The organism is Gemmatimonadaceae bacterium (assembly GCA_035533015.1).
Lineage (GTDB): Bacteria > Gemmatimonadota > Gemmatimonadetes > Gemmatimonadales > Gemmatimonadaceae > JAGWRI01.
In genome coordinates, this window is record DATLUQ010000046.1 from 1 (window position 1) to 93,797 (window position 93,797).

Sequence of the window (93,797 nt, forward strand, 5' to 3'; positions counted from 1 at the left end):
GCCGGCCTCGCCGTCGCCGCGGTGACCACGGCCAGTGCCGCGCAGTTCACCGCCAGTGCCACGATCCCCACATTGAGATCCTTCACCGCCTGAGGCGCCCACGGCGCGAGCGTGGCCACCGACGCACCGCTCAGCGTGAGATAGGCCACCGTCGCCTCGCCGGCCACGATCCCCATCACGGCGCCCATCGTGGTGACGAGCGGCCGCTCGCCCAGGCTCAACAGCAGCGCCGGGAAGAGCTGCGTGACGACGTTGTAGCCCATGAGCAGCAGCGGCACGATGGCCTCGCCGCCACGCAGCGTGAGCCCCACGGCGGCCAATGCGAGCACCGGCACGAGCGCGCGCGCGAGCAGCGACACCGTGCGGTCGGTCGCCTCGGGCACGGCCACGCGATAGACGTTCTGTGCCAGGATGGTCGCCGCCGTGACGAGGATCATCGAGCCCGGCACGAGCGCGGTGAGCAGCCCCGCGGCGCCGATCACCCCCACCCAGCCCGGCGCGAAGGTCTGCTCCGAAATGCGCAGCAGCGACAGGTCCCCGGCGGCACCCTTGAGCCCCGGCACCTGCAAGACGGCCGCGAACCCGGCGAAGAATACGAACAGGATGATGAGCTGGTAGAGCGGCAGGATCACCGCGTTCTTGCGGAACACGTCCTCGTGCTTGGCGGTGTACGACCCGGCGAAAAATTGAGGCCACATGTAGAAGCCCACCGCCGTGAGCAGCACGGTGGAGATGAACCAGGACGGGCTCATTCCGGCGCCGGGAAGCGTGAGGAACCCGGGGCGGGCCCGGTCGATGGCCCGGAACATCGCGCCGTAGCCCCCGTAGTAGTGCACGGGCAGATAGACGCCGATCACCACGGCCACGCTGAGTATTAAAATATCCTTAAAAGCGGCAGTCCATGCCGAGCCGCGAACGCCCGACACCACCACGTACAGCACGAGGGCCGCCGTGCCGGCCCAGACGGCGGCGGTTGGCGAGACGCGGCCGTACGACGCCTCGGACACGATGATGCCCAAGCCCTTGAGTTGCAGCACGAGGTACGGCACGAGCGCCACCACGCTCACCAGTCCCACGAGCGCGCCGAACGCCGGGCTCTCGTACTTGGACGCGAAGAAATCGGCCTGCGACACGAGCCCGTTGGCGCGCGCGTACCGCCACACCACGGGCAGCAGGAAGTACGAGATGGTGTACGCCGCCGCACCGTAGCACAGGATGTACAGCGCCGGCCCGCCCTTGCCGTAGGCCCACCCGCTGCCGCCGAGGAAGGTGAAGGTGGTGTAGATCTCCCCGGCCATGAGCAGGAACACGAAGATCGTGCCGAACCCGCGGCCGCCCACGCTCCACTGCTCCAGGTCCATCGTGTGGCCGCGCCGCGCCAGCAGACCGAGCGCGATGGCCGCGGCGAACGTGACGGCGAGGATGACGAGCGGCGCGGTCATCGCCCATCGCGCTTCCGGGCGCGGTCGAGCCGGTAGATCACCCCCATCACCACCGACGTTGCCACTACCCAGCCCACGATCCACGCCATCAGGAGCGGCAGCCCCAACACATACGGCTCCACCCGGTTGACGAAGGGAAGTCCGCCGAGCAGCCCGAGCATCGGGACCACGGCCAACCAGTGGTACGGACGGAAGCGCGTGGTATTCGGAGCGCGGGCGGGTGACTCGGGCAGGGTCGTCTCCTCGTGGCGGGCGGGTGAGCCGGCGTCGCGAGGGCGGAGCATACGGCCGGAAACGGCCAGGCGGAAGAGCACCACGGCCGGACGCCGGCGCGCCGTACCACGGGTCCGACAGCGCAAGTTTCAGTTGTCTTATACCGCACCGCAGAGGTCCCTACCGCTGCTCCCGCAACTCCTCCAGCACGGCCAGCGTGCTGAACCCGTGAAACCGTGTGTCTGCCTCGTTGCGGGCGACCCAGGCGTGGGCGGCGATCCCCGCCTGGCCCGCGCCCGCCGCTTCGCGCTTCACCCCGATGCACACGGCGGCCGGCACCCCCGCCCGCCGGAGCGTGAGGCACTCGGCTACGCTCTCGTAGAGACAACTGGTGCGCCAGCGTCCGCCGGGTATCCACGACAGCGCGCGCAACGCGCCACGCGCGGCACTGAGGGCGCGGCCCGGTTCGGGGCGCGGTACGGCCGGCGCGTCGGCCGGCAGCGACAATAGCTCGGCCAGCCGTTTGGACGCGATCCACCCCGGGGTCTCGAGCGCGGCGCGGATACCGGTCACCATACCCGCGCTCACGCCCGCGCGGTCCCAGAGGCGAGAGAGGCGATACCCACGTGGTTCTCCAAAGAGGCGAGGGCTGGGGCCAAGGATTTACGAATTCAATACCTCGGTCCCGACGATTCAGTTCGCGAGCGGCTGGCGCGGACTTCCCGGCTACCATACCATCGAAGCATGCGTTTGCACAGTCGTCTCGCACTGGGGGCGCTCGCGGCGGCGTGCGCGTCGGCGTCGCAGCCGGCACGGGTTCCAGCGACTGCCTCGCCGGGAAACGGTGCCGCGACCGTGCGGCCAGCCGCCAACCCCGCCCTCGCCGACTCGGTGATGGCTGCCGACGCGGCGCGCACCGACTCGGTGGCTCGGCTGGGCTACCTGGACGGGATGATGGCGACGCTCGCCCCCGACGTCGTGTACCTGCGCGGCGGACAGCCAATGGCATTCGGCCAGTTGAGCGTTCGCGCGATGCTCGCCTCGGCGCTCCCGGCCGGCGCCATGTCATTCCGCTGGCAGCCGGTGCGGGTGGGCGTGTCGAACGATGGCACGGTGGCCTACACCATGGGCATTGCCGCGTCGAGCTCGAGCGCCGGCACCCAGCACGCGACGGTCCGGCTGGACCGCTACATCGCGTTCTGGCGGCGGCAGGAGGATGGGGCGTGGCGCGTGCAGGCGTACGCCGAGATCGGGCCGCCCCCGGCGAAGGGACCGGTGCTGGTCAACGCCGGCGGGCCACGGCCGCTCCACGACTTCCCCAGCCGGGATTCGCTGGCGCACGTGCTCGAATCCACCGACAGTGTCTTCTCGGCAGACGCATTGCATCAAGGGTTGGCGCATGCGTTCGGGACCTTCGCGGCGCCCGACGCGATGACCTTTGCCGGGTCACGGTTCGTGGTGGGCCCCGCGGCGATTCGCGCCGAGCACATGGCGCCCGGCGAGGGCAGCCTCTCCTGGCGCGCCGTGGCGGGTGACGCGGCGAACTCCGCTGACATGGGATTCACGGTGGGGCGGTATACGTTCACCGTGCGGGGTGGGGTTGTCGGCACGGGGAAGTACCTCACCATCTGGGTTGAGCAGCCGCTGGGGGCGTGGCGGTACGTGGCAGACGGCGGAAACGCGGATCCCTCCCGCTAGCATTGTTGGCCAGTCCGCATGCATTTGGAATTCGTCAATACGAATTTCCCCGGCTTGACCGCAACCCGAATGCTGGTGACGTTTATCGAGCCAGGAGCCATGGACAAGGTGTTACGCACAAAGCTCTTATGGCCATTCCGGCCGGACATGTAGGCCGGCCGACGCGCCAACCGACACTCCCGGAGTGGAGGAAAGGCGCGCGCAGCAATGGTTTAGAACCATTGCCAGCTCGCGCGAATCGGCGCGGATTTGTGCACTTACTCCTTTGGAGATCGGTACGTATGCAACCAAGTCGCGTGATGATTCCAGCTCTTGCCGCACTGTTATTTTCATCCGCTGCCGCGGCGCAGAAGCCGGGGCCGGTGGAACTCGGTGCGTTTGGGCAATTCACAATCATGGACACCCCCTGGGCACTCAAGAACGGCTTGGGACTGGGTGGCCGCCTGGGCTACTTCGTGACCCCGCGCTGGGAACTCGAGGCTGATCTGAGTTCGTCCAGTCTTGGCGTGGAGGCTCCGCGGATCGGCACCGGCAACAAGAGCTATCAGACCTACGCCGCCCGCGTGACGTACAATCTGCCGGTGAGCGGAAACGAGGTCCTGATCGGCGTCGGGTTCGGCGGCGAGACCGTGGACGGTGGTCGCGACTTCTCGCTGTCGCCGGCCCTGGGATACCGCTGGAACCTGAACAACACCGTGTCGTTGCGGTTCGACGGGCTGGTGGAGTACGTCGAGAACCCGGCCGACGAGCGGTTCTCGTTCCCGACGGCGCCGAACGCCACCAATAAGAACGCCGCGCGTTCTTCCAACCTGGAGTTGCGCGCGGGACTGAGCTTCCGGCTTGGCGGCGAAGGGGCCCCCGTGGCAGCGCCCAAGCCAGTGGTGATCAACCAGGACAGCATCGACGCCGCGCGGCGCCGTGATTCGATCGCGGCCGCCGACGCAGCCCGTGAGCGGGCGCGGCAGGATTCGATCAACGCGGCAGCGCGGGCGCGGCAGGACAGTATCGATGCGGCCAACCGCGCGCGGGCCGAAGAAGCCGCGCGTCTCAAGACGGCCCTCGAGGCGAAGATCTACTTCGACTTCAACAAGTACGATCTGCGCGACGACGCCAAGAGCGCGCTCGACGCCAAGATTCCGGTGATGCAGGCGAATCCCAATGTGCGGATCCGCATCGAGGGGAACACCGACGAGCGGGGCTCCGACACGTACAACCAGGCGCTGGGCATGCGCCGAGCGGAGCAGGCGCGCCGCTATCTGGTGGACAAGGGCATCGATGCCGGACGCATCGACATGGTGAGCAACGGTGAAGAGAAGCCGGTGTGCACCGAGCACGAAGAGTCGTGCTGGTCGCAGAACCGCCGCGACGAGTTCGTAATCGTGGCCGGTGGCGACAACCTGATGCCGCCGCGGTAACTCGTTACCCGCATGGCAGTTGACGCGCGGGGGGCTCCGGCTCCCCGCGCGTTTGCCTTGCGCACTCGAGTTGCCCGGTGTGATCCGGTAGGGTAGGGTAAAGGGAAGGGGACGGGATCCGGAGGTGCTATGAAGAGACGCACAATGATGCTGTTGGCAGCGGCCGGGACGGCACTGTTCTCGGGGTCGGCGCTGGCCCAGGGGCGCCCGCTGCCGCCACAACCCCCGCCGCCGCGCACGCAGCAAGCCACGGCGGGTGCGGCCATTCCGCCGGCACCTCCGGCTCCGGCCATGCTGGCGCCGCGGGCGTATTATCCGAACGTCTACGGGCAGCCGGCCTTCTACACCTCGGTGCCGGTGACCGTGGCCTCGGACGGGCGGGTGTATGCCAACTTCGGGTTCGGTTACACGCTGGTGCCGCAGCAGTGTTCGGTGCAGCGACTCAGGCAGCGAGGCGATGGCGCGGGTACCGTCCACGGCCAGGTCGTGCAGCCCCACGCGACGCAGCCGGTGCCGCAGGGTGTGACGCCGGCGCCGAACCCGAACGGCACGTCGGCCGCGCAGCCGGAAACCGGTCCGTGCTGGACGCGCGCGCCGAATGGTTTGGTCGTGGTGTACCGCTAGCGCGCCAGGCGACGATCAGCGAACGGTGCGCGGGGCGAGGGCGATCAGCCCTCGCCCTTCTTCACACTGTCGGCGACGGGCTCGAAGATACGGCGCACGCCGCGCCATACCCGCACGAGTGCCTCGTTGCGGCGGTCGAACGTGGTCTCGATGACGCGGCCGGCAGTGACGCTGGCGTGGACGTACCGGCCGTCACCCACGTAGATGGCCACGTGGCTGGCGCCCTGCTTGGAGCGGCCGAAGGTGAGCAGGTCGCCGGGTCTGAGTTCGCTGGTGTCGCGGGGCACCGCCTCGCCGATGCGGGCCTGGAGCCGCGCGGTGCGGGGGGCCGAGATGTCGAGCAGGCCGAGCACGTACTTCACAAGGCCGCTGCAGTCGAAGCCCCGCTCGGGCGACGCACCGCCGCGCACGTAGGGTGTGCCGATCTGGGCGCGGGCGAGGGCAACGATCGAGTCGCGCATCGCGTCGGCCGACGCGGTGAACCGGGCGAAGGGCTTGGGGCCGTCGGTGGTCGCCGCGGCGTCGAGCAGATGACTGAGCTTGGACCCCGGGACCGCGATCGAGGTACGGGACGCAGCCACCGGTTCTGGGTCCTGAGCACGCACCGCCGGCACCCACAGGAGAGCGGCCGCGAGCGCGAGGCTGGCGGCACGCAGCGCGCGCGTGGAGCGAGTGGACGGAGCGAGGTGGATGCGCATGCCAGCGGGACGGAACGTGGCGAAACACGAAGCCAGGGACGGACCTGGCTACGGGAAAGGACAATGAAAGATGGCGCGGTTCGACGCGTGCGGTCAACCGGGGGAGGGAACCTTTGTGCCGGGAGCTACCGGATGCCCAGCGCTTTGTGTGTCTGGAGGCTCAGCCGCCACTGCGGGTGCGCGAGGGAGTAGGCGAGTGCCGCCCGCGTGTTGCCCTCGAGGTGCGGCCCGTCCATCGGCTGCAGCGAGAAGTGCGCGAAGTCGAGTGCCGCGTAACGGTCGGGTTCGCCGCCGGCCTGCGGATACACGAGTTTGAGTTCGTCACCGTGCGTGAGCACGAGGGGGGCGTCGGCTTTGGGGCTCACGCACACCCAGTCGATCCCGGGCGGCGCGAGCAGCGTGCCGTTGGTCTCCACCGCGACCTCGAAGCCGCGGGCGTGCAGGGCGTCGACGAGCGGGGCATCGAGCTGGAGCAGCGGCTCCCCTCCGGTGCATACCACGTAGGGGCGCCCGCGTGCGGCCGCAGTCCGCGGCCACCGGGCGGCGACGGCGCTAGCCAGGGCGTCGGGCGTCTCGAACCGCCCACCGTCGGGCCCGACGCCCACGAACTCGGTGTCGCAGAACTTACATATCGCGGCGGTGCGGTCGGCCTCGCGCCCCGACCAGAGATTGCAGCCGCTGAACCGGCAGAACACGGCGGGGCGGCCGGCGTGGAAGCCCTCGCCCTGCAGGGTGTAGAAGATTTCGCGGACGGTGTACACGAGAGAATATTACGGAGCGCCGGGGTCGAACGGCAGGACGCAGGCTCTCGGCGGACCGCTCCCAGCCTCCGGTTGCGGCGTCATTCGTGGTGTCAACCGCCGGCGTACCGCGCCGGATCCTTCACCCCAGCTTCGGCAAATCCCTTGAGCCGCAGCAGGCAGGCGTCGCAGTGGCCACACGCCGCGCCCAGTGCGTCGGGATCATAGCAACTCGTGGTGAGGGAGTAGTCGACTCCCAACGACCTGCCCAGCCGAATGATGTCGGCCTTTGATAGGTCGATCAGCGGCGTGCTGATGCGGATGGGGGCGGTGCCCTCCACGCCGCTGCGCGTAGCGAGATTCGCCATGCGCTCGTACGCCTCGATGTACTCGGGGCGGCAGTCCGGGTACCCGGAATAGTCCAGCGCGTTGACGCCGATGAAGATCCGGCGGGCGCCGAGCACGTCGGCCCAGGCCAGGGCGAACGAGAGGAAGATCGTATTGCGCGCCGGGACGTACGTGATCGGGATGCCGGCGCCCATCTCGGCGGGTTCGCGGTCCTTGGGCACCGGCTCGGTTCCGGTGAGCGCCGAGCCGCCGAACACCCGCAGGTCGATGTCGGCGATCACGTGCTCGGCCACCGCGTAAGCGGCAGCCACGCGGCGCGCGGCGTCGAGTTCATGCACGTGGCGCTGGCCGTAGCGAAACGAGAGGGCGTACACGGAGTAGCCCTTCGACCTGGCCACGGCCAACACGGTGGTGGAATCGAGACCTCCGCTCAGCAGCAGCACCGCCTTGGCGGGTTCGCTCATACCGGCAGGCTATCGCGTGGCCGCGGTGAGCGCGGCGTCGAGGTCGGCGATGAGATCATCCGCGTGCTCGAGGCCAACCGACAGCCGGAGCAGCCCGGGCGGCGTCTTGGTGTCGGGCGGTTCCACGAGAATGCGATGCTCGATGAGCGACTCGGTGCCGCCAAGGCTGGTGGCGCGCGTGATCAAACGCACCGCGCCGATGACCCTGGCCGCGGCCTCTCGTCCGCCTGCGACTTCGAAGCTGAGCATGGCGCCCGGAGCGCTCATCTGTCGCGCGGCCAGCGCGTACGCATGGTGTGACGGCAGGCCCGGATAGTGCACGGCGCTCACCGCGGACTGATGCGCCAGCCAGCCAGCAATGCGCCCTGCGTTCTCGGTCATCGCGCGCATGCGCCAGGGGAGCGTGCGGATGCCGCGCAGGGTGAGCCAGCAGTCGAAAGGTGACGGCACGGCGCCCCCGGTGGCCTGCACGGTGCGCACCCGCTCCCAGAACCCGTCGGCCTGCGCGGTCACGAGGGCGCCGCCGAGCACGTCACTGTGCCCGCCGAGGTACTTGGTGGCCGAGTGGAGTGCGATGTGCGCGCCCAGCTCGAGCGGGCGCTGGAGCACCGGCGTAGCCCACGTGTTGTCCACTACCACATGGGCGCCAGCGGCGCGGCCGAGTTCGGCGAGCGCGGTGATGTCCACCACGCGGACGAGCGGATTGGAAGGGGTCTCGACCCAGAGCAGTCTGGTGCGCGAATCCACGCTGCGCCGCACGGCGGCGAGGTCGGTCATATTTACGAGCGTGAGTTCCAGACCCCAACGGGCGAACAGTTCGCGCATGAGCTTGATTGTGCCATAGTACGCGTCGTCGGGGGCCACGACACGGGCGCCGGTCTCCAGCGCCTGACAGAGGGCCATGGCGGCCGCGGATCCCGACGCGAAACAGGCCGCATCGACTCCCCCTTCGAGCGCCGCGAGGCACGTTTCCAGCGCGTGCCGGTTGGGGTTGTCGTTGCGGGTGTAGAGGTAGCCGCTGGGCAGGCCACCGTCGGGGGCGCGCTCGAAGGTCGTGGAGAGCTGGATGGCCGGCGTGACGGCGCCGGTCGCGGGGTCGGGGGCATGGCCCGCGTGGACAGCGGTGGTCTCGATGTGCATTCGTGCGCCTGGGAATGGTAGGACGGTAGGACAGTCGGACGGCGTACCGCGTGACGATAACACGTTGACGGTTCCGATGCAGTTCCCCTCCTACCCGCCTACTCTCCTATCCCGATCAGCATCCCACGCCCCCGCCGCGTAGTCTGTACGTCAGTCCCTACCCCAACCGGAACGCCCCGTGACCCCCCCTCCTATCCTCCGGCGCGTGTGCGCCATGCTCGTCCTGCCCGCCGCGCTCGCGGCCCAGGAGCAGCAGCTTCCGCTCAAGCACAAGCCACAGCCGACCACGGCCGCCATCTCGGCCAGCGATCTCATGACGCGGCTGTACATCTTTTCCGACGACTCCATGCAGGGCCGCGAGACCGGCACCGTCGGGCACCTCAAGTCGACGGCTTACATCGCGGGCCAGGTCAAGGCGCTCGGCCTCAAGCCGGCGGGTGACCACGGCACGTATTTCCAGAATCTGCCTGTGTTCCAGCGGTCCCTCGATCCGGCCTCGACGATCGCGGTGGCAGGCACGCGGCTCAAGGCGTTCACGGACTTCGTGGTCAGTCCCGGACGCGGCGGTGATCCGCGCTCCATCGATGGCGCACAGGTGATCTTCGGTGGCGAACAGGGCGATACGGTGGCGCAACTCACCGCCGATCAGGTGCGCGGCAGGCTGGTCGTGCTCACGGCGCGCCCGGGCGGCCGGGGACGCGGGCGTGGTTTCGGCGGCTTCGGGCGCGGCCGCGGCGGCGCCAATCCGCTGGCCGATGCGGCCGGGATCGCGACGGTCGAGACGGGCGAAGCCTGGGACGCCGCGGTGAAAGCGGCTCGTCCGCGTGCGGGCAACGTGATCTTCAAGAATCCCGACGCCGCGCCGCTGCCGGAACAGGCGGCGACGCTCACGATCGACGAGCACGCGGCCGAGGTGCTGCTCGGCATGCCCGTGGCGCGGGCCACCAAAGGCGCGCTCGGCGCGACGGTCAAGGGCAACCCGAAGTTCGACGAGAAGCCGGCGCCGGCGCGCAACGTGGTGGCGATCTTGCCGGGCAGCGATCCGTCGCTCCGCGGGGAGTACGTGGCGATCGGCGCACATAACGACCACATCGGCATTCGCCAGGGTCCGCCGGTGGATCACGATTCGCTCCATCTGTACAACGCGGCGCGGTACGCCATCACCGGCATGCTCGCTCGCGGCCAGCGGCCAACTGCCGAGCAGCAGCAGGCGTTGGACAACATCCACCTCAACCTCGACAGCGTCCGCAGGCTGCGGCCCATTCGCCGCGATTCCATCGACAACGGCGCCGACGACGACGGATCGGGCTCCGTGACGGTGCTGGAACTCGCCGAGGCGTTCGCCAAGGGCAGGATCAAGCCCAGGCGGTCGATCATCTTCGTCTGGCACGTGGGCGAGGAGAAGGGGCTGTGGGGTTCTGAGTGGTTCACCGATCATCCCACCGTGGCGCGCGATTCGATCGTGGCGCAGCTGAACATCGACATGGACGGTCGCGGCGACGCCAGCGACCTGCCGGTGGGCGGCCCAACGTATCTGCAGCTCGTCGGATCGCACCGGCTGTCCACCGAACTCGGCGATCTCGTCGAGTCGGTGAACAAGACGGAGAAGATGCCGTTCGCGTTCGACTACCGGTACGATGCACCGGGCCAGGCCGACAACATCTACTGCCGCAGCGACCATTACAACTATGCCCGCTACGGCATTCCGATCACGTTCTTCACCACGGGCCTTCACGGCGACTACCACCAGGTGACCGACGAGCCGGAGTACATCGACTACGATCACATGGCGCGCGTGTCGCAGCTGGTGTTCGATGTGGCGGTGAAGGTGGCGGACCTGAACCATCGCGTGGTAGTGGACCAGCCCAAACCGGCCGATCCGCACGCGCGGTGCGTGAACAACGGGGCGCCGCTGGCGACTGGGAACTGAGAACTACGGTAGGAGGGTAGGAGAGTAGGACGGATAACTGCGTAACGCCGTCTACTCTCCTACCCTCCTATTCTCACCCGCCGCGCCGAACCTCAAGTCTTCAATCCGCCCACCAGTGCTTTGAGCTCCACGCTCTCCTGCAGCAACAGGTTACTCGACGAGGTCATCTCCTCGCACGCCGCGCTCTGCTCTTCGGTGGAGGCGTTCACCTCCTCGGCGGCGGCGGCGTGGTTCTCGGCGGTCTTGCCGATCGTGTCGAGCCCGGCGATGGCGCTGGCTACGGCGCCGGCGTTCTGCTCGGCGGCGGCCGACACGCCGCTGGCGGCGACCTTGGTCTTTGCGGCAGCGGTGCCGATCACGAGCAGCGCCTGGTCGATCTCGCGCGACAAGCGCTCGATCTCGCCCACCCGGGAGGCGCCCGTTTCCATGGCGCGGGCGCTCGACGAGACGCGCGTCGTGACCAGGCTCGTCATCTGGACCACGTCCTGCGCCGCTTTCTGTGACTGCTCGGCGAGCTTGCGCACCTCGTCGGCCACCACGGCGAAGCCGCGGCCGGCGTCGCCGGCGCGTGCCGCTTCGATCGCCGCGTTGAGCGCCAGCAGGTTGGTCTGCTCGGCGATCTGACTCACCGAGTGCACGAACCGTGTGATGTCGGCCGCGGCGGCGCTGAGCGCCGCGACCTCGCCGGCGGCCTGTTCCACGCCGTTCTTCACGTCGGCCAGGATGCCCAGGGCGCGTTCGATCTCGGCGCGCTTCTCGGTGGCCGAGCGTTCGATGTCGCTCGCCAGCGTCTGCACCTCATCGGCGCGAGCCTTGACCTGACCCGACGCGTTGCGCACGGTGGTGAGGGTCTCGTCCACGGCGTGGAGCTGGTACACCTGGGTCTCGGCACCGTGCGACACCTCCGACATGGCGTTGGCCATGTGGCTCGCCGACACCGCGATCTCCTCAGAAACCGACGAGAGTTGGTGCGCCGAACTGGACACGCTCTCGGCGGTGCGGGCGGCCGCCGCGACGACGCGCGACAGCGAATCGCCGGTGCGGTTCATGGCGTCGGCGAGAATACGGAATTCGCCTGGCATCTGGGCGGTGTTGCGCGCCGTGAGGTCTCCGCGGCTCAGCCGCTCGGCGTGGCCCACCAGTGCCGAGAGGGGGCGGCTCACCGATCCCACCGTGACCACGACCACCGTGACGCCGATGACCACGGCCAGACCGATGAGCACGAGCAGCAGGTTCGCCCGGCGCTTGGTGTCGGATGCGAGTGAGGCCGCGGCGGTGGCAACCTTCTGTGACTTGAGTTGGGCGAGGCGATTGATGTTGGCGAGCAGGGGGTCGACGACGGCACGGGCGCTTGCGGCCTCCTGATGCGCCTCGGCGGTGCGGCCGAGGTCGGCCAGGCGGTGCGCCAGGGTGTACTTGATCTCGAGGTCCGACAATCGCGCATCGATCGTCGCGAGCACGCCGATCTCCGTTGCGGTCTGTCCCGGGCGGTCGTTCATCTGGCGCTGGATGGCGTGCGCCGCCCAGCCCTCGTCGCGGAACACCCGCTCCGACGTCGTGTCGCGGCTCTCCAGATATTGGGCGCCGGCCTCGATCGTCTGCGCGACGTCGGCCGAGAGTTGCGCGGCCAGCCGCGATTCTTCCTGCACGCCGGAGAGCGTGGCGGTCATGTTGTCGGCCAGGGTGGACATCGAGCTGCGGGCCATGGCGCCGGCCATGACGAGCAGTGCGACGAGAATGCCGAAACCACCCCAGAGGCGGCCGCCGATCGTGCCCAGCTCGCCGAGCGACAGCTTCATGGCGAGCCCTCCACCACTCGGAGCGCTCCATTGTGGATCATGGTCATCACCACCGTCTTGCCCACCGGATCGCCGTTGGCCCCGAAGTAGATATTGCCGGTGACGCCCTTGAATGCCGACGCCGCGTTCAGTCCAGCGAGATAATCACGGATTTTGGCGCGGTCGGGGCCCACCCGGGTGAGCGCCTCGTAGAGCAGGTTCGTGGCGTCGTAGGCGAGCGCCGCGTTGCCGTCGGGGGTGAGGCCGAACTTGGCGCGGAACTCGTGCACGAACTTCTGCGCTCCCGGATCGGGGTTCTCGGCGCTGAACGGCGCGCCCACGAACACGCCTTCGGCGCTCGTCGTGTCCACGGACAGCCCGGTCCATCCGTCGCCGCCGAGCAGCGTCACGCCGAACTTCTGGCGGCGCACTTCGTTCACGAAGGCGCGGCCCGACGCGTCGGTGCCGGCCACGAAGACGAGATCCGGATTCTCGCCTTTGATGTACGACACGTACGGCTCGAAGTTCTGGGAATCGGCGGCGATCGGGTCGAAGCTGAGGACGGTCCCCGTGAAGTTCCGGCGGAACGCATCGGCGAGACCGCGCCCGTAGGCGTTGTTCTCGTAGAGCACGGCGGCGCGACGCTCGCCCAGGCGCGTGCCCGCGAACTTGGCCATGTGCAACCCGTTCATCGAGTCGCTCGAGATCACGCGGAACACCCAGGGTGAGATGCCGGTGAGCGCGGGCGACGTGGCCGTGGTGGCCATCGAGACCAGGTGGCCGGCGTCGTAGATCTTGGCCGCGGCGACTTCGGTGCCGGAATTCACGTGGCCGATCACGGCGACGACAGCGGGATCGGTCACGAAATGGTGGGCGATGTTCGTGGCTTCCTCGCCGTCCGCGTGGTCGTTCTGCCAATCGATCTCGACGGGATGCTGGGCGTAGTCAGGGCGTGCCTTGATCTGGTCGTAGGCGAGTTCGATGCCGCGCCGGTTCATCGCACCGTACGCCTCATCCCACGGACCGGCCGCTCCGAACCGCACGACCGCCCCGGAGCCGGAGCCGCCGCAGGCGATCAGCAGCAGACTGAAGAGAGGGAGGAGCCTTTTCACGAGAGGAAGGGGGACGACGGTAGGGAAGGGCGAAGCATGGCGTCGTCGCCATCGGTGCTGGGTATGCTACAGGGTACTTCTGTAGTGGACCCAATGTAACCAACTTCACCGACGGCGGCACGGGCGCCGGGGTCGACAGTTCCGGCAGCGACGGTCACGATGACCGCGCCGTGGCCGGGTGCTACTGGGCGGTCTTGAATACGCCGCGGAGGAACACGAGCGTACGCGTCCAGGCCGCCTCGGCGGCGACCTTGTTGTATGCCGTGGGCCGTGTGTCGTTGAAGAAGGCGTGCCCCGCGTCGTACCAATGGACATTGAACGTCTTGCCGGCGGCGTGCGCCTTGGCGACCATCGCCTCCACCTGCGCGGCGGGGATCGACTGGTCGCTCTTGCCGAAATGCGCGAGCACGGGGCCGGAGAGTTGTGTGACGTCGGGGTCCACCTTGGGATGGATGCCGTAGAAGTCCACGGCGGCGCCGACCAGATCAGGGTGTGCGCAGGCCGCGAACAGCGCCAACTGACCCCCCATGCAGAAGCCCAGGGCCGCGACCTGGCGCGAGGTGACGTCGTCGCGGCTCAACAGGTACTTCGCCGCGCCGCGCATGTCGTTGCCGGCTTCGGCGATGTTGAGCGCCATGAGCAGCTTGCCGGCGTCGTCGGGGCTCTTGGTGACCGTGCCGTGATACAGGTCGGGCGCGAGCGCCACGAACCCCTGGGCGGCGAACCGATCGACGAGGTCCTTGATGTGGTCCACGAGGCCCCACCACTCCTGGATGACGAGCAGCCCCGGCCCCGAGCCGAGCGGCGGCGTGGCGAGGTACCCGGACCCGTCGCGTCCGTTGATCGGGAAGGTGACCATCTTGCCGGCCATAGCGCACTCCTTGTTGCGAGAAACCGTCCGCGCTACCTGCCGCGCACCTGCTGTTGCGTGAGGCAATGCAGCGTGCCGAGACCCCACACCAGATCGACGGCGTGGATGCCGACCACGCGATGAGCGGGAAAGATCTCGGCGAGAATGTTGAGCGCGACGCGATCGTTGGGGTCATTGAAGGTGGGGACGATCACGACGTCATTGGCAATGTAGAAGTTGGCGTAGCTCGCCGGCAGCCGCACGCCGTCCATCATCACCGGGCGCGGGTACGGCATCTTGATGACGGTGAAGTCGCCCTTCCTGCCGCCCGCCGCCTCGAGCCGCTTCAAGTTGTCCACGGAGCGGAGGTGGTTATCGTCGGATGGGTCTTCCTCGTAGGCGAGCAGGACCACGTCGTGGGCGGCGAACCGCGCCACGTCGTCCACGTGCCCATGGGTGTCGTCCCCCACGCACCCCTCACCCAGCCAGATCGTCTTGCGAATGCCCAGCCACTCGGCGAATGCCCGTTCGTACGCGGCGCGCGTCATTCCCGGATTGCGCGCCTGCACGTCGGAGAGCAGGCACTCCTCGGTCACGAGCAGCGTCCCGCGGCCGTCGGTATCGATAGCGCCGCCCTCGAGCACCATCGGTGCGCCGTCGGGGCGCGTGGCCGCCGTGCGGGGCACGCCCGAGAGGCGCGCGATGGCCGCTCCCACTTTGCGGTCGCGGGAGAAGTTGTCGTATTTCGCCCAGGCGTTGAACGCCCAGTTCATCCACTCGGCGCTGCCGTCCGGCCGGACGACCGACGTGGGAGCGGAGTCGCGCAGCCACACGCGGTCGGTGGGCACCAGGTGCAGCCGGACGTTGGCGGTGACCCCGTGTGCCGCCAGAAAGGCCCGCGCCCGTGCGCGCACGTTTTCGTTGTGGCACAGGATCTCCACTGGCTCGCACGCCGCCAGTACGCGCGCGATCTCGGCGTACACCCAGTGCACCGCCTCGAGCTTGCCGGGCCAGTCGGGCTCGTGATGCGGCCACGCGATCCACGTTGCGACGTGCGGCTCCCACTCGGCGGGGAACCGGCGCTGCGAGGTGGGCGTGGTGCGTTTACGAACCGAGGTAGCGCTGGAGGATCGGGGCGTAGGCATCGATGCGGCGGTCGCGGAGAAACGGCCAGTTGCGGCGCGTTTCCTCGATCAGTGTGGGATCGCACGTCGCAATCAACACCGCAGGGTCCGTACCGGCGTCGGCGACGAGGCGACCGAAGGGGTCGCTGATGAATGAATGCCCGAAGAACTCGAGACCCGCGGTGCCAGGCTCCGCTTCGAAGCCCACGCGGTTGGGCGACGCGACGTACACGCCATTGGCGATGGCGTGCGCGCGCTGCGCGGTGCGCCACGCATCTACCTGCGTCGCGCCGAACTCGGCCTTCTCGGCCGGATGCCAGCCGATCGCGGTGGGATAGAACAGCACGTCCGCCCCGAGCAGCGCGGTGATGCGGGCCGCCTCGGGGTACCACTGGTCCCAGCAGATGAGCACGCCGACGTTGGCGTAGCGCGTCTTCCAGACCTTGAAGCCCGTGGCCTGCGCCGCCACGCGCGCATCGAGCGTCGCATCGGGTGTGCCATCACCGGGTGTGAAGTAGTACTTCTCCAGATAGAGCGGGTCGTCGGGAATGTGCATCTTGCGATACACCCCGAGCAGCGATCCGTCGGCGTCGATAACGGCCGCCGAGTTGCGGTACACCCCGGGCGCCTGCTTCTCGAACAGTGGCACCACGATAACGACCGCCAGCTCCCGGGCCAGGCGCTGCATCGCGTCGGTGGTCGGGCCCGGAATCGGCTCGGCGATGTTGAATCGCTCGGCGTGCTCGACCTTGCAGAAGTAGGGCGCGTTGAAGAGTTCCTTGAGGCAGATGATCTGCGCTCCGCGCGCAGCCGCATCGCGGACGCGCGCCGTGGCCGCGGTCAACGCCGCCTTGGGATCAGCGACTGCTGCGTCCTGGATGATGCCCACGGTGAAAGGCTGCCTACTCATGCGGGAAAGTTGCAGTCGCCGGACACCGGCAGGAAGGGTGTGGGGCAAGATCGCCGGGTGGCCGGCCGGCAGCGGCCGGGCCCCGACTATGTTGAGGAACGTCCATCAATCGACTCGTCCCCCGCCATGGCTCTCTCCGCCACGATCTACAATTTCGAGATTCAGCTCGCCGACGTGGACCGCGGCGTGTACGAGTCGCTCGCCTTCAAGGTTGCCCAGCATCCGTCGGAGACGTCCGAATATCTGCTCACGCGTGTCATTGCGTACTGCCTGGAGTATCAGGAAGGCATTGCCTTTTCCAAAGGGCTGGCGGAGCCCGACGAGCCAGCGGTCGTGGTACGTGACCTCACCGGCGCGTTGCGGGCGTGGATCGAGATCGGAACGCCCGATGCGGCGCGCCTCCATCGGGCGAGCAAAGCCGCGCCGCGGGTGGCCGTGTACACACACCGGGACCCGCGGGCGCTCGTGCGGCAACTGAGCGGCCAACGCATCCACCGGCGCGAGGCGATCGACGTGCACGGCGTGGACTTCGAGCTACTCGCCGCACTGGCTGAGCGCCTCGAACGCCGGATGAAGTTCGACCTGTCAGCCACCGGCGGCGAACTGTACCTCACGCTGGGCGACCGCACGCTCACCGGCCCGGTGTCGCGGCACTCGCTGGCCGAAGGGTGACCGTGCCCGGGGCGGCTGGCTAGCCGGCGCTCCCCGGCGGGACCAGCACCCGCAGCACTCCCGGCCGGCTCTCCACGCGAACGTGGGTAGACGTGGCGCGGCGAAGTTCGCCGTCGGCCTCGTAGAGCGGCGGCGCCGCGAACCGCAGCGAGAAGGTGGCCGCGCGCCTCGCCGATACGCGCGGATGACTCAGATGTGTGCCCCTGGCGGCGCGGGCGAGCAGCGCGGGCCGGCCCAACGCCCCGACGTCGGCGATCGCTATCGCGTCGAGCATCCCGTCGTCGATGCGCGCCCCGGGCGCCACGTGAAACATGCCCCCGAAGTGCGCCCCGTTGGCGAACGCGAGCAGCAGGTACCTCGACGGGTAGGGCGCATCGTCGATGGCCACCTCGAGGCCGCGGTAGGCGAACAGCTCCTGCAGCGCCGCCACCGCGTATAAGGCAGCGCCGGCCAGCCAGCGCGTGCGTTGGGTGCGCGCGAGCACCGCGACGTCGAAGGCGAATCCGGCGACGTTGAGAAACAATTCGCCGTCCACCGTCGCCATGTCGACGCGACGCTCCTCGGCGTCGCCAGCCACGAGACGCGCCATCGCCTCGATGGCGCCCGACGGCTCGGGAAGATTCTTCACGAAGTCGTTGCCGGTGCCCGCGGAGATGAGCGCCAGCCGCGCCGGGCATCCATGACGCACCAACTCGGCGGCCGCCTTGCTCCACGTGCCGTCGCCGCCCAACACGGCGATCGTGTCGCATCCATCATCCAGCGCCGCCCGTACCTGCCGTACCTCGTCACCCGGCGCCACGGTGGGCCGGATGTCGGTGATCCCCCGGGCGGCGAACGCCTGGGCCACGTGCGGCAGGAGGCGCGCGCCGCGGCCCCGGCCGGCAACCGGATTCACAATGAGGCAGGCGCGCCGTGTCACGCGTGTGGAGTGCGGGGAGCGAGGCGCCGGCGTGCGACGTTACGCGCCTGCGGCAATCGAACCGATCACGACGTCGGCCACGTTCGTGCCGGTGGGGCCGGTGTGCAAGAGGGCGCCGGCCACGGCCAGCGCCGCGTACGATTCGTGGGCGGCGAGCGCGGCGCCGGGATCGCGCCCCGCATCGCGAATCGCATCCCAGGTGTGCGCGTCCACCCAGGCGCCCGCTGCGTCGGTGGGGCCGTCGCGGCCGTCGGTGCCCGCGGCGAGCAGCGTGATGCCGCGCGCGGCCTCCCCGGCCTCGCCGAGCACCCGCGCAGCGGAGAGCGCCAGTTCCTGGCAGCGCCCACCCTGGGGTTGCGGCTCCGGCGGCATGGCCCCCGACTCACTCCGCGCCCGCAATCCGGGGGTCAGCGAGGGGTGCGGAATGGAGACCGTCGTCTCCCCACCGCAGATGAGTACCGAGGCGCGCCCACCCGCCTGCGCGCGCCGCTCGATGAGGGCCCGCGCCATCGCCGCGCCCGCGTCGGCAGCGTTGCCAGCGAGCGTCGCATCCGCCACGGTGACCTGGGCGATTCCCAACTCGACGGCTTTGGCCCGGGCCGCTTCCAGCGCCGAGCGGTTGTTCACGATCACGCGTGCCGTCACGTGCGCAAACGCGGGGTGCGTCTGCTTGGGCGTTTCGGGGATGACGCCGCGCTGCGTTCCCGCGAGATGCTCGCGAAATGACGGTGCCAGGCGCTGCAACAGCTTTGCGTGCCGCAAGATCTCGAGCACGTCCGCTACGGTATACGGGTCCGCCACGCACGGACCGGAGCCGATGGACGAGATGTCGTCCCCGATGACGTCGGAAATGGCCAGGCAGTGGATCGTGGCCGGCGCCAGCGCCAGCGCCAGGCGGCCACTGCCCCAGCGTGAGAACCGCTTGCGCACGGCGTTCATCTGGCGGACGTCGAGCCCGCTGTTGAGCACCAGTTCGTACAGGTGAGCGAAATCGGCCTCGCTCATGCCGCTCAGCGGAGCGCCGATGAGACTCGACGCGCCTCCCGAAATGAGCACGAGGGCGATATCGTTGCTCTTCATTCCGGCGGCGGTCTCGGCCAGGCGTGCTGCCGCGGCGAACGAGTGCCGGCCCGGCACCGGGTGGTCGCCGCGCACCGAAGCCATGGTGGCCGCCGGTGACGGGGCGTCCTCGGGGGCCACCACGAGGCCGCCCGCAATGGCGATCAGCGATCGCTGCAGCGTCGCGGTGGCGGCGCTCGCCATGGCGTGCGCCGCCTTGCCCACCGCGAACAGCCACAGCCGCTGGTGGCGGGCGGTGGAGAGCTTCTCGACGGCTTGCGCCGTGGCGGCGCCGGGATCGGCGCCCACCACGGCGGCACGGAACAGGGCTTCAACCAACTCCGAGGAGGTCTGCGCGGTCACCGCTCGACCCGTGCTGCCGCCACGCGGTTCCTGCGGCGCGACACTGCGCCCCTATGGCGCGCCAGATCCACCCACCCCCGCCGTGCTGTCCACCGCGGCCTGCATGTCCTTGTATGCGGCGGCCGAGAGCACGTTGAACCCGGTGCCCACCACGCGGTACGTGATGCGGCCGTCGGGCCCGACCACGAACAGGAATCGCTTGTCGTAGTTCTTGCCGGTCTGAGCGCCGTATAGCTTGCCCACCGCTTCGCCCGAGTCACTGCCGAACAGCATCGGGAAGTCGGCGTCGCGGGCCCATGAAGAGAGCGTGGTGTCGGCATCGGTGCTGATGGCGAGCACGACCACTTTCTTCCCAGCGTTGAAGAGCGTGGCGTACTGATCACGGTACGCCTCCATTTGGACCGTTCAACCTTTGGTTCGCGCCCGGATGAAGAAGGCGAGCACCACGGTCTTGCCGCGGAAGTCCGCGAGATGGATCGGGTCTTTCAGTACGCCATACCGGGTGGCGCCGGGGATCGTGAAGTCCGGGGCCATCTCTCCTACTTGTGGTGCGGCAGTTGCTGCGGCGGGCGCCTGCTGTGCGTGGGCGGCGGAGGCCGCAACGACGAGTCCCACGGCGAGTCCCAACGTACGGACAGATGTTCGGGTCACGGGTCCCCTCGGGTGCTGGTTCAGTGCGGGAAATTGGGGTTCCGCCCCGCATAACGCAATGCAGACCGGCGAGTTGGGGACCCAATTGCCGCTGGTTTGGTCCCCGCGGGACGCCGACCGCGAAACCTTTGTGCCGCACGGCAGGTCTTTCCTAATGGTCAACAGGTCGACGATGACCGCGAGGATCACACCGATGAGCTCACTGGAAACCGAAATCAATCAGGTGCTCGTGACGCTGGTGCACGACGTCGAAGCGGCGGTGCATGCGATGTATCGCGGCGAGGTGCGCCAGAACACGGCGAAGCTCAAGACGGACGCGCAGCGCACGACGGCGCGCGATGCCGTGCTGGCTCTCGTCGGGATCGGCCGGCCCGTCAGCGACACGGACCCTGGCTCCGTGCGCGCATCGGTGCTCTCGCCCGAGGAGGTGGCGGCCCTCACTCGCTGCATCACCGGCTGGCTGCCCATGGGCGACCCCCGCGCCGCCACGCCGAACTCGCGGTGCATTCCCGCGGCGCGCGAGATCGCGCCCACATGGGGAGAGCGCGAGAAAGCGCGGTTGGCGATCCGTCGGGCCGAGACCGGCTGAGCGCCGGTGCTCGACCCGCCTAGAGGAAGCGGGCGGGGGGGCAGCCCGGCCCCCCGCCCGCCCCGGTTCCGCCGGTCGAGCGCGCTACTTGCGGCCGACGAGTGACCGGAGCACGTAGGGCAGAATGCCGCCGTGCCGGTAGTAGTGCATCTCCTCGGGTGTGTCGATGCGCACCAGCACCGTGAACTCCTTGATCATGCCGTCGCTGGCGGTGGCGCGCACGGTCAGCCCCGCCTTGGGCGAGAGCGAGTCGCCGAGCCCCACGATCTCGTACGTCTCAAAGCCGGTGAGCCCCAGCGACTGGCGGCCCTGCCCACCCGTGAACTCCAGCGGCAGTACACCCATTCCCACCAGGTTGGACCGGTGGATGCGCTCGAACGATTCGGCGATCACGGCCTTCACGCCGAGCAGGATCGTGCCTTTGGCCGCCCAGTCGCGCGACGACCCGGTGCCGTACTCCTTGCCGGCCACGATCACCAGTGGCGTGCCCGCCTTCTGGTACGCCATCGCCGCATCGTAGATGTACGTGGGCTGGGCGCCGGGGGCGGTGGCCGTCCACCCGCCTTCGGTGCCCGGGGCGAGTTCGTTGCGCAGACGGATGTTGCCGAAGGTACCGCGCATCATCACCTCGTGATTGCCACGGCGCGATCCGTACGAGTTGAAATCCTTGCGGTCCACGCCGTGCGCCACCAGCCACTGACCGGCGGGACTCTTGAGCGGGATGCTTCCGGCCGGCGAGATGTGGTCCGTGGTGATCGAATCGCCGAGCATCGCCAGCACGCGGGCGCCGGCGATCGGGCGCACGCCCGGGGGCGTCATCGTCATGCCGTCGAAATACGGCGGGTTCTTCACGTACGTGGAATCGTTCTGCCACGCGTACGTCTCGCCGTGCGGAACGTCGAGCTGCTGCCACTCCGCGTCGCCCTTGAACACGTCGGCGTACTCGGCACTGAAGAAATCACGCTTCACGCTGCGCAGGATCTCGTCCTGCACGTCCTTGGCGCTCGGCCAGATGTCCTTGAGGTACACCGGTCCGTGGGTGCCCTCGCCCAGCGGTTCGGTGGTAAGGTCGACGTCCATGCGACCGGCCAGCGCGTAGGCCACGACCAGCGGGGGCGACGCCAGATAGTTGAACCGCGTCAGCGGGTTCACGCGCCCCTCGAAGTTGCGGTTGCCGCTCAACACCGACGCCACGATGAGTCTCTTCTGTTCGATGGCGGCGGCGATCGATTCAGGGAGCGGCCCCGAATTCCCGATGCACGTGGTGCAGCCGTACCCTACGAGATTGAACCCCAGCGCGTCGAGATACTCCGTGAGCCCGGCCTGCTTGTAATAGTCGGTCACCACCTTGGAGCCCGGGGCCAGTGACGTCTTCACCCAGGGCTTGGACTTGAGCCCCTTCTTCACCGCGTTCCGCGCCAACATGCCGGCGGCGATCATCACGCTCGGATTCGACGTGTTGGTGCAGCTCGTGATGGCGGCGATCACCACCGCGCCGTGACGGAGCGTGAAGGTCTGCCCGTTGTGCGCGCATTCCACCGCGTTGTGAGTCTGCGCCCCGCCTTCTCCGTCCATCCGGGCCTTGGCGCCCTGCGTGTCGCCGTTGCCGGCCGACACCGCGAGGCGCTCCGCTTCCCCCTTGTACGCGTCGGCGTACATTGCCTTGGCTCTGGCCAGCGGCACTCGGTCCTGCGGACGCTTGGGGCCGGCCAGGCTCGGCTCGACCGTGGCGAGATCCAGCTCCAACGTGTCGGTGAATACCGGGTCGGGCGTGTCGTCGGTGCGGAAGAGCCCCTGCGCCTTGGTGTATGCCTCCACCAGCTCGACGTGGTGCTCGGGCCGGCCGGTGAGCCGCAGGTACTTGAGTGTTTCGGCATCGCACGGGAAGAAACCCATCGTCGCGCCGTATTCGGGCGACATGTTGGCGATCGTGGCGCGGTCGGCGAGCGACAACGACGACAGGCCGGCACCGTAGAACTCCACGAACTTGCCCACGACCTTCTTTTTGCGGAGCATCTCGGTGCAGGTGAGCACGAGATCGGTGGCCGTGGTGCCCGGCGGCAGCTTGCCGTGCAGCTTGAACCCGACCACCTCCGGAATGAGCATCGTCACCGGCTGGCCGAGCATCGCCGCTTCGGCTTCGATGCCGCCCACGCCCCAACCCAGCACCCCGAGGCCATTGATCATGGTCGTGTGGGAGTCGGTTCCGACGAGCGAATCCGGGTAGGCCTCACCCGTCTCGCTGTTCACGAACACCGTCTTGCCCAGGTACTCCAGGTTCACCTGGTGGCAGATGCCGGTGCCCGGCGGCACGACGCGAAAGTTCTTGAACGCATCCTGCCCCCAGCGCAGGAACACGTAGCGCTCCGTGTTGCGTTCGAACTCCCGCTCGGTGTTGAGCAGGAACGCCGCCGCGCTGCCGTATTCGTCCACCTGTACGGAGTGGTCGATCACGAGATCCACCGGTTGCAGCGGATTGATCTTCTGCGGATTGCCGCCAAGTTTGGCGATTGCATCGCGCATTGCCGCCAGGTCGACCACCGCCGGCACGCCCGTGAAGTCCTGGAGGAGCACGCGGGACGTGCGGAACGCGATTTCCTTCTCGACCTTCGCCTTCACGTCCCAGCGGATCATCGCCTCGATGTCTGCCCGCCGCACGAAGGCATCGTCTTCGTTTCGCAGCAGATTCTCGAGCAGGATCTTGAGACTGAACGGGAGCGTGGCGGTGGTACCGCCCAGGTCACCCAGCCGGTAGACAGTGTACGTCTTGCCGTCGACGGCGAGCGCCGTGCGGCTGCCAAAGGAGTTCTTGCTTGTCATGGAATGGCCTCTCGATCACGGCCGCGCTGTGGGGCCGGGGCGAGGGTTCGCAGTGGAGCCACTGCCGTGTGGACGGCAGGCTGCCATCAAATCTAGCGCAACGCTTCGGGGCCGGCAGGATGATCCCGACCGGCATTGACGGACCCGCGCCCTGCGGTGTACATGATCCGCACCGCCGCACGCCGACACCGAGATGCCGGCGCTCATCCGAAGGCCGGTCGAAGGAATCGCCGGTAGCGCTTAGGTTTGGTCATGCCCGAATCCCAGGACGTCGTCGCCCTCGCACAGCGCCTCATGGCCATCGACTCCACGAGCGGCCGCGAGGGCGCCCTGATGACCCACGTCCACACGCTGCTCGAACAGCGCGGGTGGACGGTGACCCGCATCCCGGTAAGCGAGGGCCGATTCGCCGTGTTCGCCCGCGCCGGCGACGTACCCTTCGTCACCCTGTCCACGCACCTCGATACCGTGCCGCCCTATATCGCACCGCGCCTGGACGGCGACGTGCTCTGGGGACGTGGAGCGTGCGACGCCAAGGGCATCGCCTCGGCGATGATCTGCGCCGGCGACGTGCTCCGTGCCGAGGGGGCTCCCATTGCCCTGTTATTCGTGGTCGGTGAGGAGATCACGCATGACGGCGCGCACGCGTCCAATGCTTGGATCGCCCGGAGCGGGTTGAGGAGCCGCGCCATCGTGGACGGCGAGCCCACCGAGAGCCTGCTCGGCAGGGGCACCAAAGGCGCGATGCGCGTGATCGTGCGTACCAAGGGCGAGCCGGCGCATTCCGCCTATCCGCACCTCGGGCATTCGGCAATCGAGGATCTGGTTGGGCTGCTCGCCGAGTTACCCCACCTCGACCTGCCCCGCAGCGATCTGTTCGGCCCCACCACCGTCAACATCGGACAGATCAGCGGGGGCGTGGCCGATAATGTCGTCGCCCCATGGGCCGAAGCGCGGCTCATGGCCCGGACGGTGTCGCCGGCCGAAGACGCCATGCGCGTGCTGGAGCGGTGGGCCGCAGGCCGAGCCGAGCTGGAACAGGGCATCACCGTGCCGCCGGTCCAACTCGGCGTGCTTCCAGGCTTCGAGACGTCGGTCGTGGCGTTCGCCACCGACATACCCGAACTCGGCAATTGGGGCACCCCCTATCTATTCGGTCCCGGCTCCATCCACGTTGCGCACCGCGACGACGAGCACGTGCGGGTGGACGAGTTGCGCGCTGCGGTGGACGCCTACGCCCGACTGGCGCGCGCCTTGGGCTGAGCCGGGCCTACTTCCTTCCACGCCTCCGCCCACTTCGATACGGCGCCCAGCACGTGCTCGAGGGCGCGCCCTTTGGCGCTCAGCTCATACTCGACGCGCACCGGGGTGTTGGGCATGACCACACGCACCACGATGCCCTCACTCTCGAGTTCCTTGAGCCGCTCGGAGAGCATGCGGTCGCTCACTTCGGGAATGGCGTCCCGAATGTCGCAGTAGCGGGTGCGCCCCTTCATCAATACCTGCAGCACGGCGCCCGTCCACCGGCGACCTATCAACTCGATGGCCTTGTGGAAGTGGGGACAGACGGTGTTGGCCTGGTTGGACATGGCAAAAACCTCGGGCGAGCGGACGCACTTGACAAGAGTAACATCTTTTTTTAGAGTTACATATGAAAAGTAGGTAACACATCAACTAATTTCAAGTAGCGAGGCACCTATGAGCACCAAGACCACGTGGCAGATCGACACGGCGCACAGCGCTGCCGAGTTTGCCGTCAAGCATCTCATGATCTCCACGGTCAAAGGCTACTTCGCCGACGTGCAGGGCACGGTTACTGCGGACGACGCGAATCCCGCCGCATCGACGGTCGAAGTCACGATTGGCGTGGCCAGCATTGATACGCGGGACGACAAGCGTGATGCCCACCTCAAGTCCGGCGACTTCTTCGACGCCGAGCAGTACCCGACGATCAGGTTCACGGGCAAGCGCATCAACGGCTCGGTGGACGGCGAGTTCACGCTCGTCGGCGACCTGACCATCCGCGACGTGACACGCGAGGTTACCCTCGCCGTTGAATCGGCGGGGCGCGCCAGGGACCCGTGGGGCGGCGAGCGCGCCGGCTTCGCCGCGACCACGCGCATCAACCGCAAGGACTTTGGCCTCACGTGGAATGTGGCGTTGGAGGCGGGTGGCGTACTCGTGGGTGACGACGTCAAGATTTCCATCGACTTGCAGCTGGTGAAACAGGCCGCGCAGGCCGCGGCGTAACGGCCGGCCCCGTGGCGGGGGTGTTCGCACCCGCCGCCGGCGGGGAGCGGCAATGGAAGGCATGATGTCCATCGATCCGGGCACCGCGATTGGCGGGGTCCAGCTCCGCGTGAGCGACCTCGACCGGTCTCTCGCGTTCTATACGGACGTGTTGGGGCTCGACCTCCTTCACCACGCGGGCGATCACGCCTCGCTCGGTTCTGGCGGGCGCGCGCTCGTGGACTTGCGGAGAATCGCCGGTGCGGTGCGGCGCCCGCGGCGAAGCACGGGGGTGTACCACTTCGCCCTGCTCGTGCCGGGGCGCATCGACCTCGGCCATGCACTGGCGCGGCTGGCGGAGTCCCGTTGGCCGCTACAGGGCGCGTCCGACCATGGTGTGAGCGAAGCGCTCTATCTCGGCGATCCGGACGGCATCGGCATCGAGATCTATCGCGACCGGGAAAGGGGCGAATGGCCGGTGACCGGCGGTTTGCTGCAGATGGTCTCCGAGCCGCTCGACCTGCAGGCTCTGCTCGACGATGCGATCGCCGTGGGCATCGCGCCGCCGCGCGTTCCACCGCACACGCGCATGGGACACGTGCACCTGCAGGTGCGCGACCTCGATGAGGCCGACGCGTTCTACCATGGTGTGTTGGGGTTCGACGTCACGCAGCGCATGGCGTCGGGCGCGCTGTTCGTGTCGGCGGGCGGCTATCATCACCACCTCGGGCTCAACACCTGGGGGGTAACCGGCGCGCCGTCGGCGCCGGAGAATTCGCCGGGGCTCGACTACCTCCGGATTGTGCTGCCGGGTCGCGAGGCGCTCCACGCGGCGCGCGATGCCGTTTCGCACGCCGGGGCCACGGCGGAGCCGCACGATGGCGGATGGCTGGTGCGCGACCCGTCGTCCAACGCGGCGTTGCTCGCGGCGGGCTAAGGAACGAGCAGGTCCTCGCGGTCGGCGTCTTCGTCCGGTGCGCCGGGCGTGACGAGGTCGAGGCGCGCTGCCTTGATGGCCCGCGTGGGGCAGTGGCGCACGAAGTCGCCGTCGGCCGCGGACCACTCCACCGTTGCCTCGCGGGGCACCGCTGTTCCGTCGGTGGAATCGATCATCATGGTGTCGGGCGCCAGGGCCAGGCACAGCCCGCACTTGATGCAGTCCTTGCGCACGACGTGCAACTGGATCCGCTTGCGCGGATAGATGCCGGAGGACTGCTCGAGATAGACCTCGATGTGCTCCAGCGCCTTGACCGTGGCGCGGTATCCTTCGCGGATGTTCTGCTCGGCGTGGGCGAAGCTCAGCCAGTTCGAATCCACCTTGGGGCGGACGAGCAACATCGGCGGGCCTTTCCACTGCATGAGCGGCTCCAGCTGCAGGTGGTGCATCATCGTGGTGACCGCGCGCATGTAGATGGCGGCGAACCCCTGGGCGCCGATGCGCGGGATGGGGCGCACATCGGAACTGCCCACGTCCACGGCAATCATGGCGTCCATGCGGAGGGCTGCGGCGGCCGCGGGCAGATTGTCGATCACGCCGCCGTCCGCGCACAGCCGTCCGTCCACGCGCGCCGGAGGGAAGAAGCCCGGGAGCGCGCACGACGCGTACACCGTGTCGCGTACCGACACCTCGCGCAACCCGGGGAGGCCCCACACCACGCGGGTGGCGCGCTCCAGGTCCACCGTGTTCACCAGCAGCGGGCGGGGCAGATCCTCGAAGGTGCCCGGGGGAACGACCTCATCCACCACGTTGCGCAGCGGTTCGCCCAGGTAGATGGACGGCGACCGCATGCGTTCCATGACCATGCCGAGGTGGTTGATGCGGAACAGGTCGCGGCGGCGGAGTGATTCCGCACGCCGCGCCAACTCGTCAGCACTCAGTCCGTGCACCGCGGCGGCGGCGATGAGCGCGCCGATGCTCGTGCCGGCGTACACGGCGGGGCGGATGCCCCGTTCCTCGAGGGCCCTGATCACGCCGATGTGCGCGAAGCCCTTCACGCCCCCGCCGCCAAGGACGAGGGCGATTCGGGCCCTGGACGCGCGATCGGCGGCCAAGCTACTGGAAATAGTTGTAGAGGCCGAACAGACCGACGACGGCGCCTCCCACCATGACGATGGTGCCGGGGGAGCCGCCGATGAGCGCGCCGACGATAAGCGCCGCGCCGCCCACGATCATCATGGCGCGGGACTGCGTGCGGTCGTCGGCGGGAACCAGGGCGCCGGTCTGTGCGAGCGGAACGTTCTGGGGCGATGGCCGCACACCGACGGCCGACGAACGAAGAACGGGCCCGACGGTGGCGCTCGGGATCGTGCCGGCCTGGACGGCCAACACCGGCGCGCCCAGCGGAATCGATACGATCGGGCGGGTGGGCGCCTGGGCGCTGGCCGCGGCTGACGTGAGTGCCAGCGCGAATGCGAGGGTCAACGGGTAAACGCGTCGGGTCATGCGGGTCCTCCGGCAGGGTGTGTGCGTTGCGGCGCGCCCGACAATCGGCCCGCCGCGGTTACTAGAATGGTGGCGTCCCGAGCGCGCTCGGTCTAGTGTTGTACACGGTTCGCCGCCGCCGGCGCCCACCCGACGTCTACCCAGCCGACCCCGTCCCGCCATGACTCAGCGCGCTTCCATCGAATCCTCGCTCATCCGAGCCGTGGGCGTTTGGGGCCTCGCCGCGAGCATCGTCAATCTGATCATCGGGGGCGGGATATTCCGTATTCCCTCCGATCCGGCGGTGGCCGGGCTGCTGGGGGCGGCGGCGCCGCTCGCCTACTTGATGTGCGCCCTCGCCATGGGGCTGGTGGTCCTGTGCATGGCCGAGGCGGGCAGCCGGGTGTCACTCACCGGCGGTCCGTACATGTACGTCGAGACGGCGTTCGGCCCCTACGCCGGGTTCCTGGTCGGGGTGCTCATCTGGTCCATCGGCGCCACGGCGGTTCCGGCGATCTCGATGATCTTTGCGGATAATTTCGCGCGCGTGGTGCCGGGATTCGATTCCGCGGCGGCCAAGGTGGGGTTGCTGGTGGTCACGTACGCGATCGTGGTGTGGATCAACGTGCGCGGCGTGAAGCAGGGCACCCGGCTCATCGGCGCCGCCACGGTCGTCAAGCTGGCGCCGCTGGGGCTGCTCGTCGTGGTCGGCGCGTTTGGCCTCCATATGGAATATCTCAAACCAACGACGATGCCGCCCAAACACGACTTCGCCCGGGCGGCGATGGTGCTGGTGTTCGTGTTCGCCGGGTTCGAGAGCGCCCTCGTGCCGAGTGGCGAGGTGCGAGAGTCGTCGCGCACCGTGCCGCGTGCGCTGCTCCTGGCCATGAGCATGGTGACGCTGCTGTTCATCGCCCTCCAGCTCGTGGTGCAGGGCATCCTGGGGCCTCACCTCGTGGGCTCGGCCACCCCGCTGGCCGACGCCGCGGCAGTCGTCATGGGCCCGTGGGGCGCCCAGCTGTTCGCCGTGGCCGTCGTGCTGTCGACGTTCGGGTTCATGACCGGCATGGCACTGGCCATGCCGCGGGCCCTGTTCGCGTTCGCGCGCGACGGCTACGCGCCGCGCGCGCTGGCCGCGGTGCACCCCCGCTACCACACGCCGCACGTGGCCATCATCGCGCAGGCGGTGCTGACCGTGGTGCTGGCCGCCACCGGCGCGTTCGAGCGGCTGGTCGTGCTGGCCAATCTGGCGGCGCTCCTCGCCTACCTGGGATGTTGCGCCGCCGCGTTCGAACTGCGCCGGCGCGACGTGCGCGGCGCCGGCCAGCCGTTCCGCCTCCCGGGCGGCAACACCATCCCCGTTCTCGCCGCCGTGCTGGTGATCGCCCTCCTGTCGTCGGTCACGGTGCGGGAATGGCGGATTGCCGGACTCGTGCTCTCCGTCGCCACGCTGGTATTCGTGGCCACGCGCCGCTCTCGCGCCGAGCGCGCGGCTGCCGCCCCGGCCGTATGACCGATCCGCTGCTCGCCTTCCGCCCCGAATTCCCGATCCTCGCCCGCACCACGTACCTCGTATCCAATTCGCTGGGCGCCATGCCGCGTCACGTGCCCGACCGGCTCGCGGAGTACGTGGACGAGTGGGCCGAACAGGGGGTCCGGGCGTGGGGGCGGGCGTGGTGGGAGATGCCGGCGGCGCTGGGCGACGAGATCGCGCCCCTGATCGGGGCCAGCGCGGGCCAGGTGGTGATGGTGGGCAACGTCACGCTCGGCCAGGCCACGGTGCTCTCGGCGCTCGATTACCCGCCCGAACGAAATCGCATCGTGATGACCGAGTTGGATTTCCCCTCGGTCCGCTACGTCTACGACCGCCTGGCGACGCGCCTCGGCGCCGAGATCATCGTCGTGCCGGCAGCGCCCGACGGGATCAGTGTGGACGCCGACGCCGTGGCGGCGGCGATCGACGAGCGCACGCGACTCGTCTGTATCTCGCACGTCCTCTTCCGTTCGGCATTCGTGATGGATGTGGCACCGATCGCCCGGCGGGCGCACGAGATGGGCGCCCTGGTGTCGCTCGACGCGTTCCATTCGGTGGGCGTGCTGCCGGTGGACGTCCAGGCACTGGGCGTGGACTTTCTCACCGGCGGCGTCCTCAAGTGGCTGTGCGGCGGTCCCGGCGGCTGCTTCCTGTACGTCGCGCCCTGGATCCAGACCGCGCTCGAGCCGTCGCTCACCGGGTGGCAGGCGCACGCGAATCCGTTCGACTTCGAGACCGAGATGCGGTACACCGGTGGCATCTACCGGTGGCTCAACGGCACGCCGGCCATCCCCGCGCTGTACGCTGCCATCGAGGGCCCACGGCTCGTGCGGCGGGCCGGCGTGGCAGCGATCCGCGCCAAGAGCATGCAGCAGACGGCACGGTTGCTCGCGATGGCCGACGAGCGCGGGTACCCGGTCAAGACGCCGCGTGATCCGGCCCGTCGTGGAGGAACCGTTGCCTTCAACGTCCCCCACGCGTTCGAGGTATCGCAGTATCTTCTGTCGCGCGACGTGCTGGTGGATTTCCGTCCCAACGCGGGCATCCGCGTCGCGCCGCACTTCTACAACGCCGACGACGAACTCGACGCCGCCGTGGCGATGATGGACGAGGCGCTCACCACCGGCCGGTGGCGCGAGTTCGAGCTCCCACGTGGCACCGCCACCTGAATCGTGTTCCGATGAAGAAACCCACCGCTATCCGCCTGCGCCGGCGTTACGTGAACGACCGCACCCCGCTCGTCGTACTCCGCTTTGAAGACGGCCACGAGATCCGGGTCGCCAGGGGCCAGGGAAAGGAATTCGACGCCTACGAGGGCGAGACGATCAAGATCATCGCGATCTACGATCCCACCTCCGCGGAACGCGAGGTGCTCGACTCGCGCAAGGCCGAGGCGTTCGACCCCGCGTGATCCGGATCCTCCCGGACCTGCGCCGCGCGATCGCCGGCGGCGAGGCGGTGGTCGCGCTGGAGAGTTCTGTGATCGCGCAGGGGCTTCCCTCGCCCGCCAATCGCGACGCCGTTGAGCGGATGACGGCGGCGGTCCGTGGCGCGGGGGCGCACCCTGCGATCACGGCCGTGGTCCGCGGAGTGCCGGCGCTCGGGCTCGAGCCCGGCGAACTGGAGCGCTTCCTCACCGGGAACGGCGTGCGGAAGGTATCGGCCCGCGATCTGGCGCTGGCCGTCGTCCAAGGGGCCGATGGCGCCACGACGGTGGCGGCATCGCTCGCCCTCGCCCACCGGGCCGGCGTTCCGGTGTTCGCCACCGGCGGCATTGGCGGTGTGCACCGCGAACCGCCATTCGACGAATCCGCCGACCTGGTGGAACTCGCGCACACGCCAATGGTCGTCGTGTGCGCCGGCGCCAAGGCGATTCTCGACCTCCCGGCCACCATGGAGCGGCTGGAAACGCTCGGCGTGCCCGTGGTGGGTTTCCGGACGTCGGAGCTGCCCGGGTTCTACACCGTGGACACCGGGCTGCGGCTGAGCGCGCGCGCGGAATCGGCGGCGGAGATCGCCGCCATCTTCCGGGCCCACCGGGCACTGGGCCGGACTCAGGCGCTGGTGGTCGTGCAGCCGCCGCCGGCCGGCATCGCATTGCCGCGCGTCGAAGTGGAACGTGCCGTGCAGCACGCGCTGGACCGCGCGCGGGCCGACGGTGTACGGGGCGCCGCCGCCACGCCCTATTTGCTCGCGGCAGTGACGGCGGTCACCGACGGGCGGTCCCTCGGAGTGAACCTCGCGCTGCTCGAACGAAACGCTTGGTTGGCCGCGGAAGTCGCTGTAGCGATGGTCGGCGCCGGGTAGCGCATCAAAATGGCGCGTGTTGAAGCAAAACTCACCGTTGAACTTCGCGGCACGGTGATTGTACTATAGGCATGCCCTCTCGATTCGGAGGTCTTCGTCCTCATGCCCACCCCGTTCCTGAGTTCCGAGGAGTACGATGAACGTGCCCACCAACTCTACAACGAGGGGTTGTATGACGAAGCCCTGGACGTCTTGCGTGAGGGGCTGGCGCTCTACCCGAATTCGGTAGAGCTGCACATCGGCGTCGGCTATGCGCGCCTGGCCCGCGAGGAATTTCCGTGGGCGCGGCGGAGCTTCGAGCAGGCGCTCGTGCTCGAGCCCGACCACGAAGATGCGCTGGCCGGGATCGGCGAGACGCTGCTCAAGTTCGGCCAGGAAGACGCCGCGGTCCGGTGTTTCAATCGGATCTTCGAGCTCGGGTACAGCGACGACCTCGATCTCATGCTGCAGGTCGGGCGGGCCCTGTTCCGCGAGGCGTCGTTCCGCGAACGGCCGGCGCTGTTCGAATTGGCGCTCGAATTCTTCGAACAGGCCAGGGAGCAGGCGCCCGAGATGGCCGAGGCGATTGCGTGCGTCGGCTACGCGCAGCACCGGCTGGGCGACGACACCTCGTCCATCCAAGCGCTGCGCGCGGCGCTGCAGATCGACGCCGACCACGCCGAAGCGCGCATCTACCTGGCTAACATCCTGTACGATCGCGCCGAGTACGAGGGCGCACTCTACCATTTCGAGCGGACGCGCCCAGACGACCACTGGGACGAACTCGGCATCTGGCGATTGATCGAACTCAAGCGATCCATCTACAAGCTCGACGAGAGCGATGCCGAGCTGACGCCCTGGCATGCGCGTCTTGCCGAACTGGGTGACGACGCCGACGATCTGGAAGACGTGCTCCTCGACCTCGACGAGGGCGGTGAGGAGAGCGACGAGCGAGCGGCCCCGCGGAACCAACTCGAAATGTTCGGCACCCTGCTCAGCGGCCTCGTCGAGCGCGATGACGCCCAGGGCGCGCATCCGCACCAGGTGGTGGGAGGCGACGGGATGAGCTTCGAAGGGTCGTGGGAAGAGATCGTGACCCATATGCGCGACGCCGAGGACACCCACGCGGCCTCGTCCATCGAGGACTACATGCGGGGCCGTGCTCGCCATGTGCTGACGCAGACCGGCATCCAGCTGCCCATCCACGACGCGGAGAGTTTCCTGCGGGCGAGCGCGCGCGCCGGCCTGCTGCGTATCGTCCGGTGAATTCGTCGGACCCGCAGGGCGCGGACGCCGCGCTCGGCGCCGCCCGCGCCGCGATCGGCCGCCTCGCTCCGTCGAGCCATCCCGATGAGTTGGCCGCCGATCTGCTCGACGCGTGGTCGGCCGTGGAGGACGCCCTGCGCGCCGCCATCGGCGGCAGTGGTACGGCCGGCATGCAACTCGTGCGCGAAGCCCGCCGCCGCCAACTGCTCACGTTCGATCAGGCCAACGCGCTCGCCGCGCTCTCCGCCGCGCGCGACCGCGCCGGTGACACGGAGTATCGCCCCACGACCACGGATATCGAGGCCGCGCACCAGGCCCTGACGGCGCTCGATGCCTCGCTCGGGGCTGCCGCCCGTTCGTCGGGCGGAGCGGGGACCGCCGCGACCATGCCGGTTGCCCCGCCGCGCCCCCTACTCGAGGCCATGACACCGCCCGGACGGCTGGAATCGGTGCCCGAGCCAGTGGATGGCCCAACGCCCGCTGGCCAGCGGCGCGTGTCGCACACCGGCCGGTGGCTGGTCCTGGTGGCCGTAACGATCGTGGTCGCGGCTGCTGCGAGCGGCACGTATTACTGGCTCGGCGGCCCACGGCGCGACGGCGTGCTCCGGCAGGCGATGACGGAATACGAAGCCGGTAATCTCGATGCCGCGACCGCGGACTTCCGGCGTGCCGCGCTCATCGACCCCGGCTATGCGATCACGCACGTCTACCTGGCCCGCATCGCCCGCCGCACCGGCAACCTCGCGGCGGCCAACGACGAGTTGCAACTCGCCCTCACCGCCGACCCAACCAACTTCGTGGCCCTGCGCGAGATGGGAGATTATCTGTTCACGGCCGGCCAGTACGAGTTGGCGCGGAAATTCTACGTGCGGGCCGTGTCGGCCAATCCCGAAGACCCCGCCGCCCAGGGATACCTGGGGTGCACGCTCGTCAAGCTCGGGCGCATCGACGAGGGCGAGCGGTGGATCACGCGCGCCGGCCCCGGCGTGTGGACGCGGTGCGTCTCCGGGGCAACCCCGCCCGATACGCTGCACTGATCGGTGCCGCGGCGCGCCGGGTCGTCACGCGCCGGCTATCATTCGCAGATCATGACCGAACTCCTCGATCCGGCCACCGTGCGCCGCTGCGTCCTTGCCAACGGCCTCACCGTACTCGTCCGCCGCGACCCGTCGGCACCGGTGGCGGCCATCGTCACCCACGTCAGAGCGGGATACTTCGACGAGACCGACGACGTCGTCGGTATCGCCCACGTGCTGGAGCACATGTTCTTCAAGGGCACGCCCCGCCGGGGCGTGGGCGAGATCGCCAAGCAGACCAAGGCCGTGGGCGGCTACCTCAACGCCGGGACGATCTACGACCACACCGTGTATTACACGGTGGTGCGCGCCTCCGGGTTCAGCGAGGCACTCGACATCCAGGCCGACGCTTATAACAATTCATTAATAGACCCCGGCGAGTTGGGACGCGAACTGGAGGTCATCATCCAGGAGGCCAAGCGCAAGGCCGACAACCCGGGCGCCGTGGCCACCGAGACGCTGTACGAGATGCTCTTCGACCGCCATCGCATGCGGCGCTGGCGCATCGGGCGCGAGGACGGCCTGCGCCGACTCACGCGCGATGACGTGGTTGGGTTCTACCGGAACTTCTATCGTCCCGGCACGACCATTCTCAGCGTCGTCGGCGACGTCGACCCCGACCGGGCGCTGCGCGAGATCGAGGCGCGGTACGGCGGCGCGCCGGCCGGCGCGCCGTTGCGCACGCCCGGGCCCGTCGAAACCGGATTGCCCGACTTCCGATACCGCGAACTGAGCGGCGACATCGCGCAGGCCCAGCTCGCGTTCGGGTGGCGCACGGTGCCCCCGCTCCACGCCGATACGCCGGCCCTGGAATTGCTGGCCGCGATTCTCGGTCAGGGGCGCGCATCGCGGCTCTACCGCGCCGTGCGCGAACGTCAGCTCGCCTCGTCGGTGAGTGCCTACGACTACGCCCCGACCGAGGTCGGCGTGTTCGTGGTACACGCCGAAGGGCAGCCCGGCACCCTCGTCGAGGCCGCGCGCGCCGCATGGAGCGCGGTGCTGGGCGTCCGCGAGCACGGCGTGTCCGACGCCGAGGTGGAGCGCGCGCAGCGCATCTTCGAGGCGCGGTTCATCCGTCGTCTGGAGGACATGGAAGGGCAGGCGAACCACCTGGCCGAATGGGAATCGCTTGGCGGCTGGCGGCTGGGCGACGCGTTCTACGACCGGCTGATGGCGTGCACCGCGGCCGACGTGGCGCGCGTCGCGCGGACGTATCTCGATCCGTCCGGGGCCGGCGTCCTCGCCTACCGCCCCGCGTCGTCGCCGGTCGTGGTCCGCGACGCGGCTGCCATGCGCGAGATGCTCGACGCAGTGCAGCCGGCCATTCCTTCTGCCCGGTCGATGCCCGCCGTGGGCGGCCCCGTGGCGGCGCGGACCGGGGCTGCGTTCGTGCGGGAGGAGGCGGGGGTGCGTGTGTATCGTACGGCGCGCGGCGTCCCCGTGCTCGTGCGCCGCAAGGCCGGCTCGCCGATGGCGCATATGGGGGTGTTCGTCGATGGCGGGGCGATCGCGGAAACGGACGCCACGGCGGGCCTCACCGCGCTCATGACGCGTACGGCGCTCAAGGGTACGCGCTCACGATCGGCCGAGGAGATCGCCGAGTTGGGCGAGTCGCTGGGCGGGAGCGTGAATGCGGCCGTGGGCGGCGAGAGTTTCGGGTGGTCCATTTCGGTACCGGCGCGGCACTATGCCGAAGCCATGGTCCTGCTGGCCGACGTGACCCAGCACGCCACGGTGCCCGATGCGGCGCTGGAGACGGAGCGGGCCACCGCGCTGTCCGAGGCGATCGCGATGCGCGACGACATGTACGGGTACCCGATGCAGATGGCGTTGCGCGCGGCGTATCCGTCGCATCCGTACGGCCGGCCGACCGGAGGCACCGAGGCGTCACTGCGGGCGATCACCGTCGACGCCGTGCGCGCCTGGCACGCGTCGCGCGTGCGGCAATCGGCGGCGGTGGTCGGGGTGGTCGGTGATGCGGACCCCGACGCCCTGGCCGACACCGCCGCCCGCGCATTTGGAGAACTGGAATACGCACCGGGGCCGACGGTGGGCGCACCGACGTGGCCGGCGGTCGTCGAAACGGCTGTCGAGGCGCGCGACAAGGCGCAGACCGCGCTGCTCATGCTCTTTCCCGGCCCTTCCCGATTGGATGACGACCGCTATGCGGCCGGACTGGTGGCGGGCATCGCCAGCGGCCTGGGCGGGCGCTTCTTCGATGAACTGCGCGAGAAGCAGTCGCTGGCCTACACCGTGCACGCGTTCGCCGCCGAGCGGCGGCTGGCCGGCGCCTTCGGGGCCTACATCGCCATGTCTCCCGAGCGCGAAGAGGTGGCACGTGCCGGCCTGCTCGCGGAGTTCGCCAAGCTTGTCGAGACGCCGGTGACGGCGGAGGAATTGGCGCATGCGCAGACGTACGCGCTGGGCGTGCACGACATCCGGCTGCAGCGCGGTGGGGCCGTGTTGAGCGACGTGATCGGGGCTTGGCTCGACGGCCGCCTGGCCGAGCTGGACGAATTCGAGGCTCGCGTGCGAGCCGTGACCGCCCGGAGCATCCAGGCACTGGCGCGGCGCTACTTCGATCCGGCGCGCCGCGTGGAAGGCATCGTGCGCGGCGTCGGCAAGACGGTGTAGCAGCACCGCGTCACGCGGCGCGGAACATGAAATACGCAGCGCCCACCATGCAGAGACCGGCCCACAAGAAGTCCAGGCGCGGTGGCTGCTTCATGTAGAAGATGGCGAACGGCACGAACACCGACAGCGTCACCATCTCCTGGATCATCTTCAGCTGGCCGAGGGTGAGCGTCTGGTAGCCGATGCGGTTGGCCGGCACCTGGAACATGTATTCGAAGAACGCGATCGACCAGCTGATGACCGCGGCTACGTACCACTTACGGTCGGACAGGTTCCGCAGGTGGGCGTACCAGGCGAACGTCATGAACGTGTTGGACAGGATCAGCAGACCGACGGTCTTGAAGACGATTGACATGCCGTGGGTATTCCTCGTGGGGGTAGCCGACCGCGCACGCCATGGCGCGCACTCAGAACATCGACATCGCGAGGAACGACCGGAGCGAGTCGTTGGTCTGGCGCAGGCGCGTCGAGAGCAGGCGCACCACCGCCCACAGGACCTTGTAGGCCAGCTCGCGATTGAAGTCCATCAACATCTCGAAGTCGGGGCGGTTGATCGTGAGCGCCGTGGTGCCGCCGTTGGAGATGGCGTGCGTGGAGCGCTCGCTCCGGTCGAATACCGCCATCTCGCCGAACACGGCGCCCGCCTTGAGGATGGCGAGGGCCTCCTCTCCGCTGCCCGGGACGTCGCGGCTGATTCGCACCTCGCCGTCGGTGATCAGGTACAGCCGGTTCCCTGCTTCGCCTTCGTGGAAGATGTACTCCCCGGAGACGAATGTCTCCTCCTTGCACAACTCGGCGATGGCCGAGAGTTCGGCAGTGTCGAGATCTCTGAAGATCGCCACGTGACGTAGGAGCGCGACCACATCCGGCATCCGGACCTCGGGAAAGTGGGCGGGAATGGCAAGGTAGGTTGCGCCGAACGCAGTGGCAAGCGAAGGCGAGGCTCCTTAGCTTAGGGCCATGCACGCGCGGCGGGGCCTGCGACATGTACCCAACTGGATCTCCCTGTCCCGGCTCGTGATGGCGGGCGCGTTCGTGGGCAGCGATGCGACGGAGACTCGCATCACGCTGATCGGTCTCGCGGCTGCCACCGACTTCCTGGATGGCTACATCGCCCGCCGCGCGCAGGTGACCAGCCGGTGGGGCGCGCTACTCGACCCGATTGCCGACCGCGTGTTCGTGCTCACCGCGGTGTCGACCTTCCTGTTCACCGGCGCCATCGGCACCCTGGGCTACTTCGTGATCATCTTCCGCGATCTGATGACCGCGGTGGGGTTCCTGGTGGCGCGCATCATTCCCTGGCTGCGCCCGGTGGAATTCCGCGCGCGGCCCCTGGGCAAGCTGGTGACCGTGCTGCAACTGGGCACGTTCGCGGCGATCATCCTGCGACCGGCCTGGGTCACGCCGTTGCTCGCTGGGGTGTTCGCGGCGTCGGTGTGGGCGGTCGTGGACTACACGCTCGCGCTCTGGCGCGCGCGCGTGCAGTGACCGGGCTGCGGATCGCGGCGCGTGCCGTCTGGTTGGCGCTGGCGTTGCTCGCGCTGCCCCGCGAGCGCCTGCTGGCGCAGGCGATCCCATCGCAGCCCGAGATCCGGGCCGACCTGCTCGGGCCGTCCCCGTACACGGTCCAGCTCGGCGGCGGCGTGAATCTCGGCGCCGGCTACTACCAACGCGTGGAACTCGACGGTGCGATAGGTGCGCGCCGTCGCGGATCCGGCCTGGTCGGGACGGCGCGGGCCGATGCGCTCCTGCGCCTGCTACTCGACCCGTTCGGGCAGGAGCGCTGGGGCCTGTCGCTGGCCGGCGGCGTCAGTCTGCGCGACGAGGCCGGCGACAAGGTCCGGCCGTATCTTGCCGGAGCGGTGGAACTCGAAGGGCCGATCACCCATGGGGTACGCGTCGCGTACCAACTGGGACTCGGCGGCGGGGTGCGGTTGGGCGTCGTGATCCGGCGCACCCGCACCACCTGGCGATGACCTATAGCTGACGGCTCGGAATCCGCCGTCGACCGTCAGCGGTGAACCACTGCTAGGCCGCGTTCGCGGCCCCGGCTTCTTCGGTGGCCGGTCTGGTCTTGGGCGGCAGCGCGAACCGCTCGCCGAGCGTCTTCAGTTGCTCGACATCGGCCTCCGCCAACTCGGGGTACCGATCGGCCATGTACTTCATGGTCTCCGAGAACCACTCCTGCCGGTGCTCCGGGGCGGAACCGATCACGCCACAGCGGATGATATGCTGGAACAGCTCGTCGCGGGCTTCCTCAAAGGGATTGGGCGCCGCGGGCGCCGAAAGGCCGCTCCGTCGATTATTGCTCTTAGCCATTTAACCTGATGAAGGGTATGGGTAGCGAACCAAACACTCTAAATCTAATGAAGGGGGCAGGGGTGTGCAGACCCGTCCCTTCACGCTTTCTACGCGCGCCGGGGCGGGAGCGTTCGAGCCGCCCGACGGGGCCTAACCCGCCGGCCCGCGGTTGCTTGCGTGGGGTGCGCGGCCCGGTCTAGGTTTGGCAAGACGCCCCGTATGTGCAGCGCGCGAGGCATGACCGGCCCACCCAACAAGGACGACGAGACGACATGGCGAAGCAGCGAGCGAGCGGCGGCAAGCAGCCGAACCCGGTGAAACGGAGCAAGACTTCGCCCGCGACACGCGGATTCTACATCCTGCTCGGCGTGATTGCGGTGGTAGGCATCGCCGCGCTCTCCTATCTCGCCGCGAAGCCCAAGGCCGGAGCATCCCAGTGGGACAGCACTCTGCCCAAACTGACCGCGATGGGGCACGTCGAGGGAAGCGACAGCGCCCAGCTCGAGGTCATCGAGTTCGCCGATTTCGAGTGCCCGATCTGCAGCCAGTTCGCCACGCTCACGGAACCCGACATCCGGACGCACCTGATCGACTCAGGGGTGGTGCGCATTCGATACATGGACTTTCCCCTGCCGATGCACGCCAACACCTGGAACGCGCACCGGGCCGCCTGGTGCGCCGGCGACCAGGGCAAGTTCTGGCAGATGCACGACGCCATCTATCGGTATCAGGACAGCTGGAACACCGAGGCCACCGACAACCCCGACAAAGTGCTCGCGGGAATCGCCAAGGGAATCGGCCTCGACATGAATCAGTACACGACGTGCATCAACGCCAAGAAGTATCAGGCGCAACTCCAGGCCAATGAGCTCGAGGCGGAACGCCGCCACATCGACGCCACACCCACGTTCGTGTTCGGGAACACCGTCGTCGCCAACTACCTGACGTACGACCAGTTCAAGGCGCAGGTGGACCAAGCATTGGCCGCGAAGAAGGCCGCCGAGAAGAAATGACCCGACGTATGGTGCTGGCCGTGCTCGCGCTGTTCGGCGTGCTCCTGGCCACGTATCTGACCCTCCACCATTTGGGGATCATCGGCACGCTCGCCTGTGGAACGGGTGCGTGCGAGCTGGTCCAGTCCAGTCGCTGGGCACGGGTGCTCGGCATCCACGTAGCCGTGTGGGGCCTGGTGTACTACGCGGCCCTGTTCGTCGTGGCTTTCGCCGGCACTCAGGAGCGTCTGTCCGACGACCGACGCATTTCGCTGATCCTGCTCGGCCTCACGGGCTGGGGTGCGCTGTTCACGGCCTGGCTCATCTACGTCGAGTTGTTTCGCATTCACGCCATCTGCCGGTGGTGCATGGGCTCGGCGGCGATTGTGGCCGCCCTGTTCGTCGTCGCCCTGCTTGACTATCGCGCGCAAGCGACCACAGTAGTTCGCGAATAGCGGTCCCGGCGCGCGCTCGGCGCGCCGGTGTTTGGTTCTCGTTGACGTCGTCGCGCGGCGGCGTCCCTGGAGTGCATGCCATGCCTTCCTTCGTGCTCACCGTGAACGGCGCCAAGCAGACGGTGTCGGCAGAGGCCGACGCTCCGTTGCTCTGGGTGCTGCGCGACCAACTGCAGATGACCGGCACCAAGTTCGGGTGCGGCGTGGGTGCCTGTTGCGCCTGCGCCGTGCACGTCGACGGCGACTTTGCGCGGTCGTGCCAGTGGACCGTGGCCGACGCGGCGGGCCACCGGATCACGACCATCGAGGCGCTCTCGGCCTCGCCCATCGGACACCGCCTGCAGCAGGCCTGGATCGACGAGCAGGTGCCGCAGTGCGGGTACTGTCAGTCGGGGCAACTGATGGCGGCGGCGGCGCTGCTCACGTCCACCCCGCATCCGACGGATGCCGACATCGACAACGGCATGAGCGACAACATCTGTCGCTGCGCCACGTACCTACGCATCCGCCGCGCCATCCACCGCGCGGCCGGGGAGGGGGCGAAATGAAGAACAGGACGATCAGTCGCCGCCAATTCGTGGCCGTCTCGGCCGGCACCGGCGCGGCACTCGTGCTCGGCTTCAGCACGCTCGACGCGCTGACCGCCAAGGTGGCCCCGGGCGAACCGGGCCCCGGTGGTTGGACGCCGAACCTCTGGCTCAGCGTCGATCCCGATGGCACGGTCACGCTCCAGTCCGCCAAGTCGGAGATGGGGCAGGGCGTGTGGACGGCCATGCCGATGATCGTGGCCGAGGAACTCGACGCCGATTGGAGCAAGGTGCGCGTCGAACGCGCCCCCACCAACGGCAAGTACAACACCGGTACCGGCGGCAGCACGAGCACCCGCACCTCGTACATGCCGCTCCGGAAAGCGGGTGCCACCGCGCGCGCCATGCTGGTGGCGGCCGCGGCCGCCAGATGGGGCGTGCCCGCATCGGAATGCACGACAAACGCGAGCGTGGTGACCCACGGCCCGTCCAAGCGCAGCGCCACGTACGGTGACCTGGCCTCGCTGGCCGCCGGGCAGCCCCTTCCCACGGGCGACGTGCCGCTCAAGGATCCGGCCGATTTCCGGATCATCGGCAAGTCCACACCGCGGCTCGACATTCCGGCCAAGGTAGACGGCACGATACAGTTCGGGATCGACGTGGGGGTGAAGAACATGCTCGTGGCGGCTGTGGCTCGCTGTCCGGTGTTCGGCGGCTCGCTCAAAAGCGTGGACGACGCCAAGGCGCGCGCCATGGACGGCGTTCGCCAGGTCGTGAAGCTCGACGCCGTCGAACGCATGCTGCCGGCGCGGGTGGCGGTGCTGGCCGATACGACCTGGACGGCCATGAAGGCGCGTGACGCGCTGGCCATCACCTGGGATCCGGGGCCGAATGCGCACTACTCCACCGCCGCCGCCAACGCCGAGTACCATGCCCGGCTCAACGACGCCGCCGACGTCACGGGCACCAAGGGCGCGGTGCGGGCTGCCGGTGCCGGCGAGCAGCTGGTCGAGGCGGTGTACGAATTCCCGCTGCTCGCGCACGCATGCATGGAGCCCATGAACTGCACCGCCGACGTGCGCGCCGACGGCGTGGAGATCTGGGCTCCGTCGCAATCGCCCGACAGCATCCGGACCGGTGTGGCGCAGTTCCTCAAGGTGTCGCCCGATTCGGTGATCGTGCACTGCACCTTCCTCGGCGGCGGATTCGGCCGCCGCTCGCAGACCGACTATGCCATCGAGGCGGTGGAACTCTCGAAGGCGGCTGGGCGGCCGGTCAAGGTGATCTGGTCGCGCGAGGAGGACATCCAGCACGACTTCTACCGGGTGGACGGCATCCAGCGTATGCGCGCGGTGATCGACGCCCAGGGCAACCTCGTGAGTTGGGAGGACCGCGTGGTCGGTCCGTCGCTCGAGGCGTACGCGTTTCCGGGACGGGCAGGCGGCCGCCATTTCGACTCGGCCAAAGCGCCGCCCTACGCCATTGCCAACTACAAGTTGGAGATGGTGCTCGTGTCGAGCCCGGTGCCGATCTGGTTCTGGCGCTCGGTGGCCAATTCGCAGGATGGATACTGCATGGAAGCCTTCATGGACGAATGCGCGCACGCGGCGCGCAAGGACCCGGTGCAGTACCGCCTGGCGATGCTCCAGGAGAATCCGCGGGCGGCGCACGTGGTGCAGCTGGCGGCCGACAAGGCCGGGTGGGGCACGCCGCTGCCCAAGGGCCGTGGACGCGGATTCGCGTTCTACGACTACGATGGCACGCTGGTGGCGCAGGTCGTCGAGGCCGAGGTGCCGGCGAATGGCAAGGTGAAGGTGACGCGCGTGGTGTGCGCGTTCGATTGCGGCCAGTTGATCAACCCCGACACCGTGGTCGCACAGGTGGAGAGCGCCGTGGGGTGGGCGCTGAGCGCCGCGGTATACGGCGAGATCACGGTGAAGGACGGCGCCGTGCAGCAGAGCAATTTCACCGACTACAAAGTGGCGCGCATGAACGAGATGCCGCCGGTGGAGGTGTATCTGGTGGAGAATCACGAGTTGCCCACCGGCGTGGGCGAACCGGGCGTGCCTCCATTTGCGCCGGCCCTCCTCAGCGCGATCTTCGCGGCGACGGGTGTGCGCGTGCGGAAACTGCCGATCAAGGACGCGTTGAACGGGAACGCGACGACTTCGACGCAGTAAGACGACAGGGCGGGAGGGCGGTAAGGCCGATGACCGTGTGTCTCGGCCTACCCTCCTGCGTTCCCACTCACCTACCCTCCCCTCGTACTCTCGGTCGATGCACGTCGCTCCTGTCACTCTCCGCGGCATGCACGTGCGCCTGGAGCCCATGACCATGGACCACCTCGACGCGCTGTGCGCCGTGGGGCTCGCCCCTGAACGTGAGGATCGGTTGGACGTCGGTGGGACTCCCCTGGCTGCGCACGGCGGTGAACACGGAGGCGAAGTATCTGATGATGCGCCACGCCTTCGAGACCCTGGGGTGCCTCCGGGTGGAATTCAAGACGGACGTGCTGAACGAACGCTCCCGCCGGGCCATCCTGCGACTCGGCGCCAAGCAGGAAGGAATTCTGAGAAGTCATATGGTGGTGCAGGGCGGGCGCATCCGCGACTCGGTGTACGACAGCGTGATCGCCGAGGAGTGGCCGGATGTCAGGGGGCGATTGGAGCGGATGTTGGGGGCAGGAGGGTAAGAGGCGGTACTCGCCTGCCGGAATGGCCGGGGATTGTCAACTCTCCGTCGCCTCGTACTGTTCCTTGAGCTTGGCCACCACGGCCGGATCCGCCAAAGTCGTCGTATCGCCGAGCGCCCGTCCTTCGGCGATGTCGCGCAACAGCCGGCGCATGATCTTCCCCGATCGCGTCTTGGGCAGATCCGCCGAGAACAGCACGTCGTCGGGCTTGGCGATGGCCCCGATCTTCTCGCCCACGAACTCGCGCAGCTCGTCGTGCAGCGCCGGTGATGGCTTGAATCCCTCGCGTAGCGTCACGAACGCGGCCAGCGCCTGCCCCTTCATCTCGTGCGCCTTGCCGACGACGGCGGCCTCCGCCACCGCGGGATGCTCGACGAGCGCCGACTCCACCTCCATGGTCCCGATGCGGTGGCCTGCCACGTTGAGCACATCGTCCACGCGGCCGAGGATCACGTAGTACCCCTCGGCGTCGAGCTTCACGCCGTCGCCCGGAAAGTACAGATCGGGGCGCCCCGGCCACTTGGAGAAATATGTATTCACATATCGTTCGTCGTCGCCCCAGATGGTGCGGAGCATCGACGGCCAAGGGTAGGTGAGCGCCAGCAGCCCGCCGCCCAGCGGCAGCTGCTTGCCGGCGGCGTCGAGCAAGGCGGCGGCGTACCCGGGGAGCGGCTGGGTGGCGCTCCCGGGCTGCGTGGCAGTGATGCCGGGCAGCGGCGAGATCACGATGGCGCCGGTCTCGGTCTGCCACCACGTGTCCACGATCGGACAGCGCTCGCCGCCGATCACCCTGTGATACCACATCCACGCTTCGGGATTGATCGGCTCGCCCACCGACCCCAGCAAGCGCAGCTGCGACAGATCGTGCTTGGCCGGGTGCTGCGCGCCCCATTTCATGAACGCGCGGATCGCGGTGGGAGCCGTGTACAGGATGGTGACGCCGTACTTCTCGCAGATCTCCCAGAAGCGGTCCTTCTCGGGCCAATCCGGCGCCCCTTCGTACATCACGCACGTCGCGCCATTGGAGAGCGGGCCGTAGGTAAGATACGAGTGTCCCGTGACCCAGCCCACGTCGGCGGTGCACCAGAAGACGTCCTCCTCCTTCAGATCGAATACTTCCCGGGTCGTCGTCGTGCACCCCACCAGGTAGCCGCCCGTCGTGTGCACGATGCCCTTGGGCTTCCCCGTGGTGCCCGACGTGTAGAGGATGTACAACACGTCCTCGGCGTCCATCGCTTCGGGCTCGCACCACTGGCTGGCCGGGCGCATGAGCCGGTGCCACCAGTGGTCGCGCCCCTCCTTCATGTCGGCGAACGCCTCATCGCCGCCGGCGCCCGGGCGCCGTTGCACCACGATCACGTTCTGGATCGACGGCGTCTCCTCGAGCGCCTTGTCGCAGTTGCGCTTGAGCGGCACGACCGCGCCGCGACGATAGCCGCCGTCGGCGGTGATCAGCACCTTGCACTGGGCGTCGTTGATCCGGTCGCGTAGCGACTCGGGCGAGAAGCCCCCGAACACCACCGAGTGCGGCGCGCCGATCCGCGCACAGGCGAGCATCGAGATCACCGCCTCGGGAATCATCGGCAGGTAGATCGCCACGCGGTCGCCGCGTTTGACGCCGAGTGACCGCAAGACGTTGGCGAACTTGTTGACCTCCACGTAGAGATCCCAGTACGTGAGGGTGCGCCGGTCGCCGGGCTCGCCCTCCCAGACCAGGGCGGCCTTGTTGCGGCGCGCGCCACGCACGTGGCGGTCCACGCAGTTCACCGATGCATTCAGCTTGCCGCCCTGGAACCATTTGGCGTGCGGAGGCTTCCACTCGAGCACGCTGTCGAACGGCTCGATCCACTCCAGCGCCCGCGCTTCCTGTGCCCAGTACGCCGGGATGTCCTGCGCCGCCTTGTCGTAGATCGCCGGGTCGGACACAACGGCCGTTGCTCTGAACGAGGCCGGTGGGGGGAATTTTCGGTGTTCTTGAAGCAGGGTGTCGATGTCTGACATGAGAAGGGCCGAAAGGAGAAACGACGGCGGTGCGTACGGCGCGGGGGAATGGAGCGGGCAAGCGGAAGAACAGTGGATACTGCGAATTGGGCGGGGCGGGGGCAAGGTTCGAGGCGGCGAGGCGGGCGTGCCGCCGCTCGAGCGGCGGGCTATCTTCCAGATCGGCGCTGAGATCGCAACGACCCAGGATTGCCGCATGACGAACCCCGCAAGCCGGCGCACCAACGCATCCGGATCGCAGGTGCTCTCGGGCACTCGCGTGGTCGTCACGCGCGCCGCCAATCAGGCCGCCGCGCTGAGCCGTCCGCTCGCCGCACTGGGGGCCGAGGTGGTCGAGATGCCGGCCACACGCGTGGAGTTGCTTGACCCCACTCCCGCGATGGCCGCGATCGCCCACCTCGCCGATTACCACTGGCTGGTGTTCACCAGCCAGAATGCCGTCCGCTGCTTCTGGCAGCTACTGGGGCAGGCCGGCCGAGGGCTCGACGCCCTCGCCCGCCTCCGCGTGGCCGCCGTGGGACCGTCCACCGCGGCGGCGCTGGAAGCGCTTGGCGTGCCGGTGGCGGTGACCCCGACCCGGTTCGTGGCCGAGGGGTTGCTCGAAGCCCTGCGTGACCGCGACGACGTGCGCGGGACGCGCGTGCTCTACCTCGTGGCGCGCGGAGCGCGGGAGGTGCTGCCCGTGGGGTTGCGCGAGTTGGGCGCAACGGTGGATGTGGTGCCGCTTTACCGCTCGGTACCGGACGTCGAGGGAGCGGCGGCGCTCCGCGAGCGGTTGCTCGGCGGGCAGATCGACGTCGTGACCTTCACCGCGGGCTCGTCGGCCAGCGCCTTCGTGCACGCCGTCGGCGCCGACGCCGCGGCCCGTGCCGCCATCGCGACGATCGGCCCCGCCACGTCGGCCGTTGTCCGCGAATTGGGACTGGAGGTGCGCGCAGAAGCGGACCCGTCCACGCTCGACGGACTCGTCCAGGCCGTGGTGGCCGTCGTGCGTTAGACGGGGCTACATTGCAGCACACCCCTGAACGATGATTTCATGACCTCTGATAATCCGATCCGCATCGCCACCCGCTCGTCGGATCTGGCCCTGTACCAGGCGAATCTGGTCAAGGCGATGCTCGAGGCCCGCGGCCACGCCGCCGAGTTGGTGACCTTCAAGACGGTCGGGGACAAGAAGCTCGACGAGCCGCTCAGCGCCATCGGCGCCAAGGGGCTGTTCACCAAGGAACTGGAGCACGCGCTGGGCCGTGGCAAAGTGGACTGCTGCGTGCACTCCCTCAAAGACCTCCCTACTGAATCGCCCGACGGACTGGCCGTCGGCGCCGTGCTGGCGCGCGAGGATCCGCGGGACGTGCTCGTGATCAGCGACGTGATCGAGGCCGAATCGCTCGACGAACTGCCGCGCGGGTCGCGTGTCGGAACGTCCAGCCTGCGGCGCCGCGCGCAACTGGCGGCGCGGCGCAAGGACCTGGATATCGTCGAGCTTCGCGGCAACGTGCCGACCCGCGTCAAGAAGGTTGACACCGGCGTGGTCCACGCCGCCATTCTCGCCGCTGCCGGATTGCACCGCCTGGGCGTATCGCAGCGCATCACGGCCACACTCGATGCGCCGGACTGGCTGCCGGCCCCGGGCCAGGGCGCCATCGCCATCCAGATTCGCGGGGACGACGCGCGCATGCGCGAGACCACCGCGGCGCTCAACGACGCCCGCACGATGACCGACGTGCGAGCCGAGCGCGCGTTCCTGGGTGCGCTCGAAGGCGGATGCCAGGTGCCGATCGGCGCGCTGGTCATGCCGCGCGATGGCGGCTATGTCCTGCACGGACTGATTGCCGATCTCGAAGGCGTGCGGATCGTGCGCGGCGAGATCGCGCTCGACGAACGCGATCCGGAGTTGAGCGGTGTGCGGCTGGCCAACCAACTGCGCGGTCAGGGCGCCACGGAGATCCTCGCAGGGCTGCGGCGCGCACAGCATATCCCATCGCCACAACCGGAGTAGATTCCACGCTGGACGCCTCCGGCGGGGAATCCGCCCGGGCCAGCACGCAGGGTCGCCATATGCCAGGATTTCCCGACTATCGTCCGCGGCGGCTGCGCCGCACCGCCGCGCTCCGCCGTCTCGTGCGCGAGACGCACCTCTCGGCGTCGCAGTTCGTGCTGCCGATGTTCGCCCGTCCGGGTAAGCAGACCCGCGTGCCGATCGCATCCATGCCCGGCGTGTTCCAGTTGTCGGTGGACGAACTGGTGCGCGACGCTGCCACCGCAGCCAAGGCCGGCGTGGGCGGCGTGCTCCTGTTCGGCATTCCCGAGCACAAGGACGCCACCGGCACCAGCGCCTGGGACGAGCACGGGCCGGTGCAGGAAGCCGTGCGCGCCCTCAAACGCGAACTGCCCGATCTCGTCGTGATCACCGACGTGTGCATGTGCGAATACACCGACCACGGCCACTGCGGGGTGATCACCAACGGCGAGGTGGACAACGACGCCACCCTCGATCTGCTGGCGCGCGAGGCCGTGTCGCACGCCCGGGCCGGCGCCGACATCGTAGCGCCGAGCGACATGATGGATGGTCGCGTGGCCGCCATCCGCGGCGCGCTCGACGACGCGGGCTTCGCGCACACGCCGATTCTCAGCTACGCCGCCAAGTTCGCCGGTCCGTTCTACGGGCCGTTTCGCGACGCCGCCGAATCTGCGCCGCAGTTCGGCGACCGCCGCGGCTATCAGATGGACGCCGCCAACGCCGACGAGGCGTTGCGGGAGGTCGAACTCGACATCGCCGAGGGCGCCGATCTCGTGATGGTGAAGCCGGCTGGCCCGTTCCTCGACATCATCCGGCGGGTGAAGGACGCCACCGGCTATCCACTCGCCGCGTACCAGGTGAGCGGCGAGTTCAGCATGATCAAGGCGGCGGCCGAGCGCGGGTGGATCGACGGGGAGGGCGCGATGATGGACTCACTGCTCGGCATCCGTCGTGCGGGCGCCGACATCCTGATCACGTACTTCGCCGTCGAGGCGGCGCAGGTGCTGGCGCGCCGAGGCCTCGCGCCATGATGAACCTGTGGCGCGACCTGCCGCCCGGGGCCAATCCGCCGGAAGCCGTGACGGCGGTGATCGAGATTCCGCAGGGCAGCCGCAACAAGTACGAACTGGACAAGTCCACGGGGCTCATCAAGCTCGACCGTGTGCTCTATTCGGCGGTGCACTATCCGGCAGAGTACGGGTTCATCCCCCGCACGCTGCACGACGACGGCGATCCAATGGACGTGCTCGTGCTGCTGAAGGAAGAGACCTTTCCGGGCTGCATCATCGACGTGCGGCCAATCGGCGTGCTGCACATGGTCGACAGGGGCGAACCGGACGACAAGATCCTCGCCGTACCGCTGCACGATCCGTACTCACAGGATTCCTTCGACATCGCCGACATTCCGCAGCATATGCTGAGGGAAGTGGCGCAGTTCTTCGTGAGCTACAAGGAACTGGAAGGCAAGAAGGTCGAGATCGTGGGGTGGGGAAAGAGCGAAGAGGCGATGCGGCTGATCGTACGGTCAATCGCGCAGTACGACGATGCGTACCTGACCGTCGGGCCGTGACGCGCTGACCAGATCGTGAAGGCCTGCGTGCGCCCGGGCCGCGGTGACCGGCGGCTCGGTTACAACCTCGTCGTGGGCGGGGCGGGCCTGGCCGCCCTCGGCGTCGTCGCCACCGTGTCGCACCTGCCCGGCACTCTTTCGCCACGGGCTCGCGTGCTCGGTGGGGCTCACGCTCTTTCCGGCCGCTCTCGACACGCTGGCCTGGATTGCGGGGCTTTTCCGTTGATTGAAGTAGGAGGGTAGGAGGGACAATGGCGAACACCGTGGTCGTCCACTCTCCTCCCCGCCCACTCTCCTACCCTCCTGATCAAGTTCACGCATCCCGCTCGCGCGTGCGCACCGACACGTCTGACATCAGCGCCCATCCGGTGATACGCAGCACCGGTGCGCCGGCTGGCGGCACCCCGCCCTCGGAGCGGCTCCGATGGCTCACCGACGCCAGGATCGGCGTCGTCTCGGTGACCACATGCACGTGGGGTGGCACGGTGATCCGCACCGCCGCGAAGGTCGCCTTGACGCAGATCTCCGTGACGCCGGCCGACAGTTGCGCCTCGTGCAGGTCGAGATGGGTGTCCGACATCACCGCCACGAGGTCCAGCTCCTGGGGCGGAATCCACACGCCGCGGCGCACCCGGCTGCTGAGCAGCGAGAGCATGCGCGTGCGGACCCGCTGCGACGGCGCCGGCGCGGGCCGCAGCGCCGGTGGGCCGCGGGTTGCATCGAGATCCGGCAGGTCCGAGGCCAACGCGCGAATCTCGGCCACCGAGTCCGCGCGGTACACCAACTCGAGGCGTGTTTCGAGTTCCTCGATCGACAGATTGTCGCTGGCGAACTGCCGCGACAGCAGCGTCACCACGCGCTCCCGCTCGCGCTCCAGTGCCTGCACCGAGCCGGGCTGACCAGGGCTCGTCATCGTCGCGCGGTCAGGCCGCCGCCGCAGGGTCGTCGCGCAGGAACACCCAGTCGTAGATCAGCCCGGCCGCCACGCCGCCCAGGATGGGACCGATCCAGTAGATGAGATGTCCTTCGAACACGCCGCTCACCAGCGCCGGCCCGAATGCCCGTGCCGGATTCATCGACGCCCCCGTGAGCGGGCCGATGGCGAGCACGTCGGCGCACACCGTGAGGCCGACGGCGAAGCCTCCCACCTTCGGGGCCTTGGGATCGACGACGGTGCCGAACACGACGAACACGAGGAAGAAGGTCGCGATCGCTTCGAATCCAATGGCGTGCAGCGTACTCACGTTCCCCGCCACCCACTCACCGCCCAGCCGGGCAGCCTGGGCCACGGTGGCGGGGAACAGCGCCTTGAGGGCGAGGGCGGCCACGACCGCACCCGCGCACTGCGACACGATGTAGACGGCCGTGGCGGGAAGGCTCAGCCGCCGGGTGACGGCGAAGCCGATCGTGACCGCCGGATTGAGGTGCCCCGATACGCGCATCGTCGCCGACACGAGCAGGGCCATGGTGAGTCCGTAGGCGATCGCCACGTCGATGAGCGGCACGGCGGCATTCGCCACGTAGCCGTTCATGATGGTCGCACCGCCGATGAACACGAGCGCGAACGTCCCGATGAACTCGGCCACGATGGGCCGCTTGAGATCCTGCATGCTGCGAAGCTCCGGCAAGGAGAAAGAGACACCGTCCGTCGCTGACAACGCTACGCGCCGCGGCGCGTAGCGTCCAGCGTCCAGCCCCGCGCCGTCAATCGGCCCGTCGCAGGACGATCGCAGCGTTGATCCCGCCGAATCCGAACGAATTGCTCAGCGCACAGTCGGCGCGCGCCGTGCGCCCCTCGTTGGGGATGTAGTCGAGGTCGCATCCTTCGTCGGGCGACTCGAGATTGAGGGTGGGTGGCAGCCATCCGCGCTGTACGGCGAGCGCGGCAATCGCGATCTCGATCGCCCCCGAGGCGCCGAGGGCGTGGCCATAGTACGCCTTGGTGCTGCTCACCTGCAGGCGGGCGGCGTGGTCGCCGAACACCTGTTTGATGGCCGATGTCTCGACGGGATCATTGAGGGGCGTGGAACTGCCGTGCGCATTCACGTAGGCCACCTCATGCGGCGCCACGTGCCCTTGGGCGAGCGCCAGGCGCATGGACCGTGCGGCCTGTGATCCATCGGGGCGCGGCGCCGTCATGTGGTGGGCGTCGTTGGAAAAGCCGAATCCCAGCACCTCGGCGTACACGGGCGCGCCGCGGGCGATGGCGCGCGATCGCTCCTCGAGCACCAGGACGCACGCGCCCTCACCCATCACGAACCCATCGCGCCCCCGGTCGAACGGACGCGACGCGCGTGCCGGATCGTCGTTCCGGGTGGACATCGCGCGGATAATGGCGAACGCGCCAAAGCACAACGGCGCCAGCGGGGCCTCGGAGGCGCCGGCAAACATCACGTCCGCTTCGTCGTCGCGAATGGCGCGGAACGCCTGGCCGATGGCGATCGTGCCCGATGCACAGCTCATGGCGTTGGTGCTGTTGGGGCCCTGGACCCCGAGATCGATCGCGATATTGCAGCTCGATGCGCCGCCGAACACCGTGAGGGCGAGCGACGGATCCACGGCCCTGATCCCCTCCTGCATGGCCACGCGCACCTGCTGCTCGGCGAAGGCCACGCCTCCCAGCGCCGAGCCCATCATGGCGCCGATCCGCTCCCGGTTCTCTGCAGGGAGGTCGAGCCGCGCGTCGCCAGCGGCCAGCCGCGCCGCGGCCACGGAGAAGTGGCCGAACCGATCGAGCCGCCGCGCCCGGCGGTGCTCGATGAAGTCGTCGGCGTGGAAGTCGTCGATCTCGGCCGCGTTCTGGCTGTGGAACATCCCGGGGTCGAACCGCGTGATCGTGCGCACGGCGCTCTGCTGGCGCAGCAGCCCGGCCCAGAGCCCCTCGTGCGTGATGCCGATGGGCGTGATGGGTCCGATACCCGTGATGACGACCCGCCTGGCTTCGGTCATGCCGCGCTCCCGTTGGACATTCAGGCCGATCGCTCGGCCACGCGGGCCAGGCCGGCCAACGTGCGCGACGCGATGCCGTGCACGAACACAGGCCCGATCACCCGGCAGGCCGCGAACTCACCAATCACCGGCCAGGCCGGGCCGTTCCACAAATGCACGATCGTCACCGTGGTGCCGCCGTCCCTCACGCGAAAAGCCCACAGTACTTCCATCCCCCGCGTGACCCCCCGGATGTGGCGGAAACGGATCCATGGCGGCGCGCTCGTACCGGGCGACACCTGCATTTCCGACGTCCAGCGGGTGGGCCAATCGAACACCCCGAACGGTCGCACGGCTTCCATGATCACCACACCGCCACCGTCGGCGGCGCGCTCCACGAAGGACACCCGGCGATAGTGCGCGAGCAGTTCGGGCCAGCGCGCGACGTCGCGTGCCAACGCGAAGATCACGCCCAGCGGGGCCGTCACGTGCCGTTGATCCACCGTCATCATCCGCGCGGCGGGCGGCATGGGCCCGAGATCGAACGGATCGCGCACGCGATCGATCATGGGGCGGATCCTGGCACGCTCCAGCGCGCGGTGAGCCGGTATCCGGGGTGCCGCCGGACGGCGGGCGCCCGTCCCGTTGCGTCGCACACCAGCGCGGCCAACTCGGCCGCGGTGAATCCGCGCAGCACCGACGCAACGCCATCGTGCCGCGTGATGGGGTGGAACCCCAGCGGAAAACTCGCCAGCCAGAATCCACCTGCGGCCACCCAACTGCGCCTCAGGTCACTCACGATCACCGCGCGGCGGGCCACGCGATGCAATTCGCGGATCAGCCGCACGCCGTCGTGGTGCTCGAAGTGGTGGAGCAGTTGCGAACAGGTCACGATGTCAACACTGTGCGTGGCGAACGAAAGGGCAAGCGCATCGCCGCACGCGCAGTGGATCAGCGAGGGCCGTGCGGCGCCGATGAGCGACTCGGAAGCGTCGCAGCCGAACGTGGTGAGCCGCACGCCGCGCCGTTCGGCCAGGCGTCGGGCCCGCCGCGGCAGGTCGCCCAGCCCGGTACCAACGTCGAGCAGGGTGGCGTCCGCGCCGCCGGCCGGGAGCACCCGCGCCAGCTCACGCAGCAGTGCGCGCGCACCCCCGAACAGCGTGTTGGAGCGCACCACGTCGCGCAGCGAGCGTTCGCGCACCGCCGCCGGGACGGCGGGGTCGTCGAGATATTCAAATCCCCGGCGTCGCGCCGGAGCGGGGAACGGCATCAGCGCTCCAACTGCGCATAGCCGCCGCGATAGTAGAGCAGGGGGCGGTCGGGCCGGACGCCGGCGCGATCCACCTCGCACACGATCACGGTGTGGTCGCCGGCCGGATGGCGCTCGCGGACTCGGCATTCCAGGTGCGCCAGCGCGTCCTCGAACAGCACCACCCCGGTCTCGCCGCGCGCGTACCCCAGTCCGTCGAACCGGTCGGACTCCAGCTCGGCAAACCGCCGGGATAGCGCCTCCTGCGCTGAGGCAAGAATGCTAATGCCAACGTGCTCCAGGGTCATCAGCAGGCCGTGCATCTTGGCCGCGCGATCCACGCAGGCGAGCACGAGCGGCGGATCGAGGCTCACCGAACAGAAGGCGCTCACGGTCATGCCGTGGTCGCGGCCGCCGGCATCGCGCGTCGTGAGAATGGTGACGCCCGACGCGAACCGGCCGAGGACGGCGCGGAACATATCCTGATCGATGGTCATGCGGGGCCGGCCGCGCGCGCGGCGGGAAGAGGGCGGGCGAATAGGGTGAGTAGAAACGAGGGGCGCATGACCCGGCGCGGCGGCACGAAATCGCCGGCCACGCCCACCAGCAGGTCGGCCATGTCGGGGTGGGCCTCGCAGCAGCGGGCCGCCCGGTTGATCAGCGGCGCCTTGGCGATCACGACGGCGATCACCCGCTCCACCACCCACTTGCCGCCGAACTCCCGCCGCCGGGCCCGGTGGTAGGCGGCCAGCGCCGCGTCGGCCGCGCCAGTGGTCGTGGCGTCGAGCGCGGCCCGCGCGTGGAGGGCCGCCAGCTCCCCGCCACGCAGCGCCGTGTAGATCCCCTCGCCGGTGAACGGGTCGAAGAAATCGGCCGCGTCGCCCACCAGCAGCGCTCCCGGTGCCCACGACCGCCGGGCGTGCGACGCGAACGGACCGACGGCGCGCACCGCCTCCACGCGCCGTGCCCCGGCGAACCGCGGCGCGAGTTGTGGCTGCCGCGCCAACCACCCCTCGAAGAACGCCGCCGGATCGGCCGCGATCGCGCGGCCCGCCGCCTGCGGGAATACAGCTGACACGTTCACCAGCCCGCCGCCTACGTCGGCCAACCCAACGTAGCCGTCGCGCGCCACGTGCATCTCGCCGAACTCGGTGATGCCTTCCACGTCTCGGAAGTGCGCCACGAGCGCAAGACGCCGCGGCCACGGCCATCGCCGAGCCAGCCCGAGCCGTTGCGCGACCACCGAATTGAGCCCGTCGGCACCGACCACCAGCCGGGCGTACAGTGTGCGACGCTGACCACCCGCGCCGAGCACCACCACGCCGGCTACCCGGCCTCTCCGGTCGCGGGCCAGATCGACCACCCGCACCCCCTCATGAACCTCGGCGCCCGCCCGCCGCGCCGCGTCGAGCAGGATCGGGTCCAGCACCTCGCGGGGCAGGGACAGTCCGCGGTCACGAAACGCGCGGAAGCCGTGCCGGGCCAGGAATCGGCCGCGAATGCACGCCCCGTTGGGCGCCCGCACGATCATCCCGGCCAACTGCGCGGCGCCGCCGCCTTCCACCGCGTCGAGTACCCCCATCTCGGACAGCACGCGCGACGCCTGCGGACTGAGATATTCGGCGCACGGCTTGGGACGGGGGAACCGCGCGCGGTCGAGCACTGCCACCCGCGCCCCGCTGCGCGCCAGTCCATATGCCGTACTGGCGCCGGCGGGGCCTCCGCCAACGACGATGACATCGATGCCGCTCACAGGCGTCCCACGACCAGGACGGCCACGGCGCCGCCGGCCAGCGCGCAGATCACGTTCACCCCGTCGTTGTCCAGCCAGGGGAGTCCGCCCACCACCCGTGTCGGGGCGCCACAGACGTGGACGCGGCGCTCCGTCTCCTTGCCGCACCGGTCGCACCACCGTCGCTGCTGGACGAGCGCGCCCAGCAGCGAGTCGGCCAGCGAGCCGACAATCCCACCGGCGAGCGCGGCACCGGCCGCCTGCCAAGGCCAGCGCAGGAGCACGGCTGTCATCTCGACAAAGGCGGCTCCGAGGACGCCGCCGAACAGCCCGAGCAGGGTGACCCCTCCCGACGCTCCGGGGGATACGGGCTGCAGCGTCACGATCGACCGCGGTGGCCGTGGGGCGAGCATTCCGATTTCGGTGGACCAAGTGTCGGAGGTGGCAGCGGCCAGCGCGCCCCCGCCAAACGCCTGCCAGGTGAGGGATGGCACGGCTGCGAATCCTACCGCGGCGAGCGCGAACAACGCGCCGTTGGCCAGCACTTGTACCGCGTCGCGTTGGTCGCCCTTGCCGAGCATCCCGGCCGATGCCGCCACCTTTGTCTGCCGCCCGACGCGCGAGAGCAGTGACGAGGTAAGGAAGAAAGCGATGAGCATCGCGCCCCAGTCCCATCCGGCCGCCACCGCGGCGGTGCCCACGAGGGTCGCCGCCACGCCTCCAGACGTCGACAGCAGGCGCGCGCGCCGAGCCAGCGTCGCGATCGCCACCGCGACGACGAGCCCGCTCACGAGTCGAGGAATTCCTGGCATGTTGGCGCAAGAGGATGGTGACGGCACGCACACGTGGCGAGTCGCAATCTGGATGTCCCACTGGGGCGCGGGCAAGCGCATAGATTGAAGGACGGCGCGCGGGTCGAACGCGCGCCGTCCCACGCGTCGTTCGTCGCTTGTTGCGCGTCCACCCGGCCGCTAGCTTCGCACGCGGTCCTCAACCCACTGCATGCTCGCCACTGTTGACGCCCTGCTCCCCCTGAGTCTGCTCGAGGCGGTCCGCGACGTGGACACGCCGGGCGATCTCGACGCCGAATACGTCGCCGAACTGCGCAACAAGCGGCTGGGGCTCAGCGACACCGTCTATTCCCAGATCAAGCGCTACACCGAAGCGGTACGCCGCCGCCAGCGCACGCCGCACGACGACGCGATGGCGCTGGCCAAGCTCATCGGACGCCGTCCCGACGCCGAAGCCGTGTTCCGCGCGGCCGGCCGCTATCTGGCGCGCGAGTCGTACATGACCCTTTCGCCGGTCACGCGGCGGTTGTTGCGATTACTCCCGTCGTTCATCGCCCGCCCCTGGGCGCTGCGCCGTGCGCGACGGCTCTCGGCGCGCTGCTTCAACGGCACCGCGCGCCGCGTCGGGGGCTACGTGCTGCTCGAAGTGCCCCGGTCGGTAACGCTCGGCTCGGCCCCGGGCAGCGTCGGCTGCGCCTACTACGAATCGGCCCTGCGGGAACTGTTGCGACTTCTCATCGGTAGCGTCGGCTCTGTCGATCATGTACGATGCGAAGGGCGTGGGGAAGGCACGTGCGAATGGCGTGCCGACTGGCGCTCCGTGGACAGGTCGGCTGCGTGAAGGGCCGTCGGACGTTCTGACTGGCAGACGGTCGGACGGTCAACGCACAAGTCAACGTTCGTTCCAACCACCATCTTCGCACGCGACTCCATGCTGAATCCCGATAACCTTCCCGCGCTCCAGCGCGCGATCAGCGACGCCAATCTCGACGGCTGGCTGTTGTTCGACTTTCACGGGTCGAATCCGATCGCCGGCGGCCTCCTCGGACTCACCGGGCTCGTCTCGCGCCGGGTGTTCGCCTTCATTCCGCGCCAGGGCACGCCGGTCGCCATCACCCACGCCATCGAGCAGGGGCCCTGGGCCAGATGGCCCGCTGAATGGAAGCGTGAGGTGTACGCTTCGTGGCGCTCGCTGGACGAACACCTGGCGCGCCTGGTCAAGGGCAAGCGCGTGGCCATGGAATATTCCCCTGGCGACGCCGTGCCCTATCTTGACCGCGTGCCAGCCGGCGTGCTCGAGTTGGTGCGCGCGGCCGGTGCGGAAGTGGTCTCATCGGGGCCGCTGGTCACGCGGTTCTACGCCGCCTGGACCCCCGCCCACGTGGCCTCGCACGAGCGCGCTGCCGAGATCATTGCCCGCATCGCGCACCAAGCGATGCAGATGGCGGGGCAGCGCGCTCGCTCGCCCAAGCCGCTGACGGAGTACGAGCTGATGCAGTGGATCCTGTCGCAGTTTCGAGCTGCCAACGTCGAGACCGACCATGGGCCCAACGTCTCGGTGGGCGCCAACGCCGCCAATCCGCACTACGAGCCCACAGCGGCCGTCTCGGCGCTCATTCGCCAAGGCGACCTGCTGCTCATCGACCTCTGGGCGCACGAGCCCGACGGCGGCGTCTGGGCCGACCAGACGTGGATGGGCACCGTGGGCGCTCCGTCCCCGCGCGCGAACGAGGTGTGGACGGCCGTGCGTGACGCGCGCGATGCCGCCATCGCACTGGTCAAGGAGCGTCAGGCCGCCGGCCGGCCACTCCTCGGCGCCGAGGTGGACGACGCGGCACGACGCGTGATCACCGAACGCGGCTTCGGGCAATACTTCACGCACCGCACTGGACACTCCATCGATCCGCGAGAGCTGCACGGCTCGGGGCCCAACATGGATAACCTCGAGACGCACGAGGACCGCCGGGTGATGGACGGCGTGGCGTTCTCGATCGAACCGGGCATCTACATACCCGGCGAGATCGGCGTGCGCAGCGAAGTGAACATCTATCTGCTTCCGGGGCGTGCCGTGGTCACACCAGCCGAGGTGCAGCAGGAGATGCTGGCCGTCTGATGAGCGGCCGTGGCGCGATGGCAGGGCGTGCGGCCGCTACCGGGATTCCGCTCCTGCTGGTGCTCGCATCGATCTCCGTTGCCTCGTGCAGGCGCGATGCCGCGGGCGCCCCCGTCGCCGCGGGGACCGCCGCGGCCGCGATCGTCGTGGATTCGTTGGGCGCGGTGGCGCGTGCGATCGCCGCCCACCCGCCCTACGAGGTGGTCACGGTGCGCGATCCCGGGACGATTCGCGGCGTGGTGTCCATGGACAGTACACGTCCACGCCGCGACATCACGCTGTCCGATACCGACGACACCGCGGCGTGCGGGCGCGTTGTACACGACGGCTCGATCGAGACCGACGGCCACGGGCTCGGCAACGCGCTGGTGTGGGTGAGCAACGTGCGTCGAGGATTGGCCCCGCCCGTCACGCGCCGGGCCGCATTGGCCATCATACGCTGCCAGTACTCGCCTCGCGTGTTGGCACTGGTTGCCGGCACGACGATCGACTTCGCGAGCCGCGACGACGCGGTGCACCACACGCGGTTCGTGAACGCGCTCGACGGCAAACTTCTCACCCGGATGCTGACCGTGGACCGGTGGGAAGTGGTGCCGAGCGCCCGGATCGCCGCCCGTCCCGGGTTGGTGCAGGTGGAAGGTGTCCGGCATTCGTTCGCGCGCGGCTACGTGGCCGTATTTGCCAATCCGTATTTCGCCGTCACCGACCGGCGTGGGCGGTTCGCCATCCGCGGATTGCCGGTCGGCACGTACCACGTACGGGTGTGGCACGAACGCGCGCCGGTGGTGCTGGACCGGATGGTCACGGTGGCCGCCGGTCGCACGGCGACGCTGGACGTGACATTGACCGGAGGAGAGTAGGAGGGTAGGACCGACAACTGCGTGACGCAGTCATCCGTCTCACCCGCCTACTCTTCCCCTACCGCCAGCCCCGCGAACTGCGTCCTGTACAGCTTGGCGAACAGGCCCTCGGCGGCCAGCAGCTCGTCGTGGCCCCCCGACTCCACCACGCGGCCCTTGTCGAGCGCTACCACGCGGTTGGCGCGCCGCACCGTGCTCAGCCGGTGGGCGATGATCAGCGTCGACCGATTGCGCAGGAGATCTCCCATCGCCTCCTCCACGAGCCGCTCGCTCTCCGAGTCGAGGCTCGAGGTGGCCTCGTCCAGCACGACAACGGCTGGATTCTTGAGAAATACACGGGCGATCGCGATGCGCTGGCGCTGCCCACCCGACAGCTTCACGCCCCGTTCGCCGACCAGCGTGTCGAAGCCCTCGGGCAGCCGCTCGATGAACTCCAGTGCGTGCGCGGCCTGCGCCGCCGCCCGCACTTCGTCGTCGGTGGCCGCGTGCGCGTAGGCGATGTTGTCGCGCACCGTGCCGCTGAAGAGCGCCGGTTCCTGGGGCACCATGCCGATGGCTCCGCGCAGATCGCTGAAGCTCAGGGCCCGGACGTCCACGCCGTCCATCGTGATTGCTCCCCCCGTCACGTCCCAGAAGCGTGGGAGCAGCGACGCGACGGTCGTCTTGCCGGCCCCCGACGGTCCGACCAGCGCCACCACCTCGCCCGGCGCGATCTCCAGCGACACGTCAATGAGGACGTCCGGCAGGTCGCTCGCATAACGGAAGGACACGTGCTCCAGGCGCACCAATCCGCGCACCGGCTTGGCGAGCGGAGCGGGGTGCGCCGGCTCGGGCACGGTCGGTCGCGTCTCGAGAATCTCGAACACGCGCTGCGCCGCCCCGATCGCCTCCTGGTAGCTGCCGAATAGCGACGCCAGCGTGCCGACCGCCGCCGCCACGAAGATCGCGTAGAGCAGGAACGACACCAGCGAGCCGGGCGACAACTGGCCCGCCAGCACCAGCCGTCCGCCTTCCCACAATACGGCCGTCACACCGCTGAACGCGAGGAACCCGACCACCCCGAACAGCATCGCGCGAATGCGTGCCCGCCGGATGGCCGCCGAGACCACGTCGCGCATGAGCGTCGAGTAGTGCGCGCTCTCGGCGTCCTCGCGATTGAAACTCTGGACGGTGCGGATCTGCCCGAACGCCTCCTGAGCCATCCCCATTGCCTGCGCGATGTAATCCTGCACGCCGGTACTCGCCCGCCGCAGCCGTCGGCCGAACAGCACCGCCGCACCCACGATCACCGGTACCACGGCCAGCGTGGTCACCATGAGTTGCGTATGCGTGAGGGTCAGCAGCGCGAGCCCGCCCACCAGGAACAGCACCTGTCGCGCGATCTCGGCCACCTGGTTGTTGAGCACCGACTGCAACACCGCGAGATCGGCCGACAAACGGCTGGTGAGGTCGCCGCTCCGACGGTCGGCGAAGAACCCCGGCGAGAGGTGCACGAGATGGGAGAACACCTGGTCGCGCAGCTCGGCGATCACCCGCTCGGCGGTGGACGACAGCAGGAAGACCTGCGCGAAGTTGAGCACCCCTTGAATGGCGAACAACCCCACGAGCAGGAGCGCGATGCGATCGAGCATCGACGCATCGTGCTGCTGAAACGCCGCGTCGAGCAGGGTCTTGACCACGGCCGGGAACGCCAGCCCCACCGCTGCCGAGCCCAGCAGGCAGACGGAGGCGACGGCCAGGGCCCCGCGGTACGGGCGCAGCCAGGGCACGAGCCGCGCCAGGGCTTTGGGCGACCTGAGACGGCGGGGGCGCTTCCCTGCGGGGACGGGGGCCTCGTCGGCGGCCGGCGCCGAGGGCTCGGTCACGCGAACAGGCCGCGATCAACGGCCATCGCGGCAAACAGCAGGGCGAGGTAGAGGAGCGAGAACTTGTATACGCTCCATGCGGGCTTGGAGAACTGTTTGGCACGCATCACGCGAATGATCCCCACGAGCAGCCAGGCGTCGAGCACCAAGGCGACCGCCAGGTACGGCAGGCCGAGCGCGCCGAAGGCGACCGGGAGCAGGGTCAGAGATATAAGAATTATGGTATACCAGAACATCTGGCGCTTGGTCTCGCGCTCGCCCCAGACCAGCGGGGCCATGGGCACGCCGGCCCGTCCATAGTCGTACTGTTTGTTGAGGGCCAGCGCCCAGAAATGCGGGGGCGTCCAGTAGAAGATGATGAGAAAGAGGTACAGGGCCATCAGGTCCAGCCCGTTGGTGACGGCCGCCCATCCGACCAGGGGCGGGATGGCCCCCGCCGCGCCACCGATGACGATGTTCTGCGGCGTGCTCCGCTTGAGCCACCGCGTGTAGACCAGGATGTAGGCGTAGAACCCCGCGAGCGCGAGCGCCGCCGTGAGCACGTTGGCGTAGCGCGCCAGCAGAAACGTGGCCGCCGTGGCCAGGAACAGGCCGAAGACCAGAACTTCCTTGGGGTGCATCCGGCCACTCGGGATCGGCCGCAGCCGCGTGCGCGCCATGCGGTCGTCGATGTCGCTGTCCAGATACATGTTCACCGCGTTGGCACCGCCCGCCATGAGATACCCGCCGACGAGCAGGATCAGCACCAGCGTGAAGCTGGGATGCCCCGCGACGTACATCGGCGCTACCGTCGTGACCAGGAGCAGCGAGATGATGCGCGGCTTGGTGAGCGACACGAGGTCGCGGGTGAAGGCGCGGGCGCTGCTGGGCGCGGTCGTTGCGTCGCTCACGAGCCCACCCCGGCCATCGGTCGCCGGCCGGCGCCACTCATCGGCGCCTTTGGCAGCACCGGCGCCGCGCGTCCTTCACCCAGCGGGCCGAGCCCCGCCGCGATGCGCGACAGGTAGGCCAGCGTGTAGGCCGCCAGCCAGATCGCCACCCCCGCGGCCTCGTGCAGCGACCGCAGTTCGGGAGGCATGTGCAGCAACACCATCGATCCCGCGATCACGATCTGCAGCAGCACCAGGGCGAGCACCACGTACACCGCCCGCTTCACCGTCGGCCCGAGACTGCGGGCGCGTGCGCCCATCACGACCAGGAGCAAGGCCAGGAGCACGGCAATCGTACGGTGCGTGAGTTGGATGTGCACCGCACTCGCCGGCGCGGCCGGATTGGGGCCGCAGAAGGGAAAGGTCGTGCATCCCACCGCCGCGAACGGGAAGTTGGCCGTGAGGCCGCCCATCGCCACCGTGAGAAAGGCCAGGCCCGCCACGGTGTTGGCGGTGCGCAGGAACCCGCGCGGCGCCGACTCCCCGCGCACGCCGGTGCCGCCCATCGCGCCGGCGCGCACGGCGGCCGTGGCGAGGATGGCCAACAGCGCCATGGCCAGCGTCCAGTGCGCCACCACCGTCCACGGCGCGTTGCCCAGCTTCACGGTCACGCCGCCCAGAATCGCCACGGCGAACACCGTGACCACGGCCGCGCCCGACATGCGCAGCACGCCGCCGCGACCGCCCACGCCCGGCTCGGCACGGCGCCGCCAAGCAGCCGCGAACAACACGAGCAGCGCCAGCGTCACGATCGACGCCAGGTACCGGTGCGACACCTCGATGATCAGATCGGGCCGGCTGAGCGGCGGGAACCAGTAGCCATCGCACCTCGGCCAGTGGTCGCCGCACCCCATGCCCGAACCCGTGATGCGTACGACGGCGCCGAACACGAGGTGCAGGCAGGTCACGCCGAGCGCGATGTAGGCGTACCGGCGGAGGGCCCTCATGGCGCCGGCCGCTTCACGGCCGTCGAAACCTGCGCCGTCGGCGCCACGCGCGGCTCGTGCATCTCGCGCCAGGTGAGGGCGAACACTCCGGCGAGCACGCACGCCGGGAGCAGCACCCAGGCTACCTCGGGCCCGGTTCGGGGGCGAGGCACCCGCTCGCTGCCCGGCCCGGGCACGTGGGGCAGGATGGTTGAACGAACGATGGCCACCTGGGCCACCAGACAAGAAACGGCGGCGATCCAGAAGATCACGTCGCCAAGAATCAGTCGCATGAGCAATGGTCTGGGAATGCGGCAAGCCGCTCTGGAAACCTCGCCCGCGCGGGGGAGCGGGTCAACCACGATTTCTGGACGAGCCGTCGTGACCGCCACCGTCTACTTTTGTTGCATGGCGCGCCCCCAACCCTGGCCCACCGCGGTGCTCTGGCCACCCGCTCCCAAGTGGGTGGACGTCGCCATGCTCTCCCTGGTGGCCGCCGTTGGCTACGTCGTCATTCATGCGGGCGTTGGGTGGGGAACGCCGATCGCCAGCAACGTCCACGTCGGTACGTCGCCGTGGAATCTGCCCTGGTACGCGGCGCTCTCCACGTTGCGCATGGCAGCGGCCTACGTTCTGTCGCTGGTGTTCAGCGTGGCCTACGCCCGCGCGGCGGCCAACAGCCGCGTGGCCGAGCGCTTTCTCATCCCGCTGCTCGACATCCTGCAGAGCGTGCCCATCCTGTCGTTCATGCCAGGCGTGGTGCTCGGACTCGCCGCGCTGTTCCACGGTCGCGTGATCGGACTCGAGCTGGCGGCGGTGCTCCTCATCTTCACGAGCCAGGCATGGAATCTGGCGTTCGGGTTTCACCAGGCGCTGCATTCCATTCCTACCGAGCTGAGCGAGGCCGCCACCGTGTACCGGCTGGGCCGGTGGCGGCGATTCACGCGTCTCGAGTTGCCTTCGGGGGTCATCTCGCTCGTGGCCAACAGCATGATGAGCTGGGCCGGCGGGTGGTTCTTTCTCATGGCGTCGGAGCAGTTTACGCTGGGCAGTGACAGCTATCGTCTGCCGGGCTTGGGGTCCTACCTCGCTGCCGCGGCGGAGCGGGGCGACGTGGCTGCGCTCGTCCTCGGACTGATCGTGCTGGTGACGGTCATCGTGCTGTTGGACCAGGTGCTCTGGCGGCCGCTGGTGGAGTGGTCCGACCGGTTCAAGCTGGAGCAGGCCGGCGGACCGCCGCCCCAAGCGTCGTGGATGCTCGAGGCGCTCCGCGGATCGGCGTTGATCGCCGGGCTCAGTGATCGGGTGTTCCGGCCGTTTCTGCGGTGGATGGACCGCCGGCTGAGTCCGCCGCCCGTCCCCCTCGGAGCATCGGTGGCGCCGCCGCCGCGTTCACGGTCACCGCTGTCGGTGGCCGCGCGCATGGGCGCCGCCGTGGCGCTGCTCGCCCTGGTCGTCTGGGGATCGGTGGCGGCCGCGCGCGTGCTCACCACCCTCGACGGCGCAGCCTGGGGCCACATCCTCATTGCCTCGCTGGCCACGCTCGCGCGTACCACACTGGCCCTCGTCATCGGGGCCGCCTGGACCATTCCGCTCGGTGTGCGGATCGGTCTCGATCCCGTCTGGTCGCGGCGGCTTCAGCCCGTGGCACAGATTGCCGCATCCATTCCGGCCACGGCGCTCTTTCCCGCGCTCCTGCTGGCACTGCTCGCCCTTCCCGGCGGGCTCAACATCGCCGCCGTGGCACTGATGCTGCTGGGCACACAGTGGTACGTGCTGTTCAACGTCATCGCGGGCGCGATGTCCATCCCGTCCGACCTCAAGGAGGCAGCGGTGATCTACCGGCTCACCCGCTGGCGCCGCTGGAAGACGCTCATCCTACCGGCGATCTTTCCCTATGTCGTCACCGGGATGATCACGGCGACGGGCGGGGCCTGGAACGCCAGCATCGTGGCCGAGTACGTGACGTTCGGCGGCCAGAATCGGTCGACGACCGGCCTCGGCGCGGTCATCGCGGCGGCCGCCGACCAGCGCGACTTCGCGACGCTGCTCGCCGCGACGTTCGTGATGGCCGCCATCGTGATCGCCATCAACCGCCTCGTCTGGCGCCGGCTGTACGCCCTTGCCGAGTCGCGCTACCGTCTCGCCTGAACCCCGTGCCATGACCACCTTCGCCGCTTCCGCCTCGTCGTCGCTCTCCGCTCCCGGCCCGGATGGTGCGCTCCTCGCCGCGCGCGATGTGAGCAAGATCTACGGGAACGATCGCGCGGCCGCGTTGGAGCATGTGAGTCTGGAACTACGGGCCGGCGAATTCGTGGCGCTGCTCGGCCCTTCGGGGTCTGGCAAGTCCACGCTCCTCCGGATCCTCGCCGGGCTCATCGCGCCGTCCGAAGGCGACGTGCTGGTGCACGGTGCGCCCTGGACCGGGCCCAATTCCCAGGTCGCGATCGTCTTCCAGAGTTTCGCGCTCTTTCCCTGGCTCACCGTGTTGCAGAACGTCGAGATGGGATTGCTCGCGGTGGATCTCCCGGCGGCGGAGCGCCGGGCGCGCGCGGTCAAGGCCATCGACCTCATCGGCCTCGACGGGTTTGAGGAAGCATTCCCCAAGGAACTCTCCGGGGGCATGAAGCAGCGCGTCGGATTCGCCCGCGCCCTCGTGGTACAGCCCGAAGTACTGTTCCTCGACGAACCGTTCTCGGCCCTCGACGTACTCACCGCCGAACACCTGCGCACCGAACTCAAGGAATTGTGGATGGACCGGTCGCTGCCCACCAAGGCCGTGCTCATGGTTACCCACAACATCGAGGAGGCGGTGACCCTCGCCGACCGGGTGCTCGTCTTCGGGACCAATCCGGGGCACATCAGGGTGGAGCTGCCGGGCGTGCCGCTGGAGCAGCGGAAGTCGCGCACCCCCGCGCAGACCCGGCTCGTCGAAACGATCTACCGCATCATGACCAATCCCGACGAGGATCCGTCGGCGTTTCTGGAACGCCCCAAGCGGCGCGCCTCGCGACGGCCGCCCAAGCCGCGCTATCCCGCGCTCCCCGACGTGCGGCTGGATGAACTGGCGGGATTCGTGGAGTTCCTGTCGAGCATTGGCGGCAGCGCCGATCTGCACGACCTCTCACGCGATCTCCAGCTGCGCCACGACGACCTGCTGGCGCTGGTCGAAGCCACGGACCTCCTCGACTTCGCGCAGGTGGCGGACCGGAAGGTCGTTCTCACGCCGCTCGGCGCGGAGTTCTCCGTCGCCGACCTGGACGGGGAGAAGGCGCTGCTGCGGGTCGCGGTGGTCGAGCACGCGCCGATCCTGCGGTTCGTCACCCGTCTGCTCAACGAGGCTCCCGCCCACACGCTGGAGGCGGAACGCCTGGAAGCGGAGTTGCGGAAGGCGTTCGGCGCCGAGGAGGCGCACCGGCAGTTCGAAACGACGGTGGACTGGGGCCGCTACGCAGAACTGTTCAACTACGACACCACGGCCGGCGAACTGCGGTTGGATTCCGAACACCAGCCGGAGGCCGAACCGTTGGCGCCGCCCGACACCAGCGGCGCCTAGAAGATGTGGACGCTGATGTACCGCCCCGGATTCTTCTTGATGTCGGCGAGAAGCGAATCGAGCGTGGCGGCCGTGTTGCGCAAATTGCGGTAGAGCAGCGTATCGGTGAGGAGCATGCCGGCCGTGCCCTGGCCGCTGTTCAGCTTGGCGAAGATGTCGTCGAGCTGTCCGGCGGCGGTGTTGAACTTCTCCGCCGCTGCTGACACGCTCTGGCTCGACGCGCGCAGATTGCGCACCGTCGAGTCGATGACGGTGGAGTCGATCGAGTTGGCCACGCGGCGGTAGGCGCTGAGCGTTTGCGTCAGGTTCGCGTTCTGCTCGGCGGCGATCTGCTGGAGCTGCGTGGCCAACGCGGATGTGGAGGCGATCGTGCGGCGCAGGTCGCGCAATCCGCCCGCGTCCACCATTTCCACCTGCATCGCCTGCGTGATCTTGTTCAGCGACAGGCTGATCGAATCGGCGTGCCCCATGATCTCGGCCACCCCGGGCTCCGGGGGGCCGGCCGGCACCGTGTCGCCCGGGGCAAAGGCGACGGTGAGGTCGCCTCCCAACCGCGGCGTGAGTGCCACGGCCACATCGCCGAAGAAGCCCACCGCACGCACCGTGGACTTGGCGGTCCTGGGCACCCTGTACTCGTTGTTGATCCGCATCACGACGTCGAGGTAGCCGTCCGGGCGCAGCGTGACGTCGTCCACGTAGCCGATGTTCACGCCGGCCAGCAGCACCGGCTGTCCCTGCTTGAGGTTCTGACCCCAGGCGAACCGCGTGAATAGGGGATAGCCTGACGACAGGCCGCCCCGCGCCAGCCAGAGCACGCCGACCAGGAGGACGACAACGGCGACGGTGATGAGGATGCCGACCGAGACTTCGTCGCGTCGTTTCATGACTGTAGGTACGGAGCGAGGAGGACCGCCGTCAACGCATCGAGCACGAGAATTGCCACCGACGTGATCACCACCGCCGAAGCGGTGGACCGGCCGACCCCTTCGGCGCCGGCCTCTGCAATGTAGCCCTCGAAGGACGAGAAGAAGGAGATGGCCCCCCCGAACATCGTCGCCTTGAGCAGGCTGTACACCACCTGGAAGGTGCCGAACCCCAACTTCAGGCCGTCCCGGAAGTCGGATGGACTGATCCCCGTGGCGTACACGCCCATGGCGTACCCGCTGGCTACACCCACCGCGTCGGCAAATACGGTCAACACCGGCAGCATGATGATCGCCGCCAACAGTCGCGGCACGACGAGAAACGCCACGGGGTCGTAGGCCAGTGTCTCCAGGGCGTCGATCTGCTCGGTCACGCGCATGGTGCCGATCTCGGCCGCCATCCGCGCGCCAACGCGACCGGTGAGCACGAGGCCGGTGAGCAGCGGCCCGAGTTCCAGGATCACCATCTGCCGGGTGGCAAGTCCCACCAGCGACAGCTGCACTCCGGGAAAGAGCTGGTAGCGCGTCTGCAACGCGATGACGCTGCCGATGAAGCCGGCGACGATCACCGTCAGCGGCAGTGAATCGACGCCGATGTTCTTCATCTGCCGCAACGTCTCCGGACCGTACGTCGCCGGTTCGGATAGCGCGCGGACGATGTCCCGCGAGAAGTAGCTCCACGCGCCCACGCGTTGAAAGGTGCCGACCACGGCGTGCGTCACGCGCCGGAACAGGCGGATGCCCGTTCGGTGCACGGCCGGGAACGTCTCGGTGGGGCGCGGGTGTGGATGATGTGGAAAATGCGTCACGGTCAGGTGCGAACGCGGGCCAGGAGCACGAGGCCGATCAACGCGAAGACCGCGTTGGGAATCCAGGCGGCGACGTCCGGCGGCAGGATCCCCGTGCCCCCGATCGCCTTGGTCACCTGGACGGCCATCAGAAACGTAACCGTGGTGGCCAGGGAGATGGCGATTCCATATGCCGCCCCTCCGCGCTGGTTGCTCGTGGCCAGGGGCGCGCCGAACAGGGCGATGACGATGCACGTCACCGGGATGGCGATCTTCAGGGCCCGCTCCACCTTCCATTCGTTCACGTCCGTGCCCGAACGCTCCATCGCCGCGATGTACCGCGACAGCTCCTCATACCGCATCTCGTCAGGGAGGTGGGCCCGCGACATCATGTCCGCTGGCTGCTCCCGGAATTGGTTGTCGCGCATGCGGTTGAAGCTCAACGCGAATTCGCCCCCCGAGTCGGGCACGATGTGCATGGTCCCGCGGCCCAGGTCCCAATGGCTCTTGCGCCACGTAGCCTCGTCCGCCGCCACCACGTACGTGGGGTAGTCGGGCCCCTTGCCCCGTCGCTCGATCTGCACCGACACCGCCGTGCCGGTGATCCGGTTCAACGTGCCGAGCTTGTACACGCGGCCCAGATCCCCGGCGGACGCCGCGAACGCGAAGTTGAACCGCTGGTTCTGGCCCTTGAACTGATCTTCATCCACCAGCGCATTGTGGGCCCGGTTCGCGGCCGGCATCAGCTCCGCAATCACGAGGTCCAGCCCCGTCGCGAGCAGCGCACCCAGGAGGATTGGCACGATGAATCGGTAGAAGCTCGTCCCCGACGCCTTGGCCGCCGTGATCTCCGCATGGCGCGTGAACCCCGACACCGAGAACACGGTGGCGAACAGCACCGCCGCCGGCAGCACCATGAACATGGACTGTGGAATCCAGTACACGTAGCTCATGGCGATTGCCTGCGGCGTGAGCTCACGCGCGAGATACGAGTCCAGGTGGTCGGTCAGGTCGATGACGATCGTGATCACGGGAAAGCCGAGAGCCGTGACCACGAAGATCTTCCAGAACTCCAAGAACGCGTACCGGTCAAGTGGCTTGATGGGATTGCGCATCAGGTGGCGCTCCGCGGCGCGCGTCCTGCGAGCCGCCGCACCCACCGGGCGAACAGGACGCGCAACTCGCTCCAATCGCCCCCCCGCGTCGCTCCCGTCACCCGGTTCATGCGTAGCGTCATCGAGATACCGACGACGAGGAGCACGATGTTGGCCGCCCACATTGCCCAGAACGGCGAGATGATCTGATCGTTGGCCAGCGTCTCGCCGCCGATCAACCCGACGTAGTAGAGCGCGAACACCGCGAAGCTCACCCCGATCACCAGTCCCACGCCCCCGCGCGGGAATCGCAGAGCGATGGGCGGACCGAGCAGGACGAAGATGATGCAGGCCGCGGCGAGCGAGAACTTCTTCTGGATCTCGATGTCGTAGCGGATGCGTTCGTAGCGCGCGGCCTTCTCCCGAGCCGCCGCCACCTCTCGCTGGCCCTCGAGCCGGACCCTTTCCACCGCCCGCTGTGATATGGCCGTCAACTGTTCTTGGGCGGGCTGCGGCGTGGGCGGCCCCACGTGCGTCGTTTCCGCCTGCTGTGCCGGCGCCTGGCCCGGTGCCTGCGCCGGTGGTGGCGGAGGCCGCACGGCCTGCGCGGCCGGCGGTTGCTGACGCGGGGGTTGCTGCCTCACCGGCAGCGTGGCCGCTTCCGCCCGCTTCACGCCGAAGATCCGGTCCAGCAGCGCGCAGTAGATCTTGCCCAACCCGAATGGATTGCGCCGTACGGGCTTGGCCGGCCACTGCACGTGCTGTTCGCCGGCCGCCGCGAGCAGTTGGGCCTGCGCTTCCATGCGGTCGTAATTCGCCTGCTGCAGCTGGTAGTCGAAGTCGGCGAACTTGGCTTGCATCTCGCACACCGTCATCTCGCGGTCGCTCTTCGCGGCCGAGTCGGCATCGGTGGCGGTGAACGAGTTGGTCACATTGCGCAAGCGCAGAACGTCGCTCGCGTAGAACATGCGCGTGTACTGTTTGGGCTGGGCGGTGGGGACCTCCACCATCACGCCGTCGTATAGATGCATCAACAGATCCAGTCGGTTCTCGGCCACGCCGAGCGTGCCGCTGTCGGCGTAGATCGTCCGGCGATGGGCCGGATTGCTCAGATCCCAGATCGTCACGCCCTGCATGTGCTGGGACGCTCGGTCGATGCGCGCGGCCCGCAGGTAGAACTTCTGGTCGACGATCGTGTTGATGACCTGTTCCTTGAGCGCGAAGCTGGGCTTGGTGCGCGAAATGTCGTCCTGCAGCACCGCCAGTTGGTGGTTGGCGCGCGACAGCACCTGGTCGTTGAACGCGAGCATGACCACCGCCACCGCAGTGCCGGCCAGGAGCGTGGGGATCAACAGCGATCGCATGCTCATGCCGGTGGCCCGCATGGCCGTGATCTCGTTCTCGGACGCCATACGGGTGTACGCGTACAGCACCGCGACGAGCACCGCCATGGGCAACGTCATCGCCACGGTGAACGGGATGGAGAGCATGAAGAACTCCACCAGCACGCGCCACGGCAGGCCCTTGCCTACCAGATCGCCGAGCCGCTTGCCGATGTATTGGAGCAGCATGAGCGACGTCAACGCCGTCACGGCGAAGATAAAGGGGCCCACGTGCTCTTTAAGCACGTACTTGGTGAGGATCTTCACGATTCGACCGTTTACGCCTCCGCGGCGTGGAACTCCAAGTCTGCCACCGGGTTGTGGGCCGTGGCCCCGGTAGTATATTCCACCCGCCGACCTCGCAAATTCAAGGTCCCAGGGACCGATTCGCCGAAGAACGGCCGACGCGCCTCCAGTCTGCCGGCGGCGTCATACCCCTCGTCTCGGGTTTGGTGCGCGTCACTCGCCTGCTCGCCGTCTCCTTCTTCCTCGCTCCCACGCTGCTCTCTGCTCAGCGCCCGGAGCCGAGTGCCGTCACGCGGAATCTACCGCCGGGGGCAGCGCTGGTCGTGCCCGGCGTGACGGCGCCATGGGTGAGCCGTGCCGACACCGATTCCGTCGCCCAGTCGCTGTTCGGTCCGGGGAGCGATCTCAACCTGCAGCTCGACGCCCGCATCGAAGCCAAGACCGAGCGCGATCGCAACGAACGCTGCAACTTCAGCCAATTCTACGACCCGGGGCGCGCCTGCAACGGCACGTTTGCGCCCAACTTCGACTTTCAGTTCTCGGTCAAGAGTACGGGGACCGTGGCCAACCACGTCCACGTCGACGTGGACTACGACTCGCAGCGTGAGTTCGACGCCTCGAACAACATATCGTTGGTGTATGCCGGCAACCCGGGCGCGCGGCTGCAGCAGTTGCAGATCGGGAACGTGTCGTTCGACGCGCCGCCGTCGCGGTTCATCACGGCGGGCATCCCGACCGGCAATTATGGGTTGCAGGCGATCGGGCAACTCGGCCCGCTCAACATCCGCGCCATCGCCGCCCAGCAGACTGGGAACGTGGTCCAGGATCGTGATTTCGAGATCGGCGACAGCGCGTACTCGAACGGCCGGCTGGACATCGCCGATTGGCAGGTGGAGGCCCGCCGTTTCTTCTTCACCGTCGATCCACGGCTGTTCAAGGGTGACTACCCCAACATCGACCTGCTCAACCGCGGCCAATTGCAGCACATGGCCGCCGGGCTTCCCGACACCCTGCGGCCGACGCGGGTGCTCGTCTACCGGCTGCAGTACGGGACGCAGCCGCGGAACCCCAACGGGCCCCGGTTCCAGCTGAACGGGAGTCCGTCGCCGGCCCGGCAGACGTACGACCTGTTGCGCGAAGGGGTGGACTACTACATGGACCCCTCGTTGCTCTGGTTCGCGCTCGTGCGGCCGCTCAACCCCAACAACGAGCGGCTGGTGGTGGCGTACAACGTGCGCATCAACGGCCGTGACACGGTGTGGGTCACCACCGGCGGCACGCCCGATGTGCAGGCGACTGCCGCCCCGCAGTACGCCAACCTGGTGTGGGACCCGAGCGTCAATCCAGGCGCGCCGGCGTTCGATCGCGAGATCCGCTCGGTGTACCGCATCGGAGGCGAGGACCTCGACCGACGGTCGGTGCAGCTGCGCGTCTTCGCCGGCACCGGCGACCAGGAGCGCCCCATCGCCGGCCCGGCGCAAACGTATCTCCAGATGTTCGGGCTGGCGCAGTTGAACAACAGTCAGTCGTTCGACGTCGAGAACCGGCTCTGGCCGCGGCCCACCGATCCGAACGTGAGTCTCAACGCCGGGGCCGGCGATCCCCGGCTGGCCGGGAGCACCAAGATCATCCACGACTACTTCCTGGTCATGCCGTCGCTGCGCCCCTTCGCGGAGCGCGATTCGGGGCTGGTCGCGGTGGGGAACCCGAGCAACGACGCCATCTACACCACGCCCGATGACTACCTGGTGTCGTCGAGCCAGCACCCGGCGTCGGTGTACCGGCTGCACGTGCAGTACGAGACGCGCGACAACGCCGAGGCCGGCACGATCGTGCTCGGGTCGGTGCAGATTCGCCGCAATTCCGAACGGATCCTGCTCGACGGCGTGCCGCTCACGCGCGACCTGGACTATCGCATCGATTATGACCTGGGGCGGGTCACGTTCTTCCGTCCCGACACGCTGTTCAACCGGCGGCGTACGGTGAGCGTGCGGTACGAGGAGAATCCGCTGTTCGCGCCGACACCCACCAGCATCTTCGGCCTTACCTCGGCGCTGCCCCTCAGCCACGGCATCATCAACTTCACGGCCATTTCACAATCGCAGCAGTCGGCGTTCACGCGGCCGCAACTCGGGTTCGAGCCCGCGGCGTCACTCATCGCCGGAGTCAACGGCCAGTTCTCGTGGCAGCTCCCCGGGCTCACCAGTGCGTTGCGCCGGTTCACGTCCTCCGATCCCAAGCGGCCGTCGCTGCTTACCGTCACCGGTGAATTGGCGGCCAGTCACCCGCTGCAGAATGCCAACCAGCAGGCCTACATCGAGTCGTTCGAAGGGAGCGGCGGGATCAACGTCAACCTCGCCGACGGCCTCTGGTACTACTCGAGCCTTCCGGCGCTGGGCCAGCGGCTTCCTCCGACGATCGGGGGCGCGCTCGTCCCGTCGCGCATGGCGACCATGGCCTGGCAGAACAACGGCACGGGGGCCGACGGCAAGCCGGTGACCTATACGATCACCGATATCGACCCGCTCGCCGCGATCGGCGGCAACGGCTTCGCGCCGCCCGAGACGATGCTCTGGATGACGCTGTATCCGCTCGCCGTGGGCGGGTCGCTGAACCGGGCGCGCGACGAGTACCAGTGGCACGTCAGCAGCACGTTGAGCGGGCGCCGGTTCCGATCCATCCGCACCGTGCTCAGCCCCACGGGCATCGACCTCACGAACGTCCAGTATCTGCAGTTCTGGACCCTGGTCGACACCAGCGTCGTGGGCCGCAGCGCCAATCCCGCCCTGATCTTCGATCTCGGCACGATATCAGAAAACTCATATACGTTCGCGCCGGAGACGTTGTACCTCCGCCCGCGCCCGGGCGGCGGGGTGGACAGCGTCTACGCCGGCAAGCGCGCCCAGGGCCTCGACCACCTGGACACCGAACTCGACCCGTTCACGCGGACGTTCAACGTGTCGGTGAACGATACCGGCCTGCCGGGCGACCTGATCGACACGCTCGTCGTCGTGGACCCGAACGGGACCGTGAGCAAGGTCGAGAACTTCGCCGTCTGCCAGGGGCAACTGAACGCCATCCTGCCGCTGGGCGACACGCACGCCAATTGCACCGTACACAACAACCGGCTCGACAGCGAGGACATCGATCAGGACGGCGTGCTGAACATCGACAGCGCGCACCGCGAGAGCGAGAGCATCCTGCGGTACGTCGTGGATCTCAGCGATCCCACCACCTACACGCGGATCGGCAACGTGGCGCTGATCCCCGACACGGTGGGCGGCGTGGTGACCGACGTGCGGAAGGAATGGGTGCTGGTCAAGGTGCCGTTCAACGCCCCCAACGATTCGCTCAACGCCGTCCTGCGCCGCCGCATGCAGGCCCTGCGCATCACGATGGTCTCCGGGGCCGGCACCCCCGACAACCAGTTCGTCCAGCTTCCCATCGACCAATTGCAGCTCGTCGGCGCCCCGTGGCTGGCTCGCAACGACCAGACCCTCACCGGCATCGCCGGCGATCAGGCCGCGGGCGGATACGTGATCACGTCGCTCATCGGCACCACCGATCGCGATTCGGTCAACGGTCTGTTCTATGTGTCGCCCCCCGGCGTGACCAACGCCGCGGATACGCGCGCCGCGGCCTACGCCCCCACCGCCGTGCAGATCAACGAACAGTCGCTCCGCATCCAGGCGGGAAACCTGCCGGTGTACGGACGTGCCGAGGCGTATTACCGGTTTCCGTCGGGGCAGCAGAACTTCATGGGATACCAGCAGCTCCGCCTCTGGGCCCGTGGCCGCAACCACGGGTGGGGCACCACGGGCGAACTGCAGATGTACGTCAAGATGGGCCGGGACCAGGACAACTTCTACATGTACCGCACGCCGGTGAACGCCGGGGCCGGCCAGAGCGCCTGGCTCCCCGAGGTCGAGGTGAACTTCCAGGAGTTCTTCAACCTCCGGCAGCAATTACAGAACGCCTATATGCACCGTTTGGGCGTGCCCGATTCCCTCGCGTGCACGGGCGTCGACTCGGCGATCATCGTCGCCTCGGCGCTGCCCGCCACGGGGCTGAATCATCGCTACGCCGCGTGCGCGAACGGCTACATGGTGTACACGGTGCAGCCCGGCGTGACCCCGCCCAATCTCGGCGCCGTGCAGGAGATGGCGGTCGGAATCGTGCGCGTGGCCCAGGGTGGAGGCCCCACCGCCGTCCTGCCCGGCGACACGCTCGAGCTGTGGGTGGACGACATCCGCCTGGCCAACGTCGTCAACGCCACCGGCTACGCGAGCCAGATGGGCGCCACCCTGCAGGCCGGCGACCTGGGCAATCTGCGCGTGGACTTCATGCGCCGCGACCCCAACTTCCGTCAGCTCGGCGACCAGCCGTCGTTCCAGGACCAACGTACGCTCGAACTCTCGGGCACACTGCACATGGAAAGGCTGCTCCCGGCCCGCTGGAATCTGGCCGCCCCGCTCACGGTGACCCGAATCCTGTCCACGTCGGCGCCGGCATTCCTCGTCGGGAGCGACCTCATGGGCGGCGGCGTCGGCGGGCTCCGCACCCCGCGCGACGCCGTCGCCACCTACTCGGTGGTGCTGCGGGCCGACAGGCCGATCACCGGCTCGGTGCTCGCTCCGCTCGTCAACCACCTGTCGGCCGCCGCTACGCTCAACACCGGCGATATGCGCGACGTCTACTCCACTGGCGCCAGCCAGAACCTCGATTTTGGTCTCAACTATGACGTGAGCGAGTCGGGCGCCCCCACCCCGCTTCCCGACTGGATGCGGGCCGCGCTGGGCGCGCTTCCCGGCCCTCTGCAGGGCGGGCCGATCACGGCGCTCGAACGCGGCACGTTCCGCTGGCGGCCCACCGAATTCCAACTGAGCAGCGGCATCACACACAACGATGCCCGCCAGTCCTCCTACCTGTCGCCGTCCACCACCGGCGTCGACTCGGCCAGCCTGTCGCTGGCGACGGACCGGCTCTGGCGCAACGGCGGCGTAATCGCGTTCCAGCCAACGGACGCGCTCACCGCGCAGTTGGCCGCGACCTCCCTGCGCGACCTGCGCCAGTACGGCGACACCAGCCCCCAAGCGGTGCTGGCTAGCGCCGAGCGGCAGCGCCTGTTCGGAGTCGACGTGGGCATGGAACGCCAGCGGACCATGCAGGGCTCGGTCCATTTCGCGCCTCGCGTTTCGGACTGGCTGCGCCCGCGATTCGACTTCGGCACGCAATACATGATGCTGCGCGACCCCAATTCGACGTCGCTGCTCCTGCCCACCGACAGCGCCGGCCACCCCGTGCTGCCGGCCCTCATCACGGCGTCGCAGACCCTCGGGCTCGGCGTCGCCATCGACCCGGGGCAGCTCGTGGCGGCGTATTCGGGCGACACCCTGCTCACCAAACGCATCACACGCTTGTTCTCCCCCATCGATGTGGACTATTCCAGGAGCCTGATATCCGCGCTCGATGGCGCCCCCAGGGGGGGACCGCTCGCCCTCCAGCTCGGCCTCGGCAACGTGGGCGGCTACCGGTACGTGCATGGCGCACCGGCTTCCAGCGCCGGATTCACCGGCACGTGGACGGCCAATGCCGCCGTCAACCTCCCGTTCGGGGTCACCGTGGTGAACCGCTACCGGCGCACCAGCAACCAGAACTGGGTGCTTCGGCTCGACAGCACGCAGGCCCAGGTGGCGGGGCTTACGACCACCTTCCCCGACTTCAACGTGCGTTGGAACTGGCGCCCCCCGGGCGCGACCATGCGACCCTGGGTCACCGCCGTGAACGCGACCGTCGGATACGCGCATACCATCGCCACGGCATCCCAACTCAACGCCCTCAACACGACGGCGCCCGACCTCAGCCGCGCCCGCGTCGACGCGTATCCGGTGAGCGGGAGCATCACGTGGGGGTTCGGCGGGCTGAGCACCGCCGCTGGGTACACACTCACGCAGCGCGTGGACTCGCTGCCCGGCAGCTTCGCCAGGGGGCGCGCCGAGGACGTGAACGTCGACGTCGGCCGGTCGTTCACCATTCCGTCCTCGTGGGGGCTGGGCATCAAGAACGCCGTCCGCGCCCGTTTCGGGCTGCAGCAGACCCACACGCAGAGCTTCGTCTACGCCGACGACGGCAGCCAGAAGAGCCGGCTCGTCGACAACGGACAGTCGGCCATCAATCTCAACGCCGACACCGATCTCTCCGAGACCATGCAGTTCACGCTCCAGGTCTCACGCATCATCACCTACGACAACAACCTCAACACGCGGCTCAACCAGTTCGTGCTGTCCACCATCCTGCAGATCCATTTCGCCAGCGGGCCGCTCCGGTAGCGGCACGCCGGGATCAGTAGAGCAGCTCGTAATTCAGCCGGAACCCGCGCCCCGGCTGGGGCACGAAGTCCTTGATCACCGACAGATTGTCACGATACAGCGTGTTGAACACGTTGTCGCAGTGCAGGCTGATCTCCGACACCGTGCCGCCGACCACGATGCGCTTGCCGACGCCGAGGTTGAGCAGGGCATAGCCCGCCGTCGGCGTATCGCCGTCCCCCAACCGGTTCTGGGCCGCCGCGCCCCGTGCCTCGACAATCCCCACATACGTCTCATTGTCGTACGTGGCGCGCAGCAGTCCACGCAGCGGAGGGATGAAGGGCAGTGGCACGTTGTTCCGCGTGTCCTGCGCGTTCACGTAGTCGGAGCTTGCCCGCAGCGCCAGGTACGGCGCCGGCTGCACAACCATGCTCGCCTCGAACCCGGCCAGGCGCGCGCTCGTGGCCGTGAACTGGCGCACCGGGAAATCCTGGATCGTGTCGCCGCGCAGGAATCCGTAGATGTAGTGATCGATGAAGTTCACGTACGGCGAGAACTCGAATTTGGCATTTCCGAAGTCGCCCTTGAGCGATGCGTCCAGGCCGAGCCCGTTCTCCGGGCCCAGGCTCGCCGTGCCCACGGAGTACGTCCCGCTGGCGGCGTCGAGGCCGTTGGCGAACAACTCCTGCACGGTGGGGGCGCGGAACGAACGCGCCAGGCTGAACGAGCCCGTGAGCTCCGGCGTGAACTGCTGGATGGCGCCCACCGAGGCCGTGACCGCGTTCGAGAGCCGCGATGCATCCAGCGTCTGGAATACTGTGTCGGTGGACTGCGGGTAGGGATTGGTCTGGATCTTGTTGTAGTCAAAGCGCACGCCGGCCTGCAGGCGCGTGTTGGGCGCCGCCAGATACTCCTCGTATGCATAGCCGGCCAGTCCGGTGGTCACCGAGTTGGGCCCCAGCGGCTGGTCGCCCTCGATGGTCAGGTTCTGGATGTCCGACCACAGGCCGAGGGTGCCGCTCAACCTGCCGTACTGCTTCTGCTGAAACTGCAGCACGGCGTTGAATTCCCGCTTGTGGAAGTGGTTGGCCTGCGGATCGGACACGCCGGTGGAATCCTGCGCCGTGGGGAACTCGGAGTGGTTGTAGTCGTTGTAGCTCGCGTCGAGCTTCACGCGCTGGAACCACGAGCCCGTGGTGTTGAACAGACTGCGAAACTCCACCGTGTTGCGCTGCTGCGAAATGCGTGACGTGGTGGGCGGTACGGTGAGCCAGTCGGCATTCGGCGGCACGCCGGGAATGCCGTAGTTCATCTCGTAGTGGTTGGCACCGATGCCCACCATGCCAAAGTCGCCCTGGTACGAGTAGCCCAGTCCGCCCTCGCTGCTCTTATCGTCAGACTGCGGAATGCGGCTCAGGTCGAACTGGGCCCCGCTGGCCGGATCGGTATAGGTGCCCTTCGGGATCCCGATGTCGCCCGAATGGTGCTCGCCGGCCGAGACCCGAAACGCCGAGTTGCCGCTGGTGTATATGTTGTTGACATAGCCGGAGTACTCGTTGCTCACACTGTTGCCCTCGATCGCCACCGTGCCCGACATCGGATGATCCGACGCCGTGGGTACGATATTGGTGATCATGTTCACCAGCCCGCCGATGGTGTTGGGACCGTACAGGATCGCGGCCGGTCCGCGCACGACGTCGATCTGCGCAATGCTCAACGCGTCGATCGGTGTGGCGTGGGCCGGATCGTACGTGGCGATGTCGCCCATCCGCAGCCCGTTCTCGAGAATCACCACCTCATTGTCGCCGAGGCCGCGCAGGATCGGGCGCGACGGCGCGGATCCGTTTCCGCGCACCGTCACCCCGGGCAGGTCGGAGATCTTCTCGGCAAAGCTCATTCCCGCGCTGTTGTCGAAGTCGGTGCGCGATTTCGACTCCGCCGACTGGTACTGCTCGTCGGCCGGCCGCGCGGTGGGCGACGCCGAAACGACGATCTCCTCGAGCGGGATCGCGGTCGGGGTGAGATTGAACGACGCGGTCACTTCAGCCCCGGTCAACCGCACGGTGTCGGAAATCGCGGCGTACCCAGGCACGCCCACAAAGATGCGGTACGTGCCCCGAGCAACGTCGGTAAATCGGTAGTCACCGCGTGCGCCGGTGCGCTCCGCCCGGTCCAGTTCCAGCAGGCGCACGGTCGCGCCTACCACGGGGCGGCCGGCCGACGTGACCGTGCCGCTAATGGTCTGGGCCTGGGCCCGGACGCCAACGCCGGCGCCGGCGACGGCCACGAAGGATGCTAGGAGCAACGCGCGCTGAACTCGAATCATGGTCAGATCCCACCAGCAATGGTTGATTACCTGCGTGTCAGTTTCGTGACAGGTTGAGAATGTATCCAGGACCACACCTCATTTGCAAAATTTTCGCAAAGATATGGGCCGCCACGGCTTGCGGAGGCCCGGCCAGCTCACGCGCGCCGGGGCCGGAACCGCGTGGCGGGTCCGGCCGTCCCCTCCTTATGTTGCCTACGTTCCCCGGACTTCAACGTTGACCCTCGTCGACCATCCCGTGCCAAGAATGTTCGTCCTGGCGTGCCTGGCCACCCTCGCCCTCTCGTCATGCGACCGCTTCCGCGGTCCCAAGACCGCGTTCGATGGCGCCGCTGCCTACGCCATGGTCAAGACGCAGGTGGACTTTGGCCCGCGCGTGCCCGGTTCGCCCGGATGGCAGAAGACCGGCGACTGGATCGTCGCCCAGCTCAAGCAACTCGGTGATTCGGTGACCGAGCAGCGGTTCATGCACGTCACGCCCAAGGGTGACACCGTCCCGATGCGCAACATCATCGGCCACATCGCCCCCGAGAAATCGCAACGCGTGCTCTACGTCACGCATTGGGACACGCGCCCGATCGCCGAGAACGATCCGGTGCTCGGCAACCGCGACAAACCCATTCCGGGGGCCAACGACGGGGCGTCGGGGGTGGCGCTGCTGCTCCAGGTGGCGGCGGCCCTCAAGAAAACACCGCCCACGGTGGGCGTGGACCTGCTATTCGTGGACGGCGAGGACTACGGCGACTTCGACACGTATTCCGACACGGCGAGCAACCCCAACGTGCTCATCGGGTCCACGTATTACGCGCGCCACATGTCCAAGGACAGCCTGCCGCTCTATGGCGTGCTGTGGGACATGATCGGTGACAAGGATCTGAACATCAACCAGGAAGGCAACTCGGTGGCCGACGCGCCCGAGGTGGTCTCGCTGGTGTGGGGCGCGGCCCGGAAGCTCGGCTACAGCAAGTATTTTCTGAACCAGACTGGCGAGACCCTGATCGACGACCATGTGCCGTTCCTCGACCAGGGGCTGCACATGATCGACGTGATCGACTATGACTACGGACCCAAGACCACCATGACGCCGCAGGGTTGGCACCACACACTGGAGGACACGCCCGACAAGGTTTCGGCGCAGAGCCTCCAGATCGTGGGGGATGTGGCCGTGAAGTTGGTGACGGGGAACTGACGGCGAACGTCGAGAACCGAATGGAACGACAGGCGGCGAGTTGTCGACTGACCACTCGCCGCCTGCCGTTACCGCTCCGCCGTTTCCGCTACCATATCACAGCGCGAAGGCTGTCCGGCCTCACCATCGCATCCCCGTCCTTGCAGCCCCAGGCCTTCTTGAACTCGGGCATGTTGCTGAGCGGCCCATCCACTCGCCAGTTCCCCGGCGAATGGGGATTGGTCTTGATCTGCTGTAACTCGGCTTGCGGGCGCTGCAATCCGCGCCAGATCTGCGCCCAGGCCAGGAAAAAGCGCTGCTCGGGCGTGAAGCCGTCGATCTTCGTGCGCGGCGTGTTCCCGAGGGCCTTTTCCATCGCGGCGTAGGCCACCGTCAGTCCGCCCAGGTCGGCGATGTTCTCGCCCAGCGTGAGCTGGCCGTTGACGTGCGCCTCACCACCGAGCACGGCGTAGCCGTTGAACTGATCCACCACCCGCTGCGCGGCCACCTTGTACTTGGCTGCGTCCTCGGGCGTCCACCAATCGCGCAGGTCGCCGTGGGCGTCGAACTGGCGTCCCTGATCGTCGAACCCGTGCGTCATCTCGTGTCCGATCACGGCGCCGATCGCGCCGTAGTTCACCGCGTCGTCGGCGCGGGGGTCGAAGAACGGTGGCTGCAGAATGCCCGCCGGAAACTGAATCTGGTTCAGCGACGGACTGTACGACGCGTTGACGGTGGGCGGCATCATCGACCACTCGCTCTTGTCGAGCGGCTTGCCGACCTTGTCCCAATTATGGGCCGAGTTCCAAGCGGCCACGGTGCGCAGGTTGCCGAAGTAGTCCCCGGTCCTGATGTCGAGCGACGCGTAGCTGCGCCAGTGGTCGGGGTAGGCGACCTTGCGCAGATAGGCGTCGAGCTTGATGACCGCCTGCTGCTTTGTCGCGGCGCTCATCCAGTCGAGCCCTTCGATCCGCTCGCGCAGCGCCGACACCAGATTGTCGACCATCTTGGCGGCGCGGGCCTTGGCCGCCGGCGAGAAGTTGCGGGCGATGTACTCCTGGCCCACCGCCTCCCCCAGCGCGCCGTTGGTGGACTGCGCGCACTCCCGCCAGCGCGGGGGCGGTTCCTTGATGCCCGTCTGAATCTGTTCCCACCGGAACGCCTCGGCGCGGAACGGCGCGCCGAGCGCGGCCATCGCGCTGTTCGTGGCGTGCCAGCGCAGGTAGGCCTTCCAGTCCTTCACCGACACCGCGGGGAGGAGTGAATCGAGCGCCGCGAAGAACGACGGCGTACGCACGTTCACCGTAGTCACGCCCTTCGCTCCCTGCTGTTCGAGGTACCGCGCCCAATCGATGCGCGGCGTCATCTGCTGGAATTCGGCGAGGTCCATCTTGTGGTACGTCGCATTCGGATCCCGCATCGCCACCCGCGAGATCTGTACCCTGGCGAGCGCGGTCTCCACCGCGAGCACGGCATCGGCGTCGGCTCTGGCCTGCCGGTCGTTCTCTCCGATCAGGGCCAACGACCGTGCCATGTGGTTCACGTATTCGCCGCGCATGTTCACCGTGCGCGGGTCGTCGTTGAGGTAATCGTCGCGGGACGACATCCCGAGCCCGCCCTGGGTGGCGGCCACGATGATGTCGTTGGCGTTCTTCGGGTCGGGCCCCGGCCCCAGCGAGAAGGGCGCCAGTCCGCCGCCGCCGCGGCCACCGCCGCCGGCATCGCGCACCCCGAAGGCCCGTACCACGTCATCGGTGGTCTTCACGGCGTCGATCGCGTCGAGCGCCGGTTGCAGCGGTTTCATGCCGCGCCGGTCGATCGCCGCGGTGTCCATGCACGCCATGTAGTACGTCCCGATCTTCCAGTCGTTGGTGCCGGGTTTGGTCTCGCGGCTGCGGACGAGGCTGGCCGCATCGACCACGATCTGATGGACCACCTCCTGGTTCTTGTCGGCGAGGATGCCGAAGCTCGCCAGACTCGTCTTGTCCGGCGGAATCGTGTGGGTCTTGAGCCAGCCGCCATTCGCGTATTCATAAAAATCGGTACACGGCGCGCAGGTGGTGTCGAAGTTCGCTCTGGCGAACGTGCCGGCGTCGCCCTGTTGGGCGGAGGCGGCAGCAGCCGTCGCGACGCTCAGCGCGGCCGCGGCGGCTAGGTAGCGCATCGATCGACTGGTCATCATCGCTCTCGATGGTGTGGGGGGCGCGCTGGCGGAACGGAAGCGCACGGGTACGTAACGGCGACTGCCAATATTGGCGCGCGGACCGGCGGCGCGCACCAGGCGGCGCGGGGGATTGTTTCGGACCGCGAGGAATGGGTGCCGTCGGCCACGCCCGGCGGGGTTACCGTCGCCCCATGCCAACGGCCACTGAACGCAAAGCGCTGCTGTTCCTTGGCGCCGTCGCCTGTCTCGGCGGTGGCGTGCGGGTCGTGCGGGCCCGCGAGATTCCGCCACCCCCGGCCTCGGCGCGTCGCGCGCTCGACGCCCAGATCTCAGCCGTCGACTCGACTCGCCGGCAGCCCTCACCTCCGGGCCGCGGGCGCCGGCGCGCCGCGTCGCGCGACACCAATCCGCCTGGCGGCGCTCCCCGCCGTCCCCGTGGTGGGAGGGCGCGTTCGGTGGGGCTGCCACCGGATCCGCCACTGGGTTCCTTCAACCGGCTGGACGTCGATCGCGCGACCGTGGTGGAGCTGCAGCGGCTACCGGGAATCGGTCCAGCGTTGGCCGCTCGGATCGTCGCATACCGGGACTCGAATGGCCCGTTCGGCTCCATGGATCGGCTGCGGCGGGTGAAAGGAATTGGTCCCGCCACCGCCGCTCGCCTCGATTCACTCGTGTCGTTCTGGGGCCGACGGGGGCCGTAAGTCCACACCAGGCCAAGCCTTCACGGCGGGCGTGCGCTAGCGCACAAAACCGTCGCGCCGTGTGGGCGTAAGCCGTTCTTGACAGGGAGGTTACGGTAGGGCACCTTCCCGATTGCCGCGTTCGCGCCATCAATGTGTGTGATGGGGACGCTGCTTCCTGCCAATCGCTTCACCCCGTGACCCCAACGCCATGGCCGCACCCGTCGCTTCCAGCGAACGCATCGGCGACATCCTCCTCCGTGAAGGACTGATCTCCAAAGAGCAACTCGACAGGGCGCTCCAGGAGCAGAGGCAGAACGGCACGCGGGTGGGGTACAACCTCGTCAAACTCGGATTCATCCACGAAACGGAACTGACCAAGGTGCTCGCCCGGCAGTTCAAAATGCCGGCGGTGGATCTGTCCAAGTTCGAGGTCGATCCGCGCATCGCCAAGCTGATCCCGGGCGATCTGGCGCTCAAGCATCTCGTCCTGCCGCTCAAGCGCGAGGGGCGGACGCTCACCGTGGCGATGGCCGACCCGACCAATCTTGGTGTCCTCGAAGACCTCAAGTTCATCACGCGGTATGACATCTTCCCCGTGATCGCGGGTGAGTTCACGATCAAGAACGCGCTGGATAAGATCTTCGAGGACGCGGACCTGCAGATGACCTCGTTGCTCGACGACATCGAGGGAATGGGGCTCGATGGGGACGTCGAGGTGGTGGAGGACCGGGAGGAGGAGGTTTCGGCGGCGGCTCTGGCAGCGGCCGTGGACGACGCGCCGGTGGTGAAGCTCATCAACGCCATCCTCTCCGACGCCGTGAAGAAGGGAGCGTCGGATATCCACTTCGAGTGTTTCGAGAACGAGCTGCGCGTGCGCTACCGCGTGGACGGTGCGCTCAGCGAGGTGATGAAGCCGCCCAAGAAGATGCAGGCGGCACTGGTGTCGCGGTTCAAGATCATGGCGTCGCTCAACATCGCAGAGCGCCGCGTGCCGCAGGATGGCCGCATCAAGCTGAAGATGGGGAACAAGGTCATCGACTACCGTGTGTCCACGCTCCCCACGCTGTTCGGCGAGAAGATCGTGCTGCGTATTCTCGACAAGGGCAACCTGACGCTCGACCTCGAGAAGTTCGGCATCGAGCCCAAGGCCGAGAAGGATCTGATGGAAGCGGTGACGAATCCGTACGGCATGGTGCTGGTCACCGGCCCCACGGGCTCCGGCAAGACGACCACGCTCTATTCGGCGATCTCCAAGATCAACACGATCGACGTGAACATCATGACCGCCGAGGACCCCGTGGAGTACAACATGTTCGGGGTCAATCAGGTGCTCGTGCGCAACGAGGTGGGCATGACGTTCGCCGCGGCGCTGCGGGCATTCCTGCGCCAGGACCCGAACATCATCATGGTGGGTGAGATCCGCGATCTGGAGACCGGCAGCATCGCCATCAAGGCGGCGCTCACGGGCCACCTGGTGCTCTCCACGCTCCACACCAATTCGGCGCCGGAAACGGTCACGCGCCTCATGGATATGGGGCTCGAGCCCTTCAACGTGGCGTCGGCGCTCAATCTGGTGCTGGCGCAGCGTCTGCTGCGGCGCATCTGCCCCAACTGCAAGGAGAAATACACGCCGAGCGACGACGATCTGGCGATCGCGAAGGTGACGCGGAAGACGACGTTGCGCGAGTTGCGGTTTACCGACTACGCCATCGACGCGGCGCGGTTGCGGGCCACCAAGGAGGCGGCGCCGTATCTGGCCCATGTGACGCTGGACACGACGTTCGGCGAGTTGGCGTACTTCCGGGGCGTGGGATGCGACACGTGCGGTGGGAGCGGCCTCAAGGGTCGCCAGGGCGTATACGAAGTGCTGCCGATGACACCGGCCATCCGCAAGCTGGTGATGATGAACGTGGGCGCTGCCGAGATCCGCGATGCGGCAATCGAGGAGGGCATGCTCACCCTGCGCATGGATGCGTGGATGAAGGTGATGAAGGGCATCGCCACGATCGAGCAGATGTGCCGGGAGACCTCGGCGTAACAAACGGACGTCTATCTGCTGACGTCTGGCGTCCCTAGTCGTCTGTTCATCGCGAGCATCTGACGACGCGGGGCCACGGACCCTGGGCGCCAGAACGCAGAATACGACCGTCCCCCGCTGCCGCTCCAACCCAAGGATCGATGACGACCCCCGCATCCCCATCTTCGCTGAATCTCCGCGTACTGCTCGAGGAAGTGATCGAGCGCGGCGCTTCCGACCTCCACATCACGGCGGGCGAGCGCCCCAAGATGCGCATTGATGGTGACATCATCGATTCGAGCATCGAGGCGGTGCTGCAACCGAAAGACACCATGCAGCTGGCGTATTCGGTGCTCACGGAGAATCAGAAGAAGCGGTTCGAGATGGAGGACGAACTGGACTTCTCGTTCGGCATCCAGAATCTGGCCCGGTTCCGCGGCAACTGCTTCAAGCAGCGCGGCTGCGTGTCGATGGTCATCCGGCAGATTCCGTTCGACATCAAGACCTTCCAGGACCTGGGGCTGCCCAAGGTCATCAGCGACCTGTCGGACAAGCCGCGTGGGCTGATTCTGGTCACGGGCCCCACGGGCTCTGGCAAGTCGACCACGCTGGCGGCGATGATCGACAAGATCAACAAGGAAATCAAAGGGCACATCATCACGATCGAGGACCCGATCGAGTTCATCCACCGGCACCAGGGGTGCATCGTCAACCAGCGCGAGGTGGGTTCGGACACGAAGAGCTTCGGGGCGGCGCTCAAGTACGCGTTGCGTCAGGACCCCGACGTCGTCCTCATTGGAGAAATGCGCGACCTGGAGACCATCCAGGCCGGGCTGACGATTGCGGAAACGGGGCACCTGGCGTTCGCGACGCTGCACACCAACAGCGCGGCGGAGGCCATCAACCGGATCATCGACGTCTTTCCGTCGCACCAGCAATCGCAGGTGCGGGCGCAGCTGGCGTTCTCGCTCGAGGGCATCATCACGCAGACCCTGCTCCCGAAGATGGGCGGCAAGGGGCGGGCGATGGCGGCGGAGATCCTGGTCGTGACCCCGGCCATCCGGGCGCTCATCCGGGACGACAAGATCCATCAGATCTATTCGATGATGCAGTCGGGCAAGAAGTACGGCATGCAGACGATGAACGACGCCTTGTACAATCTGTACGTGACCCGGATGGTGTCATTCGACGATTGTATCAGAGCATCGCACGATCCCGTGGAGTTGGCGCGCATGTGCGGCGTCGCACTCGATGGGGCGGACGAGAAGAGGCCGGGGTCCCCCACGCCGAGCATAACGGGAACGAGGCGGTAATCACCGGAGGCAACAGGCGGCATGTCCACATTTTCGTACACGGCGCGTACGGCCAACGGCCAACTGAAGACCGACACGATGGAAGCGGCGACCCGCGACGAGGCGATCGCGAATCTCCGCCGGCAGCGGCTCACCGTGGTCAAGATCGACGAGAACGCCAGCAAGAAGAAGCGCATGGGCAAGATCAGCATGCGCGACATCGTGATCTTCACGCGACAATTCTCGACGATGATCAACGCGGGACTGCCGCTGGTGCAGGCGCTGGACATCCTGGCGCAGCAGAGCGAGAGTCCGGCGTTGCGTGATACGACGCGCCAGGTGGTGTTCGACGTGGAGTCGGGCCACACGGTAGCCGACGCTCTGCGCAAGCACCCCAAGGCATTCACGGAGCTGTACGTGAACATGGTGGCAGCCGGTGAAGCGGGTGGTATTCTCGACACCATCCTGCTCCGTCTGGCCGTGTTCATGGAAAAGAACGACGCCCTGGTGCGCAAGGTGAAGGGCGCGATGATCTACCCGGCCGTGATCATGAGTGTGGCGGCGACGGCCATCGCGGTGCTGCTGATCTTCGTGATCCCCGTCTTCCAGAACATGTTCTCGAGCGTGAACATCGCGCTGCCGCTGCCCACGCGCATCGTCATCGGCCTGTCGAACTTCCTCAAGAATTTCTGGTGGGCGGTGGGCGGGGGCCTGTTCGCGGCGAGCTGGATGTTCAAGCGCTATTACGCCACGCCCGACGGCAAGCTGGCCATCGACCGCATGGCGCTCCAGGCGCCGGTGCTGGGCGATGTGCTCCGCAAGTCGGCCGTGTCGCGGTTCACGCGTACGCTCGGCACGCTGATCGGTTCGGGGGTGAGCATTCTCGACGGGCTCGAGATCACGGCCAAGACCGCCGGCAACCGGGTGATCCAGGACGCGATCATGGAATCGCGGGCCAGCATCGCCGGCGGCGAGACGATCAGCGCGCCGCTCAAGAAGAGCAACGTGTTCCCGCCGATGGTGATCAGCATGATCAACGTGGGCGAACAGACCGGCGGTCTGGACGAGATGCTGTCGAAGATCGCGGACTTCTACGACGAGGAAGTGGACGCGGCGGTGAGCAACCTGCTGGCCCTCATGGAGCCGGCGATGATCGTGTTCCTGGGCGTGGTCGTGGGCGGCATGGTGGTGGCCATGTACCTGCCGATCTTCGACATGGTGAACGCGGTGCAGTAGGGCCAGGGCAAGTTATGATGCGCCCAAGTTTGTGGACTTGCGCGCTCTATCATAATTCTCTGTAACTTGCTGTACGGCATGGTGTTAGTGTGACCCTGCGAGTTCTCTCGTGACTGTCTGGGCGCTGTCTCGTAATCCCACTCCCGAGCCCGGGTGAGTTGTTTCGTAACTTCGTGGGGGCACGACCGGACGGGACGGTCCGCCGACGGCGACGTCGACCTTAGCCTCAATACGGCGCTCCGCAGATACATCGATCGAGTTCGTGCTGGCAATTGATCGCGGGGGCAGCGCCAAAGTCGGGCCGCCCGCCTGCTGGGCCTGCCGTATTCGACCCTTGAGAGCACCACGAAGCGGCTGGGCCTCCGAGTGCGTTCCTGTCGCAACCCACCGGAATGAGGCGCGTGCGTGGCGGCACACCCTCCGCCGCGGCGCGGATGCCGACCCTCAGCGCTCGCCTGCGAGCACAACGAGGGTGATCTTCGTTTGGCCGCGCCGAATGCCAAGTCGCACCGACTGACCGGGCGCGATCGCGCTCCACCGCCGTCCGCCTTCGGGCGTGGTGAGCAGAATGCCGCCGATGCTCTCCACGGTATCCCCGGCGCGAACGCCTGCCTGCGCCGCGGGGCCATCGGCGCGGACCGCGAATACCTCGGGCGCCTTGGCGAAAGACCAGATATCCGCCCCGTCCTGGCTCGATTGCACCGTGCACTGGCACGACAGGCCGACGCCGAGCCACCCCGGCGTGTGGACGCGGGGCGCCCCGCCAGTCCGCGCGGGCGGCCCCGCTGCTGCGGGCTTCGATGCGTGTGACTCCGCGTTCGCCAACTTCCCGCCCGTCGGCACGATGATGACCTCTCGGTCGCGCCCGCTACGGCGAATCGTCAAGCGGAGCGGGTGGCCCCGCTGCGCGTCGAAGAGATGCGCGCTTCCCTCGCGCGTCGTGATGAGCGCACCGTCCACGGCGACCAGCATGTCGCCATCTCGCACCTGTCCCGCCGCCGGCCCGTTCGGCCGGATGTCTCGGAGTTCGAGCTCACCCCCGAGTTGAATCCAGTCGTCGGCCGCATGCACGATCGCGTACGGCGCGATCATGCGCCCGATCCCGAGATCCGGACCGCTGCCGCCGGAGCCGCCGAACACCGCCTGCCCCCACGCCCGTCCGGCGGGGAACGCCAGGGCTGCCAGGACGATCACCGCCAGGATCAGGACCGTTTCGCGTCGATTCCGCCGCATATCGCCTCCGCCTCTGAGTTCGCGCCACGCGTATATGTGTCGACCGGTATGCTCTTCTTGGTGCCTCAGAACCAGTGGATCGTTGCATCGGCCCGCGTCGGCGCCGACGCCTCGTCATCGCACGGGGTCCACTCCGCCGACACTGCGGATGACAGCCGCGGGAGCTGCACCGCCGCGGCGCACAGAGTGGTCGCTGCCGATTCGCGCCCGGCGGCCAGCCCGGGGGTGGCCGGATGGGCGCGTGCGAGCGCCGCGAACTGGACCAGAGCGCCGACATACTCTGAGCCGGCGCGCTGCACGCGCAGCTCGGCGCTGCGCAGGTTGGACACCGGGGCCGGCCACGCCCGGGCCGCGTCGCCTTGCTCTACTCGCGCGCGTGCGCGGGACGCTCCGGTGATGTTCCCGGCGACGAACAGCGCGAGGGCAGCGGCCACGCCAGCGGCGTATGCGGCGTATCGTTGCCACCGCGGGGCCGGGAGCAGCCCGCGCCGGCGCAGCGCCCGCACCGCGCGGTCCTCTTCCCCGGGCGGCGCAGCGCTCTCCCACGAGAGCGACGCCAGGGGCGTCATGAGTTCCGGGGGGAGTCGATCATCGTCATCCATCGCGGTTCATCCTCTTCAGCGGAGCGCGCTTCGCATCGCGTGGCGCGCGTGAGTGAGTTGACTCTTCGAAGTGCCGGGAACAATTCCCATGAGCGCGGCGATCTCGTCGTGGGTGTATCCCTCAAGATCGTGTAGGACCATGACGGCGCGCTGCCGTGGGGGCAGCGCGTCCAGGGCCCTCGCCACGTCGAGGCCGTCGCCCGGCGGCGGGGCCCCGTCGGCGACGAACTCCAGCGCCGCGTCACCGGCCCACCGCTCGTTGCGTCGCAGCACCTCGAGCGCGGCGTGCGCCCCGATGCCACACAGCCAGGTGCAGAGAGTCGATTCCCAACGGAACCGGTCGAGCGCTGCGCACGCGCGCAGCCAACTCTCCTGCACCACGTCGTCCACCTCGTGGGCGTTGTGGCCGAGTAATCGCAGCACCACACCCCGCATCCGCGGCGTGTGTCTACGGTAGAGCAGTCGGAACGCCGCCTCGGATCCGTCCAAGTACTGCCGGGCGAGCGCCCGATCAGAGGCATCGGGAGGTGCCTTCATGACCGTGAGGGGCAGAAGACGCTTCAAAGGTTGCATGTGCCCCCGGGGCGCGCAATCGGAGCGGCGCCGAGCCCTTTCCGACGCCGCTCACGATATGTCGTGAGCCGCCTCAATTACGAGAAAGAGCGCGAGAAACTACGACGGAGCGCGCGACTGAATTACGATGGAAAGTGCGAATCCACGGACTGTCGGTTGGCGAGCTCTTTCGTAACTAGAAGCACGCTCACTCGTAGTTTCAGTCCCCCGCCAGCGCTCTCTTCTCGTAATTGTCTGTGAGCCTTCCCGCCGGGTCCGAGCTCGCGCCGCCGACGGCCGTCAGCGCGGGGGCCGGTCGGCGTGGGGGAGCATCCGTCGACAGATGCAGCGGTCGAAGTCCTGCGGGGCGATGCTCCGACTGCGGACGCAGAACTGCTGCGCCACCATCGCGACCGTCGGCGTGCCCCTCGATGTGCCTGCGGTGCTCCGCTTCGGCTACCGCGCCGCTTCGTCGTGGTGTTCCGCGTGGTGCTCGCGGACGTCGGCGGCCAGGAAGAACACGCCGAAGGCAGCCCACAGCAACGCCATGCCCCACGAGTGGACGCGCAGCGCTTCTATCAGCGACAGGCCGAAGAAGATGATGAAGACCGCGAAGTTGTTGGTGCGCATGACGGTGGTCGACGGATCTCGGAGTGCCGGGGCGACGGACGGACGGTCGGATATTTCGATGATTCAACGATAGAGTCTGTGCGCCGGGCAGTGCAGTCGGAGTTTCCCTCAGCGTCATCCCGCGTTCGCCCAACATGCGCCCCCCGCCGGGGAATCGGCGAAAGCGCTGGGCCCTACGGTGCCGGCTGGCCCCGGCCGGACTGCATCGGGGTCCGAGGCGGTGATGGCGGCAATACGTCGTATCCGTACCACCTGTAGGGCTACAACTTGTCTTGACCCTCCCACATCTGAGGCTGGGGGATTCTCGGGTTTCCGCGGCGGCCAGGCCCGTCCCGTGCCGGCAGGGCTGGGCGGTCGCCAAGGGCGGGCCGCCTAGGGTACGAGCGCAGCCGGTGGTGGGGTAGCGCGGAGATGATCGGAAGTGCCGGTGAACCGGACACTGCAATTGCCACCCGCGCGGCCGACGAATAGATCGAGACGGAACATGTGCCCGAGGTCCGCCCGCCTTCCCAGCAAGAAGTTCGCGGACCTGACGCCACGACCTCTGACGGCGAGCTCGGCAGGACTTCTCCGAAAGGGCAGCAGATTCACAGCGTCCGCTCCTCGCAGGCAACCAGCCCCTATCGTCCAACCCCTCGCGGAACAAGCACTTGGGAGCGGTTACGAGAGAATTCGCACAGAATCACGAGAGTGCGCGCAACCGAATTACGAGGGAGCGCGCAACAGCACACCGTGCCGCGCCGCACGTTACGGACAATTACGATAGAAGTCGCAGCGAGTTGGCGGAGAATTACGGTAGAGCGCGGTCCGAATTACGACAGAGCGCGCAAGTCCACACGCGGGTCCGGCGGCCGGTCGGCCTGGTCTGACTTTCATGGAATGGGGCCTGCTGACCCTATCCCGGCGGCCGGTACCGAAGATTCTGAGTCGTCGCCCGGCGTCAACAGGAATCGACGACCCGGATCTGGTCGGGGCCGTTAGGAACAACACACAGGAACTCGAACGGCGCCTCGACCACCTCGTAGCTGTGCGGCGCGCCGGCCGGGATGTACAGCGTGTAGTCGGGTCCCACGTCGTGCACGGTATCGCCGATGCGGATCCGGGCCCGGCCGCGCAGCACGTACTGCTCGTGCTCCACCTCGTTGGTGTGGAGCGGCATGCCCCCACCGGCGCCCATGATGAAGCGGCGCATCGCAAAATGGGGCGCCCCGCGGTCGGGACCCACGAGCACCTGCATCGCTGTAGCCGTGCCGGCTTTCACCGGATTGGCGGGCAGGGATGCGGCGGGGGCGACGAATGGTGTATTGTTGTCAACCATACGTGGACACTGCATCGGCGACGCACGTGTGGCAAGTAGGACCGGCCGTTCAGGTACCCCCCCATTACCCCGAGCCCGCCGTGCACCGCCTCGACAGTGGGCGGCGCGAGGAAGAGAACCATGCGCACGTCCTTCCGATCGGTGTTCATCGCGATAGTGATCGGCACGGCGCTCATCGTTGCCGCCCTCATCGTGAACTCCCGGCGCCCTGCGGTCGAAGTGCTCCAGCCGTCGGCCCAGCTCGTGGAAGCGAGTGGCAAATGCGCGGAATGCCATACGCGTGAGACCTCCGGCATCGTGGTCGAGTACCGGCGCAGCCACCACGCCCAGCAGGGGGTCACCTGCCTCGATTGCCACCGTCCGGTCAAGGGTCAGGGCACGATCGAGCACCGCGGATTCACCATCGCCGACACGGTGACGCCCGCCAATTGTGCGTCATGCCACGACGCGGAGTACAAGCAGTTCGAGCGCAGCCGCCACGCGGCCCCCGCCTGGGCCGCAGTGTACGGATCGGCGCCGTTCACGGCGGAGCAGGTGGCGTACGCCGAGAAGTACCAGCCCGGCGCCGTCAAGCGGCCGCCCAACGCCCTCGTTCAGTCGGAGGGGCCCGCGGCGATCAGCGCCGGGTGCGCCACCTGTCACGCCGTCGGCCGTCCGCATGCCGACGGGTCGATCGGTTCGTGCACGGTCTGTCACGCGCGGCACTCGGCGTCGGTCGAACTCGCCCGCCTGCCCACTACGTGCGGGCAGTGCCACATGGGCCCCGACCATTCGCAACTCGAGATCTACAGCGAGTCGAAGCACGGGGTGCTGTTCGCCCTCAGGCGCAACCAGCTCAACCTGGACGCCAAGCCGAAACAGCTCACCACCGCCGACATGTCGGTGCCTACCTGCGCGACCTGCCACATGAGCGGGCTCGGCGGGATGAACGTGACGCACGACGTCACCGAACGGCTGTCGTGGTATCTGTTCGAGGCGGTGTCGCAGCCTCGCCCCGACTTCGCCCAGGCCCGCGCCCGGATGCAAGAGGTGTGCGGCAACTGCCATGCCACGGGGCAGGTCAAGAGCTTCTACGCCCAGGGCGATTCGGTGGTCGCGGCGACCAATGCCAAGGTGGCGGCATCCCTAGCGCTCATGGACAGCCTGAAGGCGGAGGGCCTGCTCACCGCGGCGCCCTTCGATCAGCCGATCGACTTCGTGGCGTTCGACCTCTGGCATTACTACGGGCGCACCACCAAGCACGGGGCGTTCATGGGCGGAGCCGATTTCGCGCAGTGGCACGGCAACTACGAACTCCTGGCAAAGAGCGTCGAACTTCGCGC

The 93,797-nt window shown here is 68.1% G+C and carries 85 protein-coding genes; 38 read left to right on the plus strand and 47 right to left on the minus strand.

Translation table 11 applies throughout. The annotated features are described in order from the left end of the window. The 3 genes from VNF92_08695 to VNF92_08705 form a co-directional block, all read right to left on the minus strand. Positions 1–1,442, minus strand: a 1,442-nt coding sequence (locus VNF92_08695; GenBank protein ID HVA57954.1) for a sodium:solute symporter, incomplete at its 3' end; no start/stop codon positions are given. Then, positions 1,439–1,726 carry a DUF3311 domain-containing protein gene (locus VNF92_08700; protein ID HVA57955.1) on the minus strand — a complete coding sequence of 96 codons (288 nt, stop codon included), beginning with the start codon at positions 1,724–1,726 and terminating at the stop codon, positions 1,439–1,441. The genes VNF92_08700 and VNF92_08695, both read right to left, overlap by 4 nt. Before the next feature lie 109 nt (positions 1,727–1,835). After that, positions 1,836–2,243: a lasso peptide biosynthesis B2 protein gene (locus VNF92_08705; protein HVA57956.1), complete on the minus strand. Its 408-nt coding sequence runs from the start codon at positions 2,241–2,243 to the stop codon at positions 1,836–1,838. Positions 2,244–2,510: 267 nt separating this feature from the next. Here VNF92_08705 and VNF92_08710 point away from each other — a divergent pair, with 267 nt between their 5' ends. The 3 genes from VNF92_08710 (at position 2,511) to VNF92_08720 (ending at position 5,392) form a co-directional block, all read left to right on the plus strand. After that, positions 2,511–3,353 (plus strand): hypothetical protein, encoded by an 843-nt coding sequence (locus VNF92_08710; GenBank protein ID HVA57957.1) that lies wholly within the window; start codon positions 2,511–2,513, stop codon positions 3,351–3,353. A gap of 299 nt (positions 3,354–3,652) precedes the next feature. Then, the gene (locus VNF92_08715) at positions 3,653–4,768 is read left to right on the plus strand and encodes an OmpA family protein (protein ID HVA57958.1); all 1,116 of its coding nucleotides are present in this window, start codon (positions 3,653–3,655) and stop codon (positions 4,766–4,768) included. Positions 4,769–4,897: 129 nt separating this feature from the next. Then, the gene (locus VNF92_08720) at positions 4,898–5,392 is read left to right on the plus strand and encodes a hypothetical protein (GenBank protein HVA57959.1); all 495 of its coding nucleotides are present in this window, start codon (positions 4,898–4,900) and stop codon (positions 5,390–5,392) included. A gap of 44 nt (positions 5,393–5,436) precedes the next feature. Here VNF92_08720 and VNF92_08725 read toward each other — a convergent pair whose 3' ends face one another. The 4 genes from VNF92_08725 to VNF92_08740 all read right to left on the minus strand — a co-directional run bounded on the left by VNF92_08725 (position 5,437) and on the right by VNF92_08740 (position 8,782). Next, complete coding sequence (locus tag VNF92_08725) at positions 5,437–6,090, minus strand: C40 family peptidase (GenBank protein HVA57960.1); 654 nt, start codon at positions 6,088–6,090, stop codon at positions 5,437–5,439. Between the two features lie 125 nt (positions 6,091–6,215). After that, positions 6,216–6,851 carry a 7-carboxy-7-deazaguanine synthase gene (queE, locus tag VNF92_08730; protein HVA57961.1) on the minus strand — a complete coding sequence of 212 codons (636 nt, stop codon included), beginning with the start codon at positions 6,849–6,851 and terminating at the stop codon, positions 6,216–6,218. Between the two features lie 92 nt (positions 6,852–6,943). Further along, a complete protein-coding gene (gene queC, locus VNF92_08735) occupies positions 6,944–7,642 on the minus strand; it encodes a 7-cyano-7-deazaguanine synthase QueC (GenBank protein HVA57962.1) in 699 nt (232 codons plus the stop codon). 9 nt (positions 7,643–7,651) lie between these two features. Next, on the minus strand, positions 7,652–8,782 hold the full coding sequence (locus VNF92_08740) for an aminotransferase class I/II-fold pyridoxal phosphate-dependent enzyme (GenBank protein ID HVA57963.1): 1,131 nt from the start codon (positions 8,780–8,782) through the stop codon (positions 7,652–7,654). Between the two features lie 178 nt (positions 8,783–8,960). Here VNF92_08740 and VNF92_08745 point away from each other — a divergent pair, with 178 nt between their 5' ends. Further along, positions 8,961–10,712 carry a M28 family peptidase gene (locus VNF92_08745; protein HVA57964.1) on the plus strand — a complete coding sequence of 584 codons (1,752 nt, stop codon included), beginning with the start codon at positions 8,961–8,963 and terminating at the stop codon, positions 10,710–10,712. A 92-nt stretch (positions 10,713–10,804) separates the two neighbouring features. On the opposite strand, the gene VNF92_08750 is transcribed toward VNF92_08745, so the two are convergent. From VNF92_08750 to VNF92_08770, 5 genes are all read right to left on the minus strand, one after another. After that, positions 10,805–12,511, minus strand: a complete 1,707-nt coding sequence (locus tag VNF92_08750; GenBank protein ID HVA57965.1) for a methyl-accepting chemotaxis protein — start codon at positions 12,509–12,511, stop codon at positions 10,805–10,807. Continuing rightward, positions 12,508–13,602, minus strand: a complete 1,095-nt coding sequence (locus VNF92_08755) for an ABC transporter substrate-binding protein (protein ID HVA57966.1) — start codon at positions 13,600–13,602, stop codon at positions 12,508–12,510. Before VNF92_08755 ends, VNF92_08750 begins: the two co-directional genes overlap by 4 nt. Before the next feature lie 181 nt (positions 13,603–13,783). After that, positions 13,784–14,473: a dienelactone hydrolase family protein gene (locus VNF92_08760; GenBank protein HVA57967.1), complete on the minus strand. Its 690-nt coding sequence runs from the start codon at positions 14,471–14,473 to the stop codon at positions 13,784–13,786. 32 nt (positions 14,474–14,505) lie between these two features. After that, positions 14,506–15,597, minus strand: coding sequence for an agmatine deiminase family protein (locus tag VNF92_08765; GenBank protein HVA57968.1), 1,092 nt, complete (start codon positions 15,595–15,597; stop codon positions 14,506–14,508). After that, positions 15,557–16,486 carry a carbon-nitrogen hydrolase gene (locus VNF92_08770; protein HVA57969.1) on the minus strand — a complete coding sequence of 310 codons (930 nt, stop codon included), beginning with the start codon at positions 16,484–16,486 and terminating at the stop codon, positions 15,557–15,559. Before VNF92_08770 ends, VNF92_08765 begins: the two co-directional genes overlap by 41 nt. Before the next feature lie 126 nt (positions 16,487–16,612). On the opposite strand from VNF92_08770, the gene VNF92_08775 reads away from it, so the two are divergent. Then, entirely contained in the window at positions 16,613–17,158 is a 546-nt protein-coding gene (locus tag VNF92_08775) for a YaeQ family protein (protein ID HVA57970.1), read from the plus strand. 19 nt (positions 17,159–17,177) lie between these two features. Here the strand turns inward: VNF92_08775 and VNF92_08780 are convergent, their stop codons facing one another. Genes VNF92_08780 through VNF92_08795 form a run of 4 tightly spaced genes read right to left on the minus strand, consistent with a single transcriptional unit; the run spans position 17,178 to position 20,033 of the window. Continuing rightward, positions 17,178–18,077 carry a diacylglycerol kinase family protein gene (locus VNF92_08780; protein HVA57971.1) on the minus strand — a complete coding sequence of 300 codons (900 nt, stop codon included), beginning with the start codon at positions 18,075–18,077 and terminating at the stop codon, positions 17,178–17,180. Positions 18,078–18,116: 39 nt separating this feature from the next. Further along, positions 18,117–19,499: a DUF4147 domain-containing protein gene (locus VNF92_08785; protein HVA57972.1), complete on the minus strand. Its 1,383-nt coding sequence runs from the start codon at positions 19,497–19,499 to the stop codon at positions 18,117–18,119. A gap of 51 nt (positions 19,500–19,550) precedes the next feature. Then, positions 19,551–19,895 (minus strand): redoxin domain-containing protein, encoded by a 345-nt coding sequence (locus VNF92_08790; protein ID HVA57973.1) that lies wholly within the window; start codon positions 19,893–19,895, stop codon positions 19,551–19,553. 9 nt (positions 19,896–19,904) lie between these two features. Beyond that, positions 19,905–20,033, minus strand: coding sequence for a hypothetical protein (locus tag VNF92_08795; protein HVA57974.1), 129 nt, complete (start codon positions 20,031–20,033; stop codon positions 19,905–19,907). 310 nt (positions 20,034–20,343) lie between these two features. Between VNF92_08795 and VNF92_08800 the strand changes: the two genes are divergently transcribed. Further along, a complete protein-coding gene (locus VNF92_08800; protein ID HVA57975.1) occupies positions 20,344–20,739 on the plus strand; it encodes a hypothetical protein in 396 nt (131 codons plus the stop codon). 84 nt (positions 20,740–20,823) lie between these two features. On the opposite strand, the gene acnA is transcribed toward VNF92_08800, so the two are convergent. After that, positions 20,824–23,559 carry an aconitate hydratase AcnA gene (gene acnA, locus VNF92_08805; protein ID HVA57976.1) on the minus strand — a complete coding sequence of 912 codons (2,736 nt, stop codon included), beginning with the start codon at positions 23,557–23,559 and terminating at the stop codon, positions 20,824–20,826. A 252-nt stretch (positions 23,560–23,811) separates the two neighbouring features. Here acnA and VNF92_08810 point away from each other — a divergent pair, with 252 nt between their 5' ends. Further along, complete coding sequence (locus tag VNF92_08810) at positions 23,812–24,822, plus strand: M20/M25/M40 family metallo-hydrolase (GenBank protein ID HVA57977.1); 1,011 nt, start codon at positions 23,812–23,814, stop codon at positions 24,820–24,822. Here the strand turns inward: VNF92_08810 and VNF92_08815 are convergent. Further along, the gene (locus VNF92_08815; GenBank protein ID HVA57978.1) at positions 24,792–25,148 is read right to left on the minus strand and encodes a winged helix-turn-helix transcriptional regulator; all 357 of its coding nucleotides are present in this window, start codon (positions 25,146–25,148) and stop codon (positions 24,792–24,794) included. The two genes, VNF92_08810 and VNF92_08815, sit on opposite strands and share 31 nt — an antisense overlap. A gap of 109 nt (positions 25,149–25,257) precedes the next feature. Here VNF92_08815 and VNF92_08820 point away from each other — a divergent pair, with 109 nt between their 5' ends. Both VNF92_08820 and VNF92_08825 read left to right on the plus strand, forming a co-directional pair. Further along, positions 25,258–25,809 carry a YceI family protein gene (locus tag VNF92_08820; protein HVA57979.1) on the plus strand — a complete coding sequence of 184 codons (552 nt, stop codon included), beginning with the start codon at positions 25,258–25,260 and terminating at the stop codon, positions 25,807–25,809. Positions 25,810–25,861: 52 nt separating this feature from the next. Next, positions 25,862–26,725 (plus strand): VOC family protein, encoded by an 864-nt coding sequence (locus VNF92_08825; GenBank protein HVA57980.1) that lies wholly within the window; start codon positions 25,862–25,864, stop codon positions 26,723–26,725. On the opposite strand, the gene VNF92_08830 is transcribed toward VNF92_08825, so the two are convergent. Further along, positions 26,722–27,840 carry a patatin-like phospholipase family protein gene (locus tag VNF92_08830; protein HVA57981.1) on the minus strand — a complete coding sequence of 373 codons (1,119 nt, stop codon included), beginning with the start codon at positions 27,838–27,840 and terminating at the stop codon, positions 26,722–26,724. The two genes, VNF92_08825 and VNF92_08830, sit on opposite strands and share 4 nt — an antisense overlap. A gap of 1 nt (position 27,841) precedes the next feature. After that, a complete protein-coding gene (locus VNF92_08835) occupies positions 27,842–28,231 on the minus strand; it encodes a hypothetical protein (protein ID HVA57982.1) in 390 nt (129 codons plus the stop codon). A 160-nt stretch (positions 28,232–28,391) separates the two neighbouring features. Here VNF92_08835 and VNF92_08840 point away from each other — a divergent pair, with 160 nt between their 5' ends. The 7 genes from VNF92_08840 to VNF92_08870 all read left to right on the plus strand — a co-directional run bounded on the left by VNF92_08840 (position 28,392) and on the right by VNF92_08870 (position 37,006). After that, the gene (locus tag VNF92_08840) at positions 28,392–29,723 is read left to right on the plus strand and encodes an APC family permease (GenBank protein ID HVA57983.1); all 1,332 of its coding nucleotides are present in this window, start codon (positions 28,392–28,394) and stop codon (positions 29,721–29,723) included. Continuing rightward, on the plus strand, positions 29,720–30,913 hold the full coding sequence (locus VNF92_08845; GenBank protein HVA57984.1) for an aminotransferase class V-fold PLP-dependent enzyme: 1,194 nt from the start codon (positions 29,720–29,722) through the stop codon (positions 30,911–30,913). Before VNF92_08840 ends, VNF92_08845 begins: the two co-directional genes overlap by 4 nt. A gap of 11 nt (positions 30,914–30,924) precedes the next feature. Further along, entirely contained in the window at positions 30,925–31,155 is a 231-nt protein-coding gene (locus tag VNF92_08850) for a hypothetical protein (protein ID HVA57985.1), read from the plus strand. Then, positions 31,152–32,051, plus strand: coding sequence for a pseudouridine-5'-phosphate glycosidase (locus tag VNF92_08855; protein ID HVA57986.1), 900 nt, complete (start codon positions 31,152–31,154; stop codon positions 32,049–32,051). Before VNF92_08850 ends, VNF92_08855 begins: the two co-directional genes overlap by 4 nt. A gap of 102 nt (positions 32,052–32,153) precedes the next feature. Beyond that, on the plus strand, positions 32,154–33,296 hold the full coding sequence (locus VNF92_08860) for a tetratricopeptide repeat protein (protein HVA57987.1): 1,143 nt from the start codon (positions 32,154–32,156) through the stop codon (positions 33,294–33,296). Further along, positions 33,293–34,333 carry a tetratricopeptide repeat protein gene (locus tag VNF92_08865; GenBank protein ID HVA57988.1) on the plus strand — a complete coding sequence of 347 codons (1,041 nt, stop codon included), beginning with the start codon at positions 33,293–33,295 and terminating at the stop codon, positions 34,331–34,333. The genes VNF92_08860 and VNF92_08865 overlap by 4 nt, the downstream gene beginning before the upstream one ends. 3 nt (positions 34,334–34,336) lie before the next feature. Continuing rightward, positions 34,337–37,006 (plus strand): pitrilysin family protein, encoded by a 2,670-nt coding sequence (locus VNF92_08870; GenBank protein ID HVA57989.1) that lies wholly within the window; start codon positions 34,337–34,339, stop codon positions 37,004–37,006. 10 nt (positions 37,007–37,016) lie between these two features. Here the strand turns inward: VNF92_08870 and VNF92_08875 are convergent, their stop codons facing one another. Further along, positions 37,017–37,361 (minus strand): DMT family protein, encoded by a 345-nt coding sequence (locus VNF92_08875; GenBank protein ID HVA57990.1) that lies wholly within the window; start codon positions 37,359–37,361, stop codon positions 37,017–37,019. A 52-nt stretch (positions 37,362–37,413) separates the two neighbouring features. Then, entirely contained in the window at positions 37,414–37,878 is a 465-nt protein-coding gene (locus VNF92_08880) for a cyclic nucleotide-binding domain-containing protein (GenBank protein HVA57991.1), read from the minus strand. A gap of 88 nt (positions 37,879–37,966) precedes the next feature. On the opposite strand from VNF92_08880, the gene VNF92_08885 reads away from it, so the two are divergent. Both VNF92_08885 and VNF92_08890 read left to right on the plus strand, forming a co-directional pair. Further along, positions 37,967–38,494, plus strand: a complete 528-nt coding sequence (locus tag VNF92_08885) for a CDP-alcohol phosphatidyltransferase family protein (GenBank protein ID HVA57992.1) — start codon at positions 37,967–37,969, stop codon at positions 38,492–38,494. Further along, on the plus strand, positions 38,491–38,982 hold the full coding sequence (locus tag VNF92_08890) for a hypothetical protein (protein HVA57993.1): 492 nt from the start codon (positions 38,491–38,493) through the stop codon (positions 38,980–38,982). Before VNF92_08885 ends, VNF92_08890 begins: the two co-directional genes overlap by 4 nt. A 52-nt stretch (positions 38,983–39,034) precedes the next feature. Here the strand turns inward: VNF92_08890 and VNF92_08895 are convergent, their stop codons facing one another. Continuing rightward, positions 39,035–39,325, minus strand: a complete 291-nt coding sequence (locus VNF92_08895; GenBank protein HVA57994.1) for a hypothetical protein — start codon at positions 39,323–39,325, stop codon at positions 39,035–39,037. A 254-nt stretch (positions 39,326–39,579) separates the two neighbouring features. On the opposite strand from VNF92_08895, the gene VNF92_08900 reads away from it, so the two are divergent. The 5 genes from VNF92_08900 to VNF92_08920 all read left to right on the plus strand — a co-directional run bounded on the left by VNF92_08900 (position 39,580) and on the right by VNF92_08920 (position 43,973). Further along, positions 39,580–40,320 carry a thioredoxin domain-containing protein gene (locus VNF92_08900; protein ID HVA57995.1) on the plus strand — a complete coding sequence of 247 codons (741 nt, stop codon included), beginning with the start codon at positions 39,580–39,582 and terminating at the stop codon, positions 40,318–40,320. Beyond that, positions 40,317–40,754: a vitamin K epoxide reductase family protein gene (locus VNF92_08905; protein ID HVA57996.1), complete on the plus strand. Its 438-nt coding sequence runs from the start codon at positions 40,317–40,319 to the stop codon at positions 40,752–40,754. Before VNF92_08900 ends, VNF92_08905 begins: the two co-directional genes overlap by 4 nt. 80 nt (positions 40,755–40,834) lie before the next feature. Then, positions 40,835–41,302, plus strand: a complete 468-nt coding sequence (locus VNF92_08910) for a (2Fe-2S)-binding protein (GenBank protein HVA57997.1) — start codon at positions 40,835–40,837, stop codon at positions 41,300–41,302. Then, positions 41,299–43,461: a xanthine dehydrogenase family protein molybdopterin-binding subunit gene (locus VNF92_08915; GenBank protein HVA57998.1), complete on the plus strand. Its 2,163-nt coding sequence runs from the start codon at positions 41,299–41,301 to the stop codon at positions 43,459–43,461. Before VNF92_08910 ends, VNF92_08915 begins: the two co-directional genes overlap by 4 nt. 200 nt (positions 43,462–43,661) lie before the next feature. After that, complete coding sequence (locus tag VNF92_08920; protein ID HVA57999.1) at positions 43,662–43,973, plus strand: GNAT family protein; 312 nt, start codon at positions 43,662–43,664, stop codon at positions 43,971–43,973. A 36-nt stretch (positions 43,974–44,009) separates the two neighbouring features. Here VNF92_08920 and acs read toward each other — a convergent pair whose 3' ends face one another. Next, entirely contained in the window at positions 44,010–45,974 is a 1,965-nt protein-coding gene (gene acs / locus VNF92_08925; GenBank protein HVA58000.1) for an acetate--CoA ligase, read from the minus strand. Between the two features lie 196 nt (positions 45,975–46,170). Between acs and VNF92_08930 the strand changes: the two genes are divergently transcribed. The 4 genes from VNF92_08930 to VNF92_08945 are packed head-to-tail and all read left to right on the plus strand — an operon-like array spanning position 46,171 to position 49,564. Then, positions 46,171–46,971: a uroporphyrinogen-III synthase gene (locus VNF92_08930; GenBank protein ID HVA58001.1), complete on the plus strand. Its 801-nt coding sequence runs from the start codon at positions 46,171–46,173 to the stop codon at positions 46,969–46,971. 39 nt (positions 46,972–47,010) lie between these two features. Next, positions 47,011–47,973: a hydroxymethylbilane synthase gene (hemC, locus tag VNF92_08935; protein HVA58002.1), complete on the plus strand. Its 963-nt coding sequence runs from the start codon at positions 47,011–47,013 to the stop codon at positions 47,971–47,973. 59 nt (positions 47,974–48,032) lie between these two features. Continuing rightward, positions 48,033–49,025, plus strand: coding sequence for a porphobilinogen synthase (gene hemB, locus VNF92_08940; protein ID HVA58003.1), 993 nt, complete (start codon positions 48,033–48,035; stop codon positions 49,023–49,025). Continuing rightward, positions 49,022–49,564 carry an inorganic diphosphatase gene (locus VNF92_08945; protein ID HVA58004.1) on the plus strand — a complete coding sequence of 181 codons (543 nt, stop codon included), beginning with the start codon at positions 49,022–49,024 and terminating at the stop codon, positions 49,562–49,564. The genes hemB and VNF92_08945 overlap by 4 nt, the downstream gene beginning before the upstream one ends. 313 nt (positions 49,565–49,877) lie before the next feature. Here the strand turns inward: VNF92_08945 and VNF92_08950 are convergent, their stop codons facing one another. The 8 genes from VNF92_08950 to VNF92_08985 form a co-directional block, all read right to left on the minus strand. After that, entirely contained in the window at positions 49,878–50,477 is a 600-nt protein-coding gene (locus VNF92_08950; protein HVA58005.1) for a DUF1707 domain-containing protein, read from the minus strand. Between the two features lie 10 nt (positions 50,478–50,487). Then, positions 50,488–51,174: an aquaporin gene (locus tag VNF92_08955; protein HVA58006.1), complete on the minus strand. Its 687-nt coding sequence runs from the start codon at positions 51,172–51,174 to the stop codon at positions 50,488–50,490. Positions 51,175–51,268: 94 nt separating this feature from the next. After that, positions 51,269–52,513 (minus strand): beta-ketoacyl-ACP synthase II, encoded by a 1,245-nt coding sequence (gene fabF / locus VNF92_08960; GenBank protein ID HVA58007.1) that lies wholly within the window; start codon positions 52,511–52,513, stop codon positions 51,269–51,271. A 20-nt stretch (positions 52,514–52,533) separates the two neighbouring features. Continuing rightward, positions 52,534–53,061 carry an SRPBCC family protein gene (locus VNF92_08965; protein HVA58008.1) on the minus strand — a complete coding sequence of 176 codons (528 nt, stop codon included), beginning with the start codon at positions 53,059–53,061 and terminating at the stop codon, positions 52,534–52,536. Next, on the minus strand, positions 53,058–53,762 hold the full coding sequence (locus VNF92_08970) for a methyltransferase domain-containing protein (protein ID HVA58009.1): 705 nt from the start codon (positions 53,760–53,762) through the stop codon (positions 53,058–53,060). Before VNF92_08970 ends, VNF92_08965 begins: the two co-directional genes overlap by 4 nt. Then, positions 53,762–54,238 carry a flavin reductase family protein gene (locus VNF92_08975; protein ID HVA58010.1) on the minus strand — a complete coding sequence of 159 codons (477 nt, stop codon included), beginning with the start codon at positions 54,236–54,238 and terminating at the stop codon, positions 53,762–53,764. The genes VNF92_08970 and VNF92_08975 overlap by 1 nt, the downstream gene beginning before the upstream one ends. Then, a complete protein-coding gene (locus VNF92_08980) occupies positions 54,235–55,494 on the minus strand; it encodes a geranylgeranyl reductase family protein (GenBank protein HVA58011.1) in 1,260 nt (419 codons plus the stop codon). The genes VNF92_08975 and VNF92_08980 overlap by 4 nt, the downstream gene beginning before the upstream one ends. Then, on the minus strand, positions 55,491–56,285 hold the full coding sequence (locus tag VNF92_08985; GenBank protein HVA58012.1) for a DUF92 domain-containing protein: 795 nt from the start codon (positions 56,283–56,285) through the stop codon (positions 55,491–55,493). The genes VNF92_08980 and VNF92_08985 overlap by 4 nt, the downstream gene beginning before the upstream one ends. A 190-nt stretch (positions 56,286–56,475) precedes the next feature. On the opposite strand from VNF92_08985, the gene VNF92_08990 reads away from it, so the two are divergent. The 3 genes from VNF92_08990 to VNF92_09000 all read left to right on the plus strand — a co-directional run bounded on the left by VNF92_08990 (position 56,476) and on the right by VNF92_09000 (position 59,237). Next, positions 56,476–57,105, plus strand: a complete 630-nt coding sequence (locus VNF92_08990) for a hypothetical protein (protein ID HVA58013.1) — start codon at positions 56,476–56,478, stop codon at positions 57,103–57,105. A gap of 90 nt (positions 57,106–57,195) precedes the next feature. After that, positions 57,196–58,377 (plus strand): Xaa-Pro peptidase family protein, encoded by a 1,182-nt coding sequence (locus VNF92_08995; GenBank protein ID HVA58014.1) that lies wholly within the window; start codon positions 57,196–57,198, stop codon positions 58,375–58,377. A 17-nt stretch (positions 58,378–58,394) separates the two neighbouring features. Next, a complete protein-coding gene (locus VNF92_09000) occupies positions 58,395–59,237 on the plus strand; it encodes a carboxypeptidase regulatory-like domain-containing protein (GenBank protein HVA58015.1) in 843 nt (280 codons plus the stop codon). A gap of 47 nt (positions 59,238–59,284) precedes the next feature. Here the strand turns inward: VNF92_09000 and VNF92_09005 are convergent, their stop codons facing one another. Genes VNF92_09005 through VNF92_09020 form a run of 4 tightly spaced genes read right to left on the minus strand, consistent with a single transcriptional unit; the run spans position 59,285 to position 63,250 of the window. Further along, the gene (locus VNF92_09005) at positions 59,285–61,102 is read right to left on the minus strand and encodes an ABC transporter transmembrane domain-containing protein (GenBank protein HVA58016.1); all 1,818 of its coding nucleotides are present in this window, start codon (positions 61,100–61,102) and stop codon (positions 59,285–59,287) included. Continuing rightward, positions 61,099–61,992 carry a heme o synthase gene (locus tag VNF92_09010; GenBank protein HVA58017.1) on the minus strand — a complete coding sequence of 298 codons (894 nt, stop codon included), beginning with the start codon at positions 61,990–61,992 and terminating at the stop codon, positions 61,099–61,101. The genes VNF92_09005 and VNF92_09010 overlap by 4 nt, the downstream gene beginning before the upstream one ends. Continuing rightward, on the minus strand, positions 61,989–62,978 hold the full coding sequence (locus VNF92_09015; GenBank protein ID HVA58018.1) for a COX15/CtaA family protein: 990 nt from the start codon (positions 62,976–62,978) through the stop codon (positions 61,989–61,991). The genes VNF92_09010 and VNF92_09015 overlap by 4 nt, the downstream gene beginning before the upstream one ends. After that, positions 62,975–63,250 (minus strand): hypothetical protein, encoded by a 276-nt coding sequence (locus VNF92_09020; GenBank protein ID HVA58019.1) that lies wholly within the window; start codon positions 63,248–63,250, stop codon positions 62,975–62,977. Before VNF92_09020 ends, VNF92_09015 begins: the two co-directional genes overlap by 4 nt. 88 nt (positions 63,251–63,338) lie before the next feature. On the opposite strand from VNF92_09020, the gene VNF92_09025 reads away from it, so the two are divergent. Both VNF92_09025 and VNF92_09030 read left to right on the plus strand, forming a co-directional pair. After that, complete coding sequence (locus VNF92_09025; protein HVA58020.1) at positions 63,339–65,108, plus strand: ABC transporter permease subunit; 1,770 nt, start codon at positions 63,339–63,341, stop codon at positions 65,106–65,108. 10 nt (positions 65,109–65,118) lie between these two features. Next, positions 65,119–66,513 carry a nitrate/sulfonate/bicarbonate ABC transporter ATP-binding protein gene (locus VNF92_09030; protein HVA58021.1) on the plus strand — a complete coding sequence of 465 codons (1,395 nt, stop codon included), beginning with the start codon at positions 65,119–65,121 and terminating at the stop codon, positions 66,511–66,513. Here the strand turns inward: VNF92_09030 and VNF92_09035 are convergent. From VNF92_09035 to VNF92_09050, 4 genes are read right to left on the minus strand one after another with little or no spacing between them, the layout of a single operon-like run. Next, a complete protein-coding gene (locus VNF92_09035; protein ID HVA58022.1) occupies positions 66,510–67,397 on the minus strand; it encodes an MlaD family protein in 888 nt (295 codons plus the stop codon). The two genes, VNF92_09030 and VNF92_09035, sit on opposite strands and share 4 nt — an antisense overlap. Next, positions 67,394–68,245 carry an ABC transporter permease gene (locus tag VNF92_09040; protein HVA58023.1) on the minus strand — a complete coding sequence of 284 codons (852 nt, stop codon included), beginning with the start codon at positions 68,243–68,245 and terminating at the stop codon, positions 67,394–67,396. Before VNF92_09040 ends, VNF92_09035 begins: the two co-directional genes overlap by 4 nt. Positions 68,246–68,247: 2 nt before the next feature. Beyond that, a complete protein-coding gene (locus tag VNF92_09045) occupies positions 68,248–69,339 on the minus strand; it encodes an LptF/LptG family permease (protein HVA58024.1) in 1,092 nt (363 codons plus the stop codon). Next, positions 69,339–70,967, minus strand: a complete 1,629-nt coding sequence (locus VNF92_09050; protein ID HVA58025.1) for an LptF/LptG family permease — start codon at positions 70,965–70,967, stop codon at positions 69,339–69,341. The genes VNF92_09045 and VNF92_09050 overlap by 1 nt, the downstream gene beginning before the upstream one ends. Positions 70,968–71,152: 185 nt before the next feature. Here VNF92_09050 and sprA point away from each other — a divergent pair, with 185 nt between their 5' ends. After that, the gene (gene sprA, locus VNF92_09055) at positions 71,153–77,275 is read left to right on the plus strand and encodes a cell surface protein SprA (GenBank protein HVA58026.1); all 6,123 of its coding nucleotides are present in this window, start codon (positions 71,153–71,155) and stop codon (positions 77,273–77,275) included. Positions 77,276–77,288: 13 nt separating this feature from the next. On the opposite strand, the gene VNF92_09060 is transcribed toward sprA, so the two are convergent. Further along, on the minus strand, positions 77,289–79,580 hold the full coding sequence (locus tag VNF92_09060; protein ID HVA58027.1) for a TonB-dependent receptor: 2,292 nt from the start codon (positions 79,578–79,580) through the stop codon (positions 77,289–77,291). A gap of 247 nt (positions 79,581–79,827) precedes the next feature. Here VNF92_09060 and VNF92_09065 point away from each other — a divergent pair, with 247 nt between their 5' ends. Further along, the gene (locus VNF92_09065) at positions 79,828–80,769 is read left to right on the plus strand and encodes a M28 family peptidase (protein HVA58028.1); all 942 of its coding nucleotides are present in this window, start codon (positions 79,828–79,830) and stop codon (positions 80,767–80,769) included. 88 nt (positions 80,770–80,857) lie between these two features. Here VNF92_09065 and VNF92_09070 read toward each other — a convergent pair whose 3' ends face one another. Next, a complete protein-coding gene (locus VNF92_09070) occupies positions 80,858–82,927 on the minus strand; it encodes a M13 family metallopeptidase (GenBank protein HVA58029.1) in 2,070 nt (689 codons plus the stop codon). Between the two features lie 876 nt (positions 82,928–83,803). On the opposite strand from VNF92_09070, the gene VNF92_09075 reads away from it, so the two are divergent. The 3 genes from VNF92_09075 to VNF92_09085 all read left to right on the plus strand — a co-directional run bounded on the left by VNF92_09075 (position 83,804) and on the right by VNF92_09085 (position 88,140). Next, positions 83,804–85,633: an ATPase, T2SS/T4P/T4SS family gene (locus tag VNF92_09075; GenBank protein HVA58030.1), complete on the plus strand. Its 1,830-nt coding sequence runs from the start codon at positions 83,804–83,806 to the stop codon at positions 85,631–85,633. 140 nt (positions 85,634–85,773) lie between these two features. After that, a complete protein-coding gene (locus tag VNF92_09080) occupies positions 85,774–86,925 on the plus strand; it encodes a type IV pilus twitching motility protein PilT (protein HVA58031.1) in 1,152 nt (383 codons plus the stop codon). Positions 86,926–86,946: 21 nt separating this feature from the next. Next, positions 86,947–88,140, plus strand: a complete 1,194-nt coding sequence (locus VNF92_09085; protein ID HVA58032.1) for a type II secretion system F family protein — start codon at positions 86,947–86,949, stop codon at positions 88,138–88,140. Positions 88,141–88,584: 444 nt separating this feature from the next. Here the strand turns inward: VNF92_09085 and VNF92_09090 are convergent, their stop codons facing one another. From VNF92_09090 to VNF92_09110, 5 genes are all read right to left on the minus strand, one after another. Further along, positions 88,585–89,373 carry a PDZ domain-containing protein gene (locus VNF92_09090; protein HVA58033.1) on the minus strand — a complete coding sequence of 263 codons (789 nt, stop codon included), beginning with the start codon at positions 89,371–89,373 and terminating at the stop codon, positions 88,585–88,587. Between the two features lie 65 nt (positions 89,374–89,438). After that, positions 89,439–89,975: a hypothetical protein gene (locus VNF92_09095; protein HVA58034.1), complete on the minus strand. Its 537-nt coding sequence runs from the start codon at positions 89,973–89,975 to the stop codon at positions 89,439–89,441. A 15-nt stretch (positions 89,976–89,990) separates the two neighbouring features. Next, on the minus strand, positions 89,991–90,539 hold the full coding sequence (locus VNF92_09100; protein HVA58035.1) for a sigma factor-like helix-turn-helix DNA-binding protein: 549 nt from the start codon (positions 90,537–90,539) through the stop codon (positions 89,991–89,993). Between the two features lie 444 nt (positions 90,540–90,983). Continuing rightward, positions 90,984–91,157 carry a hypothetical protein gene (locus VNF92_09105; protein ID HVA58036.1) on the minus strand — a complete coding sequence of 58 codons (174 nt, stop codon included), beginning with the start codon at positions 91,155–91,157 and terminating at the stop codon, positions 90,984–90,986. A 940-nt stretch (positions 91,158–92,097) separates the two neighbouring features. Beyond that, positions 92,098–92,475, minus strand: coding sequence for a cupin domain-containing protein (locus tag VNF92_09110; protein ID HVA58037.1), 378 nt, complete (start codon positions 92,473–92,475; stop codon positions 92,098–92,100). Between the two features lie 120 nt (positions 92,476–92,595). On the opposite strand from VNF92_09110, the gene VNF92_09115 reads away from it, so the two are divergent. Then, the coding region (locus VNF92_09115; protein HVA58038.1) for a multiheme c-type cytochrome at positions 92,596–93,797 on the plus strand (1,202 nt) is incomplete at its 3' end.

Coding starts and splice junctions, on each gene's coding strand:
- VNF92_09030 (HVA58021.1), top strand. CDS start 65,119: ATGACCACCTTCGCCGCTTCCGCCTCGTCGTCGCTCTCCGCTCCCGGC.
- VNF92_08990 (HVA58013.1), top strand. CDS start 56,476: ATGCTCGCCACTGTTGACGCCCTGCTCCCCCTGAGTCTGCTCGAGGCG.
- VNF92_08750 (HVA57965.1), bottom strand. CDS start 12,511: ATGAAGCTGTCGCTCGGCGAGCTGGGCACGATCGGCGGCCGCCTCTGG.
- VNF92_08770 (HVA57969.1), bottom strand. CDS start 16,486: ATGAGTAGGCAGCCTTTCACCGTGGGCATCATCCAGGACGCAGCAGTC.
- VNF92_08965 (HVA58008.1), bottom strand. CDS start 53,061: ATGATCGATCGCGTGCGCGATCCGTTCGATCTCGGGCCCATGCCGCCC.
- VNF92_08720 (HVA57959.1), top strand. CDS start 4,898: ATGAAGAGACGCACAATGATGCTGTTGGCAGCGGCCGGGACGGCACTG.
- VNF92_09105 (HVA58036.1), bottom strand. CDS start 91,157: ATGCGCACCAACAACTTCGCGGTCTTCATCATCTTCTTCGGCCTGTCG.
- hemB (HVA58003.1), top strand. CDS start 48,033: ATGCCAGGATTTCCCGACTATCGTCCGCGGCGGCTGCGCCGCACCGCC.
- VNF92_08945 (HVA58004.1), top strand. CDS start 49,022: ATGATGAACCTGTGGCGCGACCTGCCGCCCGGGGCCAATCCGCCGGAA.
- VNF92_08740 (HVA57963.1), bottom strand. CDS start 8,782: ATGCACATCGAGACCACCGCTGTCCACGCGGGCCATGCCCCCGACCCC.
- VNF92_08875 (HVA57990.1), bottom strand. CDS start 37,361: ATGTCAATCGTCTTCAAGACCGTCGGTCTGCTGATCCTGTCCAACACG.
- VNF92_09020 (HVA58019.1), bottom strand. CDS start 63,250: ATGCGACTGATTCTTGGCGACGTGATCTTCTGGATCGCCGCCGTTTCT.
- VNF92_08995 (HVA58014.1), top strand. CDS start 57,196: ATGCTGAATCCCGATAACCTTCCCGCGCTCCAGCGCGCGATCAGCGAC.
- VNF92_09000 (HVA58015.1), top strand. CDS start 58,395: ATGGCAGGGCGTGCGGCCGCTACCGGGATTCCGCTCCTGCTGGTGCTC.
- VNF92_08905 (HVA57996.1), top strand. CDS start 40,317: ATGACCCGACGTATGGTGCTGGCCGTGCTCGCGCTGTTCGGCGTGCTC.
- VNF92_09035 (HVA58022.1), bottom strand. CDS start 67,397: ATGAAACGACGCGACGAAGTCTCGGTCGGCATCCTCATCACCGTCGCC.
- VNF92_08820 (HVA57979.1), top strand. CDS start 25,258: ATGAGCACCAAGACCACGTGGCAGATCGACACGGCGCACAGCGCTGCC.
- VNF92_08910 (HVA57997.1), top strand. CDS start 40,835: ATGCCTTCCTTCGTGCTCACCGTGAACGGCGCCAAGCAGACGGTGTCG.
- VNF92_08825 (HVA57980.1), top strand. CDS start 25,862: ATGGAAGGCATGATGTCCATCGATCCGGGCACCGCGATTGGCGGGGTC.
- VNF92_08860 (HVA57987.1), top strand. CDS start 32,154: ATGCCCACCCCGTTCCTGAGTTCCGAGGAGTACGATGAACGTGCCCAC.
- VNF92_08880 (HVA57991.1), bottom strand. CDS start 37,878: ATGCCGGATGTGGTCGCGCTCCTACGTCACGTGGCGATCTTCAGAGAT.
- VNF92_09075 (HVA58030.1), top strand. CDS start 83,804: ATGGCCGCACCCGTCGCTTCCAGCGAACGCATCGGCGACATCCTCCTC.
- VNF92_08815 (HVA57978.1), bottom strand. CDS start 25,148: ATGTCCAACCAGGCCAACACCGTCTGTCCCCACTTCCACAAGGCCATC.
- hemC (HVA58002.1), top strand. CDS start 47,011: ATGACCTCTGATAATCCGATCCGCATCGCCACCCGCTCGTCGGATCTG.
- VNF92_08765 (HVA57968.1), bottom strand. CDS start 15,597: ATGCCTACGCCCCGATCCTCCAGCGCTACCTCGGTTCGTAAACGCACC.
- VNF92_08970 (HVA58009.1), bottom strand. CDS start 53,762: ATGCCGTTCCCCGCTCCGGCGCGACGCCGGGGATTTGAATATCTCGAC.
- VNF92_08950 (HVA58005.1), bottom strand. CDS start 50,477: ATGACGAGCCCTGGTCAGCCCGGCTCGGTGCAGGCACTGGAGCGCGAG.
- queC (HVA57962.1), bottom strand. CDS start 7,642: ATGAGCGAACCCGCCAAGGCGGTGCTGCTGCTGAGCGGAGGTCTCGAT.
- VNF92_08760 (HVA57967.1), bottom strand. CDS start 14,473: ATGGCCGGCAAGATGGTCACCTTCCCGATCAACGGACGCGACGGGTCC.
- VNF92_08975 (HVA58010.1), bottom strand. CDS start 54,238: ATGACCATCGATCAGGATATGTTCCGCGCCGTCCTCGGCCGGTTCGCG.
- VNF92_08985 (HVA58012.1), bottom strand. CDS start 56,285: ATGCCAGGAATTCCTCGACTCGTGAGCGGGCTCGTCGTCGCGGTGGCG.
- VNF92_08725 (HVA57960.1), bottom strand. CDS start 6,090: ATGCGCATCCACCTCGCTCCGTCCACTCGCTCCACGCGCGCGCTGCGT.
- VNF92_08955 (HVA58006.1), bottom strand. CDS start 51,174: ATGCAGGATCTCAAGCGGCCCATCGTGGCCGAGTTCATCGGGACGTTC.
- VNF92_08885 (HVA57992.1), top strand. CDS start 37,967: ATGCACGCGCGGCGGGGCCTGCGACATGTACCCAACTGGATCTCCCTG.
- VNF92_08845 (HVA57984.1), top strand. CDS start 29,720: ATGACCGATCCGCTGCTCGCCTTCCGCCCCGAATTCCCGATCCTCGCC.
- VNF92_09015 (HVA58018.1), bottom strand. CDS start 62,978: ATGAGGGCCCTCCGCCGGTACGCCTACATCGCGCTCGGCGTGACCTGC.
- VNF92_09110 (HVA58037.1), bottom strand. CDS start 92,475: ATGGTTGACAACAATACACCATTCGTCGCCCCCGCCGCATCCCTGCCC.
- VNF92_08930 (HVA58001.1), top strand. CDS start 46,171: ATGACGAACCCCGCAAGCCGGCGCACCAACGCATCCGGATCGCAGGTG.
- VNF92_09045 (HVA58024.1), bottom strand. CDS start 69,339: ATGCGCAATCCCATCAAGCCACTTGACCGGTACGCGTTCTTGGAGTTC.
- acnA (HVA57976.1), bottom strand. CDS start 23,559: ATGACAAGCAAGAACTCCTTTGGCAGCCGCACGGCGCTCGCCGTCGAC.
- VNF92_08835 (HVA57982.1), bottom strand. CDS start 28,231: ATGACCCGACGCGTTTACCCGTTGACCCTCGCATTCGCGCTGGCACTC.
- VNF92_09085 (HVA58032.1), top strand. CDS start 86,947: ATGTCCACATTTTCGTACACGGCGCGTACGGCCAACGGCCAACTGAAG.
- VNF92_08850 (HVA57985.1), top strand. CDS start 30,925: ATGAAGAAACCCACCGCTATCCGCCTGCGCCGGCGTTACGTGAACGAC.
- VNF92_09090 (HVA58033.1), bottom strand. CDS start 89,373: ATGCGGCGGAATCGACGCGAAACGGTCCTGATCCTGGCGGTGATCGTC.
- VNF92_08895 (HVA57994.1), bottom strand. CDS start 39,325: ATGGCTAAGAGCAATAATCGACGGAGCGGCCTTTCGGCGCCCGCGGCG.
- VNF92_09060 (HVA58027.1), bottom strand. CDS start 79,580: ATGATTCGAGTTCAGCGCGCGTTGCTCCTAGCATCCTTCGTGGCCGTC.
- VNF92_09080 (HVA58031.1), top strand. CDS start 85,774: ATGACGACCCCCGCATCCCCATCTTCGCTGAATCTCCGCGTACTGCTC.
- VNF92_08775 (HVA57970.1), top strand. CDS start 16,613: ATGGCTCTCTCCGCCACGATCTACAATTTCGAGATTCAGCTCGCCGAC.
- VNF92_08840 (HVA57983.1), top strand. CDS start 28,392: ATGACTCAGCGCGCTTCCATCGAATCCTCGCTCATCCGAGCCGTGGGC.
- acs (HVA58000.1), bottom strand. CDS start 45,974: ATGTCAGACATCGACACCCTGCTTCAAGAACACCGAAAATTCCCCCCA.
- VNF92_08810 (HVA57977.1), top strand. CDS start 23,812: ATGCCCGAATCCCAGGACGTCGTCGCCCTCGCACAGCGCCTCATGGCC.
- VNF92_08700 (HVA57955.1), bottom strand. CDS start 1,726: ATGCTCCGCCCTCGCGACGCCGGCTCACCCGCCCGCCACGAGGAGACG.
- VNF92_08800 (HVA57975.1), top strand. CDS start 20,344: ATGAGCTCACTGGAAACCGAAATCAATCAGGTGCTCGTGACGCTGGTG.
- VNF92_08790 (HVA57973.1), bottom strand. CDS start 19,895: ATGGAGGCGTACCGTGATCAGTACGCCACGCTCTTCAACGCTGGGAAG.
- VNF92_08900 (HVA57995.1), top strand. CDS start 39,580: ATGGCGAAGCAGCGAGCGAGCGGCGGCAAGCAGCCGAACCCGGTGAAA.
- VNF92_09070 (HVA58029.1), bottom strand. CDS start 82,927: ATGACCAGTCGATCGATGCGCTACCTAGCCGCCGCGGCCGCGCTGAGC.
- VNF92_09065 (HVA58028.1), top strand. CDS start 79,828: ATGTTCGTCCTGGCGTGCCTGGCCACCCTCGCCCTCTCGTCATGCGAC.
- VNF92_09095 (HVA58034.1), bottom strand. CDS start 89,975: ATGGATGACGATGATCGACTCCCCCCGGAACTCATGACGCCCCTGGCG.
- VNF92_08715 (HVA57958.1), top strand. CDS start 3,653: ATGATTCCAGCTCTTGCCGCACTGTTATTTTCATCCGCTGCCGCGGCG.
- VNF92_08915 (HVA57998.1), top strand. CDS start 41,299: ATGAAGAACAGGACGATCAGTCGCCGCCAATTCGTGGCCGTCTCGGCC.
- VNF92_08795 (HVA57974.1), bottom strand. CDS start 20,033: ATGGCCCCGGACTTCACGATCCCCGGCGCCACCCGGTATGGCGTACTG.
- fabF (HVA58007.1), bottom strand. CDS start 52,513: ATGACCGAAGCCAGGCGGGTCGTCATCACGGGTATCGGACCCATCACG.